General features: G+C 43.6%; 104 protein-coding genes, 3 tRNA genes and 1 pseudogene (1 of these 108 running past the window's edge). 31 read left to right on the top strand and 77 right to left on the bottom strand.

From position 1 onward, the window contains the following. The 6 genes from flgJ to Q8J82_RS13310 all read left to right on the top strand — a co-directional run. Window positions 1–323, top strand: the 3' end of a protein-coding gene (flgJ, locus tag Q8J82_RS11505; protein WP_305326311.1) for a flagellar assembly peptidoglycan hydrolase FlgJ. It extends 637 nt beyond the left edge of the window; 323 of the gene's 960 nt are visible here — the last part of the coding sequence; its start codon lies off the left edge, out of view; it ends in the stop codon at window positions 321–323. Window positions 324–436: 113 nt separating this feature from the next. Beyond that, the gene (flgK, locus tag Q8J82_RS11510) at window positions 437–2,398 is read left to right on the top strand and encodes a flagellar hook-associated protein FlgK (protein WP_305328352.1); all 1,962 of its coding nucleotides are present in this window, start codon (window positions 437–439) and stop codon (window positions 2,396–2,398) included. 34 nt (window positions 2,399–2,432) lie between these two features. Continuing rightward, window positions 2,433–3,347 carry a flagellar hook-associated protein FlgL gene (gene flgL / locus Q8J82_RS11515; protein WP_305328353.1) on the top strand — a complete coding sequence of 305 codons (915 nt, stop codon included), beginning with the start codon at window positions 2,433–2,435 and terminating at the stop codon, window positions 3,345–3,347. A 471-nt stretch (window positions 3,348–3,818) separates the two neighbouring features. Then, complete coding sequence (locus tag Q8J82_RS11520; protein WP_304890971.1) at window positions 3,819–4,139, top strand: DsrE family protein; 321 nt, start codon at window positions 3,819–3,821, stop codon at window positions 4,137–4,139. Window positions 4,140–4,271: 132 nt separating this feature from the next. Then, window positions 4,272–4,418, top strand: coding sequence for a hypothetical protein (locus Q8J82_RS13305; RefSeq protein ID WP_370653547.1), 147 nt, complete (start codon window positions 4,272–4,274; stop codon window positions 4,416–4,418). A gap of 20 nt (window positions 4,419–4,438) precedes the next feature. Continuing rightward, on the top strand, window positions 4,439–4,630 hold the full coding sequence (locus tag Q8J82_RS13310) for a hypothetical protein (RefSeq protein ID WP_370653550.1): 192 nt from the start codon (window positions 4,439–4,441) through the stop codon (window positions 4,628–4,630). 261 nt (window positions 4,631–4,891) lie between these two features. Here the strand turns inward: Q8J82_RS13310 and Q8J82_RS11530 are convergent, their stop codons facing one another. The 5 genes from Q8J82_RS11530 to Q8J82_RS11550 form a co-directional block, all read right to left on the bottom strand. After that, on the bottom strand, window positions 4,892–5,629 hold the full coding sequence (locus Q8J82_RS11530; RefSeq protein ID WP_304890972.1) for an ABC transporter ATP-binding protein: 738 nt from the start codon (window positions 5,627–5,629) through the stop codon (window positions 4,892–4,894). Beyond that, on the bottom strand, window positions 5,622–6,836 hold the full coding sequence (locus Q8J82_RS11535; protein ID WP_304890973.1) for an ABC transporter permease: 1,215 nt from the start codon (window positions 6,834–6,836) through the stop codon (window positions 5,622–5,624). Before Q8J82_RS11535 ends, Q8J82_RS11530 begins: the two co-directional genes overlap by 8 nt. After that, complete coding sequence (locus Q8J82_RS11540; RefSeq protein WP_304890974.1) at window positions 6,833–8,056, bottom strand: efflux RND transporter periplasmic adaptor subunit; 1,224 nt, start codon at window positions 8,054–8,056, stop codon at window positions 6,833–6,835. The genes Q8J82_RS11535 and Q8J82_RS11540 overlap by 4 nt, the downstream gene beginning before the upstream one ends. Before the next feature lie 74 nt (window positions 8,057–8,130). Beyond that, window positions 8,131–9,459 carry a cell wall metabolism sensor histidine kinase WalK gene (locus Q8J82_RS11545; protein WP_305328354.1) on the bottom strand — a complete coding sequence of 443 codons (1,329 nt, stop codon included), beginning with the start codon at window positions 9,457–9,459 and terminating at the stop codon, window positions 8,131–8,133. After that, window positions 9,456–10,166 carry a response regulator gene (locus Q8J82_RS11550; protein ID WP_304890976.1) on the bottom strand — a complete coding sequence of 237 codons (711 nt, stop codon included), beginning with the start codon at window positions 10,164–10,166 and terminating at the stop codon, window positions 9,456–9,458. The genes Q8J82_RS11545 and Q8J82_RS11550 overlap by 4 nt, the downstream gene beginning before the upstream one ends. A 170-nt stretch (window positions 10,167–10,336) precedes the next feature. Between Q8J82_RS11550 and Q8J82_RS11555 the strand changes: the two genes are divergently transcribed. The 6 genes from Q8J82_RS11555 to Q8J82_RS11580 all read left to right on the top strand — a co-directional run bounded on the left by Q8J82_RS11555 (window position 10,337) and on the right by Q8J82_RS11580 (window position 12,803). Then, complete coding sequence (locus tag Q8J82_RS11555; RefSeq protein WP_304890977.1) at window positions 10,337–10,630, top strand: hypothetical protein; 294 nt, start codon at window positions 10,337–10,339, stop codon at window positions 10,628–10,630. A gap of 66 nt (window positions 10,631–10,696) precedes the next feature. Next, the gene (locus Q8J82_RS11560) at window positions 10,697–11,083 is read left to right on the top strand and encodes a hypothetical protein (RefSeq protein WP_304890978.1); all 387 of its coding nucleotides are present in this window, start codon (window positions 10,697–10,699) and stop codon (window positions 11,081–11,083) included. 4 nt (window positions 11,084–11,087) lie between these two features. Beyond that, entirely contained in the window at window positions 11,088–11,234 is a 147-nt protein-coding gene (locus tag Q8J82_RS11565; protein WP_304890979.1) for a hypothetical protein, read from the top strand. Next, window positions 11,231–11,635, top strand: coding sequence for a hypothetical protein (locus Q8J82_RS11570; protein WP_304890980.1), 405 nt, complete (start codon window positions 11,231–11,233; stop codon window positions 11,633–11,635). The genes Q8J82_RS11565 and Q8J82_RS11570 overlap by 4 nt, the downstream gene beginning before the upstream one ends. A gap of 212 nt (window positions 11,636–11,847) precedes the next feature. Next, a complete protein-coding gene (locus Q8J82_RS11575; RefSeq protein ID WP_304890981.1) occupies window positions 11,848–12,258 on the top strand; it encodes a hypothetical protein in 411 nt (136 codons plus the stop codon). Window positions 12,259–12,374: 116 nt separating this feature from the next. Continuing rightward, window positions 12,375–12,803 (top strand): hypothetical protein, encoded by a 429-nt coding sequence (locus Q8J82_RS11580; protein ID WP_304890982.1) that lies wholly within the window; start codon window positions 12,375–12,377, stop codon window positions 12,801–12,803. Between the two features lie 790 nt (window positions 12,804–13,593). On the opposite strand, the gene Q8J82_RS11585 is transcribed toward Q8J82_RS11580, so the two are convergent. From Q8J82_RS11585 to Q8J82_RS11875, 58 genes are all read right to left on the bottom strand, one after another. Next, window positions 13,594–13,670: transfer RNA gene (locus tag Q8J82_RS11585), tRNA-Pro, on the bottom strand. A gap of 88 nt (window positions 13,671–13,758) precedes the next feature. Then, window positions 13,759–14,193: a MerR family transcriptional regulator gene (locus tag Q8J82_RS11590; RefSeq protein ID WP_305328355.1), complete on the bottom strand. Its 435-nt coding sequence runs from the start codon at window positions 14,191–14,193 to the stop codon at window positions 13,759–13,761. A 26-nt stretch (window positions 14,194–14,219) separates the two neighbouring features. Continuing rightward, a complete protein-coding gene (locus Q8J82_RS11595; RefSeq protein WP_013148436.1) occupies window positions 14,220–14,513 on the bottom strand; it encodes an integration host factor subunit alpha in 294 nt (97 codons plus the stop codon). 113 nt (window positions 14,514–14,626) lie between these two features. Next, entirely contained in the window at window positions 14,627–17,011 is a 2,385-nt protein-coding gene (gene pheT / locus Q8J82_RS11600) for a phenylalanine--tRNA ligase subunit beta (protein WP_305328356.1), read from the bottom strand. Between the two features lie 104 nt (window positions 17,012–17,115). Then, on the bottom strand, window positions 17,116–18,114 hold the full coding sequence (gene pheS, locus Q8J82_RS11605) for a phenylalanine--tRNA ligase subunit alpha (RefSeq protein ID WP_305328357.1): 999 nt from the start codon (window positions 18,112–18,114) through the stop codon (window positions 17,116–17,118). Between the two features lie 108 nt (window positions 18,115–18,222). Next, on the bottom strand, window positions 18,223–18,582 hold the full coding sequence (gene rplT / locus Q8J82_RS11610) for a 50S ribosomal protein L20 (RefSeq protein ID WP_305328358.1): 360 nt from the start codon (window positions 18,580–18,582) through the stop codon (window positions 18,223–18,225). Window positions 18,583–18,592: 10 nt separating this feature from the next. Next, window positions 18,593–18,790: a 50S ribosomal protein L35 gene (gene rpmI / locus Q8J82_RS11615; RefSeq protein WP_013148440.1), complete on the bottom strand. Its 198-nt coding sequence runs from the start codon at window positions 18,788–18,790 to the stop codon at window positions 18,593–18,595. A 90-nt stretch (window positions 18,791–18,880) separates the two neighbouring features. Beyond that, window positions 18,881–19,405, bottom strand: coding sequence for a translation initiation factor IF-3 (gene infC / locus Q8J82_RS11620; RefSeq protein WP_304891008.1), 525 nt, complete (start codon window positions 19,403–19,405; stop codon window positions 18,881–18,883). Window positions 19,406–19,483: 78 nt separating this feature from the next. Continuing rightward, window positions 19,484–21,391, bottom strand: coding sequence for a threonine--tRNA ligase (thrS, locus tag Q8J82_RS11625; protein WP_305328359.1), 1,908 nt, complete (start codon window positions 21,389–21,391; stop codon window positions 19,484–19,486). A gap of 259 nt (window positions 21,392–21,650) precedes the next feature. Next, on the bottom strand, window positions 21,651–22,574 hold the full coding sequence (locus Q8J82_RS11630) for a histone deacetylase family protein (RefSeq protein WP_305328394.1): 924 nt from the start codon (window positions 22,572–22,574) through the stop codon (window positions 21,651–21,653). Window positions 22,575–23,188: 614 nt separating this feature from the next. Then, the gene (locus tag Q8J82_RS11635) at window positions 23,189–23,785 is read right to left on the bottom strand and encodes a hypothetical protein (RefSeq protein ID WP_305328360.1); all 597 of its coding nucleotides are present in this window, start codon (window positions 23,783–23,785) and stop codon (window positions 23,189–23,191) included. An 89-nt stretch (window positions 23,786–23,874) separates the two neighbouring features. Next, entirely contained in the window at window positions 23,875–24,459 is a 585-nt protein-coding gene (locus tag Q8J82_RS11640) for a hypothetical protein (RefSeq protein WP_305327052.1), read from the bottom strand. Next, on the bottom strand, window positions 24,459–24,737 hold the full coding sequence (locus Q8J82_RS11645) for a hypothetical protein (protein WP_305327053.1): 279 nt from the start codon (window positions 24,735–24,737) through the stop codon (window positions 24,459–24,461). Before Q8J82_RS11645 ends, Q8J82_RS11640 begins: the two co-directional genes overlap by 1 nt. Window positions 24,738–24,820: 83 nt before the next feature. After that, window positions 24,821–25,396: a hypothetical protein gene (locus Q8J82_RS11650; RefSeq protein WP_305327054.1), complete on the bottom strand. Its 576-nt coding sequence runs from the start codon at window positions 25,394–25,396 to the stop codon at window positions 24,821–24,823. Between the two features lie 18 nt (window positions 25,397–25,414). Further along, window positions 25,415–25,891: a hypothetical protein gene (locus Q8J82_RS11655; RefSeq protein WP_305327055.1), complete on the bottom strand. Its 477-nt coding sequence runs from the start codon at window positions 25,889–25,891 to the stop codon at window positions 25,415–25,417. A gap of 267 nt (window positions 25,892–26,158) precedes the next feature. Then, window positions 26,159–27,145 carry an AAA family ATPase gene (locus tag Q8J82_RS11660; protein WP_305327056.1) on the bottom strand — a complete coding sequence of 329 codons (987 nt, stop codon included), beginning with the start codon at window positions 27,143–27,145 and terminating at the stop codon, window positions 26,159–26,161. A 71-nt stretch (window positions 27,146–27,216) separates the two neighbouring features. Beyond that, window positions 27,217–27,357 (bottom strand): hypothetical protein, encoded by a 141-nt coding sequence (locus Q8J82_RS11665; protein ID WP_305327057.1) that lies wholly within the window; start codon window positions 27,355–27,357, stop codon window positions 27,217–27,219. Window position 27,358: 1 nt separating this feature from the next. Further along, window positions 27,359–27,547 (bottom strand): AlpA family transcriptional regulator, encoded by a 189-nt coding sequence (locus Q8J82_RS11670; protein ID WP_305327058.1) that lies wholly within the window; start codon window positions 27,545–27,547, stop codon window positions 27,359–27,361. Between the two features lie 97 nt (window positions 27,548–27,644). Beyond that, complete coding sequence (locus Q8J82_RS11675; RefSeq protein ID WP_305327059.1) at window positions 27,645–28,136, bottom strand: hypothetical protein; 492 nt, start codon at window positions 28,134–28,136, stop codon at window positions 27,645–27,647. Between the two features lie 14 nt (window positions 28,137–28,150). Next, a complete protein-coding gene (locus tag Q8J82_RS11680) occupies window positions 28,151–29,371 on the bottom strand; it encodes a tyrosine-type recombinase/integrase (protein ID WP_305327060.1) in 1,221 nt (406 codons plus the stop codon). A gap of 186 nt (window positions 29,372–29,557) precedes the next feature. Further along, window positions 29,558–29,634 (bottom strand) — tRNA-Val (locus Q8J82_RS11685). A gap of 203 nt (window positions 29,635–29,837) precedes the next feature. After that, a complete protein-coding gene (locus Q8J82_RS11690) occupies window positions 29,838–31,187 on the bottom strand; it encodes a lytic murein transglycosylase (protein WP_305328361.1) in 1,350 nt (449 codons plus the stop codon). Window positions 31,188–31,208: 21 nt separating this feature from the next. Then, complete coding sequence (locus tag Q8J82_RS11695) at window positions 31,209–32,048, bottom strand: SDR family oxidoreductase (RefSeq protein WP_304890992.1); 840 nt, start codon at window positions 32,046–32,048, stop codon at window positions 31,209–31,211. A 5-nt stretch (window positions 32,049–32,053) separates the two neighbouring features. Then, on the bottom strand, window positions 32,054–32,638 hold the full coding sequence (locus tag Q8J82_RS11700) for an NUDIX domain-containing protein (RefSeq protein ID WP_305328362.1): 585 nt from the start codon (window positions 32,636–32,638) through the stop codon (window positions 32,054–32,056). Window positions 32,639–32,654: 16 nt separating this feature from the next. Then, window positions 32,655–33,512: a neutral zinc metallopeptidase gene (locus Q8J82_RS11705; protein ID WP_305328363.1), complete on the bottom strand. Its 858-nt coding sequence runs from the start codon at window positions 33,510–33,512 to the stop codon at window positions 32,655–32,657. Between the two features lie 214 nt (window positions 33,513–33,726). Then, a complete protein-coding gene (gene nuoN / locus Q8J82_RS11710; protein ID WP_304890995.1) occupies window positions 33,727–35,175 on the bottom strand; it encodes an NADH-quinone oxidoreductase subunit NuoN in 1,449 nt (482 codons plus the stop codon). Between the two features lie 3 nt (window positions 35,176–35,178). Further along, window positions 35,179–36,690 carry an NADH-quinone oxidoreductase subunit M gene (locus tag Q8J82_RS11715; protein ID WP_305328364.1) on the bottom strand — a complete coding sequence of 504 codons (1,512 nt, stop codon included), beginning with the start codon at window positions 36,688–36,690 and terminating at the stop codon, window positions 35,179–35,181. An 18-nt stretch (window positions 36,691–36,708) separates the two neighbouring features. Continuing rightward, window positions 36,709–38,739 (bottom strand): NADH-quinone oxidoreductase subunit L, encoded by a 2,031-nt coding sequence (gene nuoL / locus Q8J82_RS11720; protein ID WP_305327063.1) that lies wholly within the window; start codon window positions 38,737–38,739, stop codon window positions 36,709–36,711. Between the two features lie 7 nt (window positions 38,740–38,746). Next, window positions 38,747–39,052 carry an NADH-quinone oxidoreductase subunit NuoK gene (gene nuoK, locus Q8J82_RS11725; protein WP_304890998.1) on the bottom strand — a complete coding sequence of 102 codons (306 nt, stop codon included), beginning with the start codon at window positions 39,050–39,052 and terminating at the stop codon, window positions 38,747–38,749. Beyond that, window positions 39,052–39,720: an NADH-quinone oxidoreductase subunit J gene (locus tag Q8J82_RS11730; RefSeq protein ID WP_305327064.1), complete on the bottom strand. Its 669-nt coding sequence runs from the start codon at window positions 39,718–39,720 to the stop codon at window positions 39,052–39,054. The genes nuoK and Q8J82_RS11730 overlap by 1 nt, the downstream gene beginning before the upstream one ends. A gap of 12 nt (window positions 39,721–39,732) precedes the next feature. Further along, a complete protein-coding gene (gene nuoI / locus Q8J82_RS11735) occupies window positions 39,733–40,224 on the bottom strand; it encodes an NADH-quinone oxidoreductase subunit NuoI (protein WP_370653548.1) in 492 nt (163 codons plus the stop codon). 48 nt (window positions 40,225–40,272) lie between these two features. Beyond that, window positions 40,273–41,301 (bottom strand): NADH-quinone oxidoreductase subunit NuoH, encoded by a 1,029-nt coding sequence (nuoH, locus tag Q8J82_RS11740; protein WP_305327065.1) that lies wholly within the window; start codon window positions 41,299–41,301, stop codon window positions 40,273–40,275. Beyond that, window positions 41,301–43,736: an NADH-quinone oxidoreductase subunit NuoG gene (nuoG, locus tag Q8J82_RS11745; protein WP_305328365.1), complete on the bottom strand. Its 2,436-nt coding sequence runs from the start codon at window positions 43,734–43,736 to the stop codon at window positions 41,301–41,303. The genes nuoH and nuoG overlap by 1 nt, the downstream gene beginning before the upstream one ends. Window positions 43,737–43,752: 16 nt before the next feature. Further along, window positions 43,753–45,042 carry an NADH-quinone oxidoreductase subunit NuoF gene (gene nuoF / locus Q8J82_RS11750; RefSeq protein ID WP_370868136.1) on the bottom strand — a complete coding sequence of 430 codons (1,290 nt, stop codon included), beginning with the start codon at window positions 45,040–45,042 and terminating at the stop codon, window positions 43,753–43,755. A 41-nt stretch (window positions 45,043–45,083) separates the two neighbouring features. Further along, complete coding sequence (gene nuoE, locus Q8J82_RS11755) at window positions 45,084–45,587, bottom strand: NADH-quinone oxidoreductase subunit NuoE (RefSeq protein WP_304891003.1); 504 nt, start codon at window positions 45,585–45,587, stop codon at window positions 45,084–45,086. A 136-nt stretch (window positions 45,588–45,723) separates the two neighbouring features. After that, a complete protein-coding gene (locus Q8J82_RS11760; RefSeq protein ID WP_305327068.1) occupies window positions 45,724–46,977 on the bottom strand; it encodes an NADH-quinone oxidoreductase subunit D in 1,254 nt (417 codons plus the stop codon). Continuing rightward, the gene (locus Q8J82_RS11765) at window positions 46,970–47,566 is read right to left on the bottom strand and encodes an NADH-quinone oxidoreductase subunit C (protein WP_305327069.1); all 597 of its coding nucleotides are present in this window, start codon (window positions 47,564–47,566) and stop codon (window positions 46,970–46,972) included. The genes Q8J82_RS11760 and Q8J82_RS11765 overlap by 8 nt, the downstream gene beginning before the upstream one ends. A gap of 4 nt (window positions 47,567–47,570) precedes the next feature. Beyond that, on the bottom strand, window positions 47,571–48,047 hold the full coding sequence (locus Q8J82_RS11770; RefSeq protein ID WP_013148459.1) for an NADH-quinone oxidoreductase subunit B family protein: 477 nt from the start codon (window positions 48,045–48,047) through the stop codon (window positions 47,571–47,573). Between the two features lie 25 nt (window positions 48,048–48,072). Then, window positions 48,073–48,429, bottom strand: a complete 357-nt coding sequence (locus Q8J82_RS11775) for an NADH-quinone oxidoreductase subunit A (RefSeq protein ID WP_304909584.1) — start codon at window positions 48,427–48,429, stop codon at window positions 48,073–48,075. A gap of 400 nt (window positions 48,430–48,829) precedes the next feature. Next, on the bottom strand, window positions 48,830–51,964 hold the full coding sequence (locus Q8J82_RS11780; protein ID WP_305328366.1) for a type ISP restriction/modification enzyme: 3,135 nt from the start codon (window positions 51,962–51,964) through the stop codon (window positions 48,830–48,832). Between the two features lie 116 nt (window positions 51,965–52,080). Further along, complete coding sequence (locus Q8J82_RS11785; protein WP_305328367.1) at window positions 52,081–52,482, bottom strand: hypothetical protein; 402 nt, start codon at window positions 52,480–52,482, stop codon at window positions 52,081–52,083. 562 nt (window positions 52,483–53,044) lie between these two features. After that, window positions 53,045–53,494, bottom strand: coding sequence for a hypothetical protein (locus tag Q8J82_RS11790; RefSeq protein ID WP_305328368.1), 450 nt, complete (start codon window positions 53,492–53,494; stop codon window positions 53,045–53,047). A 185-nt stretch (window positions 53,495–53,679) separates the two neighbouring features. Further along, window positions 53,680–54,915 (bottom strand): tetratricopeptide repeat protein, encoded by a 1,236-nt coding sequence (locus Q8J82_RS11795; RefSeq protein WP_305328369.1) that lies wholly within the window; start codon window positions 54,913–54,915, stop codon window positions 53,680–53,682. A gap of 434 nt (window positions 54,916–55,349) precedes the next feature. Continuing rightward, window positions 55,350–55,499 carry a hypothetical protein gene (locus Q8J82_RS11800; RefSeq protein ID WP_305328370.1) on the bottom strand — a complete coding sequence of 50 codons (150 nt, stop codon included), beginning with the start codon at window positions 55,497–55,499 and terminating at the stop codon, window positions 55,350–55,352. 114 nt (window positions 55,500–55,613) lie between these two features. Further along, window positions 55,614–56,003 (bottom strand): hypothetical protein, encoded by a 390-nt coding sequence (locus Q8J82_RS11805; protein WP_305328371.1) that lies wholly within the window; start codon window positions 56,001–56,003, stop codon window positions 55,614–55,616. A 335-nt stretch (window positions 56,004–56,338) separates the two neighbouring features. After that, the gene (locus tag Q8J82_RS11810; RefSeq protein ID WP_305328372.1) at window positions 56,339–56,482 is read right to left on the bottom strand and encodes a hypothetical protein; all 144 of its coding nucleotides are present in this window, start codon (window positions 56,480–56,482) and stop codon (window positions 56,339–56,341) included. Window positions 56,483–56,624: 142 nt separating this feature from the next. Then, entirely contained in the window at window positions 56,625–56,804 is a 180-nt protein-coding gene (locus Q8J82_RS11815; protein ID WP_305328373.1) for a hypothetical protein, read from the bottom strand. Window positions 56,805–56,806: 2 nt separating this feature from the next. Beyond that, complete coding sequence (locus Q8J82_RS11820) at window positions 56,807–58,996, bottom strand: DUF3631 domain-containing protein (RefSeq protein WP_305328374.1); 2,190 nt, start codon at window positions 58,994–58,996, stop codon at window positions 56,807–56,809. Beyond that, window positions 58,993–59,295 carry a CHC2 zinc finger domain-containing protein gene (locus Q8J82_RS11825; RefSeq protein ID WP_305328375.1) on the bottom strand — a complete coding sequence of 101 codons (303 nt, stop codon included), beginning with the start codon at window positions 59,293–59,295 and terminating at the stop codon, window positions 58,993–58,995. Before Q8J82_RS11825 ends, Q8J82_RS11820 begins: the two co-directional genes overlap by 4 nt. Before the next feature lie 354 nt (window positions 59,296–59,649). Continuing rightward, window positions 59,650–60,510: a DUF6387 family protein gene (locus Q8J82_RS11835; RefSeq protein WP_304908817.1), complete on the bottom strand. Its 861-nt coding sequence runs from the start codon at window positions 60,508–60,510 to the stop codon at window positions 59,650–59,652. 338 nt (window positions 60,511–60,848) lie between these two features. Next, complete coding sequence (locus Q8J82_RS11840; RefSeq protein ID WP_305328376.1) at window positions 60,849–62,090, bottom strand: integrase arm-type DNA-binding domain-containing protein; 1,242 nt, start codon at window positions 62,088–62,090, stop codon at window positions 60,849–60,851. Between the two features lie 164 nt (window positions 62,091–62,254). Continuing rightward, window positions 62,255–62,339: transfer RNA gene (locus Q8J82_RS11845), tRNA-Leu, on the bottom strand. Window positions 62,340–62,371: 32 nt separating this feature from the next. Further along, complete coding sequence (gene secG, locus Q8J82_RS11850; RefSeq protein ID WP_305328377.1) at window positions 62,372–62,725, bottom strand: preprotein translocase subunit SecG; 354 nt, start codon at window positions 62,723–62,725, stop codon at window positions 62,372–62,374. A 62-nt stretch (window positions 62,726–62,787) separates the two neighbouring features. Then, on the bottom strand, window positions 62,788–63,540 hold the full coding sequence (tpiA, locus tag Q8J82_RS11855) for a triose-phosphate isomerase (RefSeq protein WP_304891337.1): 753 nt from the start codon (window positions 63,538–63,540) through the stop codon (window positions 62,788–62,790). A gap of 89 nt (window positions 63,541–63,629) precedes the next feature. Continuing rightward, complete coding sequence (locus Q8J82_RS11860; RefSeq protein ID WP_304891338.1) at window positions 63,630–64,454, bottom strand: NAD(P)H-hydrate dehydratase; 825 nt, start codon at window positions 64,452–64,454, stop codon at window positions 63,630–63,632. A 76-nt stretch (window positions 64,455–64,530) separates the two neighbouring features. Then, on the bottom strand, window positions 64,531–66,225 hold the full coding sequence (recJ, locus tag Q8J82_RS11865; RefSeq protein ID WP_305328378.1) for a single-stranded-DNA-specific exonuclease RecJ: 1,695 nt from the start codon (window positions 66,223–66,225) through the stop codon (window positions 64,531–64,533). A 10-nt stretch (window positions 66,226–66,235) separates the two neighbouring features. Next, window positions 66,236–67,192, bottom strand: a complete 957-nt coding sequence (locus Q8J82_RS11870; RefSeq protein WP_305328379.1) for a hypothetical protein — start codon at window positions 67,190–67,192, stop codon at window positions 66,236–66,238. Window positions 67,193–67,341: 149 nt separating this feature from the next. Then, window positions 67,342–68,055 (bottom strand): glycine zipper 2TM domain-containing protein, encoded by a 714-nt coding sequence (locus Q8J82_RS11875; RefSeq protein WP_304891341.1) that lies wholly within the window; start codon window positions 68,053–68,055, stop codon window positions 67,342–67,344. A 352-nt stretch (window positions 68,056–68,407) separates the two neighbouring features. On the opposite strand from Q8J82_RS11875, the gene Q8J82_RS11880 reads away from it, so the two are divergent. Continuing rightward, window positions 68,408–69,469 carry a pentapeptide repeat-containing protein gene (locus Q8J82_RS11880; protein ID WP_304891342.1) on the top strand — a complete coding sequence of 354 codons (1,062 nt, stop codon included), beginning with the start codon at window positions 68,408–68,410 and terminating at the stop codon, window positions 69,467–69,469. Window positions 69,470–69,579: 110 nt separating this feature from the next. Here the strand turns inward: Q8J82_RS11880 and Q8J82_RS11885 are convergent, their stop codons facing one another. Next, window positions 69,580–70,806, bottom strand: a complete 1,227-nt coding sequence (locus tag Q8J82_RS11885) for a DNA polymerase (RefSeq protein WP_304891351.1) — start codon at window positions 70,804–70,806, stop codon at window positions 69,580–69,582. Between the two features lie 82 nt (window positions 70,807–70,888). Here Q8J82_RS11885 and msrA point away from each other — a divergent pair, with 82 nt between their 5' ends. The 5 genes from msrA (at window position 70,889) to Q8J82_RS11910 (ending at window position 75,133) form a co-directional block, all read left to right on the top strand. Continuing rightward, the gene (gene msrA / locus Q8J82_RS11890; RefSeq protein WP_304891343.1) at window positions 70,889–71,425 is read left to right on the top strand and encodes a peptide-methionine (S)-S-oxide reductase MsrA; all 537 of its coding nucleotides are present in this window, start codon (window positions 70,889–70,891) and stop codon (window positions 71,423–71,425) included. Between the two features lie 223 nt (window positions 71,426–71,648). Then, a complete protein-coding gene (locus Q8J82_RS11895; protein ID WP_304891344.1) occupies window positions 71,649–72,764 on the top strand; it encodes an ABC transporter permease in 1,116 nt (371 codons plus the stop codon). After that, window positions 72,761–73,567: an ABC transporter ATP-binding protein gene (locus tag Q8J82_RS11900; protein WP_304908823.1), complete on the top strand. Its 807-nt coding sequence runs from the start codon at window positions 72,761–72,763 to the stop codon at window positions 73,565–73,567. The genes Q8J82_RS11895 and Q8J82_RS11900 overlap by 4 nt, the downstream gene beginning before the upstream one ends. A 6-nt stretch (window positions 73,568–73,573) precedes the next feature. Continuing rightward, on the top strand, window positions 73,574–74,524 hold the full coding sequence (locus Q8J82_RS11905; protein WP_305328380.1) for an MlaD family protein: 951 nt from the start codon (window positions 73,574–73,576) through the stop codon (window positions 74,522–74,524). A gap of 9 nt (window positions 74,525–74,533) precedes the next feature. Next, entirely contained in the window at window positions 74,534–75,133 is a 600-nt protein-coding gene (locus Q8J82_RS11910; protein ID WP_305328381.1) for a hypothetical protein, read from the top strand. A gap of 168 nt (window positions 75,134–75,301) precedes the next feature. Here Q8J82_RS11910 and corA read toward each other — a convergent pair whose 3' ends face one another. From corA to Q8J82_RS11945, 7 genes and pseudogenes are all read right to left on the bottom strand, one after another. After that, entirely contained in the window at window positions 75,302–76,402 is a 1,101-nt protein-coding gene (gene corA / locus Q8J82_RS11915; protein ID WP_304891348.1) for a magnesium/cobalt transporter CorA, read from the bottom strand. Between the two features lie 15 nt (window positions 76,403–76,417). After that, window positions 76,418–77,620: an ABC transporter permease gene (locus Q8J82_RS11920; RefSeq protein ID WP_304891349.1), complete on the bottom strand. Its 1,203-nt coding sequence runs from the start codon at window positions 77,618–77,620 to the stop codon at window positions 76,418–76,420. A 3-nt stretch (window positions 77,621–77,623) separates the two neighbouring features. Further along, window positions 77,624–78,832 carry an ABC transporter permease gene (locus Q8J82_RS11925; RefSeq protein ID WP_305252184.1) on the bottom strand — a complete coding sequence of 403 codons (1,209 nt, stop codon included), beginning with the start codon at window positions 78,830–78,832 and terminating at the stop codon, window positions 77,624–77,626. 162 nt (window positions 78,833–78,994) lie between these two features. Continuing rightward, a pseudogene (locus tag Q8J82_RS11930) lies at window positions 78,995–79,672 on the bottom strand (ABC transporter ATP-binding protein); the annotation flags it as partial. 6 nt (window positions 79,673–79,678) lie between these two features. Further along, window positions 79,679–80,848 (bottom strand): efflux RND transporter periplasmic adaptor subunit, encoded by a 1,170-nt coding sequence (locus Q8J82_RS11935; RefSeq protein WP_305328382.1) that lies wholly within the window; start codon window positions 80,846–80,848, stop codon window positions 79,679–79,681. Between the two features lie 156 nt (window positions 80,849–81,004). Continuing rightward, window positions 81,005–81,586 (bottom strand): flavin reductase family protein, encoded by a 582-nt coding sequence (locus tag Q8J82_RS11940; RefSeq protein ID WP_304890572.1) that lies wholly within the window; start codon window positions 81,584–81,586, stop codon window positions 81,005–81,007. 8 nt (window positions 81,587–81,594) lie between these two features. Then, the gene (locus tag Q8J82_RS11945; RefSeq protein ID WP_305328383.1) at window positions 81,595–83,394 is read right to left on the bottom strand and encodes a glutamine--tRNA ligase/YqeY domain fusion protein; all 1,800 of its coding nucleotides are present in this window, start codon (window positions 83,392–83,394) and stop codon (window positions 81,595–81,597) included. 114 nt (window positions 83,395–83,508) lie between these two features. On the opposite strand from Q8J82_RS11945, the gene birA reads away from it, so the two are divergent. After that, complete coding sequence (gene birA, locus Q8J82_RS11950; protein WP_305328384.1) at window positions 83,509–84,513, top strand: bifunctional biotin--[acetyl-CoA-carboxylase] ligase/biotin operon repressor BirA; 1,005 nt, start codon at window positions 83,509–83,511, stop codon at window positions 84,511–84,513. Window positions 84,514–84,553: 40 nt separating this feature from the next. Here birA and Q8J82_RS11955 read toward each other — a convergent pair whose 3' ends face one another. After that, window positions 84,554–86,719, bottom strand: a complete 2,166-nt coding sequence (locus tag Q8J82_RS11955; RefSeq protein WP_305328385.1) for a TonB-dependent receptor — start codon at window positions 86,717–86,719, stop codon at window positions 84,554–84,556. Window positions 86,720–86,889: 170 nt separating this feature from the next. Between Q8J82_RS11955 and Q8J82_RS11960 the strand changes: the two genes are divergently transcribed. The 6 genes from Q8J82_RS11960 to Q8J82_RS11985 all read left to right on the top strand — a co-directional run bounded on the left by Q8J82_RS11960 (window position 86,890) and on the right by Q8J82_RS11985 (window position 91,472). Continuing rightward, entirely contained in the window at window positions 86,890–87,681 is a 792-nt protein-coding gene (locus tag Q8J82_RS11960; RefSeq protein WP_305328386.1) for a type III pantothenate kinase, read from the top strand. After that, window positions 87,678–88,418, top strand: coding sequence for a sporulation protein (locus Q8J82_RS11965; protein ID WP_304908925.1), 741 nt, complete (start codon window positions 87,678–87,680; stop codon window positions 88,416–88,418). Before Q8J82_RS11960 ends, Q8J82_RS11965 begins: the two co-directional genes overlap by 4 nt. 104 nt (window positions 88,419–88,522) lie before the next feature. Next, a complete protein-coding gene (gene surE / locus Q8J82_RS11970; RefSeq protein WP_304890568.1) occupies window positions 88,523–89,278 on the top strand; it encodes a 5'/3'-nucleotidase SurE in 756 nt (251 codons plus the stop codon). A gap of 38 nt (window positions 89,279–89,316) precedes the next feature. Next, window positions 89,317–89,949: a protein-L-isoaspartate(D-aspartate) O-methyltransferase gene (locus tag Q8J82_RS11975; RefSeq protein WP_304890573.1), complete on the top strand. Its 633-nt coding sequence runs from the start codon at window positions 89,317–89,319 to the stop codon at window positions 89,947–89,949. Window positions 89,950–89,951: 2 nt separating this feature from the next. Beyond that, window positions 89,952–91,052 (top strand): peptidoglycan DD-metalloendopeptidase family protein, encoded by a 1,101-nt coding sequence (locus Q8J82_RS11980; protein ID WP_305328387.1) that lies wholly within the window; start codon window positions 89,952–89,954, stop codon window positions 91,050–91,052. A gap of 45 nt (window positions 91,053–91,097) precedes the next feature. After that, window positions 91,098–91,472 carry a hypothetical protein gene (locus Q8J82_RS11985; protein WP_304890570.1) on the top strand — a complete coding sequence of 125 codons (375 nt, stop codon included), beginning with the start codon at window positions 91,098–91,100 and terminating at the stop codon, window positions 91,470–91,472. Between the two features lie 81 nt (window positions 91,473–91,553). Here Q8J82_RS11985 and Q8J82_RS11990 read toward each other — a convergent pair whose 3' ends face one another. From Q8J82_RS11990 to Q8J82_RS12010, 5 genes are all read right to left on the bottom strand, one after another. Further along, on the bottom strand, window positions 91,554–91,925 hold the full coding sequence (locus Q8J82_RS11990) for a co-chaperone YbbN (protein ID WP_304908929.1): 372 nt from the start codon (window positions 91,923–91,925) through the stop codon (window positions 91,554–91,556). A 114-nt stretch (window positions 91,926–92,039) separates the two neighbouring features. Next, window positions 92,040–92,639, bottom strand: coding sequence for a nitroreductase family protein (locus Q8J82_RS11995; protein ID WP_305328388.1), 600 nt, complete (start codon window positions 92,637–92,639; stop codon window positions 92,040–92,042). An 18-nt stretch (window positions 92,640–92,657) separates the two neighbouring features. Next, window positions 92,658–93,737 (bottom strand): alkene reductase, encoded by a 1,080-nt coding sequence (locus Q8J82_RS12000; RefSeq protein WP_305327086.1) that lies wholly within the window; start codon window positions 93,735–93,737, stop codon window positions 92,658–92,660. A gap of 56 nt (window positions 93,738–93,793) precedes the next feature. Beyond that, a complete protein-coding gene (locus Q8J82_RS12005) occupies window positions 93,794–94,399 on the bottom strand; it encodes a YceI family protein (protein WP_304909432.1) in 606 nt (201 codons plus the stop codon). 107 nt (window positions 94,400–94,506) lie between these two features. Then, the gene (locus tag Q8J82_RS12010; protein ID WP_305328389.1) at window positions 94,507–95,232 is read right to left on the bottom strand and encodes a pirin family protein; all 726 of its coding nucleotides are present in this window, start codon (window positions 95,230–95,232) and stop codon (window positions 94,507–94,509) included. Window positions 95,233–95,520: 288 nt separating this feature from the next. On the opposite strand from Q8J82_RS12010, the gene Q8J82_RS12015 reads away from it, so the two are divergent. The 6 genes from Q8J82_RS12015 to tadA all read left to right on the top strand — a co-directional run bounded on the left by Q8J82_RS12015 (window position 95,521) and on the right by tadA (window position 101,564). Beyond that, window positions 95,521–96,423 (top strand): LysR family transcriptional regulator, encoded by a 903-nt coding sequence (locus Q8J82_RS12015; protein WP_305327089.1) that lies wholly within the window; start codon window positions 95,521–95,523, stop codon window positions 96,421–96,423. A gap of 79 nt (window positions 96,424–96,502) precedes the next feature. Further along, window positions 96,503–96,958 (top strand): phosphate-starvation-inducible PsiE family protein, encoded by a 456-nt coding sequence (locus tag Q8J82_RS12020; protein WP_304890618.1) that lies wholly within the window; start codon window positions 96,503–96,505, stop codon window positions 96,956–96,958. A gap of 51 nt (window positions 96,959–97,009) precedes the next feature. Next, window positions 97,010–97,918, top strand: a complete 909-nt coding sequence (locus tag Q8J82_RS12025) for a MoxR family ATPase (RefSeq protein WP_305327090.1) — start codon at window positions 97,010–97,012, stop codon at window positions 97,916–97,918. A 48-nt stretch (window positions 97,919–97,966) separates the two neighbouring features. Then, window positions 97,967–98,932 carry a DUF58 domain-containing protein gene (locus Q8J82_RS12030; RefSeq protein WP_304890616.1) on the top strand — a complete coding sequence of 322 codons (966 nt, stop codon included), beginning with the start codon at window positions 97,967–97,969 and terminating at the stop codon, window positions 98,930–98,932. Beyond that, the gene (locus Q8J82_RS12035) at window positions 98,932–101,058 is read left to right on the top strand and encodes a DUF3488 and transglutaminase-like domain-containing protein (protein WP_305328390.1); all 2,127 of its coding nucleotides are present in this window, start codon (window positions 98,932–98,934) and stop codon (window positions 101,056–101,058) included. Before Q8J82_RS12030 ends, Q8J82_RS12035 begins: the two co-directional genes overlap by 1 nt. Next, window positions 101,055–101,564, top strand: a complete 510-nt coding sequence (gene tadA, locus Q8J82_RS12040; protein ID WP_305328391.1) for a tRNA adenosine(34) deaminase TadA — start codon at window positions 101,055–101,057, stop codon at window positions 101,562–101,564. The genes Q8J82_RS12035 and tadA overlap by 4 nt, the downstream gene beginning before the upstream one ends. Window positions 101,565–101,701: the final 137 nt, after the last annotated feature.

The following is a 101,701-nucleotide window of genomic DNA, read 5'->3' on the forward strand; positions in this document are numbered from 1 at the left end:
GTGCGGATGGTTCACCAAGCAACAACCTATTTGGCATCAAGGCTACCGGCAACTGGGAAGGCAAAGTAGTTGAAGCGACTACGACTGAATACATCAATGGCGTTAAACAAAAGCGTATCGAAAAATTCCGCGCCTACGATAGTTATGCAGACTCATTCAAAGATTTTGCCAATATGATGAGTAAGAATCCGCGCTACGAAAAAGTGATGGCTAATTTAGATGATGTGAACGGCTACGCACAAGCGATGCAAAAAGCAGGATACGCCACCGACCCAAATTACGCGACCAAATTAGCCAGTGTGATACAGAAAGTTTCACCCTAATTTATTAACCCCTAATTTATTAACATAAAACAGATAAATAAAAATGCGGCCTAAAGTTTTCGATTTTTATACCGTCATCATAGATATACACGAGTTTTTAATGAGCAAACATCATGGCCTCTAACATACTAAGCATAGGTAAAAGCGCACTTTCTGCCGCTCAAGTCGGCCTCAGTACCACTGGGCACAATATCGCCAACGCGTCTACGCCTGGCTATTCCAGACAAGTGATTGTTCAGTCAGCTGCGCAATCACAAAACTTTGGCTATGGTTATGTAGGCCAGGGTACTGAAATATCTGCCGTAACCCGTGTTTATAACGAAATACTGGCCAAACAAGTCGTCAGCAGTCAATCTGTGAGTGCTGGCATTAATGCCTATAGCACACAGCTTAACAGCATAGATAATATGCTCTCTGACGCTGCCGCAGGCATTAATCCTGCGATGAATGATTTTTTTGGCAGCGTACAAGATTTGTCGGCGAATCCAAGCGATATTCCTACGCGACAATCCATGCTGTCTAATGCGCAATCTTTGGTAAACCGTTTTCAAAGCGCCAGCAGCCGACTTAATGAGATTCGTGACAGTATCAATACACAGCTCACCTCTACCGTGAGTTTGGTCAACACCTATGCCAAACAGATTGCCAGCTTGAATGATGTGATTGATAAAGCCATCAGTGCAACGGGTAATCCGCCAAATGACTTAATGGATCAGCGCGACCAACTGGTATTAGAGCTGAGCAAACAGATCAAAACCACGGTAGTCCCACAGAACCAAGGCAGCTATAACATATTTGTCGGTAATGGATTGCCATTGGTTGTGGGAGCTGATACCTATGCACTGACAACGGCTAGCAACCCTACCGACCCCAGCCGCCTGGAAGTAGCCTATCAAAGTAAAACTAAAACCACCATTTTAGGCGTAGATAGCCTGCCTGGCGGTACGATAGGCGGTTTATTACAATTTCGCGCAGAGTCTCTCGATGCTGTACAAAATCAGCTAGGACAGATTGCGCTCGTACTCGCTGAGACTTTTAATACCCAGCATGCCCAAGGCCTTGACCTTAACGGCAAACCCGGTGGCGCTTTATTTACCATTCCAACGCCGGTGGTTAGCAGCAATAATGACAATACCGGCAATGCCGTTGTAAACAGCCAGATTGTAGATGCACGTTCACTTACCAGCAGTGATTATCGCCTGCAGTTTGATGGCAGCAATTATAAGATTACCCGCCTAAGTGATAAAACCGTACAAAGCTTTGCCAGCCTGCCTCAAACATTAGATGGTTTAAGCTTCAGCCAAGCTTCAGGCACCATGAATGCAGGCGATGACTTTGTAATTCGGCCTACGCAAAATGCAGCTACCGGCATTAAACTGACAATTACCGATGCCAGCAAACTGGCTGTTGGCGGACCAGCGTTAAGTTCAGCAACCTACATTACCAATACAGGCACGGCAACTATTAGCAGCCCAACTGCTGCCAGCAGTTATTCATCCAGCCCGATGGTTGGTGCACTTGGGCTAACCTATAACTCTGGTATACCAGGTACGCTGACACTTGCGCCTTCTTCACAACCAGTGACAGTGACTTCTGGCGGTACCAGTACTACTTTCCCTGCCGGCGCAGCGGTCACTTATACCAGTGGTGCAACCATTACTGTGGGCGGTCTAAGTTTTGCTATCTCAGGGTCACCAACAAATGGTGATCAGTTTAACATCACACCGAACATCACTAATGGGCCAGGCGACAACCGCAACGGGCTCTTACTAGCGGGTCTGCAAGGACAAAGCACCGTTCAAAGTACCGGCAGCAACAGTAAAATCAGCTACTCCAGCGCGTTTAGCCAACTGGTCAATAATGTAGGCAATAAAACTCGAGAATTAAAAGTGACAGGCGCTGCAGAGGCCAAAGTACTTGAACAGGCCACCGCAGCAGTGCAGTCTGAATCTGGCGTGAATTTGGATGAAGAAGCGACTAACCTTCTACGTTACCAACAGGCTTATCAAGCTGCAGGAAAAATGATGCAAATTGCCAGTCAGCTGTTTGATGTCCTGCTTCAGTTAGGCAGATAGCGTAAGCTTAAGCAAGTAATCAAGGAAAATAATCATGCGTATTAGCACCAACACTATGTATCAGTCAGGCATTTCTAAAATCAATACCCTGCAAGCTGACCAAGTAAAGCTACAACAACAGATTTCTACTGGCAGGCGTATCGCATCCCCTTCTGATGACCCTGTAGCTTCAGCGCGCGCACTGGAAATATCCCACGCACAAGGCATTAATACAAAATTTGCAGATACCCGCCAAACCGCTCAACTAAAGCTTAATACACTAGAATCTAACCTGACCAGTGTCACCAACTTGCTCGTCTCCACGCAGTCATCCTTAGTTGGCGCGGGCAATGGCACACTGTCAAATCTAGAAAGAAGTTTTATTGCGACTGATTTAACCAACTCGCTGCAAGCGTTAATTGGTCTTGCAAATACACAAGATGCCTCCGGAAACTATCTTTACGCAGGTTTTCAAACCAGCACAAAACCCTTCGTTGCCAATGCAACAGGCGCAACTTACGCTGGAGACAGCAATCAGCAATTACTGCAAATTGATACGCAACGTCAAATGGCGGTCAATGTCTCTGGCGATAATGTATTCCAGACAAATGGAAACGATGTATTTGCAACCATAAGTAACCTTGTCACACTATTAAATACACCAATCACCGATGCTGCCTCACAAGCTGCGTTCAATGCCGGATTGGCAACCGCCATTGGCAAAATGCAAGGCTCGGTAGACAACGTGCTTAATGTACGCGCTTCCATTGGCTCAAAACTGAATGAAATCGATGGACTAGACATCTCAGGCTCTGACCGCGCCTTGCAATACAGCAAAGCGCTCTCTGATTTACAAGATACAGACTACGCAAGCGCTCTCTCCGACCTTGCCAAACAACAAACCATCATGGAAGCCGCACAAAAATCATTCGTTCAAGTTACTAGCCTGTCACTGTTTAAATTTATCTAAGCACTAAATCTAAGCACTAATAAACAATGAAATTTTAATTGCTTTAAAAACGCTGGTGATTAAGCAAAAAGTCAGCATTTAGCTGACTTTATTATTTCTCACTTATGAATTGAATTGGCCGGGATAGCAAGATTCGAACTTGTTTAATAAACAACTATGATTACCAATATCTAGTAATAGCAAGGCTTTAAGGGTAGGTTATTAATCATAATTAAGCATAAGTCATCTACACTTAGCCACTAAAATGCCACAAAGAATTCAGTTAAAATAAACCAAATTAGCACTAATCAGTAATATGATTTAATCAATGCTGAAACCATAGAGTTGGAGTAACACAAATAAACATTAAACCTATTCACAACGAAAGTGATCATGTCAGAAAATGATTCATTTGACTATTAAGTATATAAGCATACATGATAGTACCTCTTTAAGAATACAAATCAAGATATTTGGGACGGAGTATTTATTATGAAACTGGGAATAGTCATCTATTCAAATGAGCCTGAAACAGTCTGGAATGCCTTTCGACTAGGTACGTTTTCGTGTAAACAAGGCGATATGGTTTCAGTGTTTCTACTTGGCATGGGGGTAGAGGCTGAAACGTTAAAAAGCGATAAGTTTGATGTCGTTGGACAGATGCACAGCTTTACAGAGGCTAGCGGTTCGATACTAGCTTGTGGCACGTGTTTCAAAATTCGTCAGTCAGAAGGGTCGGATATATGCCCAGTATCAACAATGCAGGATTTGCATGCGCTGATTCAAGAATCAGACAAAATTTTAAGTTTTTAAGAAATTTTCTAGTGGATAAAAAATAACATTGGGAATAGGTATACATCTCAAAGACATCTGATAGTGTAAGTTGGTTTCAGAAAAGTGCCGACCAATCTTTAGCTTTAATTAACGATACAGGTGTTGCTAAAGATGCTGCGATTATCGATGTGGGCGGTGGGTGCATCAATACTTGTAGATGACCTTGTGCATAAAGGCTATACCGATTTAACTGTGCTTGACTTGTCCACTTCAGCACTCGATGTAGCAAAACTGCGATTAGGAAACATTCTAAGCTAGTAAACTGGATAGTAGGTGATATTACCAAAGCAGTACTTCCAGAAAATCGCTTTGACGTTTGGAATGATCGTGCAGTGTTTCATTTTCTGACTGAACCATTAGATCGTCAGGCTTATGTAGCGCAAGTCATGCGTTCAGTTCGTCCAAATGGTCATGTCATTATTGCTACCTTCGCGGAAAATGGCCCAGAGAAATGTAGCGTCTACCTGTGATGCGATATAAGCCTGAAACACTGCATGCAGAATTTGGAGATGATTTCTTGTTGCTTAAGCATAAAAAAAGAGGCGCATCAAACACTATTTGGCACGGTGCAGCAATTTGTCTATTGCTACTGCCGCAAGACAGAACTCTAGTCCGCTTTCCTTAATTGGATTAACTCAGCTTCGAATATCTGCTTTTGCCGGTGACTTTGCTCCTTCATCACATGGTGCTAAACCAGCACCAAAGGATAATGTGCAAATATTACCCTGCTATCACTCAAACGGCCGCCCTTCGCCAGCTTCCTCATGTGTTTTGCCATCTCGGATATGGTAAATACGTTTGAAGGTTGGGATGATTTTCTCGTCGTGCGTCACCACGATGATGGCAGTTTCATATTGCAGCGCCATTTGATTGAGGATGCGAATCACGGCCAGCGCCCGCTCGCTATCTAGCGGTGCAGTGGGTTCATCAGCGAGAATCACCGGCGGGCGGTTCACTAGTGCACGCGCAATCGAGACACGCTGCTGCTCACCACCTGATAACTGTGACGGCATTGCCTTGGCTCGGTGCGCAACATCCAGCGCCTGCAGCAAGGCTAATGCTCGACTTCTAGATTCCGCATTGGGATGTCCAGCCAGCATAGGTAACAAAGCAACGTTGTCAGTTACATCAAGAAACGGAATCAGGTATGGCGCCTGAAATACGAAACCGATCTTATCGCGGCGCAATGCCCGCAGGTCGCCAATCTTCCAGCCGTTATCGTAGATTACCTGCTCACCCAACGTCATACGCCCTGCAGTGGGCTCAATCACAGCGCCTAGGCATTTCAGCAAAGTGCTTTTACCAGAACCTGATGGGCCAACCAAACCCACGACTTCGCCGGGTGCGACCCTCATATTTACCTCTTTAAGCGCATCAACGGCGGTGTCTCCTTCACCATAGCGCTTGCGCAAGCCTTCAATATTAATGCCTTTTGCCAAGTGTTCACCTATCAACAAGTTATCAGCCACCAATTGCCTCCGCTGGGTCAACCTTAAGTGCGGCACGGATTGCCAACAAACTGGCCAACACACAGATCACCATAACAGCAAAGAAGCCACGTATTGCGTCGCCAGGCTCAAGCAGTACGTATTTAGGAAATATAGGCGCCCAAAATGAAGCGGCGACTTTTCCGACCACAAAGCCGATAACGCCAAGGCCGACAGCCTGCTGCATAATCATGCCTGCGATAGTGCGATTTTTGGTGCCAATAAGTTTGAGAACAGCGATCTCACGTATTTTTCCTAAGGTTAACGTATAGATAATAAAAGCGACAATAGCCGCGCTAACGATAGCGAGGATTACTAAGAACATACCAATCTGCTTGGCCGAAGTGGCAATGAGTTTACCCACCAATATCCCCTCCATCTGCGTGCGAGTGTAAACCTGCAAGCGTTTCCAGCGGCGTATTGGTTCAGCAACCTCCTCTGCGGTAACGCCTGGTTTGATCTGCACTAACACCGCATTCACAAATGAATTGGTGCTTTGTGATGCGATGACCTGACTCAACAAATCAGGAACTCCTGGACGATTAAAGGCTGGGTTGCCAGCGGTGCGGCGGCGCTGTTGCACAATAGCATCGTTGTCTTTGAGAAACTGTGCTTCCTGAGCATCTTTAAGCGGGATGAATACCATCGGGTCGCCACCTGAAGAGACCATGCGCCGCGTTAGTCCAACGACGGTATAGTGATTGCGACGAATCTGAATGCGCTGGCCTAGTTGGAAGCCTGTGGCAATATCAGCCACCGCTTCATAATGTCCGCGTGTGATTTGCCGACCACTGACCAGATAACTGGGCTGACCTGGTTCACCAGGGCCGCCAGCCACTACACCAACGACCATGGCGCGCACATCTCGACCACCTTCGCTGGCCGCTTCACGCACTTGCATGGTCAGGTAGGTGATGTTGGCTGCACGTGCTACACCAGATATACCCAGAATACTTCGGTAGACATCATCGTATAGGCTTGACGATTCTGCATAAGGCCCGAGCGTATCTTTCTGTACGACCCACAAATCCGCACCGCTATTATCTAGCAGTGCTTTAGCATCATCCACCATGCCGCGATAAACACCTGCCATCGTCAGCGTCACACCAATCAACAGCCCTAGTCCTACGCCAGTAAACACAAACTTACCCCAGGCGTGCATAATGTCACGCCCAGCAAGGCTAATCACGGTTTGCTTTCATTTGGGTTAACCCCAGACGGTTTAACTCCGGGTAGCCGCTCCACAAGTTTAATGCGGCTACTAGCTTTAAGGGCGTGTTGACTATATAGCACAACTTGCTGTCCAGCTTTCAGACCCTCAATAATTTGCACTCGACCATCAAGGTCAGTCGCACCTATTTTAATGGGTGCAAAGCGCAGATCTCCATCTTCAATCAGCCATACACCTAATACGCCATCGATGCGCTGTACGCTCGCGTTGGGTACTACCGGTGTTGCCGGCAATTCGGCCAAAGCTACAGTAACTTCAGCCAGCTCTCCGATTGGAGGCAAAGGCTCTGGCAGTGATTCAAACACCACCTTAGCCAGTATTTCCTCAGTCACCGCATCGGCAAAAGGTTCCACTCTAAGCACGCTTCCATTAAAAATGTGACCAGCTTGCGAGCGTAATACGATGCGTGTTGATAGTCCAGCGCGTAAGCCAGTGGCGCTCAGTTGTTCGAAGCGTACGTTAATCCAAAGGCTTTTGGGATCAATGACAACCACTACCGGCTGGCCAGCGACTACTGTGGTACCAGGATCTATATCACGCGCTGCAATCAGGCCATTTACTGGCGCAACCAGTCTTAGATTACTAAGTTGTTGCGTAAGTCCACCTCGATCTGCGTGTGTCCTTGCCAATTCCTGGCGCGCAGCTTCTAGGTTTGCGTGAGAGGCTGCCAAGCTTGATTCAGCCACTTTATTTTCTTGTCGTTTGGCATCAACGGCCTCTGCACTCACTGAACGTGACAGCAATAAATCTTCATAGCGCTTAGCCTGTGTTTTGGCGAACTCTTTTCGTGCAGAAGCATCCTGGGTTTGTGCTTCTGCCGCCAGTACAGATGCTTTTGCACGTTTGTTCGTCGCTTCCTGCGCAATGATGCGGCTATCTAAATCTATAGGCTCCATTTCTCCAAGTAATTGACCAGCGCGGACAGTGTCACCTACATTCACATTAACTTGCTTGACTCGACCAGCAATCGTCGGGCCTATCTTGTAGGTGTAGCGGGCTTCTAGTGTGCCTATGCCAAATATGGCTGGAGATATAGAACGGTTTTCAACATTGGTCACGGTGACCAAAACAGGGGCTAGCGGGCCGGAACGCAGGGCCACATAGACGAATAATGCAAATAGCGGCACGATAACGCCAATCATGGCTAACGTACGGCCTTTAATGGGTAAGCGTTTCATCGCGTGCTCTCAATGGATCAAGTTGCATGGGAGATTGGGGTACGAGGTAAATCCAATTAATCTTAGATGCTAATTTATACATGTTTTATTGCTCCTGAAAATGGTATAGCAAGCCAAATGCTTGTGCCACCACCGATACGAGACTTGATGGCAATTCTCCAGCCTTGTGTCTCTGCCAATTGGCGTGCAATGGCTAGCCCCAAACCACTCCCTCCAGTATCTCGATTACGCGAGGGATCGAGACGGAAAAACGGGCGGAACACGGCCTCGCGCAATTCGGCTGGGATGCCAGGGCCATGGTCACGTACACCAATTAAAATGCAATCTATACAGCGCCTTCTTGCTATCATCAATCCCCCCTGTCCGCCATAACGCAAAGCATTATTCAGAAGATTACCAAGAATACGCTTGAGCGCTAAGGGTGCTACAGCGACTTGGCAAGGCTGCCTATCAGCGCGAAATTCAATCCGTCCGAGTGAATTAGCCTGTGTTGCATCTATCAGATCATCAATAAGAGCGTCAATATTAATTAATTGAATGGTCTCAGGCTCTTGGGCGCGGGCAAGCTCCAACTGAGCACCTATAAGTGCGTTCATTTCGTCAATATCGTGCTCCATACGTGCCAGCAACGGAGAGGTACGCTCTTCAGCCAGCATGCCCAATGCCATTTTAAGGCGGGCAAGCGGGCTTCTGAGATCATGCGATACGCCAGCAAGCAAGGTGGCCTGATTCTCGCGCCGTGCCGCAAGCTGGGCTACTGTATGATTGAATATCCGCGCCAGGTCAGCTAATTCATACTCGCCCGACTCAGGCAGTTGCGGTGGTCGTTTGCCAGCGCCAATCTGACGTGCAGCTTCGGTTAGTCGGAGTATTGGTGCAGTGATTCGACGCGCAAGTAGCCCAGATATAATCAATGTCACCAGTAGGCCGGCAGCGAGACTCCATGCTAATGCGAGCGAGGGGCGTGGTGTAATCAGATCCTTGGAGAAGCTGAAGCGTAACACATGATCTGCCATGGTAATGTCTGCATGAAAACGGCCATCTGGCTGCTCTGTCACGCGCGGAAAATTGCCAGTGCTTAAACGAGTCTTGAGTGACGAACGTAGAAAATTGATATAAGGATGATGTCCAACTTCGTCACCTGATGATGGCTCGACTTCGGATAAATCAAGACCATGGCTTGCAAGCAATTCCGCTTCAAATACAGTACGCGTGACTGGAGGTAACTCTACCCATGTGCGTGCAGACAGTACCAGCAAAGCGGCAAAGTCGTCGGCTGAACGGTGGGCAAGAGGCAGCATGAGATTAAAGAAGATGGCAGCACCTGAGATGAGTTGGAACACAAGCAAACCTGCGGCAACAGTTAGCGCTGTGCGACGAAACAATGAGGCAGGTGATTTCATGTTGTAACCTCGCCACGTGGCGAGAATAAATAACCTTCCCCCCAAACAGTGCGTAGGTAAATCGGCGACTCTGGAATAGCTTCAACCTTGCGACGCAAGCGTGTCACACGCACATCAATACTACGATCAAAAGCATCGCGTTCATAGCCCTTAACCAAAGTGATAAGCTGGTCACGCGAAAGTACCTGATTGGGATGTTCAAGAAAGATTCGTAACAGAGTAAATTCGCCTGATGTTAGTGGAACCTCACTACCATCATGCACAAGAACATGGCTAGTAATATCAAGTCGAAAGGCACCGAAGCTGTAGCTACTTTCTTGTTTTGGTGAGGAACTGCCACGGCGTAATACTGCGCGTACCCTTGCCAGCAGTTCTCGCGGACCAAATGGCTTTGCCAGATAATCGTCTGCACCGACTTCCAGCCCTACCACCCGATCCACCTCTTCGCCACGTGCGGAAACAATGATTACTGGTGGACCACCGTCAGTACGCAACCATTTAAGCAAACTCAAACCATCCTCACCCGGCAGCATCAGGTCTAACACCACTAGGTCAGCACCATGCAGTGCCATGCTTTTCCGAAAGGCAGCACCATCACCCACCCCCTCTACCTGAAAGCCACTGGTGGTCAGGTAATCCACGACCAACCCACGCAGAGCTGCGTCGTCTTCCACCACTAAAATGCGCTGTGTTGCGTTTACTCCCATTTTTTACTGCTTCGCTTATCTAAGTGTGAGGGTATGCCAGTCATGTTACCGATAACTTTGTCACAGTCAAAGCATTTGAAACAACTTGAAACAACCTGTCGTTGCAATGCAAAAAATAAGAAACAGCTTAGGTTGATACTTCGTTCAACAAATTACCGAACTTAAATGCCATGCCAATTATATACAGACAACTTATTTTATTTACTACTTTGTTATTCACCTTGCCCGCTCAGGCTGCACAGGAAGATAAACACGAAGATAAAGAAGATGTGACATCTCCATCTGTAGCTAGGAAATTCCCAAGTTCTGAATCACGCCAACCTGGAATTGATAGGTATCAGAACTTGGATGGAAGGTTCAACGAGTTGGAGGATAACCAAAGGAGTAATCGCTATGGTATCGGCTATGAAATGCGTCAAGGTGGGCAGTCTAACGCACGTGGTGGCCGTGGTCGGGGGCGATAAGGTATTTTGTAAGCAGTAGTTAAGTAGTTACTCGTATGTTTTATTTATATTTTAAGGAGCAATATCATGAAAAAATTCAAATCCATCATTGCAGTTTCTGCAACTCTTTTAACTTTAGGGGTGGCAACGCTTGATGCGCAAGCACGTGGTCCTGGTGGCGGTCAAGGTGGTGGCGGTCAAAGTATGGGTCAAATGGGTGGCCAAGGTTCTGGTCAAAAGCAAGGCCAAGAGAATGGACAGAGCAAAAGCCAACAGCAAAATTCCAAAGGTACTGGCGACATGACGCGGGATCAGGATCGGACAAGGGATCAAGATAGAACACGTACACGTGACTCAACCCAAGACGGTGCTGGCGATATGAAACAAGATATGGAACAACGCCGTGAAATGCGTCAGGAGCATCGTCAAACACAGCAGGCGGCACCAGCAGATAATGCAGTGAACACCCAGTAATTAAGTGTTACCTACCACTGTGGTGGATGCGTCCAGCACAGTGGTAGCTGAAACACCAGAAAGGCAGTACGGTTGGGCGCATGCTGAGGGAGTTGCGGTGGCGCTTACTCAATTTCCAACAACTCCGTTAATTCAAGGAGTAGCAAAATGATGAAAAGAACTTTAGTGATGTCAGTATTAACGAGCGGTCTGATAATGGCTGCTAGTTCAGGTTTTGCAGCAGACGAAATGGCTGTGCAAGAACAGGTAAAAGAACAGACTCAAGTAAAAGAACAAGTGCAAGCAAAAGAAAAAGTACAGAAAAAGGAACAGGTTTATGGCAGCCAGATGATGACTTCACAGGAGCGGATGGAGCACCGTAAAAAAATGCGGGCTGCCAAGACAGCTGAAGAGCGCGAAAGAATCCGTGCAGAACACCATGAAGCCATGAAAGTGCGTGCCCAAGAGCGCGGGGTCACTTTACCAGATGCACCGCCTGAGCGTGGGATGGGGCAAGGCGCTGGCGCTGGGAATAACGCGGCACCTGGAGGCGGGGGTGGACGAAATCGTTAATAATCGATAGTGTCAACAAAAGGCAGGCATATTAGTCCAGCTTGATAACGATATTTTTAGAAATGCCTAAAGTTGTAAAAATATTTCTGTGAAGGTGTTTAGCATAGCGATACCAAATCATTCTGGTGTCGCTATGCAAAGTTCTGGCAATGCCTCTGCCAAGGTGATGGCATCGAAAAAAACGGGAAAAAATTAACTTGGAAGCGATCAATATGACAACACACATACAGCGTCAACGCGGGATATGGATATGGGTGATTTCTCTGGTCGCCATCGGGTTCGGCCTGCTGACCATCAAGGAAGGCGGTACGGTCCTGTTCGGCAATGCGGCAGCGCGCGCCGCCGCTGGCAATTATGTGCCGTTCGTACTCTGGTTCAACTTTGTGGCGGGATTCGCCTATATCATCGCTGGCATCGGGTTGTGGATGCAACAGCGCTGGGGCGTGTGGCTGGCCGCCTCCATCGCCGCGGCGACGGTGCTTACGTTCGCGGCCTTTGGCACACACTTGTATTTCGGTGGTGCCTACGAACAACGCACGGTCATTGCCATGAGCCTGCGTACGCTGGTGTGGGTGGTAATCACGATGATTGCCAGTCGTCGGCTATTGTGGCGAAATGCATAACATGATGATAGTAACCAGTGCCGCCCTAAGCTGATCTACGTAAACTTAAAGCACGAAGCAACAGGATAGCCATCGGCTCACTTTAATACGAACTAATATTTAATTGGATATTTAACATGAAACGTTTTCTCATCGCAACGACAGTAGTCTCTATCGCCCTTATTACCTCGGCATTTGCTGCCGATGTGGGGGTCTCGGTCAGCATCGGCCAACCAGGATTTTATGGTCGAATTGATATAGGCGACTATCCTTATCCTCAACCGCAAGTGATCTACCGTCAGCCGAGAATAATCGAGCGTGTATATATGGAACGTGAACCAATCTACATGCGCGTACCACTAGGTCATGCTAAAAACTGGCGCAAGCACTGTCGTCAATACGGCGCTTGTGGCGAGCGGGTTTATTTTGTGCGGGATAGCTGGTATAACCACGAATACGCGCCTCGCCATCAAGAACTGCATCGTGACCGTCGCGATTATCGCGGAAACGATAATCGTGGCAATAAAGGAAACGGCAACGGTCGTAGGAATGGGCGTGATCAATAAGTATTTCTTCACCAACCGTCTACCCAAATGCAGTCGCTGAAAAAAATGAGTCGTCACGAAACAGACAGATGTCACTTGAAACAACCTATCCACAAGGGATAAATTCCATTAGATAGTAGATTTTTAGAATAATTATTAGTGAACTTTTACTTAATAATGAAAATCATTTTTTTAAATTATACATGTAAGGAGAGTTATATGAATACGCGTGCAATTTACATACTAGGCCTAATAGCATTGCTTGCCGGGTGTGCATCAAACCCCTTAGCCGAGCAGAGTCAGGCAACAAAACTGATGGAGTACAAGATACAGGTATATGGTCCAGCCTGTGAAAAGCTAGGCTTCGAAAAAGACACTGACAAATGGCGAGAATGTATCCAGAAGGAGTATGAACAGATCATTATTCGACGGCAGTACCAGTGGAACCACCCTTATTGGAGTCCTTACTACGTGCAACCTTATTATCGCCCTCGTTGATATTGAGTAATATGTGATTTGGAGTGTCATTCAGCATTTTTCGTGGGATGGCGAAAGAGAATAAACAATGAAAGATAAAAAATAATCAGCCCATTGCTGCATCATGGCAATACGCTACTAAATAAACATAGTTTGGTTATATACACCAACGAAGAAATCTGGCGCCCACATTCAAAAGCAAATTGGATTTCCACTCCACTAGCTTTAGGTTTTATTAAGTCTAGCAATTTTACAGTTTACCCATGGGTTTACCCACAACGCATAAAAAACTAAAAAGACTTACAGTCGTTAAACTATAAGCCTTTGATTTTATTGGTCGGGACAGCAAGATTTGAACTTGCGACCCCATGCCCCCCAGGCATGTACGCTACCAGGCTGCGCTATGCCCCGAACCGATGTTGCAAATAGCTTGCAACAAGTTTGTCATTATAACTTAAAAGATTGCCAGCATTAAAAAGAGCTGCAGAAAATAAAGGTGCTACTTAGATGCCTGCGGTAAGGAGCGTAGCAAATTTAGAATCTCGCGTAATTCATCTTTTACTGACGAAAAATCAAAGCCATTTGCTTTGCTTGATACTGATTCATCGAGGCCGGTATTTAACTGTTTAGCTGACTGGACTACATCTGCCTTTATTTCGACTTCGTCAGGTCCATCTAAGCGGTTACGTGCGCCACTAATCGTGAAGCCTTGCTCATAAAGCAGTTCTCGGATACGGCGGATTAACAACACTTCATGGTGTTGGTAATAGCGTCGATTACCACGGCGCTTGACAGGCTTAAGCTGAGTGAATTCCTGTTCCCAGTATCTGAGCACATGCGGTTTAACCCCGCAAAGCTCGCTAACTTCACCAATAGTAAAGTAACGCTTTGCTGGTATAGGCGGTAACTGCACCTTTATAATTGGATCACTCATGCTATTAAACTTATTGAATAATTCACTTAATTAAGATAGTTGGCTTCAACTTTACTTTTTAACTTTTGGCTTGCGTGAAAAGTCACAACTCGGCGTGCTGTGATTGGTATTTCTTCACCAGTTTTAGGGTTACGACCTGGACGCTCAGACTTTTTACGTAACTCGAAATTGCCAAATCCTGAAAGCTTTACACTGTCGCCTGCCTCTAAAGCGATTCGCACTTCTTCAAAAAACGCTTCAACCATATCTTTAGCTTCACGTTTATTTAACCCAACTTGCTCATAGAGTAAATCTGCAAGTTCAGCTTTTGTTAATGTCATACCAACTCCCATTTCATTTTTAGCTTTTGAGCTTTTTTTAATGTATAGATTTTTCTTTTAATACTTTTAATTACTAACTCGCTATTTAAAAACCAGTCATATAGTTTTAAGACTTAATTTCTAAGTGTTGCACCAAAGTTATTTTGTAATAATTGTAGCAGATTAGTAATCGTTGTGTCGGCATCACTATCAGTCAAAGTTTTTTGAGTATCGTGCATAAGTACTGATAATGCAAGGCTTTTTTTGTTTTCAGCCACACCCTGACCTTGGTATAAATCAAATAATGCCACTTCAAGTATAAGCGGTATATTGGCTTTTTTAATTGCGTTAAATACTTCACTGACTGCAATATTCTCATCCAAAACTACCGCCAAATCGCGTCGAACAGGCAACAATTTTGAAACCTCTTGATAAACTGGTATTTTCCGGCCCGATATTGCATCTACATCTAGCTCAAATAAATAAGTACTTCTCGTTAAACCATAATGCTGTTGCCATTTTGGATGTAATTTACCTAGCCAGCCAATGGTTTCACCCTCTTGCAAAATTCGTGCAGTTTGCCCAGGGTGTAGTGCTATATGCTCGGCCTTTTCATAAGTGACTTGTTCATAAGTGGCTTGTGTTCCCAGCAGTCTATCTACGTGCGCTTTAACTTCAAAAAAGTCTATATCAGCGCTATCAGCAGCCCATTGTTCAGGCTTGGTACTACCGTGAGCTAAACCAGAAATAAGCATAGTCTCAACATACTCATTATTTTGTTGATGATAAACTGCGCCTACTTCAAACAAGAAGGCACGTTCTTGTTTACGATTAAGGTTATAAGTAAGCGTATCTAATAGCCCACCCCACAAACTTGTGCGCATTACACTCAAATTGCTGGCAATCGGGTTTTTTAGTTTAATCGGACTGGTGTTACCCAATAAATCACGTTCCCAGCTTTCATCCACAAAACTATAGTTCACAACTTCCTGGTAACCAAGCGCAGCTAAACCATCTCGTAATTTATTTTGATAGCGCCTTGCTTCAGGAGCTGGCAGCATCTGTAAATTCGCAACAGGAGCTGTGGCTGGAATATGATCATAGCCATGTAAGCGCGCAATTTCTTCGATTAAATCTTCTTCAATGCTGATGTCGAATCTATAGCTTGGCGGTATGACCGTAAATTCGCTATCCGCTTCAGTAAACACAAAGCCCAACTGGGTAAGCAGCTGCGCTACTTTTACCTGCTCAAATGGAATGCCGAGTACAGAGATCAATCGGGTCATTCTTAACTTTACAGGGTGGCGCACTGGCAATGCGCTCAAAACTTCGGTCACTTCACCTGCTTGTCCGCCACAAATCTGTAAGATAAGCTTAGTAGCATATTCAATCGCATTCTTTGTATTACCAAAATCCACGCCACGTTCAAACCGGTAAGAAGAATCAGTACTCAAACCCAACCTACGGGCTTTACCAGCGATTACGGAAGGCGGGAAAAACGCACTTTCTAAGAATATGTTTGTTGTAGCATCATCCACTGACGTTGGTTTTCCACCCATAATGCCAGCAAGTGCTAATGCACCACTTGCATCTGCAATGATTAAATCATCAGTTTTTAGTTGTACTGTTTGGTCGTTGAGTAAGCTTAGCGATTCGTTTTCTATTGCAAATCGTACAGTGATATCACCTTTGAGTTTAGCTGCATCAAATGCATGCATCGGCTGGCCTAATTGCAGCAATACATAATTAGTAACATCAACAATCGCGCTAATGCTGCGTAAACCGCTGCGTTCGATGCGTTTAACCATCCAATCTGGCGTAATTGCCTTTGCATTTACGCCACTTATCAAACGACCGCAATAACGTGGGCAAGCTGCCGACTCACTAACAATGACATTTTTAATGGCTTTTAAATCAGCAGGCACGGCTAAAACAGCTTCAAAACGTGTTTCAGCGCCTGTTATCGCCGCAACATCACGCGCTATACCTGTAATGCTTAAACAGTCGCTACGATTAGGTGTTAACTTCAATGTAAGCAGGTTGTCGTCCAAATCCAAATAGTCGCGAATGCTCTGGCCAACAACAGCATTGCTATCCAACTCCAGCAAACCTGTTGCTTCTGCGCTAATACCAAGTTCTCGTAAACCAAGTTCTTTGGTAGAGCACATCATGCCAAATGACTCGACACCGCGCACTTTGGCCTGTTTAATCGAAATGCCTGGCAACTCTGCGCCCACCATCGCGCAAGGAGCAATCAAGCCTGCGCGTGCATTTGAGGCGCCACATACAATTTGCAAAGGTTCATCCAAACCAACATCAACCTTACACACTTGCAAGCGGTCTGCATCTGGGTGTTTTTCAGCAGAGAGTATTTTTGCCACAACCACCTTGCTAAACGGAGCAGCCACTGACTGCATATCTTCCACCTCAAGCCCCGCCATGGTTAATGCATGACTAAGCGCCTGACTATCTAAATCAGTATTTACAAGGCTACGTAACCAATTTTCTGAAAACTGCATAATGCTTTTGAGACCTTAAATTGTAATGAGGGACGACGCACCCTTCGACAAGCTCAGGGAGCAACTTACCTCGCTTCATTCCCCGAACTTGTCAAAGAGTAAGCTTATCTAAACTGACTTAAAAATCTTAAATCATTGTTGAAGAAGTGACGCAAATCATTTACGCCATAGCGCAGCATTGTTAAGCGTTCCACGCCCAAACCAAACGCAAAACCACGGTATTTTTCGCTATCGATATTCACGTGCTTAAACACTTCTGGATGCACCATGCCACAACCGCCAATTTCCAGCCAACCGCCATTCCAGCTCATATCCATCTCAGCTGATGGCTCAGTAAACGGGAAAAAAGACGGCCTGAAACGTACGGTTAAATCATCACGCTCAAAGAATTTTTGTAAAAAATCTTGCACCACGCCTTTAAGATTAGCAAAGCTAATATCTTCATCTACCCATAAACCTTCCACTTGATGAAACATGGGCGAATGAGTGGCATCAGAATCCACACGATACACGCGGCCTGGTGCAATAATTTTTAACGGTGGTGTTTTATTGGTTTTTAAAGCGTTTTCCATATAGCGCACTTGTACTGGCGAAGTGTGCGTTCTTAAAACGTTCGCTTCATCAATATAAAACGTATCGTGCATTGCACGAGCCGGATGATCTTCTGGAATATTTAACGCCGTGAAATTATAAAAGTCTGTTTCAATTTCCGGACCAGTCGCAACTTCAAAACCGATAGAATGAAATAGCTGTTCTATACGTTGCAAAGTCAGCGTCACAGGATGTAAGCCGCCTTGTGATTGTGCACGGGCAGGCAAAGTCACATCAATTGATTCTTGTGCTAATTGCTTGGCTTGCTCTGCATTTAAAAGCGCCTCACGGCGCGCTGATAAGGCAGACTCAACGCCCTGCTTTACCACGTTGATGGCGGCACCGGCAGCCGGGCGATCTTCATTACTTAACTTGCCTAAGCCTTTTAAAGCCTCGGTCAGTAAACCCGTCTTACCCAAATACTTCGCTTTGGCAACTTCTAGGTCGTTCATGGTTGCACTACTTGCAAAGTCTGATTGCGCTTCTGAAATTAAATGCGTTAAGTCTGCCATATTTTTCGATCTTTAGATTAACTGCGGCTTATAGCCACAGTTTTTACAATGCATTGATTTTACAGTAAAAAAAAGAGGCCGAAGCCTCTTTTTTTATTTTTCAAACAATTAAGCTGCTAAAGCGGTTTTTGCCATTTCAACAAATTTAGCAAACGCTGCTTTGTCAAACACGGCTAAATCAGCCAGTACTTTACGATCAACTTCAATCGCTGCTTTCTTCAAGCCATTCATGAAGCGGCTGTATGTTAACCCACACTCACGTGCACCCGCATTGATACGTGCAATCCACAATGTGCGGAATTGGCGTTTCTTTTGACGGCGGTCACGGTAAGCGTATTGACCAGCCTTCATTACCGCTTGCTTGGCAACGCGGTAAACGTTTTTACGACGACCGCGGTAACCCTTAGCGGCTTTTAATACTTTTTTGTGTCTTGCGCGAGCGATGACACCACGTTTTACTCTAGGCATATCGGTCTCCTTATCGTGTTGGCATCATTGCGCGAACGCGTTTGACGTCTGTTGGTGAGATAATCGCCGTGCCGCGCAATTTACGCTTTTGCTTGGTGGTCTTTTTTGTGAGGATATGGCGTAAGTGTGAGTGAGTACGTTTCACTTTACCGTTACCCAAGAATTTGAAGCGCTTTTTAGCGCCGCTCTTGGTTTTCATTTTTGGCATTTTGTTCTCCTTGAACTTAAGTTATGAGTGCTTAGGCATGCCGTTAAGCCGTATCACTCGGATTCCTGCTGCTACAACTACGTTAAAACTTTATTTAACCTTTTTATGTGGGCCAAGCACCATCACCATTTGGCGACCTTCCATTTTTGGAAACTGCTCGACCACTGCCACTTCTTTTGTATCTGCCTCTACACGTCTAAGTAGCGCTAAACCAAACTCTTGATGTGTAATCTCGCGACCTCTAAAACGTAAGGTAATTTTCGCTTTATCACCATCTTCAATGAAGCGGATAATGTTACGCACTTTAATTGCATAATCGCCATCATCGGTACCAGGGCGGAATTTAATTTCTTTTACAACCACTTGTTTTTGCTTGAGCTTAACTTCGTGCTGCTTCTTACTTTCGGCATATTTAAACTTGCCATAATCCATCAACCTGCACACTGGTGGAACAGCATTAGGTGCAATTTCAACGAGATCAATATCCGCCTCTTCAGCTTTTGCAAATGCTTCCGCTAATGTCACGATGCCTAGCGGCTCACCCTCTATACCCACCAAACGAACTTGCGACCCTGTAATGTCGCCATTAATTCGTGTTTCTTTATCCTGTGCTATATCAAATTCTCCAAATAGTTAAGCCGTGCATTTTCAGAAATCAACCAAAAACCAGCTTTTGAGTGGCTTTCAGCAAGCTTAAACTTTAGTTTCAATCTCTGCTTTTAAGCGCTCGATTAACGCTTCAATCGGCATAGAACCTAAGTCTTCGCCTTTTCTGGTACGCACGGCTACATGTCCTGTTTGCATTTCACGCTCACCTGCAACAATCAAGTAAGGCATTTTTTGCATAGAATGTTCGCGTATTTTATAGGTTATCTTCTCATTTCTCAAGTCAAATTCGCATCTAATGCCACTTTTCTTTAGCTTTTCAACTACTTGGCGCACGTAATCGGCTTGATTTTCAGAAATATTCAATACCATCACTTGCACAGGCGCCAGCCAAAGCGGCATTGCGCCAGCATAGTTTTCTATCAGGATACCTAAAAAACGCTCCATAGAGCCAACAATTGCGCGATGCAGCATCACAGGGCGTTTACGTGAATTATCCTCTGCCACGTATTCAGCGCCTAAGCGTTCTGGCAGGTTAGGGTCGAGTTGAATCGTGCCACATTGCCACATGCGGCCTAAAGAATCCTTAAGCGTAAATTCGATTTTCGGACCATAAAAAGCGCCCTCGCCTGGCTGATACTCAAATTCTAAATTGTTTATTTTTAGCGCATTCGCAAGCGAGGTTTCCGCCTTATCCCAATCAGCATCAGTACCGATACGCTTTTCTGGGCGAGTTGATAGCTTTACTATTACATCGTTAAAGCCGAAATCGCCATACACCTTGTAAAGCATTTTGATGAAATCTGCGACTTCAGCTTCAACCTGTTCTTCAGTACAAAATATATGCGCATCATCTTGAGTAAAACCACGCACGCGCATTAAACCATGCAATGAACCTGAAGGCTCATTGCGGTGACATGAGCCAAACTCAGCCAAACGTAACGGTAAATCACGGTAGCTGTGCAAAGTGCTATTAAAAATTTGCACATGGCCAGGGCAATTCATCGGCTTAACAGCGTAATCGCGGCTTTCTGATGAAGTCACAAACATGCCATCGCGGTAATTTTGCCAATGGCCTGACTTCTCCCATAAGGTTCTATCCATAATGGTCGGTGTGCGCACTTCTTGATAGTTATAATCCACAAACTTTTGGCGCATGTATTGCTCGACTTCCTGCCAAATACTCCATCCACGCGGATGCCAAAATACCATACCAGGCGCATCGTCTTGCATGTGGAAATAGTCCAACTGCTTGCCTAATTTACGATGGTCGCGTTTTTCTGCTTCTTCTAACTGAAATAAATAAGCTTCGAGGTCTTCTTTATTGCGCCAGGCAGTACCATACACGCGCTGTAGCATCTCGTTATTGCTATCGCCACGCCAGTATGCGCCAGCGAGCTTCATAAGTTTGAAGGCCTTTAACTTACCCGTATTTGGCACATGTGGGCCACGGCAAAGGTCAGTAAAGTTGCCTTCGGTATACAACGAAACATCTTCACCTGCCGGAATGCTGGCGATAATTTCCGCTTTGTAATGCTCCCCTATTGATTTGAAATAACTGACCGCTTCATCACGCGGCAACACCTTACGCGTCACTTGTTCATCTTTTTTGGCGAGCTCTGCCATTTTCTTTTCAATAGCAATTAAATCTTCTGGCGTAAAAGCACGTTTGTAACTGAAATCATAGAAAAAACCATTTTCTATGACAGGACCTATGGTCACTTGTGCTTCTGGGAATAGCTCTTTTACCGCATACGCTAACAAGTGCGCGGTTGAATGGCGAATAATATCGATACCCTCAGCATTTTTATCGGTAATGATTGCAAGGTCTGCATCTTGGCTAATAAGATAAGAAGTGTCGACCAATACGCCATCCACCCTGCCGGCAAGCGCTGCTTTGGCCAAACCAGCACCAATATTCATGGCAACATCAGCCACAGTAACGGAGTTATCAAAACTACGTTCAGATCCATCAGGCAAGCGTATTACTGGCATATCGTTTCTCTCTAAAACAACAAAAGCCACAAATTTAAGATTGTGGCTTATAAATTAGCTAAAGTTATCTAAAAATTACTGCGCACGATTATCTCATAAGGCGCCCTATCCCTGCAATTTATGGCCTAGATTTAAATGATTAGTTTAAATTCTTAGGTTTAATTTCCAGATTTACTAATGTGAAATACTTTTAGTAAAGGCGGGATTAGCGTGCTCACAGCTTTCTCCTCAAGCTCAATGTTTATTAGTGCAATAAACATTAAATTCCGCTTAAACTTTTAATATGCATTTCTACGCTACGGCCCAAGGCATTTAGTGCGTACCCACCTTCAAGTACAGATACGATACGTTTGTTGGCATGCCGTTCTGCAACTTTCTTAAGCGCCTCTGTCACCCAAAAATAATCTTCATCAAGCCACGCTAGACCTCCCATTTTATCTTCTAAATGCGCATCAAACCCTGCTGATATCAATATCAACTGCGGCTTAAAACGCTCAAGGGCAGGCAACCATTGCTCGGTTACCACAGAACGAAACTCCCTCCCCGTGCTACCAACAACAAGCGGTGTGTTAATGATGTGATCATTACCACTATCAGCACCGCTATTGGGATAATAGGGATGCCGAAAGCTTGAGCAAAGCATCACGCGTGAATCATCATGAAAAATATCTTCCGTACCATTGCCATGATGTACATCAAAATCAGCAATGGCTACCCGCTGTAAGCCATAATGCTTAATTGCATGCGCGGCAGCGACTGCAACCTGGTTGAAAATACAAAAGCCTGCCGCACTGGCACGCCCAGCATGATGCCCTGGTGGGCGAGTATTGCAGAATGCATTCTTGACTTGACGCGACATCACCAAATCTACCCCCATGACTGCTGCGCCTGCGGCACGTAGAGCGGCTTCTAAACTATCAGGATTCATCGCGGTATCAGCATCGAGCTGAACCAAACCTGAAGTAGGCGATTGACTGAAAATCCATTCAATATAATTATTGCTATGGACACGTGCCAACTGCTCTTTACTCGCTTTAGGCGCTTCATGTCGGCTAAGAAGACTTAACAACCCTGATGCTTTGAGTTGATACTCGATGGCTTGCATGCGCTCCGGGCGCTCTGGGTGGCTTGCGCCCATATTATGCTTAAGGCAAGATGAGTGGCTAATGTAAGCGGTATCCATTGCAGATTGTTTACGCTTAACTGCCGCCTGCACGTTGCCTGTAATAGCCGCCGCAGCTAGAGCGACACCCCCAAGCAAGACATCTCTTCTATTCATGATATGCCCTTATATTTAGCCCTACTTACCAACCAAAATAATACAATAAATAAAAGTTCTCTCCAAAACAAAAAAAGCCACCTCTTTTACAAGAAATGGCTTTAGTAGTTTTGGTCAGTACCTAATCCTAATTAAATGCATAACATATTGTTTATATAGGTTATTATGATAATTAAAAAAGGCATATGCCGTAAAAAATACCGCAAATACAAATTGTGACTATTTTTAATCGCGATTGCATTTGACGGCTTAAATTGAATTATACACGACTAAACTCAGCCGTTTAATACAAAATGGTAGATGTTCTGCTAGTGTCTAAAAAATATTGAAAACAGACATTAATATCGCTAAATTAACTTTTGTTTAGCTACTTTCATTGGCTGCAAGTACCCCATGGGGGTCTATTCGGCGGCAAGGGTCGGCTATGAGGTCTCCCATTAGCTACATACTACGTATCCATCGGCTAGACATTTACGTATGAATGGGTTTATGTGCCGACTGCGGTTAATCGAAGTCGGTTAGCCCTTTATAATCATGAAATCTCGCACGATATAAATGATACCTGCGACAATAGGAGCAACCGTGAGCAACAATAAAGCAATCTTCCCTTTTCTCATGCTCGTTGACAATGAAACTGGTGCAACCAAGTGATGAAACAAAAGTGGGGCAATCAGCCATGCAGATGCCACCCAAGTCACCGCTAGAAAATCTCGAGCTGAGACTTTGTAGAGTTCAGCATCGCTCGTGCTAACGATAGGCCAAATGGCATTCCATATGCCAAATGCGGCAACAAGCAGACCAAGCCACAATAGAGCGTTCATTGTCCGTTTTGGGTATGAATCATCCGACAACCGTAGCTCTGGTTTGAGTAACCAACTGAACCAGAGAATAGCAGTTGCGGGTAGGTAGGGGAGCAGATATTGCCATAGGGATAATGCCGCCTTCTTGGTAGCCTCCTGTTGGCAGTAATCCCAATCCATTCTTTGCCCCGCCAGATAACAACTTAACCGCAATTCCTCTCGAAGTGTCATTAAGTGAGAATTCATGGCTGGTGGGCCGATATAGAGAATTAACATAACAATCACAATCGCCGTAATGTAAAGGCGCAACTTCACTTCATTTGTCATGATTTCCTCTATCTAAATATGTAAAACAAACTTCCTAAGATGTTTCTTAACCATGCACTAGCAATATATATCTGCTTTTATGGGCTGGGTGAAGTATCGACTTTATTTTCTCTTTGGTCTTGTCCTTGCGGAATGCCCTTAAAGCCACGCACAATCCATCCAACGACCCAAGTAAACGTCCATAGAAATAGCAATCCGCCAATTACAATAAGCACGAGCAATCCCAGTTCTTTTAGCCGTACAAACCACCATTGAGCATCTATCCACTCTTCATCAGATTTTGATAACTTGAAATTACTTGCTACCGATTGGGTGTAGCTTAAAACTTCGGTAGAATATTCTTCGCCTCCCCACAATGTTTTGTCTTTATCGTAGAGATAAGGAATTAACTTTGCGCCATTATCAAAAACCCTGTGTTTAAAGCAAAGGGTTAGCGAAACGTCTGTTCCTTTGCTTGTTGTTAGATCCAAGCTCTTGGTTACATCAACGGAATGGTTGCAATCACTTTCCGCTCGCATAGGCACTTTTTCAGGGTCATCAATCTGGTATGTAACATAAACAGAAGATGTTAAATCAAATGCCGCTACAATGTATCCTATTACCCACAGGGCAGCTACCAATTTTGCAATTCGGCGCGCACCTTCAAAAATATTGACAGCCATTATTTGCTTTCCGCTATTTCTGCCAGCACTGCAACAATTCCAACAAAAATCACAATCCACCCAACCAGAGAAAACATACCCCCGCCCCAAGATTCGCCTGTTGAACAGTCAATTTCGAAGAATGCCGCCCACTTCGAGTTGTTTTCAATCAAACTCACAACCGCCTTTGCTGGCAACAACCAAATAAACTTGATAATCAGCCACACATCAGAAATGCTAAACAACAAGTCGCCGTTCATGTCTTTGACGATATGGAATCGCTGGCAGTAATCAATCATTTCATTCCCCATTTTAATGAGTGTTTATTCTAGTAGTTTATGAACGAAAAGAAAACACGCAGACTCCCGCACTTCCGATTGCTTTAGTAAATACCGCTTGATGGCGGGTTGAGCTTACGAAGTTTATCATGCAATTTTTCTTCTTCACCGCTGATTACATTTAAGGCTTGTTCAGCCTCGGCTTCTAAGCGCTCGAAAGTCGGCCACCTCTGCCATTTTGGTTTATCACCTTTTCTGTTGAATTCATACTTAACCTTTTGAAAAACCTTTTCAGCACGGCGCAAGGCTCGACGTTTAGGGCGTTCATGCCATACCTTAAAAACGAGGTTCAAACATGTCTTGCAGGCGAATGAAGTATTTGCTTTATACAGCTTACAGCAACGCTTGTTACATGAAGGGCAGTGAAACCATGGTCTTTTGCCTCCCAGCGGGCAGCGCCACCATTCAATGAAAATGTCTTGGTCATCAATAATGATGTGGTCATCTTTCACGGTTACATTGATAGAATCCACCAGTTTACCGCGTCGCTTCCATTCGCAGCTAAAGAAGCTAGTTGCCTCTAGAAGCCCCTCACGCTTTAAGTGATTAACGTCGATAAATAGGAAGTCATCGGTTGTTAATCTACCGTCGCGCTTGCCTTGAAATGGTGTTTTTTCCATAGTTAGCAAATTTTATTGTTACGCTTTGTCATTGTCAGGTGGAAAAGGCATGTTGTTATGTTTATAAAACAGCTTGTAATTATGTAGTTCCCACAATGGGTCTTTAATTGCCTGCCTAAGCTCAACCTCTGCTTCCATAGAGTCATCATGCAAGGGGAATATAATTTGTTTAAGATAACGCGCCTGTGCAGCAGTGGCCTTTTTTTTTGCTCGGCAGGAATCTAGCATGTAGGTAAAGTTGGGTAGTTTGTAAATAATCGCAGCCCGTTTCAGGGTAGCAGCCTTTTCCCATTCTGAATCTTCCAGTGTTTCATGTAGCCATTGCAAAGTGGCGCAAGTATGAATGCAGGCACGAAGTACTTCATCCTTAAGTAGTTGTCCTGGAGTTTTGCCAAAACCACCACCGCCACCACCACCATATGCTGGGTCATTGGTTTTTCTTAATCTATCCACGTAGTTATCCCAGTTAAATATTTTTTCGTTTTGTTCGGTCATTTATACATCTCCTAATTTCTCGTCTCAGGTGCGTTTATTGGCATTTTTAGGCTTTTTTTGGGCGAGGGTTGAATCGTGTGTTTTATGTAATATCGTTACTTATGTAATCTATGTCATTTTTGTCACTTTTAAACATGTGTTCGCCGAATAAGGCTCGTAGCGGTGCTGTTTTTTAGTTTTCTAAAATTCAGGATAATTTCAGCTGACATTTATGCATTCAAAACAAGATTGATTACAAAAGTTACAGTTTTACAAAAAACACATGATTCACCCCCCGCTTTTGGCTTTTGCATAATCGGTGGAAGTGGATATTAAGCTAAAAGTTTTTTCCTTCTTATCTGCCCTATGTGCGCGCCATAATTTGCCATTAAACAACCTCAAGCATTCTTTTAATTTACGCACGCTACATTCACTAGCTAAACCTTCGCCGCCCATATCAGTAAAAGCTTTTATTATCGCCGATTGATTTAACTTGCCCCTTTCAAGCAAGCCAGTTATAAGCAAAATTTCTGATTCAAATTTATCTAGCAAAATATTTATATCAGTTTTATTACCGACATGTTCCCCATCAACTTTCTTCACGCTGTCTAGCATTTCTTGGTAAGTCATGCCCTTAAGTTTTTTGTAAGAATAGTTAGCTTTGAAAATGTTATCGCCTCGATTCTTTTCACGCACAAATTCAACCGTTACATCGCCCTCAGGCAGTGAAGTGAGATTTATTACATAGGCGCAATCAATGTCGTTCATTGTGTCACTGGTGCCCTCGTAAACGAGCTTACCTTCGCTATCAGGGTATTTGTTGGCATGTCCAGCTAAAATTACTGTGGCATCTTTTGCAATCAGTCTGCGAAGTGTTTTGTATAAGGCTGATTGCGATTCTTTGGACATCATATTTGCAAACTTTTTCAATGTATCTAAGATAATCACTAACCCGCGCGCTTCACCGCTTTGCGCCATATCACTTAGCATTGCGATTATCTTATTCGGGTCAATGCCTGATTCTGCGGGGCTAATCATTTCAAAGCCGTACTCGGCTGCAATTTCAGTTTTCGTTACCAGTCCCTTAAAGTGGTCGTCAGCGTTAATATAAAACACTTTTTCAGCATCAACCCGCCCATCCTTAATGGAATCAATCAACATCCGGAAAAATAGTAAAGTTTTTCCAGTATTAGGCTTTGAATAGATTAATGTAATTTGTCCAGCCAATGCTATGCCATCAAAAATATAGCGGTCATTGTTTAAGTCGTTTTTCATTTGCTCTAGCCTTCGTGTGGTTGATAACTGTTTAAATTTATCTAGTGTTGATAACCCCTTCGGCTTAATGTTTAAATCTGCCATATACGCAAAGCGTCATGCCATGCGCCAGCACCTTTAAGTATCATATTTTCAGTTTGGTAGTATTGAATTGCGGGTGGCAGAGCTTTACGTGAGAACTTGCCCGCGTATTTTGGGTTCGCGCTCGACATGTTAAGCCGCCTTGCTTGCTTGACGGCTTGCAATCCAGCCTTGAATATCGGCCTCATACCAACCTACGGAACGTAAGCCTAATTTAACCGATTGTGGAAAGTTGCCAGCTTTAAGCATAGCGTAAATGGTAGAGCGACTTAAGCCCGTGCTGTCTTTAACTGCTTTTAGCCTTAAAATTTTATGGTACATATTTGCTCCAAAATATCCTGCTATGTCTATTAAGCAGTTATGATGGAACTGTAAATTATTTTAAAAAAGACAGTGGCTAGTCTGACCTAAAATAACTCTACTTGTTGAGTAGTGTTTTTAGGTCGGGGGTGGCTCTTGTAACTGTTTTAAAGCCATAACCATCACCTAGATTTTCAGCGGCTTGTTGTCTTATTGCCGTTAAATTCCATGATGGATTTAGTATTGCAATATTTTTACATTCATTTTGAATCTTTAGTTTTTTTGCTTCTTTTTCAGCTGGCGTTCCATATAATTCCTCATGCCCAACTTTTGCACCATTTAGAATTTTTTGACCACGCTTTGTGTGATGTTCTGTAAGTTTAAAAATATATTGATACTTATCCGAAAACTCAATTTCCTGTTGCAACCTATCGGTAACCTCATGCAATAAATTCAACGATTCTTTTAATAAAGCCGAAGCGACTACAAAAGCGCCTGCTACCTGTTCGGGTGCGTCTTGCAAAAGAATTGCAATAACTTTTCTTTTGATATTGACATCAGAAAGCTCTGTTTGAAGCCTATCTTCAAGACTTGAATTTATTTCCGACATATTTATACACCCCTTTACGCTTGCTTAAACGGTAATACTTTTGCACCCGCTTTGAGTTCGTCTAAATAGTCCGCCCATTGCTGCATCATCACAGTACGCGGTTGCAAATATAGAGCATGGTTATAGGCCGCACTTACTGCGTTACGCGGTGCGTGAGCAAGTTGCAGCTCAATATGCTCGTGCGTGTAACCTTGTTCGTGTAGCGCTGTGCTGGCAATACCTCTAAAGCCGTGACCTGTCATTTTGCCCTGATAGCCCATGCGTTTAAGGGCTTGCAAAATGGTGTTGTTACTCATGGTTTTTTTAGGGTCGTGCTGGTGGGGGAATAAAAACTTACTCCAGCCTGTTTGTTCTTTTAGTGTTGTTAGCAATTCAAGCGCTTGGCTTGCCAATGGCACAATGTGGGGCGATTTCATTTTCATGCGCTCGGCTGTAATGCGCCATTGTTTAGCTTCCAAGTCTATCTCTTGCCATTCTGCGCCTATTAGCTCGCTAGTACGTACAAAGGTTAAAGCCATTAGCTTAATGGCAATGCGCGTAACCGCCCTAGTTTCACTGGTATCAATCGCCCGCAATAACACTGGCAAGTCTTTAATATCGACACGGGCTTGATTCACCACAGGGCGCGATTGAATAATATCGCTTGGCTTAATATCAGTTGCGGGGTTGCGGGTGATACGCGCCGTTTTATCGTTAGCAATGGCATAGCGGAATATTTGGCTAATGGTTTGATAAGCACTAGTAGCAACATCTAAAGCCCCACGCCCTGCAATACCGCGCATGACGTTAGCAATATCAACCGCTGTAATATTCAATATCGGCATCGCCCCTAAAACAGGCAGCACATTGGTTGCTAATCGCTTGCTAATAATATCAACATGACGCGTAGCTTTATCTACCCGCCAATGCCCTAGCCATTGATTAGCCCACAGCTCAAAAGTATTTGCGTTATTTACTTCACTATCGGCTTTGGCTTGCTTTTTTAAATTGCTAGGATCAATACCAGCCGCTATATTTTTACGGGCTTGCAAGTGCGCTTCACGTGCCTCTAGCAAGGTCATTAATGGATATTTGCCAAGCGCGAGCGTTTTTCGTGTTTTATTAATGGCGAAGTCATACCGCCACAATTTACCACCCGCAGGGCTAATGAATAGATACAAGCCGTTACTATCACTTAGCTTGTACGCTTTTTGTTTAGGCTTGCTACTTTTGACTGCAATATCGGTTAAAGCCATAATCAACCTCAAAATTAAGCAATTTACGGTATTTATAAATGCGGTATTTTTAAATAACGCAAATAATACTGTAAATTATTTAGGCTGTAATAGCAAGGCTTAGGACACTACAAGACAAAAAGACATTAAAAAACCAGCACTTAGGCTGGCTTAGTGGACTGCTTAGGACTTCTTAAAACATGTTACTGGTAGGCAGTACCAGATTCGAACTGGTGACCTCTTGGATGTCGACCAAGCGCTCTAACCAACTGAGCTAACCGCCTATACTTTGAATCGTGGGTTTGAATCAATGCTAAATTGCTTAATTTCAAACAGAGCGCGATTTTAGCTGATTGTGGCCTCAGGTGCAAACAACAAACATAGGAACTGAATACTTAATCGATTAACCATCATAAAATTAAGAGTATCTTTCAAGTTCTGGAACATCAACTATTGAGGACAACCTTATTTAAAGGCTTGATAACACTTATTGGCTTATTTTTAAATAATTAAAAATATTAGGGCTCGCGTACCCATCTGCTGGAAGGCGCTGCGATAGTTGAAAAGCTCTTACTGCCTCCTGTGTCCTTAATCCGGGAAAACCATCTGGTTCGCCTGCATCAAATCCATTTTTATTAAGCTCTGTTTGCAATGCAATCATTTGTTGGAATGACAATGCACCTACTTCGGCAAATTGCCCGCCCAGAATAGGTGGCTTGCCATTGATGCGATTGGCTAATTGCACTACAGATAGCGCATAATTGACCGAGCGATTCCAATCCATGACCGCATCAAAGTTATCAAATATCATAAACGCTGGCCCGCGCCAGCCTTGTGGTAAAACAATGGCCGCATGGCCTGCAACATTTGGCAGTGTAGATTTTAATGATGAAATGCTGGCAGTCTGATTACTTTGTAAATTTTTAACAGCCTCTTTTTTATAAGTTATTTGATGCAAGCTTTTTTTATTTTTTTTAGCTTTTGGCCTATGTACATTAACGAGACGCGCTTTAGGATTATTATTTGATAATAAATAAGTTGGCTGCATTGGTCTTACATCCATAGCCACCCATTCTTCAACCGGTTTTCTTAAATTAAACTGTGCAACTTGCCAATCAAAATTAGCGGGTAGTTGTACTTCTATCATCGCCGGCTCGCCCTTGCGCCAGCCTACCTGAGATAAATAATTGGCGGCTGATGCAAATGCATCTGCTGTAGAATTAACGACATCAATTTTATTATCGCCGTCACCATCCACCGCATAGGTCATAAAAGTAGTGGGCATAAATTGCATATTACCAAAGGCACCTGCCCATGATCCTACAAGCTCTTCAGCATCAGCGTGATCAGCATCTATCATACGCATTGCGTCCATGAGCTGATTACGAAAAAAACTAGAGCGCCGACCGTCGTAAGCCAGGGTGGCGAGCGCTGAAAGCATATCAATATTGCCTTGAAAACGCCCATAATTGGTTTCCATTCCCCAAAATGCAACTAATATTTCCTTGGGTACGCCATATTGCATCTCAACTTGATTGAGTAATATGGCGTGATTAGCGAGCATTTCACGGCCACGCTTAATTTTAAGTGCATCTACACGCCGTTGATAGTAATCAAGAAATGGACTGATGAACTCAGGTTGGGAACGGTCTAACTTGATAATATTAGGCAGCAACTGCACACGGCTCATTGTGTCTGTGGCAGTTTGTTCAGTGATTCCAACACTTATAGCTTCTTGCTTTAGTGCATCAAGCCACAGGCTAAACTCTTCGCGCGCGAATGCAGTATTTGCAAATGAACAACCAAGCAATACTAAAAATGTAATGAGTAATTTCATACTAAATTCATTTTAATGGTATCAAACAGAAATATCAGTCAACAAGGCATGATAACCTGCTTTAAAATCTGGATATTGCAATCTAAACCCTGTATTTAACATAGTTTGATTGCTAAGACGCTTACCCCCCCCTAAAACTGGTGATTTGATTTCAACTTTAATCTGCATTTGATTGGCTATCCAACTTAGCACTTCAAATTGGGAACTGGGTTTAGAATCAGTGACGATGTAGCAAGATTGAATTGCAGCATCCGCAGATGCTTGCAGCACTAAAAATACCATGAAAGCCGCTGCGTCGTCCCGATGAATTCTATTAGTCCAGCTGTTTTGTGCAGGCCAGTTTTCAGGGAACTTTGCTAAATTAATCATACGCAAACGCCCTGCTCCGTAAATACCTGAAAGTCTCAATATTGTACTGTTGCAATGTAAGCTATTGAGCATACTCTCTGCCTCCAGCAAGCGCACACCGCCAAAATCAGCAGGCATGGCAGGTGTCGATTCATCTAAAACTGCATCTGTCTGCTGGCCATACACACGTGTACTGGAGACAAAAAAAACATGTTTTAGTTTCAAATTTTCTGACTGCATAGCTAACACATGTCGCAAACCATCCACATAGTGGGCTTTGTACTGCTCATCTGTTTGGCCATTGGCGGCAACACAGTAAATTAGAATTTCTGGTTGAATATGCTTAAGATCAATTAAGCTCGCTGGTTGCGTAACATCTGCTTGAATCATTGTCACACCGTCAATTGAACTAATACTGCGTCTAACGCCAACTGTATCAAAACCTAAGTTGGACAACTGGTTAGCAACCGCTCCACCTAAATCTCCACAGCCAACAATCAGAACTTTAACCATATTAGTCACACATATTGCAATTGAGGTTGGAGTTGAGGGTTAAGCATCAAGTATTTTTCTGCTAGAAACAAGGCAATAATCGTTTTACCGTCAGTAATTTCACCACTTTGTATCATAGATAAACAGTTCGCTAAACTATCTTCAAACACTATCAGGGATTCATCTTCATCGCGCTGATGAGTGCCTGCAACCAAACCATGGGCTAGATAAATATGAATAACTTCATTTGAGTAACCTATGCACGGATGCTGATGACCTAGCTTCACCCAATGACTTGCTACATAGCCAGTTTCTTCTAATAACTCACGCTGACCAGTAAGCAGCACCTCTTCACCTGCGTCTATCTTACCTGCTGGCAATTCAATAAACACTTGGTTGAGTGGGTAACGGAATTGTTTTTCAAGAACCACATTGCCATTTGGTAAAATCGGCACAATCAACACCGCGCCTGGGTGCGTTACATATTCCCGCAAGCTGGTATTGCCATTGGGTAATCGTACTTCATCACACTTAACGGTCAGCATACCTCCAGCAGCAATGGTTTGTGAACTTATGCAATGTTCTATTAAATCATCATCTGAAGAAAGCATAAAAACCAACCTTAAGTTAAATGGATGTCACGCTAAATGTATCGCACTTACGAATATCGCCAGTGCTTAAGCCTTGATTAAACCAGCGCATGCGTTGCTGTGAAGTCCCATGTGTAAAGCTATCTGGCACCGCATAACCTTGCGCTTGCTTTTGCAATGCATCATCACCAATTGCTGCTGCTGCAGTCATCGCCTCCTCAACATCGCCTGCTTCCAAAATACGATTTGCTCCATCTGCATGATTTGCCCATACACCAGCATAACAATCGGCTTGTAACTCTAGGCGGACAGAATACTGATTAGCTTGCGCCTCAGTGCGCGCGCTTTGACGAGCTTGTTGCACTTTATCAGAAGTACCCATCAGGTTTTGAATATGGTGACCAACTTCATGTGCAATGACATAAGCTTGCGCAAAGTCGCCGGGGGCATTGAATCGCGTTTTCATCTCATGATAAAAGCCTAAATCAATATAAACTTTCTGATCGCCTGGACAATAAAATGGACCCATTGCCGCCTGACCTGACCCACAGGCCGTAGGTGTTTGACCGCTGAATAGCACGAGTTTAGGTGCAGGGTATTGTTGACCAGAAGCCTCAAAAATCTTACCCCATGTATCCTCGGTGCTACCAAGCACTTTTGCTACAAATTTCGCCATCGGATCGTTCGCAGGAATAGCTTGCGCTTCAACAGGCGCTTCTTGCTGCAGACCCTGACCAATATTAAGCACCACAGAAGGATCAATACCAAAATACATAGCAAGCAATGCGATGGCGATAGTCCCTAAACCGATGCTTTTGCCTCCGATTGGCATTCTTCCGCCGCTACCGCGCCTGTCTTCCACATTACTGCTTTCACGTTCATCATCTAAGCGCATAGCAAGCCTTTAATTTAAGGAGGTTAAATTGAGTTCGATGTGTTGATATTTTGAATGACAAGCTAAAATATACAAGTACTTTTTGTATATTTTAGCTTTTAAGTGAATGAGATTAAGGGTGTCTGAGGGACTGTTGCGTTTACTTTACGATTGTTTACAAGAAAAAAATTAAACAATATCGCGGCTAAGTGTATTACACCGCTATCTATCTAAATTAGCCTAAACTTTTTGAGATGGCATAACTACATAACTCCATCAGTCCTTGCGGCATAAGCCCTATTGCTAACAAGGCTAGCGCATTAACACCTAATACAATACGCATATCCATAGGTGCCTGAATAGGATGGTGATCTACAGGTTCATCAAAATACATCAGTTTGATAACGCGAAGATAATAAAATGCACCAATCACGGCCATGAGAACAGCAAACACCACTAACCATAAGAAGCCAGCCTGCAATGCGGCTTGCAACACGGTAAATTTGGCATAGAACCCCAGCGTTGGAGGCACGCCAGCCATACTAAACATGACAATTAACATTAAAAATGCATGCCATGGGCTACGTTGATTCAGGCCTTTGAGATCATCCAGTTTTTCAGCCTCGAATCCCTTGCGTGATAACAATAGAATCATGCCAAAACCAGCCAAGGTCATTAATACATAACTGACGATGTAAAACAGCGCAGAAGTAAAACCATTAATACTTGCGCTCATTAAACCAAACAACACAAAACCCACATGTGAAATTGTAGAATAAGCCAACATACGCTTTAAGTTGGTTTGTGCAATTGCTGTGACGTTACCGATAACGATAGACAACACAGCCATGATCATCAGCATTTGTTGCCAGTCAACTGCAAGTGTATGTAAACCTTGCTCGAGCATACGGATAATAAATGCAAACGCAGCCAACTTAGGCACAGAGCTAATTAACAAAGTGATTGCCGTTGGCGACCCCTCATAAACATCTGGTACCCACATTTGGAAAGGTACTGCACCCAATTTAAATGCTAAACCAGCCACAATAAAAACAAGACCTAAAATCAGCACTGACTGTACGTTTTCTCCACCCATCAACGCATTATTGATTTCAGAGATATTCAGGCTACCTGTCATACCGTATATCATACTCATGCCGTACAACAACATGCCGGAAGCCAATGCCCCTAATACAAAGTATTTCATGGCAGCTTCGGTAGCTCTAGCGTTATCGCGGTCAAGCGCGACTAGTGCGTAAAGGCTTAATGACAATAACTCTAAGCCTACATACAGCGTAAGCATGTTCTGGCCTGATACCATAATCATCATGCCGACGACAGAAAACAGCACCAATGCGTAAAACTCGCCGCGATACATTTCACGTAACTGAATATATTGTCGGCTATAAACAAATATCAACGAAGTACCTAAATAAATCATGAGTTTAAGTACATCGGCCATGGCATCATCTACAAATGTTCCGGTAAATGCATATCCAACACTAGGCGTGTGTGTACTAAAGGTTAAGTAGGCAGCTACTAATAATGTCACCTGTGCTAGTACATAAATCGCGATGCGATTACTTGACTTAAGAAACAAATCAGCCAGTAAAATAAACATCGCCATACAAACTATGACGATTTCAGGTAAGGCTGTGATGAGGTCGTAACGTATATTTTCCATAACTTATAGACCTGATGGCAAGCTGGCCGGCAGTTTGCTTTGCGCTAAATGTGAAAGAAGTTGAGTAACTGTGGCATTGGTCATATCGGTAAGCGGCTGCGGGTATATCCCTAGAGCTAATACCAATAATGCCAATATCGCTAATATCAAAAATTCTCTTTTGTTTAAATCTTTTAATGCTGCAACTTTCTCGTTGGCTATCTCACCATAAAACACGCGCTTTACCATCCAAAGGGTATAAGCTGCACCAAAAATAAGCGTAAATGAAGCTAGGAACGCATACCAAAAGTTAACTTGAATTGCACCTAATATCACCATGAACTCACCAACAAAACCAGAAGTACCTGGTAGACCGCTATTAGCCATTGCAAACAACACTACAAACGCGGCAAATACCGGCATTGTATTCGCAACACCACCATAAGACTCGATTTGGCGACTGTGAACCCGGTCGTACAACACACCAACACATAAGAACATAGCTGCTGAAATAAAGCCATGCGACACCATTTGCACGACTGCGCCTTCTAGCCCTAAATTATTAAATATAAAGAAACCTAGTGTGACAAAACCCATGTGCGAGATAGAAGAATAAGCAATCAGCTTTTTCATGTCTTTTTGCACCAAAGCCACGAGTGCAATATAAACAATCGCAATCAACGACAAGGCAATCATATAGCCTGATAAATGATGCGACGCATCTGGCGCGATTGGCATCGCAAAACGCAGGAAGCTATATCCACCTAATTTAAGTGCAATAGCAGCCAACACCACAGAACCGCCTGTAGGCGCTTCTACGTGTGCATCTGGCAACCAAGTATGTACAGGCCACATTGGAATTTTTACAGCAAACGCTGCAAAAAATGCCAAGAAAATGAGTACTTGTACATTGAGCGGGATTGGAAGCCTGTAATAAGCCGTTATATCAAAGCTTCCTGTTTGATAATATAAATATATAAACGCCACCAACATAAGCAGTGAGCCCAGCAGCGTATATAAAAAGAACTTAACCGTGGCATACACGCGATTTGGCCCGCCCCAAATCCCTATAATCAAGAACATTGGAATGAGCATTGCCTCCCAGAATACGTAGTACAAAATGGCATCCAAGGCACTGAACACACCAATCATTAAACCACTCATAATAAGGAAAGAAGCCATATATTGCGCCACGCGTTTTTCAATCACTTCCCATGCGGAAATAATCACAATTACAGTGGTAAAACTGGTCAGCAGTATGAGTGGTATCGCAATGCCATCCACGCCTAAGTGGTAGTTGATATTAAAGGCTGGAATCCAGCTAAAGCCTTCTTGAAACTGAAAGCCGCCGTCAGCAAAATTGAAGTGCGTATACAGTGGAATTGTGACTAGAAAGCTCAGAATCCCACCAAGCAGTGCCAACCAACGAGTAACGTTAGGCTTGCTGTCATTAGCTGTAGCTAATACAACAATACCCGCTAACACTGGCACCCAGATGGAGAAGCTTAGAATGTGCTGGATAAAGTAATCAACCATTTTCTTTTTATACTTTACTTAAAATTTAAACGAGTAGAACGACAGCATAAAAAACACGCCGATAATCATGGCGAATGCGTAGTGATAAATGAGGCCCGTTTGCAATTTACGCACCACACCAGAGAGCTTGCCTATTAGGTTTGCCGTACCATTCACCATTGCACCATCGATAATCTTAACGTCACCGATTTGCCAAAGCTTATTACCGATAAAACGTGACCCTGCTGCAAATACACGCTCATTAAAACTATCAAAACCATATTTGTTTTCTAAAATAGCATTAATTGTAGAAAACTTTGTTTGAATATTGGCTGGAATATCAGGACGTTTCATGTAGAAAAACCATGCCAACCCTACGCCGGAGGCTGCTAGTGCAAATGGCAACGTCAGCAAACCATGTAAAGCCATACCTGCTGCTGAGTGATAAATAGTATGCCAGTGATGATTAAGCTCGTGCATCGCAGGGTGCACTGCAGAATTAACGGTAATAACGCCCTTGAAGAAGTCACCAAATAACATAGGCTCAATCGCAAAGTAACCAATAGCCAATGATGGAATTGCTAATAAAATTAATGGTAATTTAATCACCCAACCAGGTTCATGCGGATCATCTGTTGGTGCTAATCCGTGATGATGACTGTGGTCGTCATGTGCCTCATCATGATGTGCATCATGTTTAACAACGCGCCACTTTTCACTTCCGTGGAACACCAGGAAGTACATGCGAAAGCTATAAAAGGCAGTTACAAAAACGCCGGCTAGCACAGCAAAATAGGCGAAGCTGCTACCAGTAATAGTTGAGGCTTTTGCTGCTTCAATAATGCTGTCTTTTGAATAGAATCCAGATAAGAATGGCGTACCTATTAATGCTAACGAGCCGATGAGCGAGGTTATCCAGGTCACAGGCATGTATTTTTTAAGGTTGCCCATGTTGCGAATATCCTGGTCGTGGTGCATGCCCATAATTACCGCACCTGCACCTAAAAACAACAACGCCTTAAAGAACGCGTGTGTCATCAAATGGAAGATAGCCACTGAATATGCTGATGCACCAAGTGCCACCGTCATATAACCCAATTGAGAAAGTGTTGAATAAGCCACGACACGTTTAATGTCATTTTGAATAATGCCCAAAAAGCCCATAAACAACGCGGTGATGCTGCCGATAATAATCACAAATGACAGCGCAGTTGATGATAATTCAAACAATGGAGACATACGTGCCACCATAAAAATACCTGCTGTCACCATGGTGGCTGCGTGAATCAAGGCTGAAATTGGCGTAGGGCCTTCCATTGAGTCTGGCAACCACACATGTAACGGCACTTGGGCTGATTTACCCATTGCGCCAATAAACAGTAAGATACAAGTCACAGTCATTAGAGACCATTGTGTATTACCGATTAGCGAAATTTGAACATCTGCCATTTGCGGTGCAACTGAAAACACTGCAGCGTAATCTAAACTGCCGAAGTGAAATAACACCAAGCCAATGCCGAGTAAAAAACCAAAATCTCCCACGCGGTTCACCAAAAAAGCTTTCAAGTTGGCGTAAATAGCCGTTGGCCGCTTGTACCAAAAGCCGATGAGCAAATAAGAAACCAAACCTACGGCCTCCCAGCCAAAAAATAGCTGCATGAAGTTGTTGCTCATCACCAACATCAACATGGCAAAAGTAAATAGCGAGATGTAACTAAAGAAGCGCGCGTAACCTTCATCTTCCTTCATATAGCCAATGGTGTAAATGTGCACCATTAGCGATACAAAAGTCACAACTACCATCATCATGGCTGATAGTCGATCGATTAAAAAACCTATTTCAAATGTGAAATTACCGCTTTTTAACCATGAGTAGACAGTCTCATTATACGGAGCACTAACCATTGCATCTTTAAGCACATAAAGTGACAAGGCAAATGACGCACCTACACCTAAAATAGTTAAAATGTGGGCAGAGGCACGTGGCAATTGCTGACCAAACAAGCCAACGATTATGGCAGCAAGTAATGGCAGCAAGGGAATAGCGAGATAAATTTGTTGCATAGTCATTCTCAACTTACCCTTTTAATTGATCTAAATCGTCAACGTTAATTGTGCGTAAATTTCTAAACAACACCACTAAAATGGCTAAGCCAATCGCAGATTCTGCGGCTGCTACGGTGAGTATAAAAAATACAAAAACTTGGCCTGCAATATCATGCAGATAATGTGAGAAGGCAATAAAATTAAGGTTTACAGCTAACAGCATCAACTCAATTGCCATCAATATAATAATGACATTTTTACGATTTAAAAATATGCCAACCACGCTAATCGCAAACAGAAGCGCGCCTAAAATAAGGTAATGGGATAAGCCAACCATTATTCAGCCTCCTTAGCAACAGTTGAAACATCACTGGACGCTTCTGAATCTTTTTCAACAACCGCATCCATCTTAACAATCCGAATCCGGTCTGCCTTTTTCACCAGTACTTGTTTGGCAGGATCGACAGACTTGCTCTCTCTGCGGTCTCTTAAGGTAAGCGCAATCGCGGCAATAATAGCAACCAGCAATACGACTGAGGCCAATTCAAACGGCAATAGATAATCCGTGTAAAGCACACGCCCTAACTCCGCAGTGTTGCTGTAATCGGCTGGACGTGCTGCTGGGGCAACGATTTTATCAGCACCAAAATTACGTACGCCTACTATCATCACCATTTCCACCGCCATCAAACCACCTACAGGCAAGGCTATTGGCAATGCTTTCCAGAAACCTTCGCGCAACTTGTCTAAGTTGATATCCAGCATCATCACTACAAATAAGAACAACACCATCACTGCGCCAACGTACACCAGCACCAGTACAATTGCCAAAAACTCGGCTTCTAACAGCAGCCATACACCAGCTGCGGTAAAAAACGCCAAAACTAAATACAGCGCTGCGTAAACTGGATTACGTGTGGTAATCACCCGCAAAGCTGCGTACAGCAAAATAGCTGCCAGCGTATAAAAAACAATGTCTTGAAAAGGTAAGCCAAAAAAGGTCATATTTATACAGTTCTATCTAAAGGCTTTATCGGCCGCACGGTCAGCGGCAATTTGTTGTTCATGCTTATCGCCCACCGCGAGCAACATTTCTTTGGTGTAGAGCAAGTCACCGCGTTGTTCACCGTGATAATCAAAAACACGCGTCTCTACAATAGAATCCACTGGACATGATTCTTCACACATACCGCAAAAAATACATTTAGTGAGATCGATATCGTAGCGAGTAGTACGGCGAGTATTATCATCACGCTGTTCAGATTCAATGGTAATCGCCATGGCAGGACATACAGCCTCACACAGCTTACAAGCGATACAGCGCTCTTCACCATTTGGATAACGACGTAACGCGTGCAAGCCACGGAACCGATTGGACTGCGGCGTTACCTCTTCTGGATACTGCACCGTAATTTTAGGCGCAAAAAAGTAGCGGCCTGTTAATGCCATCCCTTTTAGTAGCTCAACCAGCATCAGGCTAGAAAGCGTAGATTTAATTTTTGCGATCATAAATTATCTAATTAAATATTTTCTGTTATTTAGTAATACAAATAAGTATTAGTGAAACAAGTAAGCCCAAGGTGTTTGCATCATACCGCCTACAAATACAATCCATACAATAGTAATCGGTATAAACACCTTCCAGCCTAGACGCATGATCTGGTCATACCTGTATCTTGGAAACGTTGCCCTAAACCATAAAAACAAGAACAATAAGAAACCGACTTTGGCTAACAACCATAAAAAGCTATCTGGAATGAATGTAACGGGGGATAACCAGCCACCCAAGAACATGATTGCAGCTAATATAGAAACCAAAATCATATTAGCGTATTCAGCTAAGAAAAATACTGCGAATGCCATGCCAGAATATTCCACATGGAACCCAGCGACAATTTCTGATTCACCTTCAGCCACGTCAAATGGCGCACGATTGGTTTCTGCTACAGCACTAATAAAGTAGACGATAAATAATGGAAATAATGGCAAGAAATACCAATGATGCAAACCGCCAGCCTGCCCCATCACAATTTGACCCAAATTAAGCGAGTTGGCACACATCAGCACGCCCACCAAAGCAAAACCCATGGCAATTTCATATGATACGATTTGTGCTGCTGAACGCATCGCACCTAAAAAAGCGTATTTAGAGTTTGATGCCCAACCTGCAATGATGACGCCGTAAACGGCCACTGAAGTCATGGCTAAGATATAAAGTAAGCCTGCATTTATGTTTGCCAGCACTAAAGTTGCATCGAACGGAATCACTGCCCAAGCTGCAAAGGCCGGCGCAATAGCGAGTACTGGGCCTAATAAAAATAAACCTTTATTCGAAGCAGTAGGTACAACAATCTCTTTGAATAAAAGCTTTAATCCATCGGCTATTGGTTGCAATAACCCAAAATAACCAACGCGGTTTGGGCCGATACGCACTTGCATATAGCCAATGACTTTACGTTCAGCGAGCGTAAGATAGGCTATCGCACCCATTAGCGGTGCAACAATGGCAACGATTTTAATCAATGTCCAACCTGTGAGTTGCACCGCAGGCCAGTAACTACCAAATATAGTTGATAACCATTCCATTAGCCGCGCGCCTCCATGGTGACAGCTTCATGGGCAGTAAATTGTTCTGCTGAGATTTTTTCAACAGCAATATCACCCATCAAATCGCCCAAACCAATTGTATCTTCATGCGCTGCAGCAACACGCACGCAGCCTTTCGCAACGTGATTATCAAGTTTAACTGTCAGCACGGCGCTACCTTTATCTTGCTTAGCCAATACGTAATCACCATCGACCAAGCCTAATTCTGAAAGCTGGCTGGCGCACATGCGCGCCATTGGTTTGATATTGTATTTGGTTTTTTGCAATGGCACTGAACGTCGTACAATTGGATCAGACTCATACTGCGGCACTTCGCCAATACGCTGCAAACCATCATGTTTGATATTAATGTGAATCTCTACCAACTCTTTCAGATTGTTATTCAGGCTACGCCAAACCATTGCGGAAGGTTTTTCACCACCAAAAATAGCATCTTTTACTTGTTCGCTGGTTTCGTAATCAAACCCTTGCAAACCCAAAGCATTAGCCAAGACACGTAATACCTTCCATGCTGGGCGACACTCACCTAACGGTCTAGTCACGGCAGCAAAGCTTTGCACACGACCTTCCATGCTCATAAATGTGCCAGATGTTTCAGTAAACGGCGCAATTGGTAACAGAACATCGGCATTATCCAATGCCTGTGATTTAAACGCAGTCAGTGCAACAACGCACTCTGCTTTTTCCATCGCAGCTTTTGCTAACGCAGCGTGTTGGCAATCTAATTCAGGCTCAATATTCACAATCAAATAAGCTTTGCGTGGCACTTCAAGCATCGCACGCGCATGCATGCCCGTAGCGTTCGGCATCACACCCATCATATGCATACCAGTGCTATTGGCTGCTGCTGGCAAGATACCGCCTTTGGCGCCTGAAATTCCGCCAATAGCTTCTGCCATACTGTACATTTCTGTGAAGCGCGGGTCACTTAAAGCCATATTGCCTAAGAAAATACCCACTTTTGGAGAAATTAAATCGTAATCCTTACCATGCCCAGCCATGCTCTCTGCAATGGCTTGCGTATTTGGACGCACCTTAATATCAGAAAGTAACTGAGTAAGTGACGGTGGCAAACATAATGATAAACGCTGTAATCCAGACATCGCCTTAAGCACTTGCCCAAGCACGTTCACCATGTCGTTAGGGCGCACAATCACCTTATGAGCGATATCCATTAAGGGATTATTATCAAGTGGGCTAATAATTGAAAGTTCCGCACCATTCGCCACAGCTTTACGGAAACGTTGCGCTAGCAAGGGATGTTCATTTCGTAAATTTGAGCCAATGACCAATATTCTGTCTAGCTCTTCAATTTCCTGGATATTACAACCCATCCACGGCGTTCCTAAACGCTTACCATCTAACCTGAAATCCGTTTGGCGCAGGCGATAATCTACGTTGCCACAACCTAAACCAGCGGCTAATTTCTTTGCCAGGTAGCCTTCTTCCATAGTGCTATTGGGTGAAACAAGTACCCCAAGCGCTTCGCTACCGTGCTCATTGGTAATATCTTTAATTTGACCAGCTGCGAATTCTAATGCTGTTTTCCAATCAGTTTCTACCCAAGCACCATTATGCTTAATCATAGGTACTTTAAGGCGGTCTGGACTATTCAGGCCTTCGTAAGAAAAGCGATCACGGTCAGATAACCAGCACTCATTGATACTTTCTTTTTCACGCGGCAATACGCGCATGACTTTGTTATCTTTAACGTGCACTTCAATATGTGAACCTAAACCATCATGCGGCGCAATACTTGGGCGGCGTGTCAGTTCCCAGCTACGTGCTGAGTACCTAAATGGCTTGCTAGTAAGCGCGCCAACCGGGCATAAGTCAATGATATTGCCTGAGAGTTCTGAGTTCACACTCTTATCAACATAGGCGGCAATTTCGGCATGCTCGCCACGACCAACCATGCCCAACTCCATGATGCCGCCAACCTCTTGCAAGAAGCGTACACAACGCGTACATTGAATACATCGCGTCATGTCTGTGCTGACTAACGGTCCGATATTCTTGTTAAAAACAACCCGTTTTTCTTCGGTATAACGTGAACCGCTGGTGCCGTAAGCCACAGCGATGTCCTGCAAATCACACTCGCCGCCTTGATCACAAATCGGACAATCAAGCGGGTGGTTAATCAACAAAAATTCCATTACGCTCTTTTGCGCTTCAATAGCAGATTTTGAGCGTGTGAAAATTTTCATGCCGTCTGCTACCGGTGTAGCGCATGCGGGTAATGGTTTATTAAACTTTTCAACCTGCACCAAGCACATACGGCAATTAGCGGCTACTGATAGCTTTGGGTGATAACAAAAACGCGGAATGGCAATGCCGGCCTTATCAGCCGCATCAATAATGGTGCTGCCGTGCTCGACTTCTAGTGCTTTGCCGTCTATTTCAATATTTAACATTATTTATTTTTACCGTTTATTTGCTGTCCAGCATACTCTTGCCATGTTGAATGTAGTATTCAAACTCTGGTCTAAAATGTTTAATAAAGCTCAACACAGGCGTTGCTGCGGCCTCGCCAAGCGCGCAAATAGTGCGTCCAGCGATGTTGTTGCTTACATCAGTTAACAAATCCAAATCTTCCATTTTGCCCTTGCCATTCACAATCCGGTCAATCACACGATAGACCCAACCTGTGCCTTCGCGGCATGGCGTACATTGCCCACAACTTTCCTCATAAAAAAAGTAAGACAAACGATGCAAGGTTTTTACCATGCAAGTTGTTTCATCCATCACTATCATTGAGCCTGCACCTAAGCTAGACCGTGCTTTACTTAAGCCATCATAATCCATAGTAGCAGCCATAATCGCTTCAGCTGGCATGACTGGTGTGGATGGGCCGCCTGGAATCACCGCTTTAAGTTTACGGCCTTTCCAAACACCACCAGCCAACGCTAACAATTCATTAAACGGAGTGCCCATTTTCACTTCGTAATTGCCTGGATTTTCAACATGTCCAGAGACTGAAAATAGTTTTGTACCACCAGAATTAGGCACACCTAAATCTGCAAAAGCTTGACCACCATGCTGCAATATCCAAGGGATGGAAGTGTAGCTTTCAGTATTATTCACATTGGTAGGTTTACCAAATACGCCATAGCTTGCAGGAAATGGCGGTTTAAAACGCGGCTGGCCTTTTTTACCTTCAATTGATTCAATCAGCGCGGTTTCTTCACCGCAGATATAGGCGCCGTAGCCATGCACGGCGTATAAATCAAAACTGAAATTAGTCCCTAGAATATTTTCACCCAGATAACCAGCAGCTTTTGCTTCATGCAAAGCAGCTTCAAAGATTTCATAATCCTGCCAAATCTCACCATGAATATAGTTATAACCTACCCTCGCGCCCAATGTATAAGCCGCAATTGCCATACCTTCAATTAACTGATGCGGGTTATAGCGAATAATATCGCGATCTTTAAATGTGCCAGGCTCGCCTTCATCGGTATTACAGACTAAATACTTTGTGCCGTCAAAATAACGCGGCATAAAACTCCATTTAAGCCCTGTAGGGAAACCTGCACCACCACGACCACGTAAACCCGAAGTTTTAACTTCGGTGATAATGTCGGTTGCTTTGACTTTATCAGTCACAATACGTTTTAGTGCAGAATAGCCGCCCAGCTTGATATATGTGTCTAACGCAGCTGGATTTTCTTCTGTCAGCGTACGCAGACAAAGCAAGGTCTGGCCTTTCAAGTCTGTCATCACAGGTGTTTTAGCCTTTGTTTTTGCTTTTTTGGTAGCCATTATTTCACAGCCTCTTCATCCGAAGATTGCTGAAGCAAATCTTTCAAAACAGCATCCACTTTTTCAGTAGTTAAAAACTCATGCATTTGTGTATTATTCACATGCAATAATGGTGCGCCACCACAGCAACCCATGCATTCACCCTCTTTGATGCAGAATTTCCCGTCTGCCGTCACCTCATTAAAACCTACACCCAACTTAGCTTTTAAATGGTCGACTATTACATCGCTATCGCGCAACATACATGAAATATTAGTGCAAACCGTTATTTTGTATTTTCCAACAGGCGACAAGTCGTACATGTTATAAAAAGTGGCTACCTCTAACGCGGCAATTTCAGGCATGCCTAAATATTGTGCCACCTCAGTAATACTCTCTTTTGATAGCCAGCCACGCTCAGTTTGCACAATACGCAATGCGCTCATCACCGCTGCTTGACGCTGATTTGCTGGATATTTCGTCAGTTCGTAATCTATTTTAGTTATTGCTTCTGGACTTAACATACTTATATATTCCTACTCCGAGGAGCGAGTATTTCACGCTCAGTCGAGGCGTGAGTGCTTGAGCCACTGGAATGTACTGAAGTACATGAGGATGGCGAAAGTGCGAACAACAATGAATGGGCGTGAAAAATGATGCTCATCGGTCAATTTCACCGAAAACAATGTCCTGCGTACCAATAATCGCAACCAAATCAGCGATCATGTGGCCGCGTGTCATTTCATCTAATGCTGCCAGGTGGGCAAAACCAGGTGCACGAATTTTTAAGCGGTATGGCTTATTTGCACCATCAGATACCATATAAATACCAAATTCGCCTTTTGGATGCTCTACGGCAGCATAAGCTTCACCAGCTGGCACATGGAAACCTTCAGTAAACAATTTAAAGTGATGAATCAGGTCTTCCATGTTGCTCTTCATGCCCTCACGGTCAGGCGGTGCAACCTTGTTATCAGTGGTAATTACCGGGCCTGAATTTTTACGCAACCAATCCACACATTGTTTAATAATACGGTTAGATTGCCTAAACTCTTCCATACGAACCAAATAACGGTCATAACAATCACCATTGACGCCAACTGGAATATCAAAATCCATATCAGCATAAACTTCATAAGGCTGCGTTTTACGTAAATCCCAAGCAATGCCTGAGCCACGTAACATAGGGCCTGTCATACCTAACGCCAAAGCCCGCTCTGGCGTTACTACACCGATACCAACTGTACGTTGTTTCCAAATACGGTTGTCAGTGAGCAGTGTTTCATATTCATCGACATATTTTGGAAAACGATTGGTAAAATCTTCGATAAAGTCTAATAACGAACCCTGACGGTTTTCATTTTGCTTGCTTACTGTTTTAGCGTTACGTAAAGGCGATACTGCATACTGCGGCATATGAGTAGGCAAATCGCGATACACGCCGCCTGGACGATAATATGCAGCATGCATACGTGCACCAGAAACTGCTTCGTAGCAATCAAATAAATCTTCACGCTCACGGAAAGCGTATAAGAATACCGTCATTGCACCTACGTCCAGCGCATGTGCACCTAGCCAAAGCAAGTGATTGAGTACGCGAGTGATTTCATCAAACATCACGCGAATATATTGCGCGCGGATAGGCACATCTATACCCATCATCTTTTCGATCGCCATTACATAGGCATGCTCATTCGACATCATGGACACGTAATCTAATCTATCCATGTAAGGGATAGATTGCAAATAAGTGCGATTTTCAGCTAGCTTTTCAGTGCCACGATGCAATAAGCCAATATGCGGGTCAGCGCGCTGTATGACTTCACCATCCAGCTCCAGAACCAAGCGCAATACGCCGTGTGCCGCAGGATGCTGCGGGCCGAAGTTCATGGTGTAATTACGAATCTCAGCCATGATGAGCGCCCTCACTTCTAATTACACGCGGCACGTTATTTCGCTCATCAATCGACACAGGCTGATATATCACGCGCTGCTGCTCAGGGTCATAACGCATTTCTACAGTGCCTATCATAGGGAAATCTTTACGGAAAGGATGGCCAACAAAGCCATAATCTGTAAGTAATCGGCGAAGATCCGGGTGATTTTCAAACATAATACCAAATAAATCAAACGCTTCACGTTCGTACCAGTTAGCGACAGGCCACGTATCGACCAATGTTGGCAAAATCGGGAAATCCTCATCTTGCGCAAATACACGTAAGCGAACACGATGATTAAGAGTAACAGACAAGAAGTGGCAAACTACCGCATAGCGCATGCCGTCATATACACCATCACCGTAGGCTTGATAATCCACACCACTTAAATCAATTAACTGCTCAAACTTTAAAGCGGCATCATCACGTAGCGTTTGGCACACGTTCAAATAATCGGCCGATTTACATTCAATAGTCACTTCGTTAAATGCGACGATATGCTTGGTGATTTTATCACCTAGAGATGCTTGTAAACTTGTCAATAACTGCTCTAATTTAGTGGCCATATCGTTAGCGCGCTATCGTATTTGTACGTTTAATTTTATTCTGCAGCTGAATAATACCGTATAGCAACGCCTCTGCCGTCGGTGGGCAACCAGGCACATAGACATCGACAGGCACTATACGGTCACAACCACGCACTACCGCATATGAGTAATGATAATATCCACCACCGTTGGCGCAAGAACCCATCGAGATTACCCAACGCGGTTCAGCCATTTGGTCATATACTTTACGCAGAGCTGGCGCCATTTTATTCACCAGCGTACCAGCGACAATCATCACATCAGACTGGCGCGGGCTTCCGCGAAACACAATACCGAAACGGTCTAAATCATAACGTGACGCACCTGCATGCATCATCTCTACCGCGCAGCAAGCTAACCCAAAGGTCATCGGCCACATTGAACCAGTACGAGTGTAATTAATCACCGTATCCAGCGTAGTGGTCACAAAGCCTTTTTCTAAAATACCTTCAATACTCATGACTGACTTAGTTCCACTCTAAGGTTTAATCCCATTCCAGGGCGCCCTTCATCCACTCGTAAATAAAACCAATGACGAGCACACCCAAAAATATCAGCATAGCAATAAAACCAAACAGACCAATTTCTTGAAGAACAACCGCCCATGGAAATAAAAAGGCAATTTCCAAATCAAATAAAATGAACAAAATCGCGACCAGATAATAGCGCACATCAAATTTCATACGCGCATCTTCAAACGCTTCAAAACCACATTCATAGGGGGAATTTTTTGCAGAGTCAGGTTTATGCGGCGAAACCAGCAAGCCCAATACAAGAGGCCCAACGCCGACCGCCAAGCCCACGAGGATAAACATCAATATCGGAAAGTAATTTTCTAACACTTACCAGCCCCAAACTAAATCTCTGAAAACCGAACTTCTGAAAAGACCAATCAAATAAATTGGTAATATTGCTTTATTTTTACACGCCTTTTATTACACTATTACTACAAACACGGCGGCAATAATCACCTAATTCATTGCTTAAAACTTAATTGACCAACTACTTAATTCAATAACTACTGGTGCGACGGAGAGACTAGAACAATTCCTTAAAACCCGCATCATGACTTAACCTATCTAATTCTAATGATGTTTTTATACGGATTTTTATACGTTTTTTCTTTTGCTTGTACTTGTCCAGCCACACTAAATCAGGCGCAATTATAACCCAACATAAGCAAGCCTTACAAAGAAATACTACTCTAAAGCCTTATATGTACGTTATTTATAATAGGTGGTGTTAAACAATATCTAATTGGTCAATCGCCTGCATAAGCCTATCGGTTTCAACCATCGCCTTGATGATTTTTTGATAATGCAGAATATCCTCATAACCTAAGGTGCGACCTTTGCGGTCTTTAAGCCATTTTTGTGCTGGTTGGTAGCCACCGATATAAAACTCCCATGCAAGTTTTGGTACGCCTTCAAAATACTGCGTGCTATTGATATACACCTTGCCATCGTCATAGCGCGGCTTATCTACCAGGTTATTGCCATTTTCAGGGTAGCTGGTAATGAGTTGATTAATGGCTTCGCCTTCAAGCAAGTGCAATTGACGCAATTCACCGCCTAACGCTAATAGTTGCCAAAACTGTGTTGCATCACTTGGGTATGGCACGCGTGGAAAGTCAATTTTAAGAAACTCTTTGTAGGTTTCGCGGTATATTGGGTTATGCAATACTGCATAGATATAATCTAGCAAATCAATCGGTGCAAATGTATTGGCTTGGTCGGTTTTTTCTGTGGTAAATGTTAACTCTAAGCCTGTGGCGATAGCCTCAACAATTTGCATGTTGAAATTAGGTGTGCGAGTGGTTTCAGCTAGTAAGTCGGTTGCATCCTGGTAAACGTAAAGCGGAAAAAGATAGTCTTGTCCTTTATTTCCGAGATAAAACGTACCGTGAGAAATTATATTTCTGGTTAAAAGAGTGTGAGAAAAGCTTTTATCTACATGCTGTCTATTAAGAATAAGCCCTAAATTTTCACCCCCCAGCATGTGGCGCATGACATTTTGCCTATTTCTATCAATCAAATTAGCATCGTAATAAATCGCTTGAAGGTCAAATGGACGATAAGTAATCGTTTTAATAAAATCCGTATCGGACTTACCTTTATTTCTTACTTTGCTAACTTCAAAATCTGAATTATCTTTTAAGTTGAATTCACGTTTAATCTCATCGTCACTAATACTTAAATCGTAAAAGCGCTGCATACGATTACTCAAAGCCTGCTGACTAATATCAATGACAAAATGGTCACGGTGGGTCTTAACTCCGCTGGAGCTTAATATAAACAATTCGTTGATGGAAAATCCTTTTTGATAGATTTTCTCAATAGCCGCATCTTTTTGAATAAATAAATACTCAGGAGCTTTGAATTGGATTTGCTGCCAAGTCAAGTTGGCAATTGTACTTTCATGGAGTGCTTTGTATTTAGCTTCACGCTTACCATACAAGCCATGATGAAAAACTTGCGCCAAACTATCTTTAGCTTTTTTACCTGTTTTTATAAACAAGTTAATACTTACGCCCTGCATGATGTCAAACACGTTTTCGTCTTTGCTACCATCAGGCGCAGTTTCTTTTCTTTTGGCATCACCATGTAAATCTAAAATATATATTTCATCAAAACTTTCCAGCAAGTTTTTGCGCATTTGTCGGTGAATCAGGCCATCAATAAAACTGTTGTTGCTAATGTAGGCCAGCACGCCTTCACTATTTTTATCAACAAAGTGTTGACCAAAGCGGATGAATTTAATGTAATCGTCTGATAGTGGCTGAATGTTGCGTTCATTCAAATCTTTCTTATAATCTACTAATAGCCTATTTATCCACTCGCTTTTATTACTGCTGCTCACAGCATAAGGCGGATTACCCATTACCACCATCACTGGTGCATCGCGCTTGATGTGATTAGCCTCATTAGCCTCTGTGCTTAACCAACTGGCAAATAAAGTGCCAGTATCAGGGTGATGTTCTTCAAGGCTGTTTGTAAGGTAAACGCGTAAGCGCTCTGCATTACCTTCTGGTTTATAGCCTGTTTCAGTCAGCAGCATATCCAGCTTGAGGTGTGCCATCGCGTAGCTGGTCATCAGTAGCTCAAAGCCATTCAGGCGGGGTATCAAATGCTCCTTAACGTAGCCTGACCATGCTCCCTGCATTTTTGCAAACTGACTGTCGTAAATGTGCCGTATGGTTTGTGCCAAGAATGTACCTGTACCAGTTGCTGGGTCTAGTATTTGAACGCGGTGTAATTCATGCTCTCTTTTAACCAGCTTGCCTTTGCTGCCAGCTTCAATCGCTTCTATCGTTACTTTGGTTTTGCTGGTATCTGCCAAGCCCTGTGGCAGCTTAAAGTGGGTTTTGAGTATGTCGTCTACGGCTCGCACAATAAAGCTCACCACAGGCTCTGGCGTGTACCAAACACCACGAGATTTACGCAGTTTTGGGTCGTACTCAGCTAGGAATGTTTCATAGAAGTGAATAATTGGGTCGTGCTGCCGTGTGCTTTTACCAAAGTTGTGCATGACGCTAGCAACATCGGTAGCAAGGAATATCAGCACCAGTTCATCTACTAGCCAAGTGAGGCGGTTATCTAGCTCGTAGCCTGCAATGTACTGAAATAGCTTACGCAAAAATGGATTGCTTTGCGGTATGAGGGTCGCAGCTTCTTGGCGTGAGAATGTGGCTAGTGTCGGGTCGTGGTAACGTGCTGCAAACAAGCCGTAAGCGATGGTTTGCGCGTAAATGTCAGCGAAGCTGGTGTTATTGATGTCGTGAATTAAAATGCTTTTAAATGCCGCCATTTGCCCTTGCAGGTCGGTGGTGCATTGCGCTTTATCATCTTCATCTAAAGCGGATTTAATCACCTGCGCCATCAGTTTGGCTTTAGCCGCCATCATTTGTGCCAGCGTGGTGGGTGATTTAATCGTTTGGGTAATCTGTAATGCGAAGTTTTCAATTAGCGCGGTAAAGCGGTCAAAACTGTCAGGCTTGGCGTAGATTTTGCCGTTCTCAATAGTGGCAATTAAAACACTCTCAACTAACGCACCGTTTTTATAGAAATGAAACTCCAAATAGTCTGTAATAATCAGATTGTTTAACGCAGCTTTGTATCGGTCAAATTGCTCTTTATGTACTTTATCACCCAGCTTAACGCCTACGTCTTTAGCTTCAATATAGCCGATGGGGATGTCTTTACGGGTAAGGATGTAATCAGGTGCGCCACACTCAATGCGCTTGGGCTCGTTGGTCACCGCTACATCTTTTAGCAAGCTGGAAAGTAGTTGCTGCAAGTCACCACGATAGCTATGTTCGGTGCTGTTGCCCGCATTAAATAGCGAGCTTACATTGCCAATGTATTGTTGAATATCCATAGGTGCGCTTATTATTTTTTTGAAGTGTATTTAATGATAGCACCGAGATTGATTGTCAAAAAATTAACTTGATTATAATTTTATGTGGTTAGCTTAGTCATAATAACTAGCAATACTTAATTACCAACCAGTTGTGCAACGATAGCACCCGCGGACAATGCTAGTGCTACTAGCGAGAGACCAATAGACCAGAGTTGATGCCGATGCTCAAGGTTATGATTAGCTAGAATTGCTGCTAAATATGGAAAATTAACCGCATGATGTTTTTTTCCAGCCGCAAGTGCAAATAGATGTGTAGTTATATTATCTGCTACTTTGTATCTATGTTTTGCATCTAAGTGATAGTAAAGATATCCAAATATTAACTCTGGCTTACATTTCAATTTATCAGCTACTTTTGTAACATCAATAGCAATATATGGGTCGTTTTCTCCAGGCTTATCTCCAGGGTAATCAGGCTCATAGATTTCATAAATGCAACGTAAAACTTCTCTTTCTGTAGGTGGCTTATTTGTCATTGTGCGCAACCTTGGATATAGAGACCAATGGGACTCTAATTAATAAAAAAAATATTTGGATTCATGGTTGGAATCCCCTATTCCTATTAATTATAGTCTAACCTAAGTATTACCTTGTTTTTTGACTTTTAATTATTAGATTTACCTTTATCAAAGCTTTAAAAATAATTCCATTAGAGTTTTATACATGGATGTAAGCAAGTGCAATTCTATTACATTGGCAAGCTTCTACTTACACTTTTGGTTTACTGTAATAAGCTGACGTTTTCAGCGAAGTTGCCCCAAAGACTTCATTTGTATTGCATTCCGTTGAATTTGTTAAATTCCTCACTTGTTGGTCTGATTGCAACAATATTCTCATTAAACGCTGCGCTTGCTACTGCGGCATATTCAGATAAAGTGTTAGGCAAATTGACTTGTTTATAGGCATTAGTCCAATTTTCATCTTTGAAATGTCTAATCATTACAAGATTTGGTTTGTCAGACGTAAACAGCAATTTTATGGTTGTTTAGATTTCCATCATTATTTATCAAATAATAAGTTTTACTTTGCCTTATTTATTCACCAAAAACTTGCGCAGAGCCGATTTATTTCTGCATTATCTTTAAGCTCTTGTTGAGCAATCTCCAACTTATATTTAAGCTCATTTTGTAAACGCGCTTTTTCTGCTGCTACTACTGATTTATCTTCTTCTACATCCCGATAAAGATAAGTTGGTTTACCAACAATATCGTAACCACCTGTAAATTTAACGGGTGCGGCTTCTGCTGATTTCACAACGCCAGATAATAGCGACTCATACTGTGCAACTGAATGTTTTTTTGATGTACATTCTATGATTGGTAGCCATTTTTTCCCGATTTTTGATGCAATACTTGTCTGGTGTGTTAATCGGTCAAATCTATATATTTCATTGTTACCTGTAATATAGTCATACCTGAACCACCATGCTAGGCCACAAAGCCCACATATAATTAACAACAGTTTCTTTTTACTAATAATAATTTCCAATTTCAATTGCCTCCGCAACAAATCAATAAGTCAGAACTTTAAGCTAAACTAGATATGCCTGTACATTCAATGTGTTTGCACCTCCTATTATTTCACCTGAAGTCCGTCAGGACATTATTAGCTCCTCTTGTCGTTAATGCCTTAAAGTAGATAACCCTATTGCTCTTTTCTAATTTTTATACCTGCTACTCGCAGGCCTTATAATTGCGTTTTTTACATTCTCCAGCTAATTTCTGTGCTTCTGCAATTTGACCTTGTGTCATATTTTTTGCAATAGCATTACGAAGTTTCACTGCACGACTGTCCCCATTACTTGCTGCCAAGTTTGCCCAAAGATGTGCATTAATTAAATCTTTCGCAACGCCTTCACCTAAGAAATACATGTTGCTTAATCCAGATTGCCCTGCAGGATGTCCCTGCTCTGCAGCTCTTTTATACCAATCAACTGCTTGCTTATAATCTTCTATCACTCCTTGACCTAATAGGTACATGGTACCAAGTGTAAATTGTGCAACCGCATGCCCTTGCTCTGCCGATTTAATGAGCCAGTAAGCTGCTTGATTGTAGTCTTGAGCAACTCCTTTGGCATTGTGATACATAAGTCCGAGATTATATTCAGCGTCAATGTCCCCTTGCTCGGCAGCCTTTCTGAACCAGTCAGCTGCCTGTTTGTAATCTTGAGCTACACCTTGACCATAGTCATAAAAAATTCCAAGATTATATTGTCCAGTTACATTTCCTTGTTCTGCAGCTTTTCTGTACCAATCAATTGCTTGTTTGTAGTCTTGCGTTACTCCTTGGGCCTGAGAGTACTTAAAACCAAGGCTAGCTTGCGCTGCTGCATTTCCTTGTTCTGCAGATTTTCTATACCAATAAGCTGCTTGAGTATGGTCTTGAGTTACACCTTGACCTTGGTCATACATGTTTGCAAGATTGTATTGAGCTGATGAATATCCTTGCTCTGCAGCTTTTTTATACCAATCAACTGCCTTCTTGAAATCTTGAGTTACACCATCACTGTAAATTACACCAAGATTATATTGTGCAGATATATTTCCTTGCTCTGCGGCTTTTTTGAACCAGTAAGCTGCTTTACTATTATCTTTTGTTACCCCCTTACCTTGCTGATATAAAATACCGAGGTTATATTGAGCATCTTCATTCCCTTTTGAGGCAGGCATTTCATACAACTCTGCCGCCTGATTATAGTCTTGCGCTACGCCTTGGCCTTTCTCATACATATATCCAAGATTCGTTTGAGCTTTTGAATTACCAAGTTCTGCTAATGACTGAAATAGTTTAATTGCCTCTACAAAATTTCCTTTTTTGTACTCCTCAGTAGCATCTTCATATTGTCCAGCATTTGCTAATCCACTAAGTAATATCAATAAGGCAGATAAACAAACAATTGAAATTTTCACGCAGGCTCACTTTTATATAAATCAATATGGAAATGCAAAAAATTTCACATCATCATTGGTACAACTTTAATTGCTAATCGTACCATTGAAAATATAGAAAGTACCATCAGAGGCTACCCATTAGTAACATCTCAATTGCTGCAATTATTAACTTTTTTATCTAGTTCATGATTGATTTTTATGGTTAGTTATTTACTGTAATTCATACTAAATGCTTACCCCAATTAAACATATAGCCCTATTGGGTTTATTGGTAACTTAGGTTGATACAAACATCCCCGTAAAATACCCGTAATATTTATTGACTCAAGTTGATAAATGCATTGTAAATATCAATCGGTTTTAATCTATTTCAGGCACGATTAAGAATTTATAACAAAGCTATTAAGCTGTCCTTAAACACGCGTAAACCAATTACATTGACATGCTACTACTTACACTTTTGGTTTATTGTGAAAAGCTGGTGTTTTCAACGAAGTTGCCCCAAAGACTTCCGCTATTTTGGGTTCATTTGAATTGGTCAATTCCTGTGTTTGCTGGTCTGATTGCTGCAATTTCGCTACCAAACTCTGCCTTTGTTGCATTGACATACCCTTTAAGAGATGGAAGCATATTTGTTGTGACATAAGCATTACTCCAATCTACATCACTGAAATTATCAACCTTACCACTATTTAGTTTCTCAGAAGAAAAATTGGCTACTGAGCATATTTGATTACTGCAAACTGCATACTTTTTACATTCGTAGCCATATAAAACCCCGAAGAGGCACGAAGAATGCCAGAGAATGTAGTGTTGTTAGTAACTTGAACAGCTGCGTCACCACCTTTTTCCTTAACTTTGTTTGCAACCGCAGACCTAATCATTGACTCATCTCCAATTCCGCTACCAACCTCACTTACTACCATGCCCACAATTGAGTATTTACGAGGTGGAGAACCATTTGCCCAAAATTCAACACCATTTACAATAACCTTCGTACCACCTTCACCTTCGTAAAGATTGTTTTTTCCTTCATATGGCTGAAAGTCAGTGGTTGCACACCCAGTTAGTAAAGTTACAAGGAATAACGTAATAAAAAGGCGCATTGATTTTCTTTCAAAGTGTGAATGTAGGTTGTGGAAAAATAAAGATACAACTGGCGATAAGAATTCTGAACGGTCTCTCTAATAACTAAGCAATACTAAATGCTTACCCCAATTAAACATATAGCCCAATTGAGTTAACTCTTAATTGGGCTGGAGCAAACATCACCGTAAAATACCCGTAATATTGATTGATTGAAGTTGATAAATGCATTGTAAATATCAATCGGCTTTAATCCGCTTTCTAACGCGCCATGGATAAAAGCTATGTTGCTGTGCTTTAATCGCGTACAAGCTCATTGCGTAGTGGCACCACTACTTATATTTTTGGTTTGCCGTTAAAAGCTGGCACCATATTGATTGACAGCGACAATTTCAAAGAGTAACTTGTTATCTCGGTCTTTCATTTTATTAGCTACGCTCGCAAGTACGGGATGACGAGTAGCTAAATCTGAAAGGCCGTTTTCGTTTCTAGCAGACATCAATTGGTAGAATCATAGCTGTCATCGCCCAAATCATAGGCAAAGCCTTCAACAACTTGTATTGCTGTTTCAGACTTGCCCTAACCTTACAATTAACCTATTTAGCTAGCTGATTATGCAAAGACCCAAAATTGATAATCTGTCATATCTCACTTTCCAGTATATTTATTAAATCATTCTTGTGCGTTTTGATTAAAACCGCTAAATCGTTATCAATCCAGCGGGCTTGCTTTACCTCTAACATATCGCCATTTAGCGTAACGACAATCTCACATTCAAGCATTGCATTTAGTAGGTCGTTTGCGTTGTTGATGATATACATGATTAAAACCTCGCAACATCATCATTAAAGTGTGCGTGTGTAGCAGCAGCTAAAATATGCGTTTTATCCGTAACAACGTCACAACCTAGTATTGGTGTGGGTTCTAGCGTTACCTTTTTGTTACTTATTACTTTGCTATCCGTAACAACGTCACAATTGTTACTCATGCTATCCGTAACAGTAACAACATCCGATACACTCAAAGCCCCGCCGTTATTGGCTTCCAGCAAAATGTTACCTTGTGACGGCAAATTTAGGGGGTCTGTGAGATAACGTGCAAACGCGTCATTGAACTGCTCACACTCAAACCCTTTTGCAGTTTCATAGCCGTTAATGCGAATGGTTTTTGATGCAATGCCATAATCTTTAAGCTTATTTGATAGTTGCCGTGGGCTTAACTGTTTACCTCGGTTATAAGTAGCCCATGACTTTTCGCTATCTTCACATAACGCATTGATTAGTTCGGTCGTGGTTATTTTAATCACTTGTTTAGCTTCAAACACTTCTTGAATATCAGATAGCAATTCATTGGCACTACTCACAGGCGTTTGCGTTGCACCTGATAGCCTTAACGCTGCGTTCAATGCAGTAACAGGCCAATGCCCACCAGCCACACTAGCAACCTGTAATAGCGGCTCCCAGTTATCTTGGTCACGGTCGCCTAGCGCATCAGGTAGGTGTGGCCGCGCTTCTTTAACTTGCTGGCTGTAGTCTTCAGCAAATCTAGCTAACTTACTGGCTAACACTTCAAACAATCCAGCTTCAGCACGGCGCAATCGCTCAACATTTTCACTAGCGGTCTTGCGCCTTAATTCAAACACAATAGAACGGCTGGTAACTGTTTCCGCTAGCTTGATAGCGTTAATGCCCGCAATGGCTTTCATGCCCCACACATTAAACTTAGTAGGCACAAAATCATCGTTTTTAGCAACGCTACGCCACACGCTCGCACTATCCCGCGTATGTCCTGCGTTGATTAATCCGCGTAATTCCTCATTGTCTTTGAGTACAGTTTCAATTTCATCAATAAACAAAGTGGGCTGGTAAGCTTCAATCATGCGAAATAATACGCTTGGACTAATACCACTAGCTTGGGCGGTTCTAGGTGCAAGTCTTGCCAGTACGGTAAGTAATTGAGTTTTACCGCAAGCGCGTTCAGGCGCATTGATTAAGGCAATCGGGGCGCAATCAATCACGTCAATAAACCAACACGAACTCACCCACAATGCGGCGGTTTGTGCCTGGTGTTTATCCAGCACGATAAACCGCTGTATCGTGTGCGTAATGTCATCAAGTAATTGCGCTGGATTAATAGCCTCATTCCAAGGCTCAATATCTGCAAAAGGCGAATCATCTTGGTTCAAGCTTTCACGTTCTGCTTTCACCATACTATCAAGCGTTTTTATTTGAATGTTTAATACTTTAGCTTGGTCTTTTCTAACGCGGTCATACTCAATTTTATTAAGCGTTGCCAGCCATGCAATGACTTCATCATCAGTTTTCGGTAATACCTTTGCATCAACAACCAATAAACAATCGCTTACAGGGGCTTGCATAGCGTCATTTTTAAGCGGTAAAGCTTCAATATCTGTCTTTATTGCATTGCGCCCGTGATACTGGTCAAACCATTGCAACCAATCCACACAATCACCTTTTACAGGTAGATTAAGCTTATCAATATCAATCTGTTTTACCTTTGCTTTTACGTCATTGAGTTTAACAAGTGCATCACTCACATATTGCAATCCAGCCGGGTCATTGTCAGCCCACATAACAACCTCACGGCCTGCGAGCATTTGCCAGTTCACATCATTAGCACTACTGGCACCGCCGCTAGTAGTTGCAATCAATCCCAGCTTAACAAGTGCATCGGCGCATTTTTCACCTTCCACTAACCACACTGGTTTATCAGGATTGTTAGCTATTAGTTGAAGGTTATACAGCGGCTTACCATCGGTAAAACCTAATGCCTTAAAATCAGGCTCTTTTAACAGCGTCCAATTGCCTGCATCATCACGGCTTAATGGCCTAATCCACTTGTCACCACTTGCATTAACCATGCGTAAGCGCACATATAAGATGTTGCCGTCAGTGTCTGTGTATAGGTGTAAGCCATCGGATTTATAGCCTTGGTTGCGTTGTTTTTCAGTGATTGTTTTGGCAGCTTGTTTAATGGTGTCAAGTTCGGTCATTTTGCACCCTCTATCCATGCGCCTAATTGCTTACAGGCTTCTATAAAGTTAAGGCCGTGTTTGTGCATATGAAAAGCTAAAACATCCCCGCCATGAGCGCCACATACCATACAGCGATACGCGCCTTTTTCTACATTGATACGTAGACTAGGTTTTGTGTCAGGATGAAAGCAACATATAGCATCACGCCATGCGCCAGTGCCTTTTAGGGTAATGTTTTGAGATTCGTAGTATGGGATTGAGCTAGGCAATGCTCTACGTGAAAACTTGCCCGCGTATTTGGGTTTCGCGTTTTTCATGTTTACACCGCCTTTGCTGCTAGAGCTGCTCGTACTAACCTAACTGACCATGCCGTTGTGCGCTCGGTTAGCTTTACGGGCTTCGGGATAGTTGAGTTTTTTACGCCCCTCCAAATTGACGCGCTTGAAACACCATACAAACCTTTCATTACAGGCAATCTAATATAGGCACTATCTGGAAGTTGGTCAAAGTTTTTGAGGGCTTCGGGGATTGTTTGAGTTAGTTCTGATTTTAATTGTTGCATTTTAAATCACTCCATTTAAGACAACGTCATGTCGTCAATGGATAGTCATTTTATGCACTAAAAAACTCTATAAAAGGCACGTAATTAATGATTTATTTTACGGAAAAGTTTAGTCGGTGTTTCGTTCCGCTATTTCATGCGCAGCAAGTGCCGCCAGTTTGTTAAGGTGACTTTCAGTTAACGTTTCATCTGCAAGTTTTTGTGTGGTTTTTCTTACCACCTCTTCACCGCCTTCACCTTCAGGAAAAATTGCATCTGCCATTACACGGTTTGGGATTTTTACCCCTTCAATTTCTGCCCATATGCTTAAATCCAAGTAAGGTAATACTCCAAATTTAGCCCAGCCATCAAAATCTGGTCGTAGTTTGTTGTCAATGGATACACCCACTTGCTGTAATGGGCTACGTAAATTTATTAGTAATCGCTTAAATTGCTCAATTAGCGCTTTATCTGGAAGTCCCATATCTACGCTCACATGTATATGTGAATCTTGACTTTCATTTATGTTACTAACAGGTTCATCAAGCCAAGGCTTGAAGGGATAATCGTCAGGAAAATCAAGGGGAGGTATCAAAAACATATTAAAACGATTTCTAAAATAATTTCTGGCGTACGTGCGCTTCTCGCCTTCAATATTATTTTCTATGAGATAGAGTTCTTGAACAGTTAGCCTATGTACTCCTAAAGAGTAATTAGGCTTTTTAGCTTTAAGCTCATAAAGTTTGTCGGTCAAAAAAAACGCTCCAAATGATGCGCTATCATCTACGTAAATAATAGGACTTTTCTGAAGGAGCATGAATTGGTTTTTAATAACATCACTAATATTACTTTTTAAGTATTTCCTAATATCATGCCGCACTAACAATTGCTCATACCACCCCGCCGCATCAAGTGTTTTTGCCGCATCATATTTTTCAAGTATGAACCACGAGGGTAGCTCTCTAAAGTGCTTAATAGATTTTATTGACAAAACACGCCCCTTTACGCCCTAAATTAAGAAACCACACCATTCGCTAAGGGTTGCGAGGTTCGCCCCGTCGGGCTAGGTGTGGCTAAACTGGTTAATTATTCTCTAACTAGTTGCAGGTAATGTATTGTTGCTTTTTTATTCTCAACCGTGAGCTTTAAAAAATTTGCTGTTATAGACAATTCTTGTTCTGTAAGTTTAGGTAAACATTGCATTATCTTGAGTAAATCATTTAACTTTTCAGTATCGCTAATATTCATACCTGATAACCTCATTTTTAAGTGGCGTAAGCCTTGCCGTAATCTTGCCCTAGCAAATACTAGCCAATTTCATTAAATTGCTTAGGCTTGCTTAAATGGCAATACCTTTGCGCCATCCCTAGCAATGTCTAATTGGTCACTCCACCATTGCGCTAGCTTTTTACGTTCAATATCGTATGTAGCTTCGTTATAAGTTGCGCTGATAGCGTTTTCATCTTTGTGCTGTAAAAATGAGTCTATGGCTTCTTTTCTAAATAATCCGCTTTCATTGGCTTGAGTGCTAAAAAAGTGACGGCAACCATGTGGCACGATATGGTAATCAGAAAATACGGCGTCATAGGCATTGCTAATTGCTTTATCAGAAACGGGCTTGCTGGTGAGTCTGCCTGTAAATAAATACTCGCTATGCCCTGTATATACTTTTAATTGTTTTAACGCGTCTAAGGCTTGCTTTGATAGCATGATGGTGTGAGGCTTGGTCATGTACTTGCGTGTTTTAGAACGCTCTAGTGGCAATGTCCATATTGCAGTGTCTAAATCAAACTCCACCCATTTAGCGCACCTTAGCTCGCTTGGTCGTTGTGCGAAACTTAATTGTAAATAAACGCATGATGCCACCTCAAAACTGCCAGCATATTCAACTAGGTTACGTAATAGCTTGCCAGCGTCTGCCATTGATTGTAAGTGAGGGAATTTACCACCGACGTGCTTAATTAGTCGCTCGTCTTTTAGCGGTATTGGGTTCTCAGATATAAGTTTGTCACTCAATGCAAAATCAAACACAGACTTAATCCAGCCTCGTGTTTTTTCCATAAACTCTAAGGCACCACGTTTTTGCATAATCAATAAACACTTACGCACTAGCTGATTATCAATTTCACTAATGGGGTGCTTACCAATCACGCCATATACATTAGCGTTAAAAGTTTGTTTGATTTTTAGGTGCGTACTGGGTGCTAGTGTTCGCTGTTTAATTGCAAGCCAATCCTCTGCAACCCTCTGAAAGGTATTATCCGCATCTTTAGACTTTTGGTGCTTAGCCAGTTTAGCTTCTAGCACTGGGTCAACATGCTCAATCTTTACCTGTTTGCGCTTTTCGCGTGATTGCTCACGAGCTTCACTTAATGAAAGCTCAGGGTAAGTGCCTAACTGAATTAGTTTAGCCTTGCCGTGTAGGGTGGTACGAAGCTGAAAGTATTTGCTGCCGTTTGGATGTACAAGTAAAAACAAACCGTTACCATCACGAAGCGTGTACTGCTTCTCTTGAGGCTTTGAAGCTTTAATTGTAAGGTCGTCTAGTAAATCAGCTTTTAATTTTGCCATGAAAACGTATAAAAATTATGTGTAAGATGATTTTATACGTTTTTTTATACATATTGTAAAGCGACATTATGATACGACATGATGCGCCGTGAAGCGCATTATTGGGATAACTCATTGTATTTATTGAGGTTTGATACAGAATGATACTACTTGAAACTAACTAATGGTGCCGACGGAGAGACTCGAACTCTCACGACCTAAGTCACAGCCACCTCAAGGCTGCGTGTCTACCAATTCCACCACGACGGCATTTTATTGAGCTTACGCCCAAGAAATTTCAACTATTTAGGTATGTCTTGCGTAGTTGTCGTATTTGCCTCAGCAGGAGTTGATGCAGGCACATCTACGGCCTTAGGGGTAACGTTTTGAGTGACACTTGCTTTAATGACACTGCCACCGCTTTCTTTATGGCTAGCCATATAAGCAAGCGTTAGACTTGTGGCAAAAAACACTACCACAAAGGCTGCGGTTGCGCGACTCATAAAGTTAGCTGAACCCGATACACCAAACAAACTGCCAGATGCACCAGCACCAAACGAAGCGCCCATATCCGCACCTTTGCCATGCTGTAAAAGCACTAAAGTAATGACGCCTAGCGCTGCAATAACATGAATTACCAATACAAATTTTTCCATTTTCCACCTAATACTATTTAATATTTACAAGCTTTGCCTTCACTTACACACCATTTCACTCTCTAGGTTGCAGCGCGACATATTCCTTCAAATTCTTGTGCGTTTAACGAGCACTTGCCGATAAGACCGCCGTCTATATCCTGCATAACGAATAATTGTACCGCATTTTGAGGGTTTACGCTCCCCCCATATAGGATTTTCAGGCTTGCCGCAGCCGATTTATCTAACACAGCAACCTTGCCTCGAATAAACTCATGCATACTTTGAGCTTGATCTGAACTGGCCGCCAAGCCTGTGCCTATTGCCCAAATTGGCTCATATGAAACCACTGCATTGGCAAATACTCCGGCACCATAGGTATTGATAATAGTGTCTAATTGCTTACCTACCACCATTTGCATAACGCCTGCCTCGCGCTCAATCAGCGTTTCACCGACACATAAAATTGGTATTATTCCATGCGCTTTAGCTTGCGCGAATTTAGTTGCAATATTTTCGTCAGACTCACAATAAGCAGTAGCTCGTTCTGAGTGACCAATAATCACATAGCGCGCGCCAAAATCTTTTAACATTACAGCGCTCACTTCACCTGTATAGGCACCAACAGCGTCCTTACTTATATTCTGCGCACCCCAGGCAATATTGGTGTTTTGTAGTATAGATTGCGCTTGCGCGAGGTAAGGGTAAGGTACACAAACCACAACATCGATATTATTTATTGGAGTGATTTTTTGAATGTAGGCCTCTAACAACTGCTTATTGGAGGCTAAGTTACCATGCATTTTCCAATTGGCTACTACTAACTTTCGTGGCATGTGAACCCTAATATTTTTATATAATTTTTGCACTTGATTTTAATGCACTTCTAAAGCAGCGCCATTCTAGCTATTATGCACTATTGCAGTCAATTCAAGCCGTTAAGTCTATTGATTGTTTGACGTACTTCAATGATGACTTCTGAGGCAGTCAAACCGACTGGGCCGATGCCTTTTGCAACTAAAGCATCCGCCGCCGCACCGTGCAAATAAACGCCAAGTTTTGCAGCTTCTAACCCGCTTAAGCCTTGCGCAATGAAACTGCCAATAATACCGCTTAGCACATCCCCAGTACCGCCACTCGCTAGCCCTGCGTTACCCGTGGTGTTCAAAAACCAACTGCCGTCATGATGTGCAACAATGCTACCAGCCCCTTTTAATACACAGCTTGCGTGAAATGTACTCGCTAAGTTCAGCGCACTCTCAGCACGATTTTTCTGGATCGCTTCACTGTCAATTGCTTGCAATCTAGCCGCCTCCCCTGCGTGGGGGGTGATAACAGTTTCAGCATGGCGGTTTTTGCAAATTGCGCCTAAATGAGCATGCTTGGCAAGCAAATTAAGGGCGTCCGCATCCAGCAGCATCGGCACATCTTGCGCTAACCAAAACTCTAGCAATTCAATTGCGGTATTTGATTGCCCAAGCCCTGGCCCAATAACCACACAATTCAATTGCGTCAATTGAGTTAAATCAGCTGGCGAACGAAACATGATTTCCGGCTGATTTAAATCCACACCAGGCGCGTTACTGGACAACACTGCCGCGTAAACACGCCCTGCGCCACTGAACAAGGCGGCTCTTGAGGCCAACAGCACTGCGCCTGCCATACTAAAATCGCCGCCTATAATCGCAACACTACCAAACGAACCTTTATGTGCATCAATTTTACGCGGAGGCAAAGCAGGCTGAAACATGCTTTGCACTAAGTGATGCGCGTTGGTTTTTTCAGTGTTGATAATATTTCATCCCGGATTTTAGTTTCACTTGCATTTAAGTTTCACTTACTACGTATCGTACATTTAATTGCACTTTTTGCGAACCATTGTAGCTATTGGTTTGCAGTTGATAAGCCGCCTGAATTTGATCAGGTAAGAACTCGGGCTGATTAAAACAAATGGCATCAATCACAATCGAGTCTTTTTTTAAGCTTAATTTTAAATGCTTCTCACCCAGTACGCGCTGATTGACCACTTTAAACGCATCGTAAAACAAAGGTGGCGCAAAACCCTGACCCCAAACCTGATTCTCAAGAGTTTGCGCGACTTTAAACGTCATTTCGTGACTATCCAAACTCCCGTCAACCTCAAGGATAGATTCTAAATCAGCTTCTGTAATCAGGCTTTTTACTACGGCTTCGAAGCTATGATTAAAAAGTTTAAAATCAACCTGTTTAATGGTAAGACCAGCTGCCATGGCGTGTCCGCCAAATTTCAGGATTAAATCGGGTTGGTGTTTGCTGAGTAAATCTAACGCATCCCGTAAGTGCAGGCTAGCGATGGAGCGACCAGAGCCTTTAAGCAAACCACTTCCCGCATCAGCAAATGCAATCACAGGGCGATGATAGCGCTCTTTAATACGCGAGGCTAGAATGCCAATCACGCCTTGGTGCCAGTCAACTTGATACATACTGATAGCAAATTGATTGGCCACATCAATGTCGTCAAGTGACAGATTAGCCCCATCTTGCATATCCGCTTCTATGCTGCGACGTTGCACGTTTAAATCCTGCAGGCGATGCGCAATTTGAGTAGCTTCAACCTCAGAATCGGCCAGCAAACATTGAATGCCTAGCGTCATGTCATCCAACCTGCCAGCGGCATTCAACCTTGGGCCTACATAAAAACCCAAATCCTGTGCATTAGTCGTTTGCGGCTGCCGGCCACTCACGCGTAATAAAGCTAAAATACCTTGCGAGCATGCACCCGCGCGAATTCTACGCAAGCCTTGCTCTACTAAAATACGATTATTGTCATCCAGTTTCACAAGATCTGCCACTGTACCAAGTGCAACTAAATCAAGCAGCTCAGTTAAATTTGGCTCTGGTTTTTCCCTATAATGTCCACGCTCACGCAGCTCTGCACGTAAAGCGAGCAAACAATAGAACATCACGCCCACGCCTGCCAGATTTTTACTTAAAAAATCACAACCATGCTGATTCGGATTGATAATGCAAGCGGCTTGTGGCGTCACTTGACCTGGCAGATGATGATCCGTAATCAATACTTGCATGCCAAGTGCATTGGCAGCTGCCACGCCATCTACGCTGGCAATACCGTTATCTACGGTAATAATGATGTCTGGGCTTTGCAACGCTGCGAGCTGAACAATTTCAGGTGTTAAGCCATAGCCGTACTCAAAACGATTCGGCACTAAAAAATTAACGTTTGCGCCAAACATACGCAAGCCTTTAACGGCAACAGCGGTCGCGGTGGCGCCATCAGCATCATAATCACCTATCACTAGCAATTTTTTATTAGCAGCAATCGCATCTGCCAATATCTTCGCCATTGCTACGTTATTAGTGAGCGTACTGGGTGGCAACAAACCACTTAGATTTGCCCTAAGCTGCGTCGCATCAGTAACACCACGTGCAGCCAATAAACGTGCCATAAGCGGCGACAGCCCTGCTGCCTGCAATTGCTGCTCTGCTTGTAGCTGAGTTTTACGTTGTACTATTTTGGTCATGATGGTTTTATCATTCAAGGTAATCGATTACAGGTTTTGGCTTACGCCAAAATTTGTAAGTGTCTATTGGACTTATATCTATCGTTAAACTTTTTTCATAAAACCCTAAATTTAAAGTTATGCGTTTGATTTTTTTTGATTTTAATGCAGCAAATAAGGGACGAAACCAAACCTCATCCAAGTTATTTATTTGCGGCAAGTGCAGCCGCACATGCTGTGCAGTACTTTGCAAAACTTCATCTAAATTGGCTGGTAATGTTTTGTAGGGCGTCTTTGCCAACTTTGCCAGCCCTTGATAAAAGACAGTATTGGCTAGAATCAAATCCATATCATGATGTAAGGCATTCAATTGCGGCATCGCACCGCCACCTGATAGCCAAACACTATTAGCTGCAACTTCACCTGCAGATTCTCGCGCCTCATTGACTGGATGCTCATGCAGCAACATCTGCACCTCATTTAGTACAGCCAACCACTTTGAATATTCATCACCTGTCGGCAAAAATTGATGAATATTTTTATCTATAGCAACACTAGGCAAGCTTGTTTTAATCTGCGGAGTTTTATCACAACGCAGATACCAAGCGCCTGATTTGCCGATAAAGAATGCTAAACCGTCTTGAGCGAAATGTTGATTCAAGCTGACAATCAAAAGTTCTGCATGTTCACGCGCCACAAACAATGGCCCTGGCTCCGCTAAACTAAAGCAATCGCGTTGCAATGCCAAATGAACAGAATCAGCACGCAGCCAATAAGCATCGCCTACATCCAAACCATCTACCGTAGCGGAAATAGCAGCTATCGGATAATCTGGTGTAGCTTGCAATGCAAATTGCTCACAGACTAAGGTCTCTAGCGGCTTGTCTACTCGGCTCACTTGCCCTTTAGCCAGCAAGTTCGCTAAACTGCTGTCAGTTTTCAAGCCTGATAATTCTGCGCTTAAAACGCAATCTATTGTTATTTCCACGCGCTATTCTTAAGTAGAGTTGATAGCCTAGATTTTACTTGCAAGCTTGGTGACTTGGGAGTTTTAAAAAATAAAAAGCCCAGCAGCCATAATTTGGCTGCCGGGCTTCAAAAACACTTACGTTTTATAAGTTAACAATTACTCATAAACTAATAATAACGGCGGTCACCTCGATGCTCTTCATAACGGTCATCACCACCGCGACGATTATCCCAGCCTCCACGATCATCGCGATTATGTCGTCTGTGCTTACCTTCCCAGCCACGGTTGTTATAGCTATAGCGCGCTGGCTCAATATAAGTAATCTGTGAAACGATGCGACTGCGCGGCTCTATAGCAACACTTACATCAATATATCTACCAGGCTGATCATTTGTCACCGTAGTATAGGTTCTACCGTTGTATTCATACGTGACCAAATAGCCAGTATTCACCGTTTGCCAACTATCAACCTGGTAGCAACTTTGAACTGGCACAGTGCGGGTACTGCCATAATTACGTTGATTGTTAGCAATACTATTACCGGTCATTGCACCAACGCCAGCCCCTACCGCAGCGGCAGCCACGCGACCATTACCTTTACCGATCGTACTGCCAAGTAAACCACCTGCAATACCGCCGATTAACGCACCTGCAACATTGTTATTACCTCCATTACTGTAGCTTTGTTGCTGATATTCTGTACGGCATTCTTGACGTGGCACATTCACACGCTCCACTTGAGGTGTAGCTGAAAGCACACGGGCTGTATCGGTGTATTGATCAGTAGCCATGGCTGGCGCTGCAAATATAGCCGTCAATAAAGCTGGCACCAGCATTTTTACTCGCACACTTTTAGTGATATTCAATTTAAGGCCATTCATTTTTATTTCTCCTCTTTTTCTAGGCTCATTAAGCTAGAACTTAGTTACGCTAATACCTAGCGCGATAGATTGATTTTTACTTCTCAATCTCTGCGATAGATTCTGCAGATGGTCAGTTAACGCGTCTATTTTCAATTCGGACGACTCGCAGTTGTTACAAATTTGTAACTAATGATTTTCATTAGCAAGCCTAATCTCATTATTAGAAGCCTTAATGATACTTATTTGCAACAGTGTGACGTGAGTTACATAGTATTGATGAAATAGCGCGAATACTGTACTTAACTGCTCAGGTATAGAGCAGACCTTATAGATATAAAACTTTATTGATATAAAATTTTGGAGACCTATCATGAATACAATCAAGCAATTAATTCTAGTAGTTGGCCTGACTTTTACCAGCTTTGCTTTTGCTGGCGAGTTTGGCGACCACTGTACCACTGGCCTATCTAAAGGTTCGCTGGTCAAAACCAAATGTACGATTAACGAGTTATATAAAGGCAAAACTTATTGCTTTGGCAATGAAGGTGCGCGTGATTCATTTTTACTCGACACAGACAGCACTATTACCAAAGCAGCTACGTTTTATGCAAAAAACGCCGAGCCTGAGCGCGAAAAAATCAGCCAAGCCGATGCCCTTAAGCAAATTAACAGCAAAACCTGCGACTTAAGCAACAAAGATGCTGGTTACTTAGTCTTTAATGGTATGGATTTGAGCCACTGCAATATGCAGAATGTAAGCTTTTTTGGTGCTGAACTGATGGGCGCTAAATTAAAAGGGGCAAATCTACAAGGCGCCTATTTAAACCTGGCGCGACTTGAAAATGCTGATTTAAGTAACACCAACCTGACTAATGCAACTATTTTTCAGGCGATTTTTGATAAAACCAACTTCCAGGGCGCCAACCTTACCAACGCACGCATGATAGGCACGCTAGGCAATGTAAATATGAGTGACGCCACTATTGTAAAAGGCCGCTTTGGTTTAGATATTGGCAACCAGCCAATGGGCGCGATGCGTTTTGATGCGATTGGCGGAAAATTTGCCAACACCAATTTTGAAGGCGCAGACATTAACCGCAGTAACTTCAAATTTGCTGATTTTAGAAACGCCAACTTACGAAACACTGATTTATTTCGTGCGGACTTCAGCAAAGCCGATTTAACCGGTGCCGACATTACCGGCGCTAAATTGGATGAGGCGATTTTAGATGAAACAATTATGACTAACGTGAAAGGTTTAGAGGCCATTAAAGGCTATGAAATAGCCAAAGGAAAATGCATAGATTGCGCACTGATTGCCAGCAAACCAGAATCAAGCATAGACAACCCAATCAAGTTAAGCAGCATTGATATGATGACCGCAGAAAATCCGGCAATGAAAGTATGTAATATACGCGGTGCCAGATACTAACTTCGTCAGCAATTTTCATAAAATATTACCACGGTAAATTCCAAAAGCCCTGAGAGCCATATACATACTGGCTCTCAGGGCTTTTGACTGATTAATGCATTAAATCCTTTTTATTCATCACCCTCCACCACCAAGTCTGGAATGTGACTAAACGCAATCCGCATTGGCGCATCTTTTAAAGCCTCATGCGCACCGCCAAAGTAAATAGTATTTTTGCCAAATTTTAAATTGAGTGTATCAATGGCTTTATTGAGTTTCTTCTCATTTTCTAGCGGTTCGATTTGAAACAAATCGCGTGCCACTTCATCTGCGGTCACCAAGCCAGAAAATGAAATACCTACGGCATAAGGTGCATGCTTGGTTTTTGGGTAACGCTGCCAAAAGGTTTCCAGCACCTCTATCAATCGCAACGTATTATCAGTTGGCGAAATTGCGCTTTCTGCATTCCAACTCGGCATATCTCTGAATTTTACTTTAATGCCTATTTTAGAAGTAAGTAAATCATAGCTGCGCATACGCATGCAGGCTTTTTGCAACAAGCGATGCATCACCGCTTTTGCGCCTACTTGGTTGCGCTGTTCAGGTGGTAACACATGTGAATGCCCCAAGCTGCTACGCGCATTTTTGACGTAATAAGGCTCAAGTCCACGTAGTTTGTCATACATACGTTCACCTTCTATACTGCCCCATGCAGTTTGTAACTGTTGCCTGTTTGCAGCATATAACTGCTCAACAGTGGTGATTTTATAGCGAGCCAAACGCGCTTCCATTTGACGGCCCACCCCATTTAAATCGCGTAATTTCAGGTGAAATATGCGTTGTGGCAACTCATGCGATTCAATCACCACACAACCATCAGGCTTTTGCATATTAGAGGCAGTTTTAGCCAAAAAAGTATTGGGAGCGATGCCTATTGAACAGCGAATATATTCAAATTGCGCACATATTTTCTGCTTAATTTTGGCGGCAAGTATAAGTGCATTTTCACGAACCTGCTGACTACCTGTGAGCTTGCATACCATTTCATCTATAGAAAGTACTTTTTCCACATGCGTGCAACTTTCAACTATTTCTATTAGCTTGTGGTGAAATGCCACGTAAACAGGCGGTCGCGCTTCTACAAAAATAATATCAGGGCATAGTTTGCGTGCCTCGCGTACCAACGTACCCGTTTTAATACCAAACGCTTTAGCCTCATAACTCGCGGCAATACAGCATGTGGTTTCTGCCATCACCGCCAGCACGCCTATTGGCTTGCCGCGTAACTCAGGCACAAGCTGCTGCTCTACCGAGGCAAAGTAGGAATTAAAATCTACATAGAGTGCGTTTAAGCTCATACTAGAATTGTTCATACAGCAATTGTAATGTTTACCCAAAATAAGTGACTAACATTAGCAACTAATTTTTTAAGGAAATAAAATGAGTGACGAACAAATCGCAATTTTTGCAGGCGGTTGCTTTTGGTGCACCGAACCAATATTTAGCCAGCTAAAAGGCGTTAGCAAAGTAGTCTCGGGTTATATTGGCGGTCATACAACAAACCCTACTTACAAAGATATTTGCAATGGCGACACAGGCCATGCCGAAGCCATCAAAATTACATTTAATGCAGACCAAATAAGTTTTGAGACTTTATTAGAGATTTTTCTTGTTTCGCATGACCCAACAACGCCCAATCGCCAAGGTAATGATGTCGGCACGCAATATCGCTCTGCCGTATTTTGCCTAAACACCGCGCAGCATGATGCAGTAATAAAAATGATCACTGAATTTAACGAAGCTAAACTATTTGCTGCACCAATCGTAACTCAAATCAACAGCGCTGAGACTTTTTACCCTGCTGAAGAATACCACCAGTATTACTTTGACAAGAACCCCAATCAACCTTACTGCATGGCCGTGGCCGCGCCCAAAGCAGCAAAGATACGAGCTAAATATGCAGCTTTGATTAAATAAAAAATCCAGACACACAAAAATTTAAATGACCTGTTAGTGTTAATAACTCATCCTTGCTAATTAGTTATACTCTGATGTTGCATTGCAGCGTAAATCTTATGACTTGCTCGACTGCTAAACCAGCCCCAGTTCACTGCTGGAATTGACTTGCTTCAAGTCACACGGCTCTTTGCTTGCCTTTTCAATTTTTCGCTGCGTATAATCGTGCTAAAGGGGAAATTGAATGGCTGCAGCTAGCTTTCGTGTTGCTCAGGATGACCAAGGTCAACAGCATGTCCAGCTTTTTGGTCAGTGGTCATTACGAGTACCGATTAATGATTTTGCCAAACTTAAAAAATCATTACAGCCATTTTTTGTGGATACTTTCACAAAATGGGATTTGCTGGAGGTAGATCAGTTGGATGCCGCAGGTGCCTCTACCCTCCTGTCTGGATGGGGTAACAAACTCAATGGCAACATCACTCTCAGACCTGAACATGCAGAACTGTTTAATACGCTAATCAGTTTAACAAAACCACCCGATAAAAAATCTGAGCGTGACTGGCTCTCTCCGCTTAACAGTCTGGGAAAAGGCGTGCTCCACCTCATGCACCATTTCAGCGAGTTTATTCGTTTGCTCGTTTCACTATTAGTTGAAATTGCCTATTTATTTCGCCGCCCACAAGATTTTCCATGGCGGGAATTCAGCGCCAACGTGTACAAAAGTGGTGTGAATGCCTTGCCAGTGACAGCACTCCTAGGCTTTATGATTGGTGTTGTAATGGGCTATTTAATGTCTAGACAACTGCATGCGTTTGGCGCGGACGTTTACATTGTCAACATTTTGGGACTTAGCATTATTCGTGAACTCGGCCCAGTGTTAATGGCAGTGTTGATTGCTGGCCGATCCGGCTCTGCGATGACAGCGCAAATCGGCGTGATGCGGGTGACTGATGAGATTGACGCTCTGACCACAATGGGGATTTCTCGTACTTTACGAATTGTTCTGCCCAAAGTGCTAGGGCTAACTTTTGTCGCGCCTTTACTGGTGTTGTGGACATCTGGCTGGACGCTTGCTGGCGGTGCCTTTGCAGCTAATTTAGAGCTAGGTATTAGCTTTCGCTTCTTCTTTGATTATTTACCGCTAGTTGTTCAGCCTGTAAACCTCACGCTCAGCTTGATCAAAGGTTTGATGTTTGGCTTTGTAGTAGCATTGGTCGCCTGTCACTTTGGCTTGCGCATCAAGCCAAATACGGAAAGCTTAAGCAACAGTACGACAAGCTCGGTGGTCACAGCAATATCCGGAGTGATTTTGGTCAATGCTTGGTTTGCAATTTTGACACGTGGTATCGGCGTATGATGAGCGAGAGTTCTATTCAAAACACTCCGCAGGAGAACATTCCAGATCAGGATGTCATCTGCGACATACAGAATGTTTGCACAGAGTTCGGTGAAAATATTGTTCATCATAATCTCAACTTAAAAGTTAGGCGTGGTGATATCACTGCTTTAGTGGGTAGATCTGGTTGTGGAAAAACCACTTTATTGCGTCATATCATAGGCCTGACTAAACCCAAAAGCGGCAACGTGCTATTGTTTGGAGAAAACATGCACATCATGGAACGAGTAGCGCAACGGCGCCTGATGAACCGCTTTGGCGTGCTGTTTCAACAGGGTGCTTTATTTTCAGCACTTTCCGTTTTCGACAATGTCGCTTTTCCGTTACGCGAATTAAAGCAATTTGATGAATCCGTTATATACCAATTAGTGATGCACAAACTGGCACTGGTTGAGCTTGAGCCGCGCGACGCAGGCCTGCTTCCTGCTGAGATTTCCGGCGGCATGGTTAAACGTGTAGGGCTGGCACGGGCACTTGCACTGGAACCAGAACTATTGGTACTAGACGAACCAACCGCAGGACTGGACCCTGACCGCAGTCATAATTTTATCGACCTCGTTAAACAACTCAAAAAATCCTTGGGATTAACAGTGCTTTTCGTCACGCATGATATGGATACTCTGGCATCGCTTGCCGAACGTGTAGTCGTATTAGAAGACAAACACATTATTGCAGATTGTCCATTGCGGGAACTTGCTGGCATTGATCACCCGTTTATAATCAATTTTTTTCAAAGTATCCGTAGCAGGCTTGAGAGATTATAATAAGCCATGGAAAACCGAGCTTACGCAATTGCAGTGGGTATATTCACCTTAGTGCTTGGAATAGGGCTGGTGTTTGCATATTGGTGGATCAGCGGCTCACAGCAGGCCCGCACAGCCTATACGGTAAGCTCTCAATTGCCAGTGACTGGCTTAAGCCCAGAAGCTGCCGTGAAATTTCGTGGTGTAGATGTTGGCAAAGTAATAGATATATCAATAGATCCTTCTTCGCAAACCACTGTCATGATTAACATTGCAGTCGCACAAAATTTGAAACTGACTAGTGAGGCTTATGCTGAGCTTCGTCGACAAGGGTTAACTGGACTTGCCTATATTGACTTAAATGACGAAAGTATAAATTTGACTGCACTGCCAGCCGGCAGCATTATTCCGCTTCGGCCAACTCTTGTAGATGAGCTAATGTCTAAAGGTTCAGAACTCACTGCACAACTGGAAACACTGCTTCGAAACAGTAGTCAGTTCACAGCTTCTGCAAACCAATTTTTGACAAAAATTGATATCCAGAAATTGAATAAGACAATAGAAAATTTTGAAAAAGCCTCAGAAAAAGCATTGCCAGCAATCGATTCTGCAACAAATATGTTTAACAATGCCAATAAAATGGTGTCCGATAAAAATCAAGTCCAGCTTGCTCAAACATTAGAGAGCATGCAGCAGACTTTTGATGCTACAAAACCACTTATCAATGAACTAAGCCTAACAGCTAAAAAATTCCACCACACAACCGATCAGTTTGAAATCAGCACCAACCAACTCACCAACACACTAGGCAATGAAACCTTACCGCAGTTACATGCACTCACTCAAAATATGAATCGAAGCACCATTCATTTCAACCAATTCATTGATGTTCTGCAAGATAATCCGCAAAGCATCCTGTTTGGAAAACCAGTTTTGCCAGCAGGACCAGGTGAAGAAGGATTTACCGCTAAGCCATGAGGATTTAGAATGCAACCCGTCATTTTATTGTTAACAGGCAGCCTGATTGCAAGCACTCTGGTTGCTTGTGTCGGCATCAACAAAACCAGTCAAAATATAGCTGTTTATGATTTCGGCTTGTCTGTTCCAAGCGAAAGTAATCAACAAATTACTTTAAAAATATTATTAGAAGAGCCAGTTGCAGCGGAATCACTCAATCATAATAAAATTCGTTACCGCCTGAACTACCAAAATCCTTCGCGCGTTTTTTTCTATACCGAGAGTCGCTGGGCAGGCTTACCCACAGAGTTGTTTTCAAGCAAACTAAGCAAAATAGTGAATTTAACAAAAACGCCAATGAATTGCAGCCTGAAACTAAAAATAGAAGCTTTTGATCAAGTGTTTCAAACAGTAGCGACTAGTGAGGGTATCGTTCAGTTGAGCGCACTCGTAGTTGAGAAAAAATCCAAAAAGATTATCTCAAGCCAACTTATTACAGAAAGCGTGACATCCCTCTCACCTAACGCACAAGGCGGAACGGCTGCGCTGCAACAGGCAAGCGAGAATGCACTGAAAAAAGTAATTACTTGGGGAAATATGATTGCTGATAACAGTGAGCTTTGCCGATAGTTGATTTTAATTTTCAGCTTAGGGTCGTGAGTGCAGGTTACTTTGTGATGTCTAGGGATAAGTCTAATCTCGTAGTTTATTTGCGAAACCCATCATATGATTTTTTTGCATAGCGACGAAAAAATTCAAAAATCAACCGTAGCATATGGCATGCTTGATTTAACAAAGTTAAGTCTTGCTAGTAAGCCACTGTCTACGCCAGAAAATCAAAATCATAATAAGTGCGATAGTCGTCATTAAACCCATAGCCCACCAGAAGCCATTTTTCTCGGCCAACCATGGCATTTCGTGGAAATTCATGCCAAAAATACCTGCAATCAACGTGGCTGGCATAAACAGCATGGCAACAACTGTTAATGCACGGACTTCTAAATTCACACGATTACTCACGCTCGCCATGTAAATATCCATCATGCCACTTAGTGAATCACGTATGGACTCAAGTGACTCTATGAAATTCACCGTGTGATCATACACATCACGTAAATAGGGCATGGTGGTCGGTTTAAAGAAATTATTTTCATTCCGTATTAAATTGTTAATCACTTCACGTAATGGCCACACAGCCCTGCGTAGCTCTATGCTGACATGCTTAAGCTGATGAATGCTATGCAGCTCCATATTGGTCGGCTTGTGTAAAAGCACTTCTTCCAGCGCTTCGCTATCCTCGCCCACGTCTTCAAGCACATTAAAATATCTATCTACAATGCTATCCAACAATGAATAAGCTAAATAATCAACCCCAAGCTCGCGAATATGAGCACGGCTAGTACGAAGCCGCTCACGTACTGGTTCAAAAATACCGGTTGAGCGCTCTTGAAATGTCAGCAGGTAATTACGCCCTAACACCAAACTGATTTGCTCGGAACTCACAGCCATACTGGATTTTTTATAATCAAAACTGCGGGTTTCTAAAAAAACATAATCATCGAATTCATCTATTTTTGGACGTTGCTCGGTATTAAGAATATCTTCCAAAACAAGCGGATGCAGGCGAAATGAATCGCCAATTTGTTTAATTAAAGCAACATCATGCACGCCGTGAATATTCAACCAAAGCATTTTAGAACCGACATATTCATCCAGCTTGATTGAAGCAATATCTTCAATGGTAAGCCATTTTTCGCTCAGATCTGCAGCATCATATTCAATCAAACTCACCTTGGGCTTTACCAATTTTGCCGCATCGGTATCCACTTGCCCTACATACACAAGAGAGCCAGGCGGCAGGCCAATCTTTTTGTTATGACTTTTTTTATGTTTACGCATATTTACTATAATAACTTATTCTGCACGCAATGCTTCAATCGGGTCTAGACGGGAGGCGCTAACAGCGGGTAAAACGCCTGCCAGCAAGCCAATCACACCTGAAATCACCAATGCAATAAACGCAAAACTCCAAGGCGTATGCACTGGAAAAGTGGGCATGAGTAGGTGTAACGACTGCGCCAAGCCAATGCCTAACAATAAACCCATCGCGCCGCCAAGCACGGCTAGAATCACGGATTCACTTAAAAACAAACCTAAAATAGTACGTCGACGCGCGCCAAGCGCAACTAACAAACCGATTTCGTTGGTGCGCTCTGTAACTGAAATCGTCATGATGGTAACAATACCCACACTGCCCACTAGTAAAGAGATGCCGCCCAGCGCTCCCACTGCCATCGTCAAAATGTTCAGAATATTTGAAAGTGTTTTCAACATATCTTCTTGGGTGGTAATCGTAAAATCTTCGCGCCCATGGCGTAATTTCAACCGTTTCTTGACTGCATCTGCCACTGCAACAGAAGAAGTGCCTTCTTTATACAGCACATGAATTTCCATAAGGCCTTCGCGGTTGTATAGCTCCAGAGCGCGCTCAGCAGGAATATAAGCGGTATCATCTAAGTCTATCCCCAGAAACTGGCCTTTGGGTTCTAAAATGCCAATCACTCTAAAATGCAAGCCGCCGATACGCACCCGCGCACCTAGAGGATTTTCTGTACCGAATAACTCTTTCCGCAGTTTGCTACCCAGCACCACAAACGCGCGCGAACTACCCGCGCCTTCACTCGGTAAAAAACTGCCCGTTTGCACTTTGGCACTGAACACGTTAATAAAATCTGCATCCACGCCATATATCGTACTGCGCCGCAAACGGCCATTCGCCTCAACTTCAGAATTCCCCCACACAGTTGGGCTAGAGCCTGTCACATTCGGCAATTTTTTAAGCGCGCGGGCGTCTTCTATAGTGAGCAAACGCGCAGTGGTGGGAAAGCCCGTTGGCGGTTGACCGCCTGTTTTGACTTTTCCTGGAGAAATACCAATGACATTGGTGCCAAACTGAGTGAATTCTTTTAGTACAAACTGATGTACACCTTCACCAATCGAGGTGAGCAAAATCACAGCGGCAATGCCGACGGCAATGCCTAACAACGTCAAAAAGCTGCGCAGGCGGTGCGAAATTATCGCTTGAATAGCAAATCGGCCAGAGTCCGCTAACAACATGATTTATCGCTTCGATAACGCCTGAATCGGGTCAAGCCGGGCAGCGCGGCGTGCAGGCATCACACCAAACACCAAGCCAGAAATAAGCGCAGTCGCCAAGCCCGCCAGCACCGCCCACAGTGGCGGATACGCAGGAAAACTAGGATACAAATGCCGCAATACGGCCGCACCCACATAGCCTAGCCCAACACCCACCACAGCACCAGACAACGACAATAAAATCGCTTCGACCATAAATAGCTGGCGTACCGCAGAGGAAGTCGCACCGAGCGCTTTGAGTAGGCCGATTTCACCCGTGCGCTGCGTAACCGACACCAGCATCACATTCATCACCAAAATGCCCGCTACCGCCAAGCTTATTGCTGCAATGCCAGCTACACCGAGTGTGAGCACATTCAAAATCTTATCAAAGGTTTCCAGTATTGCATCCTGCGTAATCACCGTCACATCTTCTTCACCGTCATGGCGCTGAGTGATGGTTTTCAGTACATGCGCTTTTACTTCAGCAATCTGCTCACGGCTGCGCGCTTCTACCAAAATGCGGAAAAGCGTATTGCTGTTCAACATTGCTTGCGCGGTTGCCACAGGCACAATCAGCAATTCATCAGTAGTCATGCCCATGCCTTGCCCACCTTCGCTTAGCACACCAACTACGCGCAAGCGCCTATCGCCCACCCGCACCGTTTTACCCAGCGGATTTTCAGTGCCGAATATCTCGCGACGAATCACTGCGCCAAGCACCACTTCGGCCGAACCATGCCCGACTTCATCTTTAGAAAGAAAACGCCCTAGCCCAACCTTCATCTGGCGCACATTGATGTAATCATCATTAGTGCCCAGCAGCATGGCTTCACGCAATTTTCCAGCCGCGTTGATTTCTGTCGTGGCAACCAAAATCGGCGCAACACGTTTAACTTCCGGCAGCCTGAGCAAAGCATTTGCATCTTCTATTGTTAAATCGCGCGGAGTACTTGTTACTAAATTCGCCGGGTTAAAGCCGCGCGTTTCAGAACGACCTGGCAACACAATCACCAGATTCGTACCAATCGCAGAAAATTGCTCAACCACATAACGCCGCGCACCATCACCCAATGCCGTAAGCATGACCACTGCAGCCACACCAATCGACATCGCTAATACCAGCAAGCCTGCGCGCAAAGGTGCGGCAGTGGCTGCATTAGTTGCAAAACGAAATGTATCGGTAATCTTCAAGCCAGCTTATCCTTCATTAGGCTGTCTTGAAGCAGGCAGACTAGAAACGGGTTCAACTGGAACAGTTTGGGCATTGTCGGTTGGAATATCAACGCTCGGAATAATGTCAGTTGGCAGACCATCTCTTGAAGCATCATTGGCCTCAACATGACTATTTGTAACATCGCTGGCAATGCCGCCATCTTCCATTCTTATTTGTCGGCGTGCGCGCGCACCAAGCGCTTGGTCATGCGTCACCACTATCAGCGTCATGCCTTGGGCATTCAGCTTTTCTAGAAGTTTCACCACTTCTTCACCCGTCACGCGATCCAGATTACCTGTTGGTTCATCCGCTAGCAAAACGGCTGGGCGGAGTATCGTGGCACGTGCGATAGCCACGCGTTGGCGCTGCCCGCCAGAAAGCTCATTAGGGCGATGATTCGCTCTATCGGTTAAGCCGTATTCTTTAAGAGCCTGTGATACGCGTTTGACGCGTTCAGCTGCTGGAAAACCTGACAACACCAGCGGTAACTCGATATTCGCAGCCGCAGTCAGGCGCGGTACTAAATGAAAGCTCTGAAAAATAAAACCGATACGTTCGCTACGCACGGCTGCCAATTCATCAGCATCCAGCGTCGTTACATCGCGACCTTCTAATTTATAAGTACCCTCATCTGGGCGATCTAGCAGACCAATCAAATTAAGAAGGGTAGATTTGCCAGAGCCAGATGGCCCCATCACAGCAATGTATTCGCCGCGCGCAATATTCAAATCTACATTACGCAAGGCATGTACTTTGCTGTCACCTAGGTAAAAAGTGCGATTAATGTCACTGAGTGAAATGAGGCTTTCATCAGGCATACGGAATTATTTCGCCTTGATTTTATTGATAGCAGAGTCAGTACCATTTTCGGGCGTCACCTTAATACCCGCTTTTACACCTTCACGCTCTAATGAAGTGACAATGCGGTCGCCTTCTTTCAAACCTTCCAGCACTTCGGTAAATTCCCAATTGGTAATGCCTGTTTTAATGATGCGCTCTTCCAGAATTTGAGTTGTTGGCTGGTACACTAGCACTTTGTTACCTTCCAGCAAAGTAGTGGTGGGCACACGTAAAGTATTATCGTGGCTATCCAGCACAATTTCGACGTCGGCACTGTAACCCACCAGCAATTTTTTGCCGTCCTCTGCATTGTCCAGCGAAACTTCCACATCAACCGTACGTGCTTGCTTTTCAACTGCCACCACATAAGGTGCAACACGTTTCACCCGACCAGTAAGTGGTTGATTTGGCAGTGCATCTAAAGAAACGCGGGCAACTTGACCAATGCGTATCTTGGGCGCATCCACTTCATCCATCGGCGCTTCAATATATAAACAAGAGTCATCAATTAAATCAATGGCGGGCGGCGTGGCTACACCGGGGGGAGAAGGCGTGGTGTACTCACCTATTTCGCCGACAATATCCGCCACGATACCGTCAAATGGTGCTACCAATACGGTTCTATCCTGCTCGACCTTCGTCACTTTTACCCGTGCCTGCGCTTGGCTCATGTCGGCACGGGCGGCATCACAGCCAGCACGGCGTGATTGCGCTTCGTAACGCGATTTTTCTTCACCACTTTTTGAAATAAAACCCTTCGCACGTAGCTCAGCCATGCGCCCCGCTTCACGCTCTGCGTTTTCAGCCACGGCACACGCCTCAGCGATGCGTTTTTGGCTACTTGTCACCTGCGTTTGCGCCAGACTACTTTGCGCCTGCTGGTCATCGTTCCATAGACGCAGTAATACTTGCCCCTTTTTAACGTGATCGCCTTTTTTAACGCCAAGAAAAGCAATACGCCCACCGCTAATCGGCGATAGTCGTGTGCGCAAGCAAGCTTCTACGCTGCCTGCGCGCGTATTTGCCACGCTAGCTTCTACTTTGCCCCGCCCCACTTCAACCAACGCCACCATAATCGGCTTAGGGCGGCTAAACCACCAAAACGCTGAGCCTACGCCCACTAAAAGTATAAGAATGATGATAATGCGTCGCATAGAATTCATTTATATGTTGATATGTTTAGCGTATCACTTTATGTATCGCTGCGGATTGATATAAATCTATTCTGGCTGGTTATTTTTGTATAAACCTATATACAAAAATTTAAAAGGTAACCTGCTAATCACCAGAGTGATTGTCTTAGCAACCAACTAGACCGATGATTTTAATGCGATGCCGGTGGCAAAGAACGCACCGCCAGCAATGTGGTGGATGGTGCGCAGCTTGTCATATTCAACTTTGTCATGCCCTTCAAAATGCCAATGACCATTTGAGAATACGCGTTCATCGGCATGCGCCGCAACCACTTCGGCGATGAATAAATCGTAAGTGTTTTGATTATGCGGTTCGGGGATGAGCTTACATTCCAGCCACGCTACGCAATCTTTCAGCAAAGGTGCATCAATTTCTGTTGCAGGAAAAGTTTCTAACCCATACAGCGCAAATTTATCAGTATCTACTAAATCACGCCCAGAAGTCGTGCCCACTTTACGCGCAATATCTATCTGCGCCACACACGGCACGTTAATGGCAAACGTGCCAGAAGCTTCAATCAATTCGCGGGTATAAGCACTTTTATCAATTACCACAGTGATTTTAGGTGGGTCAAAATCCAGCGCACAAGCCCATGCTGCCGCCATGATGTTTTGTTTGCCGTTATAGCTTGAAGAAATAAGAACGGTGGGGCCGTGGTTTAGGAGGCGATAGGCTTTAGAGAGTTCAACGCGGCACATCGAAAGCATTACTTCTGCCAAGCATCCCGCAAAGTCACAGTCCTATTAAACACAGGGGTACCTGCCACACTGTCTTTTATATCCGCAACAAAGTAACCGTGCCGCTCGAATTGGAAACTGTCTTCCGCTTTAGCATCTTTCAAACTTGGTTCCAGTTGCGCAGTAATCACGGTGACTGAATTGGGGTTGAGGTCAGTTAAGAAATCTCTGTCGCGCCCATCTTCTGTATGACCTTGGCCCGGATGTGCTTCTTTAAACAGTCTGTCGTACAAGCGCACTTCACATTCATACGCATGTGTGACTGAGACCCAGTGAATATTGCCTTTTACTTTAATGCTGTCTGAGCCCGGCGTGCCGGATTTGGTATCTGGCAGGTATTCGCAATGCACCACGGTGACGTTGCCGTTGGCATCTTTTTCGCAGCCGGTGCATTTCACCACATAGCCGTAACGCAAGCGCACTAAACCGTCAGGAACCAATCTAAAAAATCCTTTGCTCGGCACTTCCATGAAGTCTTCGCGTTCTATCCATAGTTCTCTGGTGAGCGGCACTACGCGTTTACCAAGTTCTGGCTTGAGCGGATGATTAGGCGCAAAGCAATCTTCCACTTGTGACTTACCATTAGAATCCAGTGGGTAATTATCAATCACCAGTTTAATGGGGTCTAACACGGCGATACGGCGCTCGGAGCCTTCGTTCAGCACTTCACGCATACAATCTTCAAGGATGGTGTATTCAATCCATGAATCAGCTTTAGAAACGCCGATGCGGTCAGTAAACAGCTTAAAACCTTCTGCCACATAGCCACGGCGACGCGCGCCTGCTAGCGTTGGCAAGCGTGGGTCATCCCAGCCGCTCACATGTTTTTCTTCTACTAATTGAATCAGTTTACGTTTTGATAAAACCACATAAGTAAGGTTTAAACGCGCGAATTCATATTGTTTTGGTAGCGGATGTGCTAATAAACCAGCTTCTGCAAGCCGCTCCAATAGCCAATCGTAGAAAGGACGTTGATCTTCAAATTCCAGCGTACAAATGGAGTGGGTAATTTGTTCTAACGCATCTTCAATCGGATGTGCGAAAGTGTACATCGGGTAGATGCACCATTTATCACCTGTGTTGTGGTGGTGCGCACGACGCACGCGGTAAATAGCCGGGTCGCGCAGGTTGATGTTGGGTGACGCCATATCAATTTTGGTACGTAAAATCAGGCTGCCATCGGCATGTTTGCCATCACGCATTTCACGGAATAGCGTAAGATTTTCAGCCACAGTACGGTCACGCCATGGGGAGTTTTTACCTGCCTCCGTTAAGGTGCCGCGCGTAATGCGCATTTCTTCAGGCGTTTGGCTATCTACATAAGCATGGCCGTTTTCAATTAAGCTTTCTGCCGCACGGTACATAAAGTCAAAGTAATTGCTGGCAAAATAAAGATTACTTTCCTGACCATTCTCCCAACTAAAGCCTAACCACTTTACCGCATCGGTAATACTATCAACGTATTCTTGGCTTTCTTTTTCAGGGTTGGTGTCATCAAAACGCAAATGGCAAACGCCCGCGTAATCACGCGCTAATCCAAAATTCAAAAAGATAGATTTGGCATGGCCGATATGCAGATAGCCGTTTGGCTCGGGCGGGAAACGTGTGCGAATCTTTGCAGCATCTGGCTGCCCAGCGGCCTGATGCGCAGCATCGCCCGGGCTACCTGCCCATTTACGTGATTGATAAACGCCTTGTTCAAGGTCTTTATCAACAATCGCGCGAATAAAATTAGAACCTAGTGGTGTTGGTGTTTTTTCAGATGCCATGATTCACTTAAATTTAACTCAAAATAATTACGCATATTTTACACGGTTGAGCCGCGACTTGCCTTAGTTGCTTTAACTTACAACATTAGTTGCTGTGATAAACTTCAATTTCATATGAACGCCCTCACTTTTCCTATATTAAAACTGCTGGCAGACGGCAAATTTCACTCTGGTGAGGATATTGCCCAGCAATTAAAAGTTTCTCGCGCCACCGTTTGGAATGCACTACAGGACGCTGGCACTCTGGGCATTGAAATTTTTTCAGTGCGCGGACGTGGCTATAAACTGCCGCAAGCAGTTACGCTGCTAGACGCACAAGCCGTTTTAGGCGCAATACGCGAGCAAGCCGTGTTAAGTACCATAAGTGAACAACGCGCGTTTTTTAAGCTGGAAATTCATGATTATTTAGAATCTACCAATACCTATTTGATGAAAAAAATAAGTAGCGGGCATGCGCATGCCAGTTGCGTTGCAGCCAACTTGCAAACCAATGGTCGCGGTAGGCGCGGACGTACTTGGCAGGCAGGTTTAGGCGCAAGTCTAACTTTCTCACTTTTGTGGCGTTTTCAATGTGGCGCTGCAACATTATCAGGCTTAAGTTTAGCTGTAGGCGTTGCGCTGATTCGCGCCCTGCATCACTTTGGCATTACGCAAGCACAACTTAAATGGCCGAATGACATACTCATCGGCCATGAAAAACTGGCAGGAATTTTAATAGAGTTGCAAGGTGATATGGAGGGCCCCAGCACCGCCGTGATTGGCGTTGGCATTAACCTGAATTTATCTACAAAAATCAAACAGCAAATTGACCAACCCGCCATTGATTTAGCAAGCGCTGCCCCACAAACAATTAACCCCAACGAATTACTCGGCGTTTTACTTAATTACTTAGCTGAATTGCTGAGAAGTTTTGAACAGCAAGGTTTTACCAGCCTGCGTGATGAATGGACAAAGCATCATGCGTATCACCAAAAAAAGGTACGTATGCTGATGCCAGATGGTCGAGAAATATTAGGTGTTGTGCAAGACATTACAGAGGATGGAAATTTGTTAGTTGAAACCACCAGCGGCTTACAAAAGTTTGCCTCGGGTGAAATTAGCCTGCGTGGGGTGGTTTAATTAGCAGGAGCGACAAACTGCCGCCCCTACATAAAAGTACTTAGTATTTAAGCGTTAATCCTACGTTAACAGAACGACCCATACCTGGTACTACAACGCCTTGAAGAACACTTGTTCCCATCGTCGCGCCTTGACCGAGATACGCACCACCTAATGGATCAGCATAGTATTTGTCAAACACGTTTTCAACGCCTAAATCAAAACGCGCATTTTTCCAGTCATAGCTTGAATACAAGTTAAGCAAACCATATCCTGCTGTTTTAAGCTCCTTACGTACGGCTTGTACCTTGTCTTTGCTGTCTACCAGTTTGGCTTGAATAGTATTAGTCCAGCCACCTAGTTTTTGTTCAAGTGCAAACTTGGCATTGAGCGGCATGATGTTGTAAAGATCATCACCTGTATCACGGTTTTTACCACGCACATAGTTTAGCGCGCCAAATGCGCTAAAATCACCAAAACCACCGCCGTTTGCCAGTGCCATTTTGCCTGAAACATCAACACCATATAAACGTGCAGATTGGTTATCCAAGCTTAAATTCACGAAGCCATCAGGTCTGGCCGCACAAACCTTCCCTACCTTGGCACACGCTACCGCATCAATATAATCATCCACATAAGTGAAGTAAGGAGTAACTTTTAAATTCCAGTTTTGCTGCGCATTATCATGCCAATTAGCCGTTGCACTCAAAGTATGAGCAGTTTCAGGTTTTAGATTCAAATTTCCTACATAGCCGTTACCATCGCCTACCCAGTTAACCATATTCATCACCATGGTGTTGCTGTTTGACCATGCAAAACGTTCATACACGTTAGGTGAGCGTGTTTTCATGGCGTAGCCTACCTCAAACGTTTGACCAGCATCCGGGGTGAAACGTGCCAAAGCGGTAATGTCAATATTGTTGTCAGTGTTTTTGTGATTAAGGGCATTGAATGCATCGGCAGCAGGCTTATACCCCGGCATAGTCATCATACCCATTGGAATAGTGATGGCGTTGTTGTAGCCGACCACATCCCCTGCATTCATTTTCACAGTGCTACTACGCAAACCTAATTGTGATAGCCATTGTGGACTCCATTTGGCTTCCCACTCAGCAAATACGTCATACCGGTCACGTTGTCCATTGTTGATATTCCAAAAAGTGTTAGGTCCCATCATCGTATTCATCACTCCACCAGGAGGTGATGCTCTCCAGTAATCATCTAAACGATAACGCTGATATTCCGCACCCACACGCAGGGTGTCACGCTGTGAAAGATTAATGTCAGCTTTTACATTGACACCAGTAGTTTTTCCTTCGGTGTCCATTGGCATCCCTGATGCTAATGGCGGCATCGTGCCGTACCAATATTGTTTATCATCACCAAACTGCATACTGTGTCGTGTTTCTTCATGATAAGCACGTGCCTCTAAATTGCCCCAGCCATACTGTCCGTTATAGCTTAAGTTAAATTGCTTGCTATCATTGCCTGTCATATCCATACGCTGATTGGCATAGCCTTGATAAGGAATATCCTGCAAACCCAACTTCAATTCCACCAAGTGATTTTCATGTACTACGCCAAATGCCAATGCATGGTTACGAGCTTTATAGTAACTAGACCCAACCACTTCTCCATCGCTTAGCCAGCTTCTAACTGCTGGTGATAATGTAGACTTAAAGTTACCACCAGCCCTGTAATTATTAGCCTCAACGGTTGAGCCTGTATAGCGCATATATACTTTATCGTTGGCAACACTGGTCGATAAATTCACACCACGCGCATCATTATTGCTGCGGTAAAACGTACCGATCTGCGCTTTAATCAGTAAGTCTTGCCCATCTTTAGCGAACTCTGGCGCGGCAGAATTCACGATTATAGTACCGGCAATACTATCGCCACCCACGCTTACAGGTGTAATACCCGCAAACACTTTGATATTCTCCACATTGCTTGGGTCAATGTATGAAAGCGGAGGGTTCATGTGGTTAGCACAGCTAGATATTAAATCCATGCCATCAACTTTAATGCGAATACGGTCATCCGCTAAACCATGAATCACAGGCAGGCTCGATACGCCGCCTGCGCGGTATAAACTCACGCCTGGTTCATTTTCTAACAATGAAGCTGTATCACTGGAGTTGGGTGACGGCATGTTGATTTCTTGTAAACTTTCAGCGCGCACTTCTACACTTGGCAAGGCAATCTCTTCCGCAAATGCGCTCATGGGCGTAGCACCCAACAAGCATGGTGTTAGAATACTGTATATGAGAACGTATTTTTTTGAATAACAAAACGGCATAACCTTACCTTTTAAATGGATTTAATTAATATTAGATTTTATAGAGTTCACCACCAGCTGGGAATGTGGCAAATTGTCGCACTCTGGGGCAAAGCATGCTGCTAGCAATCGATTGTGGAAACACCAGAACCAAATGGGCTGTGTTTAATGCGACGGGTGAGGTTTGCAATCAAGACGCCTGCCTGAATGCTGAAATTTCAACCATAGACTTATCGCCTTTAGTTTTGGGTTATGAGCGCGTAATGATTTCAAATGTAGCTGGCGAGCGATATGCCGCTGAACTGATAAAAAATATCTCACCTTATAAACTGCCAGTACACTGGATCAAATCTACTTCACAAATCTGCGATGTTTTGAATCGCTATTCAAGCCCAGAAACCTTGGGTACTGACCGCTGGGCGGCGCTAATCGCGGCTTGGCACATTAAGCAAGCACCCTGCGTGGTGGTAAATGCCGGCACTGCAGTGACCATAGATGCGCTCACTGCAACAAACAATCAAGCTGAATTCATTGGCGGCTTGATTCTGCCCGGGTTCAATTTAATGCAACAGAGTTTAGGCCGTGCTACCGCACAATTGCCCATGCCTGCATCTGCGGATTCTGCGCAGCACTCAGATATTTTTGCTAAAAATACTGAAGATGCCATGTGCATAGGTGCATTAAAGGCGATTTCCGGTGCAATCAAACTAATGGCAGATGCGCTTCAGGCGCAATGCCAACAATCTCCCACTATTATCATTAGCGGCGGTGATGCACAGACAATCAAAAACAACCTTTCAGGTGACGTGACAAACCTGGTGTTAATCGTAGATAATTTGGTTCTACGCGGCTTGTTTTTAATAGAAAAATTTATGCAGAAAAACATTACGAAAAGTGAACAGCAATGAAAAAGTTGGTTTGGTTGTTAGTGTTAATTAATTTGGCTTTATTAACTTACTTTAATTTAGATGTTGTTTTACCCAGCACACCTAATTCAGCAATGACAGCAATTCATCCCGAAAAAATCGTTGTGCTTTCACCGCAACAAATTGCAGCGCTGCCTAAAAAATCTCCCAATTCAACAACATCTAAAGTCACTACAACGGCAGCCTCTCCAATTGATGTGAGCATCGGAGAACATTCCTCAACGGTAACACCTGCAACTGCATCACCTGCACTAACATCAAACACATGCTACGAATGGGGAGTGTTTTCAGCAGTAAATCTTACTGGCGCACAAATTGAAGCAAGCAAACTGTCTTTGCAAGCCACAGTAAAAGAACAAACCTCACTGGAGGCTAAACGTTTTTGGGTTTACAAAAAACCGCTCAGGTCAGCCGAAGCAGCACAGGCAAAAGCACAAGAATTAAAGGCTCTTGGAGTCGATGAGCTTTACGTAGTGCAGGATGCCAAATGGAAAAATGCAATTTCATTTGGTATTTTTGAAGATGAGCAACTCGCCATTAAATTACTGAACGAATTAAGGGCCAAAGGCGTTAAAGATGTTACCAAAGCCATGCGCAATCAAAGTGGCGGACATGCCAGCCTTCTTTTCAGCAAGCTTAACAATGCAGAAGTACTTGAACTCAAAAAATTAAAATCACAATTCCCTGAAGCGGATGTTAAAGAAGTCCGTTGTAATTAGATTTTGTGCTTACAATGATTTTAATATGCACATATTTAGCCACTTTCAGCGCTTTTTTAGGTTAGCTACGCACTAAACACCTCGTCTTCCACTATAATTTGCCTATGAAAATACTACTCTCAAACGACGATGGCTATTTTGCGCCGGGTCTGAATATTCTAGCGGAGCATATTGCCAAACTGGCGGATATTACCGTTGTTGCCCCTGAACGAAATAGAAGTGGTGCAAGTAATTCGCTCACGCTGGATCGTCCTTTGAGTGTAAAAAAAGCAGCCAATGGATTTTATTATGTGAATGGCACACCAACAGATTGCGTGCATATCGCACTGACCGGTTTAATGGACAGCATGCCCGACATGGTGATTAGCGGCATTAACGATGGCGCAAACATGGGTGATGACACCATTTACTCAGGTACTGTTGCAGCAGCCATGGAGGGCTATTTACTTGGCATTCCATCGATAGCCATTTCTATGTCACAACATAATTCCACACACTTTGAAACCGCCGCAAGAGTGGCTGTTGAACTAGTACAGCACTACCAGAAAGCTGGCTTCAAATCACCCACCTTGCTCAATGTAAACGTGCCAGACATACCCTATAGCGAGCTACAAGGACGGGTTGTAACGCGTTTGGGTAAACGCCACAAAGCAGAACCAGTAGTACAACTCAAAACACCGCGCAATGAAACTGTGTATTGGGTAGGTGCTGCCGGATTGCCAAATGACGGTGGTGAAGGTACTGATTTTTATGCGGTAGCAAACAATCAAGTGTCTATTTCACCGATTCAGGTTGATCTGACGAATCACGCACAACTTGCCGAAATTAAAGACTGGCTCAACGTAGGAAAGAACAACTAGTGGCAATCGTAAGAACATCAACACAGTCTGGCATAGGCATGACATCGCTTCGCACGCGCGACCGCATGTTGACGCGCTTGCGTGAACAAGGCATTAAAGATGAAGTTGTGCTGTCTGCTATTGCCGCCATTCCGCGGCACATTTTTGTTGATGAAGCACTATCAATTCGTGCTTATGAAGACGTATCGCTGCCTATCGGTTTCGGTCAAACCATATCACAGCCATACATCGTAGCGCGGATGTCTGAGATTTTACGCAATGGCAACCAGTTAAATAAGGTGCTTGAAATCGGCACAGGTTGCGGCTACCAAACCGCTGTGCTGTCTAAGCTTGCAAAAGAAGTCTATTCGGTTGAGCGCATACGCCCATTGGTCATGAAGGCTAGAGGACATTTACGAGAACTCAAGTGTGTGAATGTGAAATTAGGTCATGCTGATGGCAATTTAGGTCTGCCAGATTTAGCGCCGTTTGATGGCATCATCGTGACAGCGGCTGCCAGTCACATGCCGCAGGACTTATTAGATCAACTGGCTATAGGCGGTCGCTTGGTAATCCCTGTTGGAACAGAAGAGCAGATTCTCTATTTAGTAGAACGCGTGTCACAAACAGAATACCGCCAAACTAAACTAGAATCCGTAAAGTTTGTTCCTTTACTAGGCGGCACATCATAACAATGCGTAATACTGCTTATTTCACTACATTATTATTAGCAATTAGCCTTGTAGCTTGCAGCAGCAATCCGCCTGCCCCTGTTGTTGACCGCCTACCTGCCAGCAAACCCAGCAGCGCCGCCTCCCCTAGTGCACAAAAAAGCATCACGGCAAACAGACCAACCTATAAAGCTGGCGATTGGCGCCCTGACAGCTATATAGTAAAAAAAGGTGATACGCTTTACAGCATCGGTCTTGAGCATGGTTATTACTATAAAGACATCGCGCAGGCTAATAACATTGGTGCGCCTTATAATATCAATGTAGGACAAACACTCAGATTTAGCGCCTTAAAAGATAAATCAGTCACGGTGGAAAGCAAGCCAGCACAAACCACTAGCGATGATGTGGTGATTACACCCATTAATGCCGATTCAAGCTCCACTTCTACAAGCGCGGTTACGACGGGCACCGTTACTTCTGCAACTACTGCTAAAACCCCAGTAGAAATCCCCCCAGCAGTTTTAGCAATTTCTGAACCTAAAGCGATACGTGAACCTTATAGTGAAGACGCGCTGAAAAAACCACTGCCTTTACCTACTATAATTGTAAAGCCAACTATTGCAGCGTCTACTGCCAAACCAATCGTCACAATCAATGCTGACAGCACCGGCAAACCAGCCGATGATATACAACCTCAACCAAAAACTGAATCTAAACCAAGTGCAGAATCTAAACCAAGTACCGATTCTGCTGAAAATATAGACTGGGCTTGGCCAACCAAAGGTAAAGTGATTGCAAACTTTAATGAAGCCAGCAATAAAGGCATTGATATTGCTGGAATAACCGGCCAAGCTATTACTGCCACTGCGGCTGGCAAGGTCATTTATAGCGGTTCAGATTTACGCGGGTACGGTAAGTTAGTCATTATTAAGCATAATGCTACCTATCTATCTGTTTATGCGCACAATAGTTTAATTCTGGCAAAAGAAGGCCAGCAAGTCAGTCGCGGTCAAAAAATTGCCGAAATGGGTAACACCGATAGCGATAAAGTAAAGTTACATTTTGAGATTCGCCGTCAGGGAAAATCTGTGGATCCAGGCAAATATTTAACCCCAAATTAAGCTGGCATTTAGATTTACAGGCATTAAATAATCAAGGATTACTATATGGCCAAAGCAAAACCAAATAACAAAGTAGACCCAAACAAGTACCTGAAAAATAAAGATATCGAACCTGAAGGCAAGTTAGGCGTTTTGGCGGCAGTAGGACGTATGGGCTTAATGCTGGTCGGTATTGTTGGAATCGCGATGGAGTTTTTTCGTGATGATGGCTGGTTAAAAACTGCCCTCGGAAAACTGTTTGAGTCAACCACCAGCATGATGTTTATCCCGGTTATTATATTTGCACTTTGGTTACTCAACCGCTGGATGAGCTCTGAAAATAAATCCGAGACAAAAAGAAGCGGTGATATTCCCATGTATGTCATGATGGCTGTAGGTGCTTATTATTTGTTCAGGCTAATTACCACGGGCTCTTTCTAAAACTTTATTCTATTTGCTTCAACAAAAAAGCGGCCATGAGCCGCTTTTTGAAATTTTATTTTATAACATTATCAACTAAAATCAGTTAGCTTTCTTAGCCTCTTGTTGATAGTGCTCACGCACAGCCGACATATCACGTTCACGCGACCACTTGATAATTTCATCTAATGCAGGGCCGCCAATTTCACCGATTTGCGTATGAATGCCTGCCTGCTCACGAATCACCAAAATGCCAGGGATTTGGCTAACTTCAAAGTAATCACTAATCTCAGGGTCTGTTTCAGTGTTGACCATACCGAAAACAATATCCGGGTTAGCTGCGGCCGCGGCCTCAAATGTAGGCGTGAAGGCAACACATGGATCACACCAAGGTGCCCAAAAGTCTACGATGACAAAATCGTTTTTTTCGATTGTTTCTTTGAAATTCGCTTTGTTTAGTGCGACAACTGCCATAACTGAATCCTAAATTTAATGGGTTAACATGATAATTTTAATAACTATCGAGAGTTTATCAGACGTAGCCATTTTAGTTAAGCAAGCAGGCCAAGATTGACATCACAAATAATTTCAATCGATAGACTTACCCCAGTGCTCCGCAAAAAACAATTCATTGAGCGGGCGTCGGGAGCGATCAGCAGTTTCGCGAGTTAGCACCTCGCCCTCCAGGCTGGCTATATCTTCAGGATACCCCACACAAATCATCGCCATTGGCGTGAACTGGGCTGGAATATTGAAATTTTCACGCGCAATATCTGCATTAAAACCACCCATTTGATGAGCCATCAAACCCATGCTGCTTGCTTGCAGGCACAAGTTCTCCGCAGCGGCACCTGTATCATATTGTGCCCAGCGATTTGGCTGCTGATTATGATTAAACAAAGTATCTGAGCAAACCAGCAATAGCACTGGCGCATCCTTTACCCAAGTTTGGTTACCTGGCGCTAAACAGTCAAACGCCTGTTGCCAAGTTTTAGCATCTGCATTTTTATCCCAGACAATAAATCGCCACGGTTGATCACCAAAGCAAGATGGCGCCCAGCGCGCCGCTTCTAGCAATGCGACAATCTGCTCAGGGCTAATTATCTTACTGGCATCGTAAGCGCGGCCGCTCCAGCGGTTGGCGATGGTTTCGTTAATTGCGACTTGGGTGATGGCCGGTTTATGCATAATGGTTTCTCGCAAAATTTAAGCAGTTAAAAATGGATAATCTGTGTAGCCCTTTTCAGACCCTCCATAAAAAGTTTTGGAATCAGCTTCATTAAGCGGCGCATTCGTTCTATAACGCTCTACTAAATCAGGATTAGCGATAAATGGAACGCCATAAGCAACCACATCCGCATGGCCACTGGCTATTGCCGCATTGCCGCGCGCTTTGTCATAGGCCAGATTCGCCATGTAAGCATTTTTAAAGTGCTTACGTAATGCCACAAAATCAAACGGTGCAGCCTCACCACCACCATGAATGCCGCCTTCTACCACATGTAAATATGCGAGGTTAAATTGATTGAGCGCATCCGCGACATACTCAAACAGCGCCTGCGGGTTGCTATCATTCATATCATTAAACGGGTTTACAGGTGAGATTCGTAACCCGACTTTATCTGAGCCGGCAACATCTACTACGGCCTTAGTGACCTCCATTAACAAACGCGCGCGATTTTCAAAACTGCCACCGTAATTATCAGTACGCTTATTACTACCCTCACGTAAAAATTGGTCCAGCAAATAACCATTCGCCGCATGAATCTCTACGCCATCAAAACCCGCAGCAAGTGCGCATTTTGTAGCATGCACGTAGTCTGCAACAATATCTGGAAATTCAGCCAGTTCTAAAGCGCGGGGCGTGACGTAATCTTGTAAACCTTGATATGTAAAAGCTTGACCAGCCGGCTTGATGGCAGATGGTGCAACGGGTAATGCCCCGCTTGGCAATAAACTTGGATGCGAAATACGGCCTACATGCCACAGTTGCAATGCTATTTTGCCACCTTTAGCATGCACAGCATCAGTGACTTTTTTCCAACCAGCCACTTGTGCATCGGTATAAATTCCAGGCAAGGCTGGGTAACCGTGTGCCATCGCTGATATAGGCGTTGCTTCCGTAATAATCAAGCCCGCTGATGCGCGTTGTTCATAGTAGGTGACATTTACAGACTGAGGCACACCGCCCTCGCCCGCCCTGTTACGGGTTAGAGGTGCCATCACCATTCTATTATTAAGGCTCATTGAACCTAATTTGACCGGACTGAATAAATCTAATGCCATATTTTTCCTTGAGTAATATTAACTGGATATTTAAATTGTAATTGCGGGGACGCCTCTTACTTGCTAGCCTTCTCGGGGGCTAACTTTACGCCTTCTATCAATAGCGTCACTTCAATATCGTCACCCACTGGCGCACCCGCTTTAGTCGCCCAGCCGAACCCATAGTCTGAAGCTTTAATCATAGTGTGCGCTTCTATACCCGTACGATAACCACCCCATGGATCTGTTCCAAAGCCTAGCAGTTTGAAAGGGAATGATATTTCTTTAGTGACACCGTGCATGGTAAAGTTGCCAGTCAACACACCTTCAGTAGAATTTTTAGCGGTAACTTTGGTACTTACAAACGTCATTTCACCAAATTTTACAGCATCTAGATAATCTTCTTTTTTAATGTGTTCATCACGCTTGGCGTGACTAGTATTTATGCTTAGTACGTTTATTTTAGCTTCAACTGAAGAATTGGCTAAATTATCTTGGTCTATTAACACCTTACCAGTTACGTCGCTGAATGTACCCGATGTCTTAGATGCCACATGACGTATGGTCCAGTTGGCAAAACTGTGGGCATTATCAATTTTGTAGGTCTCTGGTGCAGCCATAGCTAGGCTTGAAAGCAATACCGAAGTGATTAAGATAGATATTTGTACACAACTATTTTTCATGCGAATCCTCAATTAGCTAGAAAGTTATCCAAGCACTGCCTCATGGCAATGCTAACTTATATTGACAAGCGATTAAACCCGCATGTTCATTAATTATTGAAAGTTATTTATTGTTGAAAAATATCAATAGTCCCATGTAAAGGAAGGTCAAATAAAAGTAGTTCTGACTGCACAATAGCATTAATGGTCAATGGTTTGGCGCCGTCAGCCATTAATGCATCGCCAGCTAGCAAATGCTGCCCGCATACTTCCACCTCACCAGCAGCTACTTGGACATATACACTGCGATCTGGATGTAAGGCATAATCCAAAGCATTGTCCACGCTCAAAATTGTTGCAAAAAGTGAAACATCCTGATGTATCTTTAGCGAGTTCTCACGGCCGTCATGCGAAACAATCAAACACCAGCAATCCTGTTTTTGTGCCCTCGTAAAATGACTCTCGCTATAACCAGGATCTAATAATTTACGCTCAGGGAAAATCCAGATTTGCAGCAAATGGGTTTTCTGCGTATTTGAAGCATTAAATTCACTATGTACAACGCCTGTGCCCGCTGTCATACATTGCACATCACCTGCTTTAATTACCGAGGTATTACCTAAACTATCTTCATGATGCAGCTCGCCCTGAAGCATATAGGTAATAATCTCCATATTCTTATGCGGATGCATGCCAAAGCCCTGGCCTGCATCAATCACATCTTCATTAATCACCCTCAATACGGAATAGCCCATATATGCAGGGTCATAATAGCCAGTAAATGAAAATGAATGGTAGCTCTCCAGCCAACCATGGTTAACATATCCCCGATCTGCTGACTTTCTTATTTTCATATTATTGCGACTTGGTTTCACAATTCTATTCCCTTAAAATTTTATGGTTATTTTTTTTGTTCAGTTTATTTAATTCACTACTTAAGGATGAAGTTAATACCAATAAACACCATATAAATACCATTTAAAGCCCTAAAAGACACCAAAAATGGTCAAAATTTATTTATAATCAACACTATATGTGAGTTATAAAACGCCTAATAGCTATGTTTTTTGCACATAACATTCAAATTTATTGATGTAAAATTAACTATTCAACTATTAGATTCAACTACTATAATAGTTAACATGAGTATAAAAATTTCTTTAGATTCCTTGGAGGTGCTAGACGCCATCGCCAGCAAGGGTAGTTTTGCCGCAGCAGCGGAATCATTATTTCGCGTCCCTTCGGCCATTACTTATACGGTTCGTAAACTGGAACAAGATTTAGGTGTTGCACTATTCAACCGTAGTGGTCACCGTGCAGAGCTCACTGAAGCAGGCGCCGAACTATTGCGTGAAGGACGTTATTTACTGAATGCAGCCAGCGAACTAGAATCTCATGTAAAACTCATTGCCAGCGGTGTTGAAACTGAACTTACGATTGCCATTAGTGAGCTGTTCACTTTAGATGCACTATATAAAGTCATTGACGAGTTTTATACACAAAATTTTGGCACCCGTTTAAAAGTTATACGTGAAGTTTACGGTGGCAATTGGGATGCACTGCTTTCTGGACGGGCAGCCATTTCAATAGGCGCACCAGACGAAGGGCCTCAAGGCGGCAGTTATTCTACTAAGCCTATAGGTACATTGGAGTTTCATTACGCTATGGCGGCCAACCACCCTTTAGCCAAGCTCAATGAACCATTGCAAAATGCTGACATCAAGCATTATCGCGCAATTGCCGCGACCGATAGCTCACGGAATATTGAACCTAAGACCTCTGGCGTATTGACAGGACAAGAAGTGCTTGCGGTGCCTGATATGCTTGCTAAACTACAAGCGCAGATAGCTGGATTAGGTGTGGGATATCTTCCAAAAAAACTAGCAGAAAAACATGCAGCTACTGGCGAATTAGTCATTAAATTAGTAGCAGAACCTAAACCTAAAGTCACAAGCTATCTCGCCTGGCATAACAAAGGCGGTAAAGCACAACAATGGTTAATTGAAAAGCTAAAGCAACTCACGTTAGATGATCTATTGATGTAATTTACGCGCGTCAACCGCTGGATGAATTTCCACGTATATGCGCTTATAATCTAGTTTTCAATCCTAAAGGCATTTAACAATGTCACAAGATCAGCTCCCTGAAGAGTTCGCACCCATTAACAGAATAGCGATAAAAGCCATGCTGTGGCTAAATGGCTTTGCGCACATCGTAATTGGTTTGGCACTTGCGACTTCTGTCATCATGTTTACCTGGCTATTCTTTAAAGATGTTCAGCAAGCGGCCTACGCCCATAATCTTGTGCATGGCTTTTTACACGCACTTGGCACGCTCATGTTGCTGTGGTCGATTTCCGCGCTTATATCTGCTGAAATTCGTTATCTAAATGGCAGTAAACTGGCGGTCGAAACTTTTATTGAAGTCGTGCTGGTGTTATTTTTGCGTAAACTGATTGTAATGCCGGTACAAGACGTTACCCCAAGCATCGAAGAAATTAGCATATGGATAGGCGGTGCGTTTATGATGGGCTTACTTTACGTGTTGATTCGCTGGGCTCAAAAACAACCAACCGCATAAGCTTTATCTGTATCATGATGTTTTTAAATTCAAACGCATCAATAAAAAAATATGAAAAACGTTACAGATGCCATCATTGCTAAAACCAATGAAGTTATTTTAGGCAAAGAACAACAAATCAAGCTGGCACTAGCCTGCATTCTGGCTAAAGGGCATTTGCTCATAGAAGATCTGCCTGGCATGGGCAAAACCACCTTGGCGCATACTTTGGCGCAAGTGCTGGGCTTGCAATTTCAACGTGTGCAGTTCACTAGTGACCTATTACCTGCTGACGTACTTGGCGTTTCTGTTTACGATAGAAATACCGCAAATTTCAAATTCCACCCAGGCCCTGTTTTCACAAATGTTTTATTGGCAGACGAAATTAATCGCGCTACCCCAAAAACCCAAAGCGCATTGCTTGAGGTAATGGAAGAAGCGCAAGTGACTATTGACGCTGTAACTTACACGCTTCCACAGCCATTTTTTGTTATCGCCACACAAAATCCAAGTTCGCAAATTGGCACTTTCGCGTTACCAGAGTCGCAGCTAGACCGATTTTTAATGAGAATTACCTTAAATTACCCTGATACAGCTTCTGAGCGAAAGCTATTACAAAGCAATGGCGGCCGCGAGCAGCTTGCAAAACTGAGTGCAGTGATTGATAGCAAGCAATTGCAAGCACTGCAAGCCGCGAGCCATGAAGTGCATGTTTCTGATGCACTGCTTGATTACTTACAAGCCATATTGCAGCACACTCGGCAATCTGCACACTTCAATGCGGGGCTTTCACCTCGCGCAGGCTTAAGTTTAAAACAATGCGCACAAGCCTGGGCAATGTTAGCAGGCCGCGACCATGTGATTCCGGAAGATATACAAGCGATATTACCAAGCGTGGCCGGTCACAGGCTAGTGAGCAACAACACATTAACAAGTAACGCAGATAATATCGCGCAATTGTTAAAAGCTGTCGCTGTTTAAAAGCAGAAAGTTAATTTCTCTTACCTGACTCATCAGCATTAACTCAACATGGCAAACAGTTTAAATATACCCGGAAAATTCAAGATCACTTCTCCTAAAACTTGGTTTCGGACAGCCATCGCCATCAATTCTGCCACACGATTAAGCCGCAGACATATTTATATTTTACCCACACGTTTTGGCTGGCTATTCGCGTTGTTACTCTTAGCGCTACTCACCGGGTCTATCAACTATTCGATTAGCCTTGGCTTTGCCATGACATTTTTACTGGCCGGCGTAGGCGCAATTAGTATGTTGCATACCTGGCGAAATTTAGCGAATTTAAAAATCACTGCTGGTCGTGCCAAGCCGGTGTTTGCAGGAGAAAATGCTGTTTTTGAGATTAACGTGCATGAGGAAAATAATCGCGCACGCTATAGTATTTTTGCATCGTTTACAGCTGGCAAGCCTGACGTTCAGGATATTACTGCAATGGGTGAAAGCACGTTTAAATTAACTTTACATAGTCAAAAACGCGGCTGGTTAAAAGCGCCAAAAATCACGTTTACCACAGAGTTTCCAGTATCTCTTTTTCATGTCTGGGCGTATGCAGAAACTGAATGCCAGTGCTTGATTTACCCTACTCCAAGCTTACACAGCCAAACATTACCGAGCATAGACTCCGATGGCGCGACAGGACAGTTATCCACTACACAAGGAGATGATGATTTTGCCGGGCATCGCAATTACCAGTTTGGTGATTCGCCAAAACGTGTGGACTGGAAAGCTTCTTCACGTGAGCAAGGCCTGCTTATCAAGCAATTTCAGTGTGAAGCAAGCTCAACCTTATGGTTAGACTTTAACGCAACAACGGGTAACAATGTAGAGCTCCGCATCAGCCAACTTACACGCTGGGTGGTAGAGGCTAACAAGCTCAATTTAAAATATGGCTTACGTTTACCACAGCTAAACATTCAACCGAATAATGGTGACAGCCACTATCACCAATGCTTAACTGCGCTGGCACTAATGTAATGGCTACTCAAAAAATACCAAATAAACTAGAGCCTAGTCAGCAAGCCATTTATTGGCTACTGATATCGCTAAGCATCACGTTTACACTTTATGCATTTAATTTGAACAACTGGGTACCCGCCAGTTTTGCCGTCTTTGCAATTTGGCGGTATTTAATTGAAAAAAATAATTGGCCATACCCCAGGCTTTGGTTGAGACTACCTTTAACAATTGCAGGCGGTGTAGCTGTTTTAGCCAGTTATGGCTCTCTGTTTGGCCGCGATGCCAGCGTGGCATTACTTGCAGTGATGATTGCAATGAAGTTATTAGAAACCAGAACGAAACGTGACTTTATCGTAATGGTGATTTTAAGTTACTTTCTCACAGTGAATATCCTGCTATTCACCCAGGCGATTTGGGTATGCCTTGCCATATTGTTAGCTTTATTTAGCCTTACGGCTTGCCTAATCAGCGCCAGTTATCAAAATGCCAGTAATCAAAAAGCTAGTAATCAAAAAGCCAGTTATCAAAATGCCAGTTATCAAAACATAAGCCTTCAAAATAAGCAGGCATTAAATCATACGCAAGCATGGAAGGTTCAGGCAAAACTTGCAGGAAAATTACTATTACAGGCTTTGCCTATCATGTTGGTATTGTTTGTCCTTTTTCCACGTATTCCTGGCCCTATCTGGGGCATTCCACAAGATGCTTACAGCGGCATGACAGGGCTATCGGACAGCATGGAGCCTGGCAATATCAATCAGCTTAGCTTATCAAGCAAAGTGGCTTTTCGCGCTGAATTTAAATCAACTATTCCAGCAAACCATCAGCTTTACTGGCGCGGACCTGTGCTGTGGCACCAAGAGGGACGTCGCTGGACAATGACTAGCAATAATATCAATCTGCCCACAGAAACGCTTGAAACTGCTGGCGTAGCCACTGATTACACCATTACACTCGAACCACATAACCGTAACTGGCTGTTAATGCTTGATTTACCTAAAGTACCGTCAACTGATTCACTACCAGACGAAGCAGCTATCAAGCATGATATGCAGGTGCTTTCTAAACTGCCGATACGCACACGAATCCGCTATGAAGGCCACTCATTTTTACAGTACACATTAGGTGCAACATTAAGCGATTATGAACGCACTCTGGCATTACAACTGATTGATGATGAAAACCCCAAAACACGTCAATTAGCAACAAAATGGGTAAACGAGCAAAAATCACCTGTAGATATTATTCAGGCTGCACTCAGCATGTTTCGTAATCAACCATTTGTGTACACGCTCTCACCTCCACTACTTGGTAGCGAGCCTGTCGATGACTTTTTATTCAATACCAAACGTGGCTTTTGTGAGCATTACGCGAGCAGTTTTGTATACCTGATGCGTGCTGCAGGAGTGCCCGCACGAATCGTTACAGGGTATCAGGGCGGTGAAATCAACCCGAGTGGTAATTATCTGATTGTTCGCCAATCTGATGCGCACGCATGGGCTGAAGTCTGGCTGCAAGACAAAGGCTGGACGCGCGTTGACCCAACCTCTGCGGTATCGCCAAGCCGCATAGAATCCGGCATTGCTGCGGCATTACTCGACTCGGATTTATTACCGCTGCTTTCGCGACAGGATTATCCGATGCTAAAGAAGCTAACTCTTAATTGGGATGCAGTTAATAACGGCTGGAATCAATGGGTATTAGGCTACGACCAAAATACACAACTCGCATTGCTCAAAAAAATCTTACACAAAGACATCGCTTGGGAGGACATAGGATTAATATTAGTGAGTACCATGATTGCGCTGATGCTTTTGGTGAGCTACTTTTTATTGCGTAACAATGCCGCCGCACTAGACCCTGTTAAAAAAGCATACCAACAGTTTCTTAAAAAACTATCTAAAGCGGGTGTGAATAAATTAGCCCACGAAGGCGCTGTTGGTTTTGGCGAGCGTGCGGCTAAAGCACTGCCAGATCAATCAATTGAGATACAGGAAATATCAGCGCTATACTCATCAATACAATATGCAAAGCATGAAATAATCAACGCCAACAAAACTGCAGCGCACTGTAAAATTGCTGCGCACAATAACCATAAGCTTAACTTGCTTAAACAATTGGTAAAAAAATTAAAGCTAAAATGACCGATTACCCAACAAATTCCACTGAAAAAAACCAGAGTGCAGATGAATACTATATGCAGCTTGCTTTGCAATTAGCAGATCTTGCAGCACTAGCTGGCGAAGTGCCAGTAGGTGCGATTGTAGTAAAAGATGGCATCATTATCGGCCGTGGCAGCAATTCTCCAATAGGCATGCATGACCCTACCGCACATGCAGAAATCGCAGCGATGCGTGATGCGGCGCAACATCTGGGCAATTATCGTTTAGTGGACTGCACGCTATACGTTACCCTGGAGCCTTGTGCTATGTGTACTGGCGCAGTTCAGCATGCACGTATCGCAAAACTTGTATACGGTGCTGGCGACCCTAAAACTGGCGCTTGTGGCAGTGTCGTCAATTTAATGGCTGAACCTAAACTGAACCATCATACAGAAGTGATCGGAGGCGTCTTGGCCGAACAGTGCGGAGCGATATTATCTACATTTTTTAAGCAACGTAGAAAAAAAACAGTGACGGATTACCAATAGAGACCTTTGCAAAAGTGTTTAGTGTGGATAAAGTACAAGGCGCACGGAACACAGAAACCGAGATAGTACGCGGTGTACAGCGAGGTTGCGAGTACCGCGCAACGCAGTAATTTGCCGCAATAAATACTTTTGCAAAG

The sequence above is a fragment of the Methylotenera sp. genome (genome assembly GCF_030684185.1).
Classification (GTDB): domain Bacteria; phylum Pseudomonadota; class Gammaproteobacteria; order Burkholderiales; family Methylophilaceae; genus Methylotenera.

Bases quoted from the DNA above. Each gene is read 5' to 3' on its own strand.
- flgK (WP_305328352.1), top strand. From the start codon at position 437: ATGGCCTCTAACATACTAAGCATAGGTAAAAGCGCACTTTCTGCCGCT.
- flgL (WP_305328353.1), top strand. From the start codon at position 2,433: ATGCGTATTAGCACCAACACTATGTATCAGTCAGGCATTTCTAAAATC.
- Q8J82_RS11520 (WP_304890971.1), top strand. From the start codon at position 3,819: ATGAAACTGGGAATAGTCATCTATTCAAATGAGCCTGAAACAGTCTGG.
- Q8J82_RS13305 (WP_370653547.1), top strand. From the start codon at position 4,272: ATGCTGCGATTATCGATGTGGGCGGTGGGTGCATCAATACTTGTAGAT.
- Q8J82_RS11540 (WP_304890974.1), bottom strand. From the start codon at position 8,056: ATGAAACGCTTACCCATTAAAGGCCGTACGTTAGCCATGATTGGCGTT.
- Q8J82_RS11545 (WP_305328354.1), bottom strand. From the start codon at position 9,459: ATGAAATCACCTGCCTCATTGTTTCGTCGCACAGCGCTAACTGTTGCC.
- Q8J82_RS11550 (WP_304890976.1), bottom strand. From the start codon at position 10,166: ATGGGAGTAAACGCAACACAGCGCATTTTAGTGGTGGAAGACGACGCA.
- Q8J82_RS11555 (WP_304890977.1), top strand. From the start codon at position 10,337: ATGCCAATTATATACAGACAACTTATTTTATTTACTACTTTGTTATTC.
- Q8J82_RS11560 (WP_304890978.1), top strand. From the start codon at position 10,697: ATGAAAAAATTCAAATCCATCATTGCAGTTTCTGCAACTCTTTTAACT.
- Q8J82_RS11570 (WP_304890980.1), top strand. From the start codon at position 11,231: ATGATGAAAAGAACTTTAGTGATGTCAGTATTAACGAGCGGTCTGATA.
- Q8J82_RS11575 (WP_304890981.1), top strand. From the start codon at position 11,848: ATGACAACACACATACAGCGTCAACGCGGGATATGGATATGGGTGATT.
- Q8J82_RS11580 (WP_304890982.1), top strand. From the start codon at position 12,375: ATGAAACGTTTTCTCATCGCAACGACAGTAGTCTCTATCGCCCTTATT.
- Q8J82_RS11590 (WP_305328355.1), bottom strand. From the start codon at position 14,193: ATGAGTGATCCAATTATAAAGGTGCAGTTACCGCCTATACCAGCAAAG.
- Q8J82_RS11595 (WP_013148436.1), bottom strand. From the start codon at position 14,513: ATGACATTAACAAAAGCTGAACTTGCAGATTTACTCTATGAGCAAGTT.
- pheT (WP_305328356.1), bottom strand. From the start codon at position 17,011: ATGCAGTTTTCAGAAAATTGGTTACGTAGCCTTGTAAATACTGATTTA.
- pheS (WP_305328357.1), bottom strand. From the start codon at position 18,114: ATGGCAGACTTAACGCATTTAATTTCAGAAGCGCAATCAGACTTTGCA.
- rplT (WP_305328358.1), bottom strand. From the start codon at position 18,582: ATGCCTAGAGTAAAACGTGGTGTCATCGCTCGCGCAAGACACAAAAAA.
- rpmI (WP_013148440.1), bottom strand. From the start codon at position 18,790: ATGCCAAAAATGAAAACCAAGAGCGGCGCTAAAAAGCGCTTCAAATTC.
- thrS (WP_305328359.1), bottom strand. From the start codon at position 21,391: ATGCCAGTAATACGCTTGCCTGATGGATCTGAACGTAGTTTTGATAAC.
- Q8J82_RS11630 (WP_305328394.1), bottom strand. From the start codon at position 22,574: ATGGATACCGCTTACATTAGCCACTCATCTTGCCTTAAGCATAATATG.
- Q8J82_RS11640 (WP_305327052.1), bottom strand. From the start codon at position 24,459: ATGGCTGTCAATATTTTTGAAGGTGCGCGCCGAATTGCAAAATTGGTA.
- Q8J82_RS11645 (WP_305327053.1), bottom strand. From the start codon at position 24,737: ATGATTGATTACTGCCAGCGATTCCATATCGTCAAAGACATGAACGGC.
- Q8J82_RS11650 (WP_305327054.1), bottom strand. From the start codon at position 25,396: ATGGAAAAAACACCATTTCAAGGCAAGCGCGACGGTAGATTAACAACC.
- Q8J82_RS11655 (WP_305327055.1), bottom strand. From the start codon at position 25,891: ATGACCGAACAAAACGAAAAAATATTTAACTGGGATAACTACGTGGAT.
- Q8J82_RS11660 (WP_305327056.1), bottom strand. From the start codon at position 27,145: ATGAAAAACGACTTAAACAATGACCGCTATATTTTTGATGGCATAGCA.
- Q8J82_RS11665 (WP_305327057.1), bottom strand. From the start codon at position 27,357: ATGTCGAGCGCGAACCCAAAATACGCGGGCAAGTTCTCACGTAAAGCT.
- Q8J82_RS11670 (WP_305327058.1), bottom strand. From the start codon at position 27,547: ATGTACCATAAAATTTTAAGGCTAAAAGCAGTTAAAGACAGCACGGGC.
- Q8J82_RS11675 (WP_305327059.1), bottom strand. From the start codon at position 28,136: ATGTCGGAAATAAATTCAAGTCTTGAAGATAGGCTTCAAACAGAGCTT.
- Q8J82_RS11680 (WP_305327060.1), bottom strand. From the start codon at position 29,371: ATGGCTTTAACCGATATTGCAGTCAAAAGTAGCAAGCCTAAACAAAAA.
- Q8J82_RS11690 (WP_305328361.1), bottom strand. From the start codon at position 31,187: ATGAAATTACTCATTACATTTTTAGTATTGCTTGGTTGTTCATTTGCA.
- Q8J82_RS11695 (WP_304890992.1), bottom strand. From the start codon at position 32,048: ATGGTTAAAGTTCTGATTGTTGGCTGTGGAGATTTAGGTGGAGCGGTT.
- Q8J82_RS11700 (WP_305328362.1), bottom strand. From the start codon at position 32,638: ATGCTTTCTTCAGATGATGATTTAATAGAACATTGCATAAGTTCACAA.
- Q8J82_RS11705 (WP_305328363.1), bottom strand. From the start codon at position 33,512: ATGCGCTTAGATGATGAACGTGAAAGCAGTAATGTGGAAGACAGGCGC.
- nuoN (WP_304890995.1), bottom strand. From the start codon at position 35,175: ATGGAAAATATACGTTACGACCTCATCACAGCCTTACCTGAAATCGTC.
- Q8J82_RS11715 (WP_305328364.1), bottom strand. From the start codon at position 36,690: ATGGTTGATTACTTTATCCAGCACATTCTAAGCTTCTCCATCTGGGTG.
- nuoL (WP_305327063.1), bottom strand. From the start codon at position 38,739: ATGACTATGCAACAAATTTATCTCGCTATTCCCTTGCTGCCATTACTT.
- nuoK (WP_304890998.1), bottom strand. From the start codon at position 39,052: ATGGTTGGCTTATCCCATTACCTTATTTTAGGCGCGCTTCTGTTTGCG.
- Q8J82_RS11730 (WP_305327064.1), bottom strand. From the start codon at position 39,720: ATGACCTTTTTTGGCTTACCTTTTCAAGACATTGTTTTTTATACGCTG.
- nuoI (WP_370653548.1), bottom strand. From the start codon at position 40,224: ATGATCGCAAAAATTAAATCTACGCTTTCTAGCCTGATGCTGGTTGAG.
- nuoH (WP_305327065.1), bottom strand. From the start codon at position 41,301: ATGGAATGGTTATCAACTATATTTGGTAGTTACTGGCCTGCGGTGCAA.
- nuoG (WP_305328365.1), bottom strand. From the start codon at position 43,736: ATGTTAAATATTGAAATAGACGGCAAAGCACTAGAAGTCGAGCACGGC.
- nuoF (WP_370868136.1), bottom strand. From the start codon at position 45,042: ATGACAGACTTGAAAGGCCAGACCTTGCTTTGTCTGCGTACGCTGACA.
- nuoE (WP_304891003.1), bottom strand. From the start codon at position 45,587: ATGTTAAGTCCAGAAGCAATAACTAAAATAGATTACGAACTGACGAAA.
- Q8J82_RS11760 (WP_305327068.1), bottom strand. From the start codon at position 46,977: ATGGCTGAGATTCGTAATTACACCATGAACTTCGGCCCGCAGCATCCT.
- Q8J82_RS11765 (WP_305327069.1), bottom strand. From the start codon at position 47,566: ATGGCCACTAAATTAGAGCAGTTATTGACAAGTTTACAAGCATCTCTA.
- Q8J82_RS11770 (WP_013148459.1), bottom strand. From the start codon at position 48,047: ATGAGTATTGAAGGTATTTTAGAAAAAGGCTTTGTGACCACTACGCTG.
- Q8J82_RS11780 (WP_305328366.1), bottom strand. From the start codon at position 51,964: ATGGATATTCAACAATACATTGGCAATGTAAGCTCGCTATTTAATGCG.
- Q8J82_RS11785 (WP_305328367.1), bottom strand. From the start codon at position 52,482: ATGACAAATAAGCCACCTACAGAAAGAGAAGTTTTACGTTGCATTTAT.
- Q8J82_RS11800 (WP_305328370.1), bottom strand. From the start codon at position 55,499: ATGCAACAAAGGCAGAGTTTGGTAGCGAAATTGCAGCAATCAGACCAG.
- Q8J82_RS11805 (WP_305328371.1), bottom strand. From the start codon at position 56,003: ATGCGCCTTTTTATTACGTTATTCCTTGTAACTTTACTAACTGGGTGT.
- Q8J82_RS11810 (WP_305328372.1), bottom strand. From the start codon at position 56,482: ATGTCTGCTAGAAACGAAAACGGCCTTTCAGATTTAGCTACTCGTCAT.
- Q8J82_RS11815 (WP_305328373.1), bottom strand. From the start codon at position 56,804: ATGTATATCATCAACAACGCAAACGACCTACTAAATGCAATGCTTGAA.
- Q8J82_RS11820 (WP_305328374.1), bottom strand. From the start codon at position 58,996: ATGACCGAACTTGACACCATTAAACAAGCTGCCAAAACAATCACTGAA.
- Q8J82_RS11825 (WP_305328375.1), bottom strand. From the start codon at position 59,295: ATGAAAAACGCGAAACCCAAATACGCGGGCAAGTTTTCACGTAGAGCA.
- Q8J82_RS11840 (WP_305328376.1), bottom strand. From the start codon at position 62,090: ATGGCAAAATTAAAAGCTGATTTACTAGACGACCTTACAATTAAAGCT.
- secG (WP_305328377.1), bottom strand. From the start codon at position 62,725: ATGGAAAAATTTGTATTGGTAATTCATGTTATTGCAGCGCTAGGCGTC.
- tpiA (WP_304891337.1), bottom strand. From the start codon at position 63,540: ATGCCACGAAAGTTAGTAGTAGCCAATTGGAAAATGCATGGTAACTTA.
- Q8J82_RS11860 (WP_304891338.1), bottom strand. From the start codon at position 64,454: ATGTTTCAGCCTGCTTTGCCTCCGCGTAAAATTGATGCACATAAAGGT.
- recJ (WP_305328378.1), bottom strand. From the start codon at position 66,225: ATGACCAAAATAGTACAACGTAAAACTCAGCTACAAGCAGAGCAGCAA.
- Q8J82_RS11875 (WP_304891341.1), bottom strand. From the start codon at position 68,055: ATGAATGGCCTTAAATTGAATATCACTAAAAGTGTGCGAGTAAAAATG.
- Q8J82_RS11880 (WP_304891342.1), top strand. From the start codon at position 68,408: ATGAATACAATCAAGCAATTAATTCTAGTAGTTGGCCTGACTTTTACC.
- Q8J82_RS11885 (WP_304891351.1), bottom strand. From the start codon at position 70,806: ATGAGCTTAAACGCACTCTATGTAGATTTTAATTCCTACTTTGCCTCG.
- msrA (WP_304891343.1), top strand. From the start codon at position 70,889: ATGAGTGACGAACAAATCGCAATTTTTGCAGGCGGTTGCTTTTGGTGC.
- Q8J82_RS11895 (WP_304891344.1), top strand. From the start codon at position 71,649: ATGGCTGCAGCTAGCTTTCGTGTTGCTCAGGATGACCAAGGTCAACAG.
- Q8J82_RS11900 (WP_304908823.1), top strand. From the start codon at position 72,761: ATGATGAGCGAGAGTTCTATTCAAAACACTCCGCAGGAGAACATTCCA.
- Q8J82_RS11905 (WP_305328380.1), top strand. From the start codon at position 73,574: ATGGAAAACCGAGCTTACGCAATTGCAGTGGGTATATTCACCTTAGTG.
- Q8J82_RS11910 (WP_305328381.1), top strand. From the start codon at position 74,534: ATGCAACCCGTCATTTTATTGTTAACAGGCAGCCTGATTGCAAGCACT.
- corA (WP_304891348.1), bottom strand. From the start codon at position 76,402: ATGCGTAAACATAAAAAAAGTCATAACAAAAAGATTGGCCTGCCGCCT.
- Q8J82_RS11920 (WP_304891349.1), bottom strand. From the start codon at position 77,620: ATGTTGTTAGCGGACTCTGGCCGATTTGCTATTCAAGCGATAATTTCG.
- Q8J82_RS11935 (WP_305328382.1), bottom strand. From the start codon at position 80,848: ATGCGACGCATTATCATCATTCTTATACTTTTAGTGGGCGTAGGCTCA.
- Q8J82_RS11940 (WP_304890572.1), bottom strand. From the start codon at position 81,586: ATGTGCCGCGTTGAACTCTCTAAAGCCTATCGCCTCCTAAACCACGGC.
- Q8J82_RS11945 (WP_305328383.1), bottom strand. From the start codon at position 83,394: ATGGCATCTGAAAAAACACCAACACCACTAGGTTCTAATTTTATTCGC.
- birA (WP_305328384.1), top strand. From the start codon at position 83,509: ATGAACGCCCTCACTTTTCCTATATTAAAACTGCTGGCAGACGGCAAA.
- Q8J82_RS11955 (WP_305328385.1), bottom strand. From the start codon at position 86,719: ATGAGCGCATTTGCGGAAGAGATTGCCTTGCCAAGTGTAGAAGTGCGC.
- Q8J82_RS11960 (WP_305328386.1), top strand. From the start codon at position 86,890: ATGCTGCTAGCAATCGATTGTGGAAACACCAGAACCAAATGGGCTGTG.
- Q8J82_RS11965 (WP_304908925.1), top strand. From the start codon at position 87,678: ATGAAAAAGTTGGTTTGGTTGTTAGTGTTAATTAATTTGGCTTTATTA.
- surE (WP_304890568.1), top strand. From the start codon at position 88,523: ATGAAAATACTACTCTCAAACGACGATGGCTATTTTGCGCCGGGTCTG.
- Q8J82_RS11975 (WP_304890573.1), top strand. From the start codon at position 89,317: ATGACATCGCTTCGCACGCGCGACCGCATGTTGACGCGCTTGCGTGAA.
- Q8J82_RS11980 (WP_305328387.1), top strand. From the start codon at position 89,952: ATGCGTAATACTGCTTATTTCACTACATTATTATTAGCAATTAGCCTT.
- Q8J82_RS11985 (WP_304890570.1), top strand. From the start codon at position 91,098: ATGGCCAAAGCAAAACCAAATAACAAAGTAGACCCAAACAAGTACCTG.
- Q8J82_RS11990 (WP_304908929.1), bottom strand. From the start codon at position 91,925: ATGGCAGTTGTCGCACTAAACAAAGCGAATTTCAAAGAAACAATCGAA.
- Q8J82_RS11995 (WP_305328388.1), bottom strand. From the start codon at position 92,639: ATGCATAAACCGGCCATCACCCAAGTCGCAATTAACGAAACCATCGCC.
- Q8J82_RS12000 (WP_305327086.1), bottom strand. From the start codon at position 93,737: ATGGCATTAGATTTATTCAGTCCGGTCAAATTAGGTTCAATGAGCCTT.
- Q8J82_RS12005 (WP_304909432.1), bottom strand. From the start codon at position 94,399: ATGAAAAATAGTTGTGTACAAATATCTATCTTAATCACTTCGGTATTG.
- Q8J82_RS12010 (WP_305328389.1), bottom strand. From the start codon at position 95,232: ATGAAAATAAGAAAGTCAGCAGATCGGGGATATGTTAACCATGGTTGG.
- Q8J82_RS12015 (WP_305327089.1), top strand. From the start codon at position 95,521: ATGAGTATAAAAATTTCTTTAGATTCCTTGGAGGTGCTAGACGCCATC.
- Q8J82_RS12020 (WP_304890618.1), top strand. From the start codon at position 96,503: ATGTCACAAGATCAGCTCCCTGAAGAGTTCGCACCCATTAACAGAATA.
- Q8J82_RS12025 (WP_305327090.1), top strand. From the start codon at position 97,010: ATGAAAAACGTTACAGATGCCATCATTGCTAAAACCAATGAAGTTATT.
- Q8J82_RS12030 (WP_304890616.1), top strand. From the start codon at position 97,967: ATGGCAAACAGTTTAAATATACCCGGAAAATTCAAGATCACTTCTCCT.
- Q8J82_RS12035 (WP_305328390.1), top strand. From the start codon at position 98,932: ATGGCTACTCAAAAAATACCAAATAAACTAGAGCCTAGTCAGCAAGCC.
- tadA (WP_305328391.1), top strand. From the start codon at position 101,055: ATGACCGATTACCCAACAAATTCCACTGAAAAAAACCAGAGTGCAGAT.